The following is a 115,343-nucleotide window of genomic DNA, read 5'->3' as shown; positions in this document are numbered from 1 at the left end:
ATCTTTTATTGCAAAAGAAAATTTGTGAATAGCTGTATAAAATCCCATCCAGAAAAAAGCGGGAATAATAGTTTATGGTTGCTTTTGCGTTCATCCTAATTGTCAGCAAAATTAATATTAGCCCGGTAAAGGATGCTTATCACAAAATTACCTAAGCCTTACAGTTTCAATGGTAAGAATATTTATAGTGTACTTTTAAGGAGATATCCGGGTGAGATTTCATTTTTTTCCAGATCTTCAAGACTTTCATTGTTTTTGATGATATGCACTTTATCATCCATATCAATTAAAACGACTTTCGGGCGCAAAGCTATAAACTGCATGCTTTGTGTCACACAATATGCGCCTACATGATGCACTACGACATTATCTTTGGTTTTTAAAGGAGGCAGCATAATACTGCTCCTTACAACATCTATATTCATACAAAGCGGCCCATACAGCACGTTTTCCTCTGTGTGATGGCCAAACTCCTGCGCCGGAGTTATTTTATGATCGTACCAGAAAGAGGTAAACATAAGATTAACTCCAAAATCCATTATAGTAGCTTTTCGCCCGTCGCTAAGCCTTTTATTGGCTATAACGCTTCCGCACAAATATCCGGCGTCATCTATTAGGGCGCGTCCTGTTTCTAAATATAAATACGGCAGTTCGTTGGCCTGAAAACCAGATGTAAGCAGCGTAGAACATATTGCATCGGCATATTCACTTATTTCCGGAACGTAATCAGTAGCCTGAAGGTAGCTGCCTTTAAGGGTATTTTTTGAAGCAAAACCGCCTCCCATGTCTATGTATTCTATACTTTTATTAAACTTGTTCCTGATACCTAATGCAAGATCAGCCATTTTGCTTGCAGCAACAGCATAGGCAGCACTGCTCATAATGTATGTTCCTATGTGGGTATGTAACCCTACAAGATTGAGACTTCCTGTTACGAGTATTTTTGAAATGGCATCCCAGGCCTGGCCGGTTTCGTAGTTGAATCCGAAGCGATCCCAGAGCGGATATACACCACAATCCATATTAACACGGATGGCAACTCTTGGTTTTACATTTTTTTGCTGGGCAATTTCTGTAAGCATATACAGCTCATCGAAGTGATCAATGTGGATTAAGCTGTCATTATCTATTGCCAGGGTGAGATCTTCAGCCGTTTTATCGGGACCGTTAAAAATAATTTTATTGCCGGGAACACCGTTTTTAAGAGCTTTATCGTATTCAAAGCGGCTTACAACTTCGGCCCAGCTTCCTTCCTGATGGTAGATATTACAGATGGCATTGAGATAGCATGTTTTATAGCTCCATGCAAACTGTACCTTTGGGTATCTTGTAGTAAATGCCCTTTTAGCATTCTGAAAATTACTTCTTATTTTAGCTTCAGAATATACAAACACAGGTGAGCCATAGTTTTTAATGAGTTCTTTAACAGCAACCCCGTCTATGTGCGTCATGGCAAGATACTCGGTTCTTGTTCCGAACTTGTTCATTAATCCTGTATTCAAAGGTTTTATGATTGGTCTTTCGTATATTTTTTTTTCCATTTTGTTTTGTTTAATAAATTACAGTTCGCCTAATGTGCTTATTTTTTCAAAATCTTCTATGTTCACAATGTTATCATAAGAGTATCTGATGAACATTTTTCCGACTTTATATGCAGAAATTTTTTTATATTTCTTTTTCATTCTCATGTTGACAAGTATTTCTGCCTGGTTCTGGCCGCATCCTGTAGTGAGATAACACCAGGCCGGAAACCTGGGGTTAATTTCCAAAAGATGATAGGTTTCGTTATCATCCTCACCAAGGGATTTTATAAATTCCAGCTCGAAAGGGCCTCTCCATTTGGTATTTTTAACCATATTCCGGGTAATTTTAAGAAGCTTTTCTTCATCGAGAGAAACTCCTGCCCAGGCTTTTCCTTTATCGGTAATGTATAATTTCCTCATGGGTACTGCTCCCAAGAGATTCCCGTCTCCGTCTCCAATTCCGCAGACATTGAGTTCCGTACCGTGTACAAATTCCTGAATGATAATAGGGAGTCCCCATTGTGCAGAGATTTTCCCAAATGCTTCTTTCGCCTGATCAAGATTATAAGCTACTTTAGCATCATAAAACTTCCCTTTTACCACCATGGGATATCCTATTTTTTCTGAAATGGCAGGAATCTCTGTAGTGGAATAAATCATTGATGCTTTTGGAACATCCAATCCATATTTGATTCCGTATTCGTATAAATTTACTTTGTGCCTTGCTTCAAACTGTTCCAGGGAAGGAAGTACCATTTTTATCCCCAGTTCTTCATCAAGCTTCTGTTCCAATTTGATGAAATTAAAAAGCTCTGCATCAAAATTTGGAAATAAAAAATCCAGATCTTCAATGGAGTTGATGTATTCCAATCTGTCCATCAGCACTTCCTGTCCTGCGGTAGGCAAGGGAATCTGGTAAACTTTATCGACGTAGTCTCTTAAGTATATTACGGGTTCCAGGGATTCATAACTAAGGCCTATAATTCTGACATTAAAAGTTTCAGCTTCTTTAAGGCTCCTTATCACGGCAAAACCCGGCCCCGGGGAGTCAATTGCATTCAGCCCGGTGACAGCAATACGATACGTTGGTTTTTTATTTGCCATTTTCTGTAAGTTTATAATTCTTCAGAACGGAGAAAAAATCATAAAGGTCTTTCTCAACCGTGTTACTGTCAACCTCATATTCAGAAACAATAGCTTCTATAATTTCTTCAGGTTTTTTATGCTCTTTCATCAGACGTATAATTTCACTTCCAATGGTATTGAGTGAAAATGAATCTCCTGAAGTTGGGTTAAATAAAAACCCGCTTTCGCTAACGGCAATATTCTTTTTTATATTCATAGCTGAAATTTTATATTACAAATCTATTAGTAAGGAAGAAGTAAAATGTTATACTTTTTTGGGAAAGATGTACGAAAATTTGGGACAAAAAAACTGACCAGTAAGTTTCTAATCAGTATTATAGAATTTTAAAACAGAATTTAGCTATCTGTATGAATATCTTTAAAGAATTTCTTCTAAAGGAACCGGCTTTGGTTCTCTGTCTTTTTTATATTCGGATATTGTTTTACCGGTAGATTTTTTAAACTGATTGCTGAGATACTGCACAGTGCTATACCCCATCATATAAGAAATTTCACTTACAGTATATTCTTCATGCAAAAGCAGGTTTTTAATTTTTTCAATTTTCACCATAAGGATATACTGCTCTAAGGTTTTTCCCGTCATGGCTGAAAAAATCCGGGTAAGTTTATCGTAAGGAAGCTGCAGTTTCTGGCTTATATAATCTGAATTTCGGATAAGAGAATTCATATTATTTGCAAAAAAAATAAGTTCAATAACTGCAATTTTTATTTTTTCTACGATTTGCAATTCTGGATTATGAATAACTTCGAAGCCAAATTCTTCCTCAAAAATCATTTTGATTTCATTATAGGAATATTTCTTTTCATCATAATAGAGCGATACTTCTCCCAGCCTTGCACTATAAATATCAATTCCTTCAATTTCCTTAAAATAGAAGTTGATTAGTTTGAGTCCGCTTTTAGAAATCAGGTTTTTAAGTTTCAGTTCCAGAAATTTTCTTTCACCCATGTGTTTTATTATTATTCAAAAATAATAAAATAGATGATAAATATAATAATTGTAAAAAAAATATAATTTCCTTACATATTTTATGTTAAATAAAATATAAATCGATATTACAATAATAGAATATATTGTATACTGTGGGAAATGCAATAATGAACATTCTTTGTTCGTAAACTGTACTGAATAAAAAAAGTCACCAAAATTGGTGACTTTATATCTAATTGCGATCCGGACGGGACTCGAACCCGCGACCTCCGCCGTGACAGGGCGGCATTCTAACCAGCTGAACTACCGGATCAATTTTTTAAAGAAACTGATAAAACTTCTGCGATCCGGACTGACATAATCTTGAACTATTTATATCTATAAACCAGAATGTTATCAAAATTTAACAATCCCCACGGGACTCAAAACATTTGGGAATTACTTGTAATGGCATGTCATTTTGTAAAAGGAATTCCAATGAGAATTACTTTACCCAGATGTCTACTTATATCCTCGTCTAAAAAGAATGGAGCTTATGAGTATACTTGTCTATATCATAATATAAACACAAAAGAAATAATTGAAAAATTACAGACAATAACCATATCTTAATTGCCAAAGCACTAACTGCTATTCTAAACAAATTAGGCTCATAAAAAGTCCTTTATGAAGTTGAAAATGGAACCGAACTTATAGAAAAATTCAAACCAAAAAGCAATCTTCCGCACATTGTACTATTGGACGTAAACATGCCTGTCATGAACGGTTTTGAAACTGCCAAATGGTTAAAAGAAAACCATCCGGAAGTTTTTGTCATGTCATGGCACTCAGTATGAAAAATGACGACCTCAGTCTTATCATGATGATTAAAAATGGGGCTCATGGTTATTTGCTGAAAGATATTCAACCTAAAGAATTGGATAATGCACTGCAATCTATGATTAAAAATGGATTTTATTATCCGGACCGGGCGACTTCCAAAATTCCAAACTTGTTAGAATTTGACTATAAAATAATATTTACCAAAGGAACAATAGTATTTTAAAAGACTGAAATAATCCTATTGTGAAGATATTAACGGGTTTTTAAAATATTTGGGTTAATGGTTTAATTGCTTAATAGATAGATTTTTCTCCATTTGGCAATTGTATTTCTGCTAAGTTTGAATCGATTGGCCAACTGGGTATTATTAAGGCTATTTTTTTGCTGATAATCTAGAATTTCCAATATATCGGGTTTAGAATATGAACGATGCTTCTGATTAAAATTACACGTTTCTCTATTTCCTATTCCAAATAGGATATCATTAAGATTAATAATATCCCAAACAGACAGATTTTCTTTTTTTAATATAGTTTCACATTTGTTTCTTTTGTAGGGATATTTTTTAACAATAATATCCTGATATATCTTCTTATAGTCAGGCAGTATTTTTTCCATAATGTGTTTTTCAATTTTATCGTCAAGATTTTAAAAAACCAGGAGGCGCCTCTCTCCTCCTGGCTTTAAATTGTATCTGAGTTTATTACAATCTTATTGATAAACCACCGGATAGAAAGTTCCTACTCCCCAATAGGCTGCATTTACGGCTACCACTCTTATTTTTGTAGTTTTTATACCGCAGGTTGCTATTCTAGTTAATGAACTTTCACTTAATGTTGGTACATTAGCTGCTTTTACCCAAGCTGTACCACTCCAATATTGGATCTCATAAGCAGGTTGCCCATAATACGCCTGATAATAATTTGTATAATAGTTTGTATAGTCATCAACATAAGATTGATATGGAGACCAACAGCTTATCGTACCACTTGATATTACCACTTCCTTAAGTGTTTTTTCTGTGGAGAAATCAATCTGGATATATGTGCCTACAGAAGCATTTCCATATGCTGATGCCCAACCTGTTGAGAAGCTATTATCAGTCATGGAAGTTTGCGTAGCTGCACAAGCACTTCCATATCCATTATTAGATCCTGTATAAGTTCCTGACTTAAAGTCTGTAGTCCCTCCAATTTTCACGCTGCAAGTCTCACTTCCTACTACATTAATAGTGGCTGTAATTTCAGCACAGTCAACTCCTGTATAAGTACCGCTAATATTATAAGTCACTGTTCCTGAAGTATTAAATGTTCCCGCAGATCTAGTCAAGGTAAGTCCGCTTACATTAATAGTTTGCGCACCGTAAGGAACACCGCCTTGGGAAGAAGTATAAGGTATGGTGATCGTTCCTGTATAAGCTGTACCGTTTTTCAGATTTTTAAATGGTACCAAATTGTTCACAGCGGCATTTGCACAATCTAGTGTAACTGTTGAGCCTTTAACGGTTCCGATTTTCTCACAATATAATCCATTTCCAGAAAACCTTGCAATAAAATCACCTTCTAAAGTTGGTGTGCCGGAAATTGTATACACCAAGTCTGTACTTTGTCCGGGATTAAGACTAACAGACTGGTTTTGGTTTGCCGGAATAGACATTCCCGTAGATGCTCCATGAAGCGTAACATAGGTTGAGAAATTTTGAAGCACAATTGCTGCAAACGAATTATTTACAATTCTAAACGTAACTGTGTTGGCTGCAGTATTGGCAACATTTTTAATGTAAGTTCCATTTACAGTACTTGATGCACAATCAACGGTTACCGAAGCTGTATTAGGTTTTCCTAAACATTCCCACAAAGGAGTACTCGGTTTCCCATAATTATAAACCAAGCAACCTTGACCACCATTACAATCTGTACAATATACGACTAATCCTTCTGCAGGTAACACAATAGCATCACGTTCTGCCTGAGTCATTCTTGGAGGTAATAAACCTTTAGTTTTGGAATTGACATCCAACATAGCACTTGGATCTATCTTGGTATTATTCCCTATACCTACCTCACCTATTCTGTACACAGCATTGTTTTTATTAGAAGCTGCATCTGTAGTGGTTCCTGCTAAATACCATTCAGTAGCAGGATCCGGCTGATAAGAAATATAAGTTGCACTCACATCATCATATTTCCAATAAGATCCATCTATAGAAGATGCATATATGTTGTTGATACTGCTCTGCAGATCAGGAGAAAATACAGTTCCTGACTGATTGGGATCCGGAGCATTAAAAGACACTAAGGCTGAAGTGTCTTTATTAACTTTCACCCATTGTAAACCGTCATTATAATAGAAGCCTTCGTGAACAGTAGAGCCCACTGCACTTTTATTATATACGACCATACCTTTGACATGCGCTGTTAAAGGAGCAGGGTTTCTAAGAGCTACCAGAATCACTCTAGGAATTAATAGCCCTCTATTATCACTGGTAATATCCAAAGCTGCATTTGCATCTGGAGTAGTAGTATTAATGCCTACTTGAGAGTATGAAAGCAGACTTAACAAAATAAATAGGATTTGATATAACTTTTTCATCTGAATTTTTGTTTTTAAATTGTTTCTTGATTATTTCGATTTTTGTTTTTAATTAACTAATATGATCTGTAGTTATGGAGCTCTGACGGATTTAACCCTATTGATATAGAGCAGGTAATTTTGTTTTATGCATGAGGGAAGTGTCTTGTTTATATATTCTAGCTTAATCTTATTTATTAATTTTTTTGATGCTGATTGTATTTTGAGATCCATTTGTACAATGTGGTCTTTGGTATTTTATATTCATTAAGAATCTCATTGATTGTTTTTTCATTGGTATTTATTAACTCTATAATAAAATCTATGATCTCTTTGGTGTAAATACTTTTTTTGAAACTAGGCAAACTATCGGCTACTTTTTTATTCACGGAGACATTACGGGATAGCGGAGCATATAGAATTAAATGCTGTGTATATAATCTAAAAAAATCATAATTTAACAATTTACTCCACTGCAGCAGGACTCCAGAATCCATTGTCTTTGCTTTAAACATTCTGTAAATATCTTCTTCGGAACATTTAAAAGATTTACACAAACGTGGTATTTCCATATCACAGTTCAACGCTCTTTGTTTAATATAATTTCCGATGTGGATCTCTTTAAAATTTTTCATACTAAATTCTCTACTATATACAGCCAAAGCTTTTAATCAAACAAAATAATTCAATTAATTCTGAATAATTTTCAATAAAATTTAAATTATACATTTAAAATCGCATCAATAATTTGATTCTATATAATTATTTTTTGCAAATGAATGAAAATTATATATTTTTGCTTCGATAATTATTGCGACAAATTAAATGATACTTTATTGCAATAATTCCACAGAACATAAAAAGAGTAAATCATAAAAAACGAATAAAATAAAACATTAAAAATCAACATATTATATTTTATGTTTTATTATTTTGTTTTACTGTTTAGGCTTTAACTTTTAAGTTTTATTTACGAAAAAATGGATATTGAAAAAAAAATAGTAGAGTTTGAGCTTTTATTTGCAAAATATTCTACCTTGTTAGTCATTATAAGACATGTCTTTTTGGCTTTGTTTAATTTACTTTTCAAACAGTATGTATATTTTACTCTGGATATTGCCATTTTATGTTTAATAACTCCCAGTTATGTTTTTCTGTTTTACACTTCCAATTTTAATTTCCTTAAGCTAGGAAAACTGACCTCTTATTTATATTTGATATTATTAATACTGTACTGCTCTGTAAGTTATAGTGACAACCTGACTATCATATTTCTATATATCTTTTTATTTCCGATAGGCTTTTTACTTTTCTTTGATTTTAAAAGGGCTTTCATTTTATCTACTTCCATAATATTAGTTTTTCCTATCAGCTACTTAATAAAGTATTTTCTTCCCATTGAGACGCATTTTACTGATGTATATTTAGAATGTTTAAAAATTTTCACCATTACTTTTTCTCTGGTCTTATTTTTTTGTTATCTGTATTATTTTGTACAAATCAATAAATTGAGGACAATTCATATATTTAAAATCAGTAACGAAATAACGATTGACGAATTTTTTTTCATTAAACAAAAATCCTATAGAATAAATTCTAATAATATTTTGAATAAAACATCAGATTTTCTGGAAGATGAGTCTACTTATAAGCTATTGTTTGAGAAAATAGAGAGTCACATGAAGACTAATCAGCCATGGAGATCTTCAGAGTACAGTTTACAATTACTGGCAAAAGAAATCAATTCAAATCACCTCTATGTTTCATCAGCCATAAATAAATATTCAAAAAATAATTTTAAAACTTACCTCAATGAATACAGATTAAATGCTTTTACCGAATATGTAAAGGATAAAAATAATGAGCAGGTACTCCTGAAAGAGATATATCTTAACATCGGCTTCGATAATCAGGCGACTTTCAACAGAGTATTTAAAAGTAAGTTTCTAATGACACCACAGGAATATTTGGAACAGATAAAGAATAAATAAGATCCCGGTCAGAATTGACCGGGATCTTTTGTCTGAAAAATAATAGAATATCTTTTTTTAGACTATAATTTAGTTATAATGGATGTTATTATTATATGAAGGTAACAATATACTTAAATGCATCAATATAAGAAATACATAAATTTAACTTTCAACTATTCAATTTTACCAGATCACATTTCTGAAATTAATTATAAATGAACAGTTGTGGTACATTTAAGTATATCATTACCATATTTAAATATTTGCATTTTACACCAAAAACAAAGAAGCGGTTCGAGAAATAGCCTAAAAATCCTACAATTTTATTTTGGTCTTCTCGAACCCTTTTGTAATCGGATATAAATTTGTTTATCAAACAGTTACAAACGAAAAAAGTCGCCAAATTGGCGACTTCTCACTCGGGCGATCCGGACGGGACTCGAACCCGCGACCTCCGCCGTGACAGGGCGGCATTCTAACCAGCTGAACTACCGGATCAATTTTTTAAAGAAATTGATAAAACTTCTGCGATCCGGACGGGACTTGTTCTTATTTGAAAAACTCCCTATCCATAAGCTTTATGTCGTTCTCTTATTTTTAGGTCACCGAATAGGTCACTTTAATAAACAAAAATAGAGTGCGTCGTTTTTACTGGTGCAAAGATATGTTTTTTTTTATTTTTCACAAATAAATGTAGATCTTTTTTCTATCTCTTCCATAATCCACAGATTTTCAAATAACAAATATACCCTGCCCTAATCATTTTTCGCTTTTGATATAAATCCCCAAACCAAAAATCATTAATGAACTATCATCCTTTTTATCTTTGGTAAGTTTAGATGGTAAAATTGTATAATTTACAAAAAATAATTACCTACTACTATTAAGACGGTCAACCTTAGCACTTGGCAACCAACTGTTTCGTCTGGCTATTAAAATTTGTACACTAGGACTGTTCAATATCCACATTAATTTACTATGCGATAAAGGTTATTGTTTTTCAAGAAAAATATCCTAACAGCACATATCCTGAGATTAAATTCCGTTTCAAATTATCTAATCTTTATTTATAGTGTTTGCTATAAATGCACAGCAGTCATAAAAATAATTAGACATAGCGAAATAAAAAGTTAGATTAATCTAACTTTTTATTATATTTGAAAAAAAAACGTGAGCAAGAGATATATACCTATTATTATAATTTTCTATCTTCTTTTTCTGATCGTACAAGCTTGTGATAAACTTCAGCCTGAAGCGATAGATGAGAGTGAATTACTTGATGGCTCCATTGTGGGGTTATCATATGCTGAAAACCAACAATTTTTGCGAGGGGATATCGCCTTTAACGATGAAACCTTCACGGTCGGGAAAGGTCTTGGTCCAACCTTCGTGGCAACAAGTTGTGGAAGCTGTCATGCTGGTGATGGAAAAGGGACTCCCTTTACTACTCTTATACGTTTTGGACAGACTGACGAAACAGGAAATTTATTTTTGCTTTTAGGTGGTCCTCAATTGCAAAATAGGGCGATACCAGGTTATACTCCGGAAGCAATTCCTCCCGGAGCAACATTTTCTAAATTTACTCCGCCTGCCAATACCGGATTAGGTTTTATTGAATTGGTTTCTGATATGGATATTTTGGCAATGGCTGACCCTTTTGATACAAATAATGATGGCATCTCAGGAGTCCCCAATTATATTGATCTTCCGGCATATCAAGCACCATTCTTCTTTGCTGTAACAAAAGGAGGGAAGTATATCGGAAGATTTGGTAAAAAGGCATCCACATACAGTTTACTACAACAAACCGTTAATGCTTACAATCAAGATATGGGCATTACTTCAACTTTTAATCCTCACGATGTTTATTCAGGAATGAATGTTGATCCCGAAGTTTCTGATAAGACCATCGCAGATGTTGTATTTTATCTTCGTACATTGAAAACACCTATTCAGCGAGACGCAGAAAATAGTATCATTAAACAAGGTCAGACTATATTTTCTCAGATAAGTTGTAATAAATGTCATGTCCCGGAACTGAAAACTTCATCCTCCTCAATTTCACCATTATCCAATAAAAAGTTTTATCCGTACACAGACTTATTACTTCATGATATGGGTGCTTCTTTGGATGACAACTATACGGAAGGCACTGCGAAAACTTATGAATGGCGTACGCCTGCACTGTGGGGGTTAGGTTTATCTCCAAAATCACAAGGCGGTCAATACTTCTTAATGCATGATGGCAGGGCAAAAAGTATAGAAGAAGCAATACAGCTTCACGGGGGAGAGGCTGCAACCAGCAGAACCAATTACACTCAATTACCAGTCCAAGAAAAAGAAGCTATTATTAAATTTTTGAAATCCTTATAATTATGGACAGACTTGAATTTCTCAAAAAATGCAGTTTGGTCTGTTTAGGCTTTACTGCAATTCCTCCCATTCTTTCAGGGTGTATAAGCAATAAAATGATTTCAGGAGCGATTAAAGACGATTATATCATATTGCCTTTGGAGGATTTTATGGATACAAAATATCCTGACAAAAAATTATCCTATGTAATTATTCAAAATGAATCTCTCAAATATCCCATTTGTGTATTTCGTTTTTCGGAAACTGAGTATGAAGCATTATGGATGCAATGTACCCATCAGGGTAGCCAGTTACAAGTATTTGGAGATAAGCTACAGTGTCCTGCACATGGTAGTGAATTTTCCAACCAAGGTTTAGTACAAAACGGTCCTGCTGATCAGACCTTAAGAAAATTTCCAGTATACATAGAATCGGATTTTTTGAAAATTTCTTTAAAAAAACCGGTATGAAAAAAATTATCTATCTAATTATAATTTTAATTTTTCAGGAAGCCACAGCACAGATAGATTCTGAATTACTAAAAAGAATACCTGTAGACAGTTCTCGCTCTTTGAACATGGATGCCGTTTACAAGCGTCCCTTCTTAGGATTAGGGAAAGTGCCTGTCTCTATTGGTGGCTATGCGGAAGCCAATTGGCAGCATATCAGCACTGATGGTATATCTGATGGACATCAATTTCAATTACGTAGGATGACACTTTTTGTATCTTCTACAATTTCCTCAAAAATTAAATTTCTGAGTGAAATAGAATTAGAAGAAGGAGGTAAAGAGATTAATATTGAATTTGCTGCCATTGATGTAGAGTTTAATCCCTTGCTTAATTTGAGAGGAGGAATTATTATGAATCCAATTGGTGCTTTCAACCAAAATCATGACGGTCCGAAATGGGAGTTTACCGATCGTCCTATATCTGCTACAGAAATGTTGCCTGCTACATTCAGTAATGCTGGTTTCGGATTTTATGGAAAAATGTATAAAGCCGAGTGGATGTTCGGATACGAGGTATATCTATCAGGAAATTTTGATAATTCAATTATTGACAATAATCAAAACAAAACGTACTTACCTGCTGCCAAAAGTAATCCTGAACGTTTTGAAGAAATTAACAGCGGTGTTCCTCTTTTAACAGCAAAAATTGCCACAAGACATGAAAAAGCAGGAGAATTTGGAGTCTCTTATATGGGAGGAATCTATAATAAATTTCAGGATGAAGGTCTTCAGGTTGACGATAAAAGAAGGGTTCGGGTATTTGCATTGGATTATAATAATACACTTCCAAACCTTGGAACTTTAATTACTGCAGAATGGGCTTGGGTTAAAGTAGATGTCCCGGAAACTTATACACAACAATATGGAGACAGGCAGCATGGAGGATTTATAGACATTGTTCAGCCAATAATTAAAAGAAAAATTTTGGATTGGGAAAGAGCAACCGTTAATCTTGCATGCCGTTTAGAGTATGTAGATTGGAACGTAGGTCATTTCAGAGAAGACAACAGCAAAATTGGAGAAGATTTATGGAGTATTATGCCTGCAATCAGTTTTAGACCCAATGCACAAACTGTTTTTAGACTTAATTATAGATTTCAGAAACAGAAAGACATTTTTGCGAACCCTGCGGCAAAAACTGTAGGCTTCAGCTTTGGTATTTCAACGTATTTCTAATAATTTGCCTCCGCAGATCTTAGGATTGAGCAAAAAGTCATTCTTGAGTTAATACTCCGTGGATATTCTTTATGTTTTTGTTAAGGGACAAAAAGCAAGAAAGACTGTTTCGTAGGATTACTGGAATTAGCGAATTCAATCTAGATTTTATACATAACGACTCAATTAAATATTAATATTTGAAAATGCTCACTTATGAAGAAAGATTAAAATACGGTACATTATATTATTAAAAATATACTGAATTCCAGTATTGAAATTCAGTATTTATAAGAACTATGCTATTTACTTCTTATTCTCATCATGATGTTCTTTCTCATCGTGATGTTCTTTTTCTTGATGATGCTCGGCCTCATCGTGATGCTCCGGCTCATCTGCATGTTCAGGACCCTCGTGATGTTCCTTGTGCGGATGATGTTCTTTGTGTTCGTGATGTTCTGGATGGTCGTGTGTCTCTTTTTTTTGATCTTCGCTGTTCATAACATTTTAATTTAAAGGTGAATATTAATTTATATATGTTGTTATTTGTGAAAGGCAAATAAGATGCCAAAACAAAGCTATAATCTACTGATTTTAAATACTTTCCATTGTTTTAAACAATATTGCTTCAAACATCTAAATAATTTTAAATGTCCTTTAAAAACGTGATATGTTAAAACATTACTCTAAAAAAATATTATTTCTATCTGTCCATAGTTAACTATTGATCGTTTTAGGAAGTAGATTGATTAGTTTTTACTTTGATGATATTTAAAATGATGGTCTTTGACAGGATGAAAATATTTCTTAAATCCATATGTTATAAGAGATAGTATCAGGATACTAAAAACTATCAAATAGAATATATCTTCTGACGCAAGCCGATGCTTTCCCCTCCTGATTATTCGTCTCCTAAATCGTCTTTTAAATCCCATAATTTCTCATTTAAAAAAATAGCTGGTAATTCAAACCCAAACTTTTCTGCTGATAACTCTTCTGGAAATAAGGAGAAATCATAGATAATGTTTTTTCATTCTTACTTTTAAATAAAGTTTTGATCTTTGGATATAACCAATATGCTATCTCAGTAGAAAAAATTCCGATACCAGCACCAGACAGGACATCTGTAACCCAATGCTTATTATTGATGATTCTGTACACACTAGTAAAAATGGCAAACGGATATCCTGACAGACTGATCCAATAATTGCTGTCCCTATATTCTCTGAACATAAACTGTGCAGTTGAAAATGCGATCGCTGCATGACCTGAGGGAAATGACATATAATTTGATTGATCAGGCCGCTCCCTGCCGATCAATGATTTTGAAGGAATAACTATTGCCAATAAGATAGCTTGTGATGTTGCTAAAATGATCGTTCGATCTTTTAAGTTATGTTTCCCTCGAACACCCGCTATGTTTAAACCATAAACGAGCGCAGCTGGTACAAATAAGGTATAGTTGTCTAATTTTGAATTGTTTAATGTATGATCGTTTACCTCCCTTCTCACATCATAATCAAACTTTTTGATTTCAGGAATTGTAAAACCAATTGCACCTGCCGATATCAAGCTAACCGGAACAATAAGTTTTTTATAATCCAAAGTATCATCTCTTATTATTAAAGAATCTTGTTGAGCAGTTTTTTGCAATGACAAACTATCCTGAGCATAAATACTTAGAGAGAATTTCAGTAAAAGGATTAGTATTGAGTTTTTTTTTACATAAGTCCACATAAAAATTATATTTCTGATTTTTATTGTTCGGATCTAACATTAATAGTATTCAATTTTATATCGTAAAATTGGATGTAACTTCCCTGTTCCCATCTTTTATGGGAACTCAATCTTAATAATATGAGTGGAGGCAAATTTTCCTTAGAATTGTAATATCCTAAGGAAACAGGATACTAGAATTTGCTCTATTTTTATCTGTGATAATCTCTTTTAAAATTTCATTCTTTGAATCCTGACTGCATTGAGTATTGCAATCAAAGCAACTCCCACATCAGCAAATACAGCTTCCCACATCGTAGCCAGTCCACCAGCTCCAAGTACGAGCACGATGGCTTTTACAACAAAGGCAAGAATGATATTCTGCCAGACGATCCTTTTGGTCTTCTTTCCAATATTGATCGCCATAGGTATTTTTGATGGTTTATCATCCTGGATCACAACATCGGCAGTTTCGATGGTCGCATCGCTGCCAAGTCCACCCATTGCTATTCCAACATCACTTAATGCTACTACAGGCGCATCATTTACACCATCACCAACAAAAGCCACACTTTCATTTCTTGCTTTGATTTCTTTGACCTTGTTGACCTTATCTTCCGGAAGCAGGTCTCCAAAAGCATTGTCAATACCGATCTGCTCAGCCACATATTTTACTACAGTTGTCTTGTCACCACTTAGCATAGTCGCTTTTACATTCAAGCTATGAAGTTTTTCAACTGCTTGCTTTGCATCGTCCTTGATTCGGTCGGCAATCGTAATGAATCCTGCAAATTTTCCATCATATGCGATAGCTATCACCGTATATACGATTTTGGATGGGTCTACATCATAACCGATCTTAAATTTATCCAATAGTTTAAAATTACCCACCAGGATTTCCTTCCCATTAGCTCTCGCTTTAAGCCCATGCCCTGCAATTTCTTCAGTATCCTCTAAATTGATCGAATTGTTGATCTCTCCTACAAACTCGTGAACAGCAGTAGCCACAGGATGGGTACTTTTACTTTCAACAACATTGACCAATTGGAGAATCTCATCTTTGTCAAATCCTTCTTTAATGGTAACGTCCTGAACTTTGAAAACACCTTCTGTCATAGTTCCGGTCTTATCCATTACCACATTCTGAATCTCAGCGATCTTATCCAAAAAGTTGCTTCCTTTAAATAATATACCATTGCGGCTCGCTGCTCCGATACCTCCAAAATAGCCAAGCGGGATAGAGATCACCAATGCACACGGACAAGATATAACTAAGAAAATCAATGCTCTGTACAACCAATCTCTGAAAACATAATCATCAACAAAGAAATAAGGTACTAAGCAGATCAAAACAGCTAATGCAACCACAATTGGGGTGTAAATTCTTGCAAATTTTCTGATAAAAAGTTCAGTCGGAGCTTTTTGAGCTGTTGCATTTTGTACCAGTTCAAGGATCTTACTGAGTTTGCTATCCTCATAAGCTGTATTAACCTTAATCAAAGCTACGCTGTTCATATTGATCATTCCGGCTAAAACTGTTTCACCTTTATTTTTAGAATCAGGTTTGCTCTCTCCTGTTAACGCTGCGGTATTGAAAGACGCAGAATCGGAGATCAGTTCTCCGTCCAATGCCAGTTTTTCTCCTGATTTTAACTGAATCGTATCCCCGATTTTGGCTTCGGCAGCTTTGATTTTTTTAGGCTGATTATTTTCAATAATCGTTACCTCATCAGGACGTTGATCTAAAAGAGCCTTAATATTGGTTTTAGCTCTCGACACAGCCAGAGTCTGAAAAACCTCTCCTACTGCATAGAACAACATAACCGCTACTCCTTCAGGAAATTCTCCGATAATGAAAGCCCCTATCGTTGCAATGCTCATAAGGAAAAATTCTGAAAACACATCACCTTGTTTGATACTTTCAAATGCCTCTTTTAAAACCGGTAGGCCTACCGGTAGATAAGCAACACCGTACCAGACAATACGTACCCAGTCTTTAAACCATTCAGGCTTAATGTAATTGTCCAATGCAATGCCTGCTAATAACAATACCAAAGAAATAATCGCAGGCAAGAACATCTGAAACGCTGTTTTATCAGTTTCTGCATGATCATGTCCATCATCATCTGTATGTTGATGATCTTCCGTTTTCTTCTTTGGAGCGCAGCATCCGTCTTCTTCAACTAATTTTTTGGCTCCAGCATCTTTATAGATTTTGCCTTCCTGTGGAGTACAGCAGAGCTGCTTTCCATTTTCGTCGTAGATGTGTTTATGTTCCATAATAATATTATTTTTATGATTTTTAGGTTACTTTATATATATATCCTGGTCTGATTGTCTTCCGGTTTTTAGAATTTTTTTATACCAGCCAAATTTGTTAATACTTAAGATGAACAAGGTAAGAACAGTTGCTAAAAAAGATAACAAAAACATGTTCAGTGCAAGGGCAGATCCTATTGCCGATGCAGCCCATAAAGCAGTGGATGTTGTAAGCCCCTGCATGCTTTTGGAACTATCTTTAAATGCCAGTCCAGCTCCGATAAATCCTAAACCGGCAGGTATCGCCGCCAACATTCTCGCTATTGCAGATTTATCATCTGTAAGATGCGAGGCAACTGCCACAAATAAGCAAGAAGCCATACAGAGAACGCCAAAAGTGCGAACCCCTGCATCTTTATGGGCAGTTTCTCTTTCGAAACCTATTATCGCGCCAAAAAACAGTGCTAATAATAATTTTCCGGCAAGTAAAAGTTCAAATTTTAGATCCATTTTATATCACTTTATCTAGTTGTGGTTATATTCCCCTTTTTAATCCGCTTCTGTTTTAATCCTTCATTCTTGAAAAGATAGTAGGCCGACTGATAATTTGCTATCGCTTTTTTTACATACTGTTCAGACAGCATCTCTGGATTTTGTTTATTTTTCTCCTTGTCATACAAATACGTCTCTGTTTTTTGCTGTGGACCTAGAATAACCAATTTGTTGTTTTCCATATATCCAAGTTTCTGATAGGTACTTACAAATATTCTTGGAATATAGCTTTCGCCTAAAACATTTTTACCATAAAGATTACTCTGATATGTCCAACCTAAAAGTGCGAAAAGTGTTGGATACAAATCGATCTGAGAGCACATTTTTTCAATTCTGAATGGTTCGTTGTCGTTCAGGTTGACAATCATTGCAGGGATATGGTATTTTGCGACATCGATATCGTTCTTGCCCGCACTGCTGGCACAATGATCTGCAACAATTATAACAATGGTATTTTTGTACCAGGATTTATTCTTTATCTTTTTAAAAAACTGACCGATCGCATAATCTGTGTATTTCACGGCGCCTTCCCTTCCCGATCCCGAGGGAATATCAATCTTTCCTTCAGGATATGTATAAGGACGATGATTGGAAGTGTTCATTACAAAATCGTAAAAAGGTTTCCCCGCTGCAAATTTTTGATCTGCTTGCTTTATCACCTGATCATAAAGATTTTCATCACTAATACCCCAGGCATTTTCAAAAGTGACCTCATTGTCTTCTATTGGTATTCTTGGAGACTGATAATCTTCCCCTACAAAAGAATTTCTTTTCCTGTCAACAATTGTGTATCCATTATTACCGAAATAATTATTCATATTATCAAAATATCCATCACCACCATATAAGAATGAAGTATCATATCCCTTTTGACCGAAGATAGATCCTACAGTGGTCAGATTATCGTTGTCTTTCCTACGAACAATACTATTCCCCGGTGTAGGCGGAACGGCAAGTGAAAGTGCCTCCATTCCTCGCACGGTTCTTGTTCCGGTAGCATACATATTGGTAAATAAAATGCTTCGATTCGCCAATGAGTCCAACGTAGGTGTCAGATTCTGATTGTTGCCAAATGTTTTCATAAAGTCTGCACTGAAACTTTCCAATGTGATCATAATAACATTGGGCTTCTCAGAGGAGTCATCTCCCTTAATGTTACGTACAATTGAGAAATCTTTTGATACATAATGTGAGTCAGTTTCCTGCAGATCAGTTCTCACAATATTAAACGCCTCTCTATTATCGATGAGTGTGTAGAAGTGCTCATAATTGATCTCGTTATTTTTATAAGCTGAAAAAAAAGAATAGATTCCTGATTTTGACAACTCATTCCTATACCTGTTCTCACTGCTCTCTGCTAAACTGTTGTCAATAAAAAATGTGTAGAAGACTGAAATAAAAAGCAATCCTAAAAAAATAGTGAATCGCTGTATAAAAGGTGTACTGCCTTCAAAATTATCTGTGAAATAATGCCTCTTATAGAAAAGTAAAAATACCAAAGAGGTCATTAGTAACATGGCTGTAATGAGCAATGGCAAAGGATATGATTCATTAATATTATTGATTACTTCATAGGTATAAACCAAATAATCAACTGCAATAAAATTAAACCGACTTTCAAATTCCTGCCAGAATGTTACTTCAGCAAAAAATGAAAACAACAATATAAGCACAGCTACAGTAAAACAAAAAAAAGTCATAGCTCTATTGAAAAGCGAATTATTATATTTCTGGGGAAACAAAAGCAGATATAGGCTGTATGGTAGCACAAAAAATACCCCTACACCAATATCAAACAAAAATCCCATAGCAAATACTTTCAACAATGAAATAAAACTAAGATCAGCTTTTTGAATGCTGGCCACAGAAAGCCCTATCCTAAGAAAAAAGGACAAGATCATGTATAATAAGAAAAAATTAGTGAGCAGGCTATAAGTGCTTCTCTTAATTTTAATTAGTCTCATAAACAAGTTTTATAAGTGATTAAAACATTATTATCCTTTGAAATCAATTTTATGTGATAGAGAACTAACCATTAGATTTTATTTATTATCAATCTATTTTTACCGTTCATCTATAAGTGTATTACACTTTCATCATAGCCTTCATATTCGATTTGAAAAGTGGTGTGGGTTATTTTAAAATCTGTTGTCACTTTGTCTGTTAATATTTTCAGGATTTCGTTGCGATTTTTATTTTCATCTGCAATCACATGAGCACTCATGGCATTAACGCCTGACGTAAGAGACCAAACATGAAGATCGTGGAGTCCCTTGATTTCCGGGAGTTCTTCCAGTGATGCTCTAAGCTTGCTGATATCTACATCTTTCGGTGTACCTTCCAATAAGACATTAACCGCTTCCATAAGCAACTTTAAGGTTCTGGGAATGATTAATAGACCTATTGCCGCAGAAATGATCGGATCTGCGTAATACCATTGTGTTGTCAGCATTATCACACCTGCGATCATTACTCCTACGGATGTCAGCATATCCGACAAGACCTCAAAATAAGCACCTTTCATATTAAGACTTTCATTGGAGTCCTTTCTTATGATAAGGATACCGATGATATTGACCACAAAACCAATTCCTGCAACGATCATCATGGAGCCACTTTGCACTTCAGGAGGATTTTTAAATCTTTGAAATGCCTCATATAAAACAAATAATGAGATACCCAATAGCACAACAGCATTAATCACAGCAGCCAAAATCTCTGTGCGATAGTACCCAAATGTTTTTTCAGGACTAGCCTTTCTCTCACCAATTTTGATTGCAATAAATGCTAGGAGTAAACCGACAACATCTGTTAGCATGTGAGCAGCATCCGCAAGCAATGCAAGACTTTTTGTTGCAATTCCTCCAATGACTTCAGCAATAAGATAAGTACCACTTAGTGCTAGGACGATGAGTAAATTTTTCTTATGTCTGCTTGATGCAGATCCAGTCTGTTTATTTGTGTCGCTCATAATTTTATGTATTTACTAGATTGACTCTACATTTCGAAGTAAGTATTATTTTCTTTTTTAACAGGAATATCATTTTCTTTGATCATCTGTAAAATATTGATTTCTATAGTTTGTGCAATAGATGTCATTGGCGTATCCACAGGAGTATTCTCGAAAGGATCCTGCATGATGATTGCTGTTTTCTCAATGGCTATAAATAGCAGAGGAATAGTGATCGTTGTAATAATTTCCAAGGTGAGCTGGGAATCTTCCAATCCGAAAGGGAGTATAAAAGCAAAAACATATATAAGAGTATGCAGTAAAATACTATAGGCACGTGGAAATACCGTATTTTTCAATCTTTCACATTTTCCCATATTGTCACACAGCCTCATGAGAACTTCGTTAAGCTGAACCTCCTTGAAATCTGATACCAATCCTTTTTCGGCTATTTGTCTTAAGTGATAAGAATGTTCATCCAAAATTGCATTGGGTATATTAACAGCGTTAATCTGATGCATATTCAAATACTCCCCTACTTTACCGGAAAAAGGCTGTTTTCTTAATGCTTCGCCTAACGCATAGACCCATACGATTTGTCTTTCTGCAAATATTTTAACGTCCGCACTATCCTGAGGAATGAACTGAATAATTAATCGGATAAGAGACCTGGAATCATTAACAATAGCACCCCAAACGGTTCTTGCTTCCCACCATCTCTCGTATGACTGCGCCGTCCTAAATGCAAGTAGCAGTGATACAGCAGTTCCTAAAATTGCGGGAATGCTTAATGGAATTGATATTTTTTTGAAAATAGGATGCAGATCCAACAAACCTATACCTACAGCAAGTATAACAATCAGTAATATTTGGCTTTTAATTTGATCAATAAAATACCAGATTGAAATTTTCTTGTTTAGTAACATAACTTTTGTTTATAGATTTGATATAACATTATGATACGTAGTTCACGATTTAATTCGATTCGTAGCATAATGTTATTTTTTATTACAGCTGAAACTTTTATATAAAGGCTTTCGTAATAATAAATCTAATCTTCATGCCCTCCTGAATTAGATAATTTAGCATTGACGAAGAATGCACCTTTTACCACAATGTTTGTATCAGGTGCAATTTTGGTCACTGGAGTGATTGCAGTATAACCTAGATCTGAAGAACCTTTAACAATTTCTATTTTCTCAAAATTCAATGTTTTTCCTTGATTCTTGGTATGCGCTGCCTCTTTTGTACCTTCCTCTTTCTCACCCCCTTCTTCCTCTTCAGCATGTTCTTCAGGCTTTTTAGAAGTCTGTATGAAAACATAGAATTTACCGTCAGCTTCCACGATTGCTTCATCAGGAACGGCAGCGGTGCTTGAGTTTCCAAGGCTTACCATTCCGGTAACATTCATCCCATCGATCAACCCCACTTTATTTCCTGTAACACTCGCATGTACAGAGATCGTTTTACTCTCATTTTCGAATGACGACCCGATACTAAATACGGTAGCGTTATACAAAGTTTCCGGATTATTGGTCAGCTTAAACTGTACAGTTTGTCCAACTTTCATTTTAGGTAGATCCTTTTCAAAAACCTGAAGATCTAAATGGATAGAACTATTATCAATAATATCAAGAACTGGTGATGCCACATCAACATAACTTCCAATCTGCGCATTGATACTGCTTACGGTTCCACTGATCGGTGAAGTTATAACCAACCCAGATCGTAGATTACCATTGCTTACTTTACCCGGGCTGATCCCCATAAGCTGGAGCTGTCTCTGTAGTGATGATCTTTGGGTTCTTAAACTTTTTAATTCAGCATCAGAGCTTTGCAGATTCTTTTTTGCTCCGGCATCATTATCAAATAGTTCACGTTGCCTTCTATATTCCTGTTCAGCAAACGCGATCCTGCTGTTCACTGTAAGATATTGCTCCTGAAGCTGAATATACTCGGGATTATTGATTGATGCAATTACCTGCCCTTTCCTCACATGATCTCCTATCTGTACATTTAATGTCTTAATCACCCCACCATACAGAGAGGTAACGGTAGCTTTTCTATTGTTGGGAACACTCAATACACCATTGGCTTTAACAAGTGAGGTCAGATCTTTCATCTCAATTTTACCTAAGGAGATTCCGACTGCTTTCATTTGTTCTTCTGTTAATGCCGCGATCGTTTGCGGTGCCTCTTCATGAGCCTCCTCTACCTGTTCGGTTTTTGCTTTTACTTCCGTTTCCTCAGAGGCTTCTTTTTTTCCACAGCTTAAGACTAAAAAAGAAATTAACAGCGTAGATACTATATTATATTTAATTTTCATTTTATTTGTTTATGATAGAATTAATGGTAATAACAGATTGATTAACCTGTTGAATCGATTCGAGATACTTTAATTGAATATTGGTAGAAGTCTGAAGCGCAAAAAGATATTCAACGTAGGAAATTTCTCCTGTTTTATATCCCAATTGTCCGGCTTTAGCTATTTTCTCAGCATTGGGTATAGCCTGATTAATATAATAATTATATTGCTCTACATCCTGCTGATATTGATTCAAAGCGTTTTCCAGTTGCGCTTCCAGCTGTTTTTGCTGTAATTTTGCATTAGATTCCGCTACTTGCTTTTGGAACTCCCAAGATTGCATTCTCGCTTTTGTAGCACCGAAAGTCAGGGGAATCGTAACGCCAATAGTTGCTGCGTGAAATCTATTTCCCGCATTAAAATTCCGATCCATACCATTGATCGTCTGGGTACCGATTAAAGACTGATTGGTGTAACCTATACTGAAATCAGGTAGGCCCAGAGACCTTTCAACGTTTTTATTTTTTTCTGCTATGGTCATCTCCTGATAGTAAGACCTTACTGTTGGATGATTCGCTATTGACGCGCTGTCAAATACATAATTAGCTTTCAGGGGCTCATAATTTGTGTTATAAGGAACCGAGATGTCTCCCGAAGTATTCAATAAGGTTTTTAAGTTTTTGTATGCATTATTCAAATAAACTTCATTTTGCTTCAACAACAAATTGATCTCCCCTTTCTGAGTTTCTGCAGTATTGATCTCTATCTTTTTAATATCTCCTGATTTAAATCTGACCGTAGCAATTCTTATAAAATCCTGATATAAACTATCCAGATTTTTTAATTTTGACTGGTTAAATTGCAGATATTCGATCTGATAGTAATAGGTCCTAACCTGTCTTGCAAGTTCGTTGACCGAAATCTCCTTATTGATCTGCTTTCCTTTGATCTGTTCAGCGATAAGTTCTCTTCTTGCTTTAAACAATGTTGGAAACGGAATACTTTGAGATATAGAAAAAGATTGATCGAATTTTTTACTGTTGTATTGGCCTAACTGAGCATCTAAACTCATTTTTGGAAGTTCTTTAGCAGTAGGTTTCAGTGCCTCTGTTACTTTAATATCCAAATCTTTCGACCGCATTAAATTATTGTTGGTCAATGCGATGCTCGTAGCTTCCTCAACTGTAACAGGGGTACCTTGTTGTGCGTTAAAGGTCTGTCCAATGAATAAAAAACCTAAAACTAAAACCGCTGTCAGTGGCTTATTACCTGAAGGCTTTTTGATTTTTAGTTTAGTACTGAAGATAATGTATAACATCGGTAAAACAAAAAGAGTCAAGAAAGTTGCTGTAACCAGTCCCCCGATTACAACGGTCGCCAAAGGTTTCTGAACTTCTGCCCCGGCTCCGGTTGAAATTGCCATAGGTAAAAATCCTAATGATGCGACTGTGGCTGTCATTAAAACAGGTCTCAGACGAGTTTTAGTTCCTTCCATCACACGTTTTAAAATATTGGTTTCACCTTCCTTCTCTAACTCGTTAAATGTTCCGATCAACACAATACCATTAAGTACCGCTACACCAAATAATGCAATAAACCCAATTCCCGCGCTGATACTAAAAGGCATACCGCGAAGCATTAACGCGAATATACCGCCGATAGCACTCATTGGAATTGCCGTAAAGATCAAGGCAGCCTGCTTTAGCGAACCAAAAGTAAAATATAACAGCATAAAGATCAAAAATAATGATACAGGTACAGCAATGGTCAGTCGTTTACTGGCAGCTTTAAGATTCTCAAATTGTCCGCCATATGTATAATAATATCCTGATGGTAATTTTTCTTTATTAAGCTTCTGCTGGATTTCTTCTACTACACTTTCTACATCTCGGCCTTTTACGTTAAAACCAATGACGATTCTCCTTTTACCTGCCTCACGACTAATCTGTGCGGGGCCAAGTTTATAATTGATATTGGACACCTGTGAAAGCGGGATCTGTATTCCTGTCTTCGTAGACACCATCAGATTGTTGACATCATCAATACTGGTTCTATGTAAACTATCCAAACGAACCACCAGATCAAACCTTCTTTCATTCTCAAATACCTGACCTGCAGCCTGACCTGCAAAAGCAGTACTTACAGCAGTATTTACGTCTTCAATATTCAGCCCGTAATTAGCCATTCTTGTGCGGTCATATTCAACATTAATTTGCGGAAGACCACTAACACGTTCGATCTGTGGAGCACTCGCACCATTAACAGACTGAATAATTTTTGCTGTTTTATCCGCATATATCGCTAAAGAATCTAAATTTTCACCGAAAATTTTAACCGCTACATCTTGTCTGATTCCTGTCATCAACTCATTGAAACGCATCTGGATCGGTTGATTTTTTTCGAAAAATACCCCGGGAATAGCTTCAAGCTTTTCAGAGATCTCATCTGCTAATTCATCATATGATTTTTTTGTTTTCCATTCACTTTGCGGTTTTAAGATCACCATCATATCAGTAGCTTCAGGAGGCATTGGATCAGTAGGCACTTCAGCAGCACCGGTCTTCCCTACAACCATTTTAACTTCGTCAAACTGCTTGATCAGCCTGGAGGCCTGCATAGAGGTTTCAATACTCTGACTTAATGAACTTCCCTGTGGAAGAATACAGTGAAAAGCAAAATCACCTTCTTGGAGTTGAGGGATAAACTCGCCCCCCATTCTTCCAAATATAAATAATGAAACTGCAAATAATGCAACAGTAACACTTACTAACCAATATTTTACTTTTAAAGCTTTCTCTAGTAGAGGTTGATAGATTTTTTGGAGTCGGTTCATCATTTTATCTGAGAAATTTTCTTTATGCGAGATTTTCTTCGATAAAAAAAGTGCACTCATCATTGGAATATAGGTCAATGATAATATCAATGCACCAAAGATTGCAAAACCTACAGTTTTAGCCATCGGAGTAAACATCTTACCCTCAACACCTACTAACGTTAAAATAGGAATGTAGACAATCAAAATAATAATCTCCCCAAATGCTGCGCTGCTTCTGATTTTAGAAGCTGAAAGAAATACCTCTTCATCCATCTCAGACTGGGTAAGAAGACGTGTTGTTTTCCGCAATCCTAAGTGATGAAGAGTCGCTTCAACAATAATAACAGCTCCGTCGACAATTAATCCAAAATCAATCGCCCCTAAACTCATTAAGTTGGCACTTACTCCGAAAACGTTCATCATTCCCAAAGCAAAGAGTAAGGACAACGGAATGGCAGATGCCACAATAAGACCGGCTCGTAAATTACCGAGAAATACTACCAGCACAAAAATCACTATCAACGCTCCTTCGATAAGATTTTTCTCGACAGTATCAATAGCTCTGCCAACTAGATTAGTTCTGTCTAAATAAGGCTCAATAATCACATCAGTAGGTAAAGATTTTTGAATAGTTGGTATTTTTTCTTTGATTAATTGCACTACCTCATTACTATTAGCACCTTTAAGCATCATCACCACTCCACCTACAGCATCCACCTCACCATTAAATGTCATGGCACCATATCGAACCGCACTTCCCAAACGAACCTCAGCAACATCTTTAATGAATATAGGCACACTCCCTGTTTCATTTTTAACTACAACATTCCCAACATCTTCAAGAGAGGTCACAAGTCCAATTCCACGGATAAAATAAGCATTAGGCTTTTTGTCAATGTAGGCTCCGCCTGTGTTCTGATTATTTTTTTCAAGAGCTGCAAAAATATCAGAAATACTAACTCCCATCGCTCGTAGACGATCAGGGTTAACAGCGACCTCATATTGTTTTAGCTGTCCTCCGAAGCTGTTAATCTCTGCAACTCCGGGAGTACCATTAAGCTGTCTTCGAACGATCCAGTCCTGCATTGTACGAAGTTCTTTGGAATCGTATTTTTTCTCACTTCCTTTCTTTGGATGAAGGATGTATTGATATACTTCCCCAAGTCCTGTACTTACCGGAGCCAACTCTGGTGTGCCAATTCCTTTTGGAATTTCTTCAGCAGCCTGCTTCAGCTTTTCACTGATCAATTGGCGGGCAAAATAAACGTCAACCTCTTCTTTAAATACAACAGTGATTACAGACAAACCGAATCGTGAAATACTTCTGGTCTCCTCAATATCAGGAACATTAGCAATACTCTGTTCTATAGGGAATGTCACCAACTGTTCAACTTCCTGACCGGCCAAAGTAGGACATACCGTGATTATTTGAACCTGATTGTTGGTGATGTCGGGTGTGGCATCGATCGGAAGTTTGGTTGCGCTCCAAACTCCCCAAATAATCAACAACAAGGTCATTATACCAATGACAATCTTGTTCTTGATGCTAAATCTTATGATTTTATCTAACATGAGAATATAATTTTTATTGAATGTCACAACTACCTTTTGGAACAACTATTTGTTCTAAAAATCGAGCGACAAAAATGAGTAAGAATACAACGCAATGCTATTGCAATGTTTCCATAACTGTTTTGACGAAAGACAATTCTTCCGTCTGATTAACAAAAATTATATTTTAGGAGGTTGCCATATCTGATCGTACACCAAATATGCAAAGTCATTCTTTATGAAAAGAATTTTTTTAGAATAGTACTCTTTTATCTGTTTACGATATTCTAAAACAGGATTTATTTTGAGCGAAGTAACGCTGATTCTGCAGCAATTACAATAACAAAAAGGAGAACAAGAATCTGTTTTTGAATGAGCATCGTTTTGCTCAGATTTTATATAGGAATATGATACATTTTCATTTTTTGATTGCGCTTTTGCAACATCCATGCATGGCATTAATGATAATGCCATGAAGTAGACTGTAAAAAGCAATCTTAGAAAATTCATGCGACAAAGTTAATTATTTTACATTTATAAATATATATTAAATTTTATCTATTTTTTTAAAATTTATTACTAACAAGACTTTTAAAAAAAATTATTTATACTACAGTATCTTACAAAGCACAAATCTCTTTTAATAATCCGTACTAAACAATCAATATAAATATATCTTACTAAGCTATATACAAATAAATAACTACCTTCTTCGGACAACATTCTGAAAATTATCTAAGTAAATATTCTCTTTTTGGTTTAATACTTTATCTATAAAATCTACTGTTGTTAAATTGTTATATAAAACTGTATTTTCCCTCGCTCTTTCTCTCACATAATTTCTATTTTCATTCGCTTTAAGCTGTTCCTCTTTTTCTATTCTGTATTGAACTACTAAATTTTCTCTAACTGCTGGAAGCTCTTCCAGCTTTTTATCCAGTTCCGCAATTTTATCTTCAGTCATTTTGGTTTGATATTCAATTTGAGTAACATCTATTCCTTTCTGAGCTAAATTTTCAATTACTTCTTGTACTTGAACTTTATGAAGTTCAATTGTTTTTTGATATGATGGTAATTGGGTTGCCCAATATTCAGCATTTGCATCGCCATTTTTCGAATAGCCTTCAATTCTATTATATGAATGCTCGGCTTGGGTTACCAATTCTTTTACTTTCAAAACATCTTCATATTTTCTCAGAACAAATGCACTATCGGCCAAATGTTTATTTTTTTCACTTTCAATCTTCTTTTTAATGAGTTCGATTTCGATATTGGCTCTGGTTTCGGGATTGGTAATGATGGAGGTTTTTAATTCTTGAGTCCTGATGTCTGAAATATCCAAAACATCGGCTCCTTTTTTCATTGCTTCTAAATATCTTGCCTGTTTGGATTGCAGTTTTTGAAGCATAAACACATCAATACTGTCATTGGTCAGCATAAAATTAACCCGCACATTTTCGTTCTTGTTTCCTTGCCTCCAGGCTCGTCCTTCCACTTGTCGGAGTGACGTAAAATTATATGGCAACGTAAGCATATAAACATCGGTTGTGTTTTCCTGAAGGTTCATTCCTTCCTGAATGGCTTCACTTCCAATAACTACTTTTATTTTTCCTTCATTAAAATCATTTTGAATAGAAATTCTTTGGTTTTTATTGGTCGCCCCGGTAATGATTCCGATTTCTTCGGGTTTGTAACCAATTTCTGTTATGAGATATTCTTTTATTTTTGGAAACTGAGCAACTGCTAATTCAGAATACACAATTTGTCCTGAGTCAGGAAGATCTTTTTTGTTCTGCCTTATCAAATCCATCGTGTCTTTTAACTTCGGAGAATTTTCTATGAATTTTTTTATTGAAGGTTCTTCGCCATCATAAAATGGCGATAAATACGGTGAAATAGCAATCAATCTGGCATTGAGAATATGTGTTAAAATTGCTCCTTTTTCAGTCTCACTGAAATTTTCATTGAGCAGCTCATACTGTTCTCTTGTGAGATCATTCTGTTCAATTTTATATTCTTTGTTAATTTTGTTGGGACGAATTAATTCAGGATTGTCTTCTTCTCCTTTTATATCAATGAATTCCGAAAGTAATTGTTGAAACAGCGAATTATTTTTAAATCTCCGAACGTTGGCTTTAAATTTCACATCACCCTTTGCATCAATTTCCATATCATTATCCGCTTCCATAAAGGTCTCGAAGAAAGTATTGACGTTGAAATATCCCGATTCTTCTAATCTTTTATTTGCTATTAAAGAAAGAATGGAATAATATTCCAAAGGCTTGTTGGTAAAAGGCGTTGCGGAAAGCAAGGTCACATTTCTTCCGTCGTTTTTGTCTTGAATGTACTGAGCTGCCATCCAGGTATTGATTCCCAGTTTGGAAGTCTGTTGGTTTTGACTTCTAAAATCGGACGCAAATCTTCGGTCCTCAATTTTTACTTTTCCTACAATATGATTGGCATTGTGAACTTCGTCGTAAGTCAAATGGTCGAATCCAAAATCTTCCCAGTCATAGATTTTACCACGCTTCATTTTTCCCTCAATCTCCTTTTCTTTCTGAAACTCAATTTGGAGGTCTCTTTCGGTATTGGTAACGCCCTTCATTTCACTTGCAGAGATGTAACTGAATTTTGACGAAAGTTCTTCGGTTATTTCTGATGAAAATCCAATATTGTTAAAACCTTCATAAGTAACGATGGTTATTTCTCCGTCTTTATTATCAAATTTTGAAAGGTCATAATCTTTCCCCAAATTCCCTAAAACATTAACTTTCGCGTTGGGAATCGTTTCAAAAATCGTTTCCACCCATTGTTTCATAATGCTGTCATTCGGAACTACGATGATTGGTCTTTTCGCATTTCCTCTTTCCATTGCTTCGTGCATTGAAAGGATTCCGGACAATGTTTTTCCATAACCCACTTCGTGCGCTAAAAGTCCTACGCCTTTTGTGGTCTGTCTTCCGATTCCCGCCTTCTGAACCTCTGCTAATCTAAATTCCTTTCCTTTGAAATTCTTATGAATCTTTGAAAACAATGGGAATTTAGAATAATCCGGAACGTGGATGTTATTGTAATTGCGGTTAAAATCTTTTACAAAACGAGTTCTAATGTCATCTGATAATTCTTCACGTACAAATTTGTAAAACAAATCATTCGCAGCAGCTTTTCGTCTTTCTCTGACTAACGCATTTCGCTCTTTATCGCTTCCTGTAACCGTTTCATTATCTACAAAGCTTCGCACTTCCCAAGCTGAAGAACCCGCAAAGGCTTCACTTGACAAAGTGCCTACAAAGTCTTTGAATCTTTCCGCAAGATTGTAATCTACAATGACTGATTCGGTACGTTTTGTAATATGATTATATTGGTCTTTTTCTATTTGGCCTAACTCAAATTTGTGCACGAACTCGTGGTTCGGACTGATATAAATTTCATCTAAAGATTTCGCTTTTGGTAGAACATTTTCTAATAATGCTTTTTGTTTTTCGTACTGATTTTCCGTTCCACCAACAGCATTTTTATCTGCAAAATCTTTTTCGAGCTGCTCTAACTTCGCATAAATATTTCCTTCTGCATAATAAAAATCGTGAATCCAAACTCCATCAGAATAATTTGAAAATTTGGAATGTTTTTCGTGATTGTTGAGCGTTCCATCGTAAGATGTATCTCTGAATGCTTCAATTTGTTCTTTCGTAATGTTTGAACTATTTTGCAAGGAAGTATTTACAATTTCATCCTGTTTGGAGAATTGATATTTTAAAATTCCTTTCTTTATGGAAGGCTCCGTTTGGACTTTATATTCCTTCTCAGTTCTCGTATTGTGAATAGAAATTATTCTATCACTTTTTTCTATCAATTCTTTTAATTTTTCTTCTGAAAACGATGCTGGTTTTGTGATTAAATCTTCGCGCAGTTTTTCATACTTTCTTATTTCAGTCGTAATGGTGGGAGATTTAAACTTGATGTTATTGAGTTTAGAAAGTACCAATTCAATTTTTTCTTGAGTTTCTGTTAAATTCAACTCATCTATTTTCTCCGCAATAATTTCTTTTTTTACAGGAACTTTTGTAACAGAATTGGACTCAGTATTTTCTAAAAACAAATCTTCAAAAAGATTTCCGATTCTCTCGGTTTCTTTTTTATTTTTAAATTGTTCAATCTTAAAGAGAGCTTCATCCAAATTTCCGTGGATATAATTTTCCAAACGCCCAAAACGATTGGTTTTCTCACGGTTTTCCCCGAGAACTCTTGTGTGATTATTTTCAAAATATTTGGAAATATCCGCAGAAATCTGGTGATTGTTTTTTTTGAGAATGATAATATCCGTTCCGATTTGTGTTCCTGCAAAAGCGCCATTGGGTAAACGGAAACCTTCCAAAACACTAGCATTCTGTAAATTCTTTTGTCGGTTGAGCCAACCTGATGGAAGAACCATCGCCAAAACGCCGTTGGGTTTCAAAGAATCTAATGACCGTTTAACAAAATAATCTTCGTATTTTGAAATTTTAGGTTCTTCGCCTAATCCTTTGTAAAGCCCACGATGTTCGCCATAAGGCGGATTTCCGATGACCAAATCATATCTTTCTGAAAAATCTTTTGAGTCTTTTTTATTACCTCTGTCATCAATAAATTCAGTTTCAAACGAACGAAGGTTGATCTCGACTTCGGGATGTAGAATTTTTGCAATTTTCGCCGTGGTTTCGTTGATTTCAAAGCCTGTAATTTTAGAATTTACAGATAATTCGCGAGTGGCATAGATAAAATTTCCTGTACCAACGCTGGGTTCTAAAACAGAAATTTCTTTTTGAGTTTTGAAATGGTCTTTGATTAAATTGCGGACTGCATCGACAATTTTATCTTGTGTGTAATATTCATCTAAAATCCCTCTGCCTTCTTTTGCGGTTCCGCCACTTTGGAATTGATTGCAGATTTCTTTTAAATCATCCGTGACTTTCAGATTTTCTTTGAGAAGAATTCTGTTGTCATTAGAAACAAAACAAGCTGCAGAAACTACTTCCGCAACTTGTTCATTATTAAGTTTTCGCCCTTTATATTTTGAAATGAGAACATCTAGCTCTACCTTATTTGTTGAATTTTCACTTACCTCGGAAGGTCTTCTATCGGATCTTCTTCTATCGGATATAGCTCTCCCGGATACGATTCCGCCCAAGGAATATTCTCTTCCCTCATTTTTTTCATCATTTTGCGGTTGTGTTCCTCCATTGGATCCTCTTCCTCGGTTTCGGTTTCCCAAATCGCTCCGTTCTGTGCCTGCAAGTCCATTTCCAGCATTGTTGCTGCCCACTGCTTGTCCGCTTTCGTAACTTCCGTTTTGCTCGGATTGGATTTTTGAGCCAAGTTCTCCAGTGTTTTGTTCAGGTGTTCCGTTTCCCACTTGCTGAGGATCGGATGTTGTTCCGGATTCAATTGCATTGCTTTCATTTTCAGAAATTTTTGGTTCAACTAAATTAGTATTTTTATCTTGAAAATTGAGTTTATTCTCTAAATATTCGGTCAGGTCTTGATTCCCATTTTCAGAAATTTCATACAACGGACGAACGTCTTTGATATTTTTGCCATTAAATTCTGTAAGAATTTTTCTGGTTATTGCATTTCCTGTTCTGTCCCCGCTCAGACATAAAAACATTTTGCCATCATAATTCTGGTATCTATTGAGGAACTTTTTGCTATTGGAACCGGAATTTAAGGTAATAATTGTTCTATTATTGACTTGCTTGTTCAATTGAAGAAGCTCCAAGAATGAAAGCATATCCTTACTGTTTGTGAAAACAATAAGTTCCTTTTTATTTCCTTCAACTACAGAAATGTCATCATTTATCTCATTAAAAAAATCTTCATCTTTCACTTTTTTCTGTTTTTTATGAAGTGGTTAAATTCAAAAATTTCTTTGGCTTCACTGTCCCAGTTTTTTCTTGATATTAATTGAAGCGTCACGAATATGTCCGTCTTTTTATTGTAAGAATCAATCCTTTCGAGCCTTCCGTGGTAGTCCTTTTCCGCGTGTTTGTAAATAGAGTACGGTAAAATAGTATCCGTTGGATAAATGTAAAACCGGGTGTACATCCAAGGTGAGTTGATTTCAAATCGTTTGTATTTTTTCTTAAACAAAACCGTATCATTCAGATTTTTTCTGTTTCTGTAATTGGGGATTTTTTCCTGAGAAAACAATGTTCCTCCTTTTTTCTTTTCAACCGAAAGCGGCTTTTGTTTCTTTATGATGTCTGACAGAATAATTTTGCCGGGATTTTCATTTTCAATAGTATAGCACAATGAATCTTTAATGAAATAAATCTGTTGGGTTATTTCGGGAGCATCAACATCCGGAATCCTTTCTATTATGGAATCTCCTGAATAATTAAGGCTTGACAAATGAAAACTTTGGATATTGTTCAGATTTTTGGAAACATCAAAATATACATTGGAGACAACATCGATTCCTCCTTTTTCGGATTTGATTTCTTTGTGGCAGGAAGTGCTTACAAAAAGAAAAAACAAGCTGGGTAGTATTAAAAGTTTTTTCATAGATATAGGGTTTAAAAAAGCGGCAGCCTAATTAATTTGACTTACCGCTGGGAAATAAATGATTGGTTGTAAGTGTTATCTATCGTTTAATACTTTGTTCTTTCACGTTATTTTTTTCGTGCTTGTTGTCTTGTTCCAAACCTTCTAAAGGCTTGTTGGTATTGATTCTGTTCATATCAGAATCATACAGATTCAGATTTTTGTATTGCGGATTCAGCACCGCTTTGCCTTCTATTACTTTATCATCCAATTCAAATTTTACCTTCACGATATTTCCTTTTTCCAAAGATTTTATGGTACTTTCCTTCCATTCCGGCTTATCGAAGATCAGTTTGGATTTTTCTACGATCTGAGCCGTATCAACTCCATAATTTTTGTAAAAATTCTGGAAATTGTAATTTCCTTTTTCGGTTTTGGGTTCGTTAAAATTCAGTTTGGCAAATGCAGGTTCTATTTTTTCTGTTTTCGGATTGTGAAATTGTATTTTTACCGTACGCCCTTCCAAAAGGTTGACTGCTTCTTTAGCAGTAAATGTATTCACCCTGTTAACAGGAAAATTGTGGGAGATAACGTCGCCATTTGCTTTAGTGAGTTTAGCATTATAAAAATTCATAAAGACACTTCCATTTTCTATCTTATTGAATTTTAACGTGAATTCCATTTCATTTCCGGGCATCGTTTTGTCGGAAGTGGTTTTAATTTCGAACTCTTTTTCGGGAGCATTAATTCCGTTTTCTAAATCTTTGTGCAGTTGTTCTCCTTCTCCGAAACCAAGATATTTTAATTGAAATTTCGGATACTGAGATGGTTCATATTCGTTCTGTGTTTCCATAATGTTTGGGGTTTGATTGTTAAATTTTATATCATTCATTGTTAATATTCTGTTTCTTGAAAAAACATTTTCATCCAGATAATTTTTTAGAATTTCACCGCTATCCAATAATTCGTAGGATTCCCCATATAGCTGTTTTTCCAATAGGCCGAAAGCCAATTCGTATTTGTCATTTTTTGACAACGTATGACCATCAATAACATTTGGGATTGTGTCCATTTGTGCCTTTGTAAGAGAATAATCTCCATCTGTTGTTCCGAATTCCATTTTCTCTGAATAAGCTTTTCTTTGGCTCGCTGTGATCTGCAAGTTCTCCAGTATGAATTCGTTTTCTTTCATAAAGATCCTGTATTTGAGAATATCATTTTTTTCCTCTTCGGAAAGTTTCGGATAAAGATTATTTTGCACCGCTTTTGCTTTTAAGTCGTTTTCGACATAGCTTTTGAATTCGTTCAAACTTTTTGGAGCATCATAAAAATCTCTCATACCTGTCCATTCTCGCCGACCGTACGGTAATGTATATTCCTGAGTTTGCAGATCATAGCTGTAATACCTATGACCGCTTGGACTCTTCAGCGAGCCACTCCCATCATCGTAATCGTTCCAGGTCCAGCCGTCCGGAAGGTCAGATGCAGGGGTTAAATTTTCTTCAAAGCCTTCATCTGAAAAAAAGTCTGCATTTTCTTCCAGATCAGTCATTTCAATTTGATGAACCCCTTCTAATGATAACTTTACAGCTTCAACTTCATAATTTCGATAATGATGAGCTTGCTTTTCATCAATTTGCGTATAGGTCAATCCGGAACTTAAATCAGTTTTTTTCTCCAATTCCTGAGCCCAGAGATCAGAGAGAAATTTCTGTTTTATGGACTCATTACTTATAGCAATTTCAGTAGACTCCCTGTTATTTTGCAAAATCAAATGTTTATTGGCTAGTCGCTGCTTTTCAATAAATCTGACTAATTCAGCGGTAGTATTAAATTTATCCTCAATAGGGAAACCCTGATTTGAATTGAAAAATGTTTTCAATGTAAAATTTGAACCTTGAATAAATTCTTTTCCCTTAGATTGATGAATTGCCATAAACTTTTTCTCTCTATCGGTAAACAGCCTCTCTCCGTCCCGAAAAAACTGTTCAGGTGAAGTGTTTTCAATTTCCTTCACAAAATTTTTATAAGCCTTCGTTCTGGGAACTATATTCTTATCAAACCAGGTTAGATTGTCTTCCATTTTTTCCACCTATTAAGCTATCTTCTAAAACCTCTTGACTTTGGTATTTCCTCGTCCTGCTCTTGGCTTTCCTCATCTCTCATTCGATTGGCATCCTGATAGACATCAGGGTCGTTCACATTTAGTTGTAAATCTGATTTTTCCTGCTTTTGAGAGTGATTTTGCTTTTCAGAGATTCCAGCAACTGTATTAAATTCTTTGGATACAATATTCAAATCATTCGTAATTTCTTTTGCCATTTCTGGGAACTGAACAATTTTATCTTGCAGAAAAGATTTAAGTTTTAGAAGTTCTGCTATGTAACGGTTAAGTTCTTCTGTATTTTTTTTATCTGCAATAATTGCGGTCAATTCTCTTGCATTTTTAATGAAATCAAATTCAACTACTTTTTCGGTCTCTTTGTCAAAAATGAAAGCTTTTTTTTCGAAACTCAGTTCATTTTCAGATTTAGAAACATTCTTGACATCAGTATATTGAATATTATTTTTACTGTTTTCGAGGATGTCAGAAATACTTTTATCTCTTTCCAAAAAGATGACCTTCAGTTTAGTATTATTATCAGTCAGCTGAAAAGTCGCCCTGTTTTTGTCGTGGTCTGCAACGATGGTATATCCTTGCAGAAATTTCTGAACATCCTCTATATTTAGCTTTTTAGAGAAAGAATTATCCTCATTAATAATTCCGTATTTTTTCAGTTCATCGGTAGGTAAGGTTATGTTATTCATTGTATGTTGCTATTAAATTGTTTACTTTTATGAGGTCATTTAAAAAATGAGAAGGATTGATGTTTTGTCCGAATTCTTTCACCGAAAAATGCAGATGTGGTCCTGTGGAGTTTCCGGTATTCCCGCTTTTTCCGATGACAAATCCAGCTTTTACTATTTCTCCAGCTCGATAATACATTTCTGAAAGATGTAGATAGGAAGTTTCGAAACGGTTAAAATGTTTTACCTTTATGAAATTCCCTCCGCCTTTAGAATCCCAACCGGTTGCTGTAACAATTCCATCCATTACAGAATAGACATTCTCATAACTGGCTTTAAGGTCGATGCCGTTGTGCGTTTTTTTTGTTCCGAAAATAGGATGAGTTCTTGTCCCATAAGAAGATGTAATGGTAATCTTGTTTTTAAGAGGCATTACAATTTTTGAAAAAGATGCTGCAGGTTCGTCTACAAAATCATACGTTGTAAAAAAGTTTTGTTTTTTTGATGCTTTCTTTGTTTCTTCTACTCTATTTTGTGCTTGCAGCATCAAAGAATCTTTCAGTTTTTCAAACTCATTTTTTCGTATTTCTTTTACACTGCTATACTCTTTAATCAGTGTTTTCAGTGAATCTATTTGACTCGTTAACCACTTCGTCGAACCTTTGGTTTCATTTTTTAAATCTGATTTTGTGGTGATATTTAAAACTTGCTTCCAAGATTTCTTAGCCTTCTTTTGTTTTACCGGATCTTCAATATTAGATTTTTCGGATACCTTTGGATTTTCAGATTTTTTCGGTATTGTTGGTGTAATCGTATTGAATTGGGCAAAGCATAAGCAGCTGTAAAACAGCGCCATCAATGTAAATGTGTATTTTAGTTTTTTCATTTTACGCAGCTTTAATATTTTCATTCACAATGAGTTCCACTTCTTTGTTGATCTTTCTAAAGTTGGTCATCAGCACTTCTTCTTTGCGGTTAACCCCTTTTTTATCTACAAAAGAGTAATAAGATGGCATTTTAACATAGTTTTTTTCTTCTTCTTGAATCGCTTTCATATCCAGGTTAATTTTACCACTAATTGCAGACGTTTTATATTCCTCAGCATCATTTTCTTCTCCCTGTGCGATCATTCCAACCATTTCTCCGGTTTTCAGAGCCGCAATTTTTCCGGCAGGAATCATATTGTCCATCTTTTCATTAATACTGGTGGTCGTCCCTTGCTGTGAAATTGATTGTGAGTATGATTTCTGTTTAATTTTCCCAAATAGTTTTTCCAACCAATCCAATGTATTTTTGTCTCTGGCAGAACCGGAAATAATATTTCCAACAATCGCAGAAATAGTATCTGCAACTTCTTTTTTGTAGAACTGTCTGAGCTGCGGAATTTCTTGTAATCCAAGCATTACAGCAACTTTATTGCTTCTTGCAGTGGCCACGATGTTATCAATTTTATGAATATAAATCGTCGGAAATTCGTCTGCGATAATTCCTCCCGGTAAATTGTGCTTGGAATTGATCAATCTTAAAGTCCTGTTTAACACCGAGGAATAAAGGGCTGAGTTAATATCCTGTGTTCCCGGATCTGATGCTAATATGATAATGGATGGATTTTCACGATCAGTAATCTTCAATTCCACTTCATCTCCCGAAAACACCCAAAAGCTTTCTTTAGTTGCCAATCGGGAAAGGAATATTTTCAAAGTTCCAATTTGTCCTTCCAGCTGATCAAACGCTTTGTTGTCATACGCCGTTTTGAAAGGCGAAAGCAAAGAGAAAATTTCTTCGTTGGTAAAAAGTGTGTCAAAAATTTCTTTATAACTGCGGTTCATAAAGGAAAGAATATGAGGCAGATCAGAATATTTTCCATTTTCAAATGTTGCAAAAAAATAAATACAGGAAGACAGAAAATTGATGGCGGATTGGGTAAAGAAAGCTTCAGAACCACCTCCGGAACTCGAACCTCCCTTCTGTAGAGATGAAACCATTGATTCTGCCATTTCCTGGGCTTCTGCTAAAGTTTGGATGTACTTTTTGTGAAATGGATTGACTCGTTTTGATTTTTCAACCTCTTTCAGATTAATGACGTGGAAATTGTAATCGTAGTCTGCTTCCTTACTTTTTTTCAACAAATAATGGTAGTATGCAATCTGTGCTAGATCAGGAAATTTAAAATCGTAGATGCAGAGACAGAAACCTTTTGCAATCATTTGTCTTATGGCAGGATTGATCACACCAAAAGATTTACCAGAACCTGGTGTTCCAATGACCATCGTTCCTCTAAAAGGATTGATGTTCATCCAACCTTTATTGCTTTTGTTTTTGTAACGGAACAAGTATGGAATATTGATTGTGACATCCGATGTTACCAATTCCTGATTTTGGTCGAAAGATTCTTCTTCAACATTCCATCGGTCTTTTCCCATTTTCTGCTGCATCAGTTTTGAAATACTATCTGCACCCATTTGAAGAATAACTGCCCCTAAAAAAGAAAGAACAGCATAAATTATCTGATAGAGATTTAAGCTGGGAAATACTTTCGGAAGTTTAGCATTTCCTGCCTCATTTTGCCAAACCAATGAAGAGAAAATCATCAGCAATCCCAATATCATAGGAGCAATAATCTCTTTACTAATATTAAGGTCTTTCTTCTTCTTGGCTTTTGTTCCGATAGCCACTAATCCGATTAGAATTAATATTGCAAATTTGGCATTGATAGGTGGGTAAATAAAGCTCAGCTTTGAAAAATTTTTCAACAAGTTGGATATTACCGGAACATCAGCATTAAAGTAGAAAAGCGAAGCACAATCGAGTGCAACGACTGCATAAACTGCTTTTTGTAAAAAGCCATAGATCTTGATTTGATGTTGTTGTTCTTGCATTATGAATAATTTTCGAAATATTGATTAAGTAATTTGTGTTCTTCTAATAGGTTATTGTGCAGCTTTTGTTGCTGTTCCTGTAATTTTTTTTGCTGTTCCTGTATTTCAATAAGATTGGCATTCAACAGATTCAAATGATCAATTAATTCATTTCCTCTTTTTTCGACGTTCTCGATAATGTAGGAGCGACCTGCCTCTTCAGATATTTTCTCATACCAATCTTTAAGATTTAATAGCTTTTCATACTCATTTATGAGCTCTTTTCTTTTAGTAAGAAAGACAATTATCAAAACAGAATGACAGGTAATTATTAATAGCATGAGTGTGAAACACAGCATAATTGAAAAATTTTCCATTATATTAATTATTAAAAGGTATCGGCTTTCAGAATTTCAGAATAGTTCACCTTCATTTCTATGGTGCGTCCAGAGAGTTGCTCTTCAATGAGACGGATCATCATTACTTTGCTATTTGGATAAGTGAATTTTTTGAAAACATAGATATTTCTGAAATTTTTCCTGAAGTGTTTTTGAGGATTGAGTTGTAAAATTGGGGTAAGATCTACACTTTGATTGTTTGTTGCTTTATGTATTTTCTTGTCTTCTAAAGAGAATTTCAAGTCCTCAATATCGTAGCTCAGATTAGAATTGTTTTTGATGGTCATATCCAAAAAGATGTAATCACTGATTACATAGACATTATTGAGTTGAAAGCTGAGTTTTAGATTCTTCTCTTCCCTTATTGGATTTATCTCAGATTTTTTTTTAATAATATCCATTGCAAATTTTCTCAATTCAAGATTTGAAAAAACCATTTTTTCAAATTCTACAGGTTGCATCGCTTCGGGTTGAATATGGATATTGGTAATCGTATTGAGGTTGTCCTGGTTTCTGTAAACAACTTTGTACTGTGCGATGAAAGATTGCGCAACAACGGTTATCACTCCAATTTTATCTCCATTAAAAAAAACGGAAGGTGTTTTGATTTTTCCTTTCTCATCAGAATCAGGATGGTCTGTGATTTTTATTCTGGCAATATTGGAAGCTGGTAAATCTCCAGTCAGTTTTTCTGTTGACAGATCCACATACTGAATCGGTTCCGGCGAAATAATATGCAGGTTGATACCTTCAGTAATTTCAATTTCCGGTAAATCGGAAATAATTTGTTCTTTGCTTGCAGTTTGTGCAGTGAGTAAGTTTGCTGCGAAAATTAAAAGGGTGTATAATAACGTTTTCATTGTTTTATTTTTTTTGGTTTTGTGAATCTTTCAATTGTTTTTCGTCGATTAAAAAGACATAAGAATTGTACTTCAATTTTGCTTTGTTCTCTTTGATCAGGTTGGCAATAGATTTGGAGGTTGATGTAAACAGGCTGGATCCAATACTTGAGAAGAATCCTTTTCCGCCCATATCCATTTGAGTTCCTTGTACGGAGTTACTTCCCATTTCCCTCATCATATCTCTGAAAATACTTTGCGGAACGTACAGTCCTTTCATACCGTCAACATCGTAAATGGATAGATTGACAGGGTAGATTTCCCCTTTGGTAAAGACTGAAACAATATTGAGATTGACTCTTTGCATTGAAAATCCTGAGATTTGACCATATAATATCGAACCTTTGATTATTTTTATGTTTCCGACAAAAATGTCTTCCAACAAGCGGAACCTGATTCTGCTGCCCAGAAAGCCTTTGTTATTTTCGTCAATGACCGCTTTGATAAAACTGTTATCTTTCTCCTTATAGAAAGCATTAAAACCGCTGTTTATTCCGGATTTGCTTACATTGAAAGTTGAATTGAGAAAATCGTCCATCTTATCCTTATTTGATTTCAATCTCTGTTCTGCGGCAAGTTTACTTTGGTACTCAGGGTCACGGGATTTTTCTAAAGAATCCATCACGAGCATTTGTTCTTTCAGATATTTTACAGGGTCTGGTTGGACACTTTGTGTCTTTTCTTTTGGTGTATCAGCGTATTTATCTTCTTGGTCTCCGTAAGATTTGTCATTCAGCATTTTGATGATCTCCGAAGACCTGTTGTAATCTTTATCGTCACTTTGTGATTGATTTGGTTTGTAATAGGAGGATTGATTTCCTTTCGCCTCATATTGATTTTGTCTGCCATTGACTGCTTTTAATGAATCTATTTTCCTTTTTTGTGCTAAGGACAGTTGATCATCATAGTTCAGTAAACTATCCTCTTCTTTGTCCAAACCACCAAGCATCGTTCGGTTGTCCTCTTTTTTGAAAAACGCATCGTAAGCATCATTTTTGGTCATAATGGAATCCTGCGTATCCCCCAGTGAAAGAGATAATTCTTTTGGCTTGTCTTTTTCGGACGTGTCTTCTTTGACAAACTGCGCTCCTACATATCCGAAAAGAAAAAGAAACGGTAAAGCCAGAAGTGGCAGAACATATTTTTTTTCTTTAAAATTTATTTTTTTAATGTCCATTTTTTAGTTTTTGGTATTGGTTAAACAAGTAGTCAATTCGTAAGCTGTCTTCTTTTTTCAAAGCATTTTGGTCTCTTTTTACTTTTAAAGCTTTCAGTTCGTTTACAATCTTCTCCATCTCTTTATCATTATTTAAGGATTGATTTTGACTCATCTTACTCTTAGAATAGAGGACTGGAGGTCTTATTTTGAACGTAGTGTCGGAAGAGAAAAAGACACCTTGAATGAGAGACCCAATAAATGAAACCGACAGTAGAATCATTGAATACGTAAAGAATTTCTTTGGATTTTGAACTGCCCACTGAAGCCATTTCTGACCCTTTTGTTTTAATGTAGTTTCCATTTTTAATAAGAGTTTTTATTTTGATTGGATATTTCTTCGTTATTGATGATTCGCCAGTTTTTAAGAATCACACCGTGGGGATTATTGGGGCTTCTAATGATGTCTTCAAAGAAACCTTCGGTGATGAGCTTCCTCGTAATGACAGAAGATTTTCGTGTGATCATCTGTTTCCCGAAAAAAGAGAATTTCTTCTGTTCCATATTGAGTGCAATTGAATCAGTATGAATACTTACCATCGAACTGGAGGCAATGATCTGATTGTAAAAACCTTTTTCCTTTAGGTTTGTATATTCCTTTTTTCCGCTGTCATCGATGAGATACAATGACTTTTGAATATTATCCTTGATATAGGTATCATCTGGTGCGAGCGTGAAAAACAATCGGTGGAATAATTCAATTTGAGCTTTGTATTCAACAGGTCGGTTCAGCAGGACATCTGTCTGCTTGGCAAGAACCGGAACACCATTGTCTAAAATGTAAATTGATTTTCTGGAATCCTCGATCATTCTGTATGCAAAGAAAAATCCGGCTATGACAATAAAAACAGCAAAAGCAATGGTAGATAATGAAATGACCTTGTTGATCTTGATTCTTTGTTCTATATTTTTGATAAGCATCTTTATTTTAGTTGTTGGTTGATAGTGTTAGGTTGTTGGTCATGCGTAAAACATTTATTTTCCGTTTTTCATCGCTTCCTTAACCCTTCCCGAAGCGGAACCTGCTGCTGCACTTGCTGCTACTGAAGCACCTCCTGTTTTAGCTGCCAAGATTGCTGTTTTAGCACTACTTGCCATTTTTCCTGCGGCACTTTTCATTTTCGTCATCGCCCCGGCTCCTCCTGCTGAAACAATACTGTCGGCAATAGTTGGAGTCATTAAAACCCCGATACCTGTTACAACATAGGCAACACAGGTAAAGAGCTGGTTATAGATCATTCCCGAATTACTCACATAGACCATTAAAGCGTCTAAGTTGGTAATGGTTCCATTGGATAATAAGGTATCATACCTTTCGATCTCCATTGTATAACCGGAAGCGATCAATTGCTGACCGATGTTGATGATCGTGTAGGCAACAAAAGTGTAAAGATTAATGTTGATGAATTTTGAGACCCAACTGTATAATGAATTTTCAAATCCGGGAATAAGAGCCATTCCAACAGCTATCGGTCCCAAAATAATTAAAATGTAAGACCATATTTTCTGAATGAAGAAAATGAGATACACGCAAATGCGTAGAATCGACAGGCAAACAAACTCAATGAGTTCCGCGACTAATTTTTGCATTTGGAATTCCATTCTTATCGACCATTCCTTGATGGGCTGAATGAGTTTATCCAATCCTTCGCTGATGTCATACCAAGAATCATCCGCATCTTCAGTAGTATTCTCAATGACTTCCTGTTTGGCATCTTCTTCCGCCTTTAATTTGATGACAGCATCGAGTAATTGCTGCTGCTTCTTAAATCTCTCGACCCTTAAGTCGTTAACTTCTGATTCTATCTCGCTGAAAATTGATATTCCGGGCTCGGCAATGGCTTCAAATGGTGCCTGAATCATACTGACAAATCCGCTCCAATAAACAAGCGTAAATCCAATAAGAATTGGTTTCAGCATCGGTGTGATTTCCCATTCTCTGTCTCCGGCAGCCATTTGCCAGCCCATGTACCCGAGGTACATCAGAGCGCCTAAACCGCCTATTGCTTTTCCTACCAAAGCTGAACCGGCGGCGCTATCCTGCACACTGTTGTCCAGTTTTGTAAAAACTTCCATAAACCACTTTTCAAAGGCACCATCTCCCTTTAAAAATTGGAGTAGATTGCTGTAATCACCGTCTGTCTGGGCGAAACCCATAACAGGTAAAAGAATTGTTAATAAGCAAAAAGTTAATGTTATCGTTTTATTCATTTTTAAAATCGGTGTTTATAATGATTCATCAAATTTTGAACAATTTGCTGGTCTGAAGCGGGTGTCCAACCAGGTGGCAAAGCATAATTTGAATGGTTCTTTAAAATATTTTTGTAATCTGTAAGAAGTGTTGTCTTGTTATTGTAATCCCTTAACTCTCGCACAAATTTTCTCCATTTAATAAGGGTTTCGTGGTACATAATGAACCGTTTTCCTCTTGGCATATCCATACTTCTGGACATTGCGTATTTTTCTTTGATGAGATCCAGCTCTTCCTTAAGCCTTCTAATGGTTCCTGTCGTATTGAGCGTTTCAAACGTTTGTTGGTCTTTCAATCTCCATTCAATAAAATTTTGTGGATGGTCGGGGAATTCGGTAATTGGTTTTAACATTCGTTTGTAATACAAAAGCCAAAGAGGATCGGCATCAACAGTAGCGGACGTCCAATGGGCAAAATCCTGAACACTTCTTTTATGAATGGTATCTGAAGCTGCTTTTATTTTTTTTGCTTCTTCCTCCTGAAATTTTAACTGGGCGAATCTCTGATTTTGCACCCCTGTAGGTTTTAATGGTCGAATATCTTCACCGTCTTTATAATCCCTGTTGATCTTTGGAGCCCATATTCCCCAGACTGTTGCGTAGGCAAAATTGGTTTGGATTCCCAAAAAATATTTTGGATATGGTCTCCAATCTCCCCAATCTTGAAAGACAATTCTTTTATGTTGAGCAACAATGGAAGGGTCATTCAATCTCTTTACACTCAATTGTCCAAACACAGTGGCTGTAAAAAAGAGCAACTGAAATAGACTGATTTTTTTTAGTAGATTTCCCATAATTTTTTAATTAAAGAGGTAATGGTATTTAGTGATGATGTCGCCAACAATGGCTTTGTCTATATTGATGTAATTGCGGAGAACCTGAACCTGATACAGATAAGGGATTTTCTTGGCATTCTCTAACCGTAAATTGATGTACAGAATATTTCCGTTGATATTTCTGACACGGGTAAATATCTTTTCAATAAGCATTTCCCTATCCATTGCATCCATCAGAAAATCTTTGTCTTCATTGAGAATATCCTGGGTAACTTCCTGCTGAAGCTTCATCGTCTGCTTGCCTATTTCAACATAATATTTTGAAATGAGTACGGAATATTCAGGATGCTGCGCTGATAGATCCAGCATTTTATTGGAGTTCGTCACTATTTTACCTAAATATTGATAGAGATAAATAAGTTTCTTGCTCTGGGTCAAAGCTGAATTCACATTTTTCAGTTGTTGATAGATATACTCCTGAATGGCTATGATCTGCGTGATTTTATTGTTGATGTCATCATACAATTCTTTTTGCTTTTCATAGGAATCCAAAAAAGCTTGTTCGCTTCCCAATCGAACACCGTGATTTACGGTGATCTGCGAAAGGAGTTTATCATTAATGACTATTTGCTGGCTTTTTACCGATGCAACGGAGAAGAATAAAACTCCGGAAAGAAATATTTTTTTGCTCATATCATTATTACTTTTTTGCTATAGAATTTGCGAATCTTTGATTTCATTTTAGAAAGATTTGATGTTATCCATTATGCTTTCAACTACTTGCTTATCTCTATTGACATAATATTGAAAGGCTCTTTTATTACGTTTTACTTTGGCTTTGATATCTCTAATTTTCAAAAGCATATGAGTAGAATTTCTGCTTATTGCTTTTACTTCATCTAAAGCATAGTCTAATAATACTTTACGTTCTGATTTTTCCATTTGGTTAATAGCTCCGTAAGACAAAATGATCCCTGTTATTAGCCGTGTTACCATTTGCAGGTCATCAACAAACTGAACCTGAGAAGGCAATACCGCAATAATTGAATAAGGAGCATCGTTTATTTCATTGATAATGGCGGATTGATTGTTTGTTATTTTCGTTATTTCCCTGCTCATTGCTATTCCGGTCGGTACAGCCTGAATAGCAAATGAAACAATCCTAAGCCGATCTTGTATCTTTGTAATCTTTTCCTTGAATTGATTCCATTGGGCTCTGTTGGCTGTTTCTACGGTGGTATTGGCTATTTGTTTTTGCCGCATTTCTTTTTGTCTGTCGTGTTCTTTCATCGTCGCATTAATTACAATATCCATCATCGGAAAGGAAACGTTTTCCTGCTGCCAAGCCGGTGTAGAACCACCGCCGGAAGAAGTCAGCACGATATAAACCATTGGAATCAGTAGAATTTGAAAAACTTTCTTCATCGTATGATTTTTAAAAATTCCGTTTATATCTGTTCATTATGTTTTCAACAATACCTTTGTCTGTATTGATGTATCCTGCAAATGGATTAATGGAATTCCAAAATCCCAATCGATTGGCTTTTTCAAGTCTTAACTTAATCGCCAAAAGCCACAGTTTCAGATTTTTTACATTCTCGGAAATATTATGAAGAATTTTGTATCGATCTCCTGCGGTAGCAAGATTAAGTTCTCCAGATGCGAGAATATCTGATACATCGGTAACAATTTTTAGACTTTGCTCGTAGGTTTTCTGCGAAGCCTTCACACCGAATATCGCATACTCAGGTTGCTGTGATGCTAATTGTACCACTTGTGATGAATAATTGTAGCATTTATTGAGTTCAGAATAGATTTCCTGTGCCTGAATTCCGTTTTGTAATGTCCCTGAAACTTCTTTTAATCCCTTCAGTATTTTATTCTGAATATCATTGGCGACCACCATTTTAGTTCCCACCCAAGTTTGTGCGTCCTTTAATTTTGAAGTTTCTTCGATGACTTCATTCTGTTTGGCTTTTAGATTTTCTGAATAGAGAATCATTGCTGCCGTTACCGTTGGGTCGATGTAAGTGTTTTGAGCGAATCCCATTGTCCCCCAAAGTGGGAAAAGCAGCATTGCTATTTTGAGACTAAATTTTTTCATATAGCTCTTGTTTTTGGTTGATTAATTCTAAAAAGCTGAGATTTCGGTCTTCTAATTCCTGAGAGATGATTTTGAAAACATTCCTTCCTTTGTGTTCATTTTTCATCATTCTGTAAAAAGAATTGATTTTTTGATCCAAAGGATTTTGATATAAATTCACGAGTGATACAAAGTTTTCGAGGCTATCTCCAAAGGTTTTCAAATCACCGACTAACCTGCGTAATGCTTCATCATAGTTTCCGTATTTCTGAACATAATATTCAACAGCTGATTTTTCAGGCTTTTCTGTAGTGTAGGTTAAATACTGCTCCAAGGACACTTCATTTCCATAGACTTCGCCTTTTGAACCTCTTTTCAGATAAAATTCTTTGAATCGGCTTCTCCCGAATTTGTTGTTCAGATTATTGATGGTGAAAATCTTGTTTTGCTCTACTTTATTGAGCGAAAGCAATGATGCGATTTTGTCGAAATTATCTTTGAACTTCGTCTGATCCAACAAAATAAAAGTGTCGGAATTATTGATGATGGAATCTTTTACCACAGCATTTCCAATAATATCGTCCAGTTCCTGAGTTACAACCACAGCTTCACCCCAGAACTTTCTTACTGTTTTGTATAAATAGAGAATGTATCCACCCATTAATTTACTTGCAATTGCCTTCCACGCTTCCTCAATTATTAAGGCTTTTCTACGCTCTTGTCTAAGCCTCATTTTCTGAATGAAAGTATCCATAATAATGAGCGTCACGATCGGAAAGAGTTTGGGATTATCTTTTACGTTGTCAATTTCAAAAACGATGAATGTTTCATCAAAAAGCGTATTGTCTGCACTTTCATTTAAAGTCGTTCCGTACCTTCCGCCTTTGTAAAAATCTTTCAGTACAAATAAAAAGGTGCGCAGATTAAACTCTTTCTCTATAATATTATGTTTCTTATTATTCAGGTAGATAGGAAGAAATTGATCGCAATAATCATAAAACCCATTGAACGAAAGTTCAGTTACGACCAGCTTTTCTTCCAGTTCTTTGATTTTCCTGATGATCGCTTTTCTAAAGGATTCGTTCCATTCTTCAGCTGATCCAGGCTGCTTGATGATATCGTTCGACTTGATTAAAATCAACTGCGTCTCATTATATATTTTCCTTCTTTCTTCATCGTTCAGAGTGTCATACGCTTCATAAACTTTATAGAAATTTTCGCTTTCATATTCCGGGTTATTGATATTCTTGTCGGGATGATAAAATTTCAATAATTTTCTTCCCGCTTCCTTTATTTCATCGGAACTGGCATCGAAAGTAATTCCCAAAATGTCATAGTAAGTATGCTGTCCTTTGGCTTCGTTTTCATATTCATAAAAAAGATCATCTTCGTGTATGTTATATTTACTCAGATAGAGAATGAGTTCTTCAGAAGTTTTATTTTCATACCACTGTGTTCCTGAGTTGAAATACTGATGGTAATACGACATCAACACATTGTCTAAAATGGATTTTTGTGCGGATGACATTGAAGAATCCGGACCTTGCCAGATAAGGAAGATCAGGTTGGTTAAAAATTCAATTTTCTCAATGTTAAATTCTTTCTTATCCATCAGAAAAGGATTCATAGTAATCGGTTTTTCTTCGGTGTATTGGATGTATCTTCCTCCCTTATATTTGCAGGTTCCCGAATAAGAATCTCCTGTATCAACAATCACTACATCATAATTGCAGGTCAAATACTGCTCGATAATATTGTTCATCAAAAAACTTTTGCCTGACCCACTAGGTCCGAGAACGAACTTATTTCTGTTATTAATTCTTCCGGTTTTCATCGGTAAATCCGAAGGATCTACTTTTAGCGGAACGCCTTGTCTATCGGTAAATCTTAAATAGAAATTGGATTCTTCATTGACCGGGTAACTTTCTTTAAAAAAAAAACACAAGGCCGCTTCGCTTGTCGTCATAAATAAATCGTATTCCCTCAGTTCTGTTCCATTGCCCGGAATGGCTGCTCGCCAGAGTTCCAATTGGTTGTAGGCATTTTTAGAAACGATGATTCCTTTCGTAAAAAGCTTATTTTCAATCATCGACTGAATGTTCTCCATTTTTTCCAATGTCTGTGCTGAAAAAAGGATGGAAAAATGGGCATTCACAACGAGCTGTCCATCAATCGCTATATTATGAAGCAGGGTCTGAATTTCATCTGCTATGATCGCATTGGAAGGAGAATTATTGGCTGCTCCTTCGTGCTTTTTCTTTTTTTTATCAAGCTCCCTTTGCTGTTGTGCCTGAAGCGGAATGGTAATGATCTGATTGTAGACAATCGTTTCGTAGTCTTCCAGTTCATTGATAAAACTAAAATTATCTACTGCTGTTTCTGCTGCGGCACCATTGCCGCCGAGAATAGAATAAGGTTCAATTTCCGATGGTAAATCGATGTTTTCGACATCCACGTAAGAGATGTTTTTTACAAACCTTTTTCCTATTTGTAAAAATTCGTTGGTACTCTTTATATTATCAAATGTTGGAGATTCGGAAAACTGCATCGATAGAACCCCGGAAATGTAGTACTCAAAATCTTTCTCAAATAAAAACTCAGGTTCACAATTGTTCTGTTTTAATAGCATCAAAACTTTCTGGCATTTATCCCGTAGTTCCTTATAGCTTTTATCAGAAAAATGATAATGCTTCATTTTCTTTTTCAGCTTATCATCTACAATATCAGTAAAGAGAAGTACGGTCTCAATAGTTTTGAAAAGTCTGCCCTCAAAATGCTCCGAATATTTTTGTTGTAGAAATTGGTTGGATTGCTCGGCAGCATATTTCTTCTTGGAAAAGATATCGAGCTTCTGAACAATTCTTCCTTCTCCAATGATTGATACCACCTGATTTAAAACCGTGTGGAAATTGAGATAGCTATCCGGGTCTGCCGAATATTGCTCAACAATATTTTTTATTTTGATCCCGATAATAGGATTCCCGTACTGTCCGAAAAGAACATCAAAATCCCAATTGAAATCTTTTCCCTGATCATATCCAATAAATGGGATGCTAAAGGCTTGTTTTTTTATTGTTGCCATTCTTTAAAAGTTTATTATTATGTAACCTTTTTGGAAAAATTAAGATCTGATCGAAGTTTTTGGTTTTGTCATACAAACCATATTTGTCCTGTCTTCTGAAGATGAGATAAACTCCGCCTGCGGTGACTGCAAGACCCAATAAAGAGCCTAAGAGACCGAACTTTGAGAGTACCAATGCTGATATGACCCCGCCTCCGATGACGCCGACTGCATAAAAGATGTATTTTCCTTTGAGTCCGAAGAATACAAGGGGCTTTTTGAGCCCCTTATAAAGGTAGAATCCCATATTAGGCAAAGAATGCTGTTACGAATTCAGGAACGACAATCAAGAAAATCATTGCTCCTCCATAACCAAGGATCTCTTTGTTGACATCCTGATCACCATTGGTCCATTTGTTATACACTCGGAGACCTCCGATAAAACCGACCAATCCTCCTACTGCTTTCAAGATCAGCTTGACCGGATCCCAATAATCAGTGATATCACTTGCTGCATTCGAGATTGCCGTTGCTCCACCTTGGGCAAATGCGGGAGTTATCGCCATAAGTGCCAAGGCTAGGGTTAAAACTTTTTTTGTTGTCACGTTTTTTGTGAAATAATTTTTCATCATAATTCAAAAATTTTATAAAGGGTTAATAATCATTTGAGTGTTAAATTTTGGGCATGGAAGTCCCGGACAACGAATGTAAATCCGCTGTTAAGTCTAATATTCAGTACGTTAGATTTTGTTTAAGTTGGCTAACTACATCGTGGATTGATAAACTTTGTATCCGTCGTAGTTCACAACCATTTGAACCAGGGTTTCAGAAAGATTAAGCATCGCCTTCCATTCTTTTATTCTGGAAGTTTCCTGGTCTGCACTAACTGTGATTGGGTTTTCGCGAATCACTTCGTTAGGTTTCTGATTTTCCTTTTCGGCTGATATTTTTTCCGTCTGGTCAAAATCTACTTCGATTGTTTCAGCTTTTTCAGGATGTGATTGGTTTTCGATTTCCGTGGAATCTTTTTTTAGTGCAATGCCCGGTTCATCCAGATCTTGTTCAGATTCAAATATTTCCCTCAAATACTCCAGATCTTGTCGTTCTTCGTTTCCTTCAGTGATATCAGAATGGATTGCATTTTTATTAAAGGACTTGGGAGTGTTGAGATTTTCTACATCTTCAATCCCTATAGTTGCAGTAAGATCTTCGTACTGTTCAGAAATTTCGGACAATGAAAATTCCTCCGTCTCTTCTTTATAGATTTCTTTTTCTTTTTTCAGAAACAGATCGTATAAAATATTTCCGGCGTAATACGTCAGATAAACAGCCAAGATGCAAAGCGAGATTTTTATCATTTTTACTGAGGTTATAGAGATTAATACTTAGGTATATTTTTTATTTCAAAGGGTGATCTTCAATGTTTGATTAATATATTCTATCAATTCATCGAAAGATTTTCTTACCCCATATTTTTGTTCGTAGGTCAGCTTTCTGGTATCAATCTTTTGTAGACAGTTTTTTTTGAATACAGGATTTTCCAGTAGCAATCCGAATTTTTTCAGCTCAATGTCCATTCCTTCCTGATTCAGATACTTGTAGCCTTTATCATACTTGGAACGGATAAATACTCTTTCAGCCTCACTTTCCAATAGTCCCAGCATATTGATAAAGACCAATGTGGACTTGACAGAAACATCTGAATACTCAAACGGGATCACGATAAAATCACTGTAAATGAGCAGATCGCTATATTTTGCATCGAGTGTTCCTGCCAAGTCAAAAAGGTTGATGTCATCGCTATCTTTTAAATTAATGAGGGTCTCAAAGTCTGAAAATGGCTGTTGGTCATCATCGCCAATAATTTCCACTTCATACAATTTCGGACTTTCCGATAATTCATCATCTTTCCATTTGTAGTAAAATGATTTCTGATAATCAAAATCAAAAACATTGATTTTCCTTTCCGAAATTGCCGAAATGTAATTGGCAAAAGCGATGGCTAAAGTTGTTTTTCCGGTTCCTCCTTTTTGTGTAGCAAATGTTATGATCATTGGATTTAGTTTATGTTTCTAACTGATTGTTGTTGGACCGAAGATGATTTTTATATCAGCCGACAACCATCATTTTATCGTCTTTTTTTTCGTCTTTTTTTGAGCTCATTTTCGACAGGGTCTTTTGCAGTTCCTGAACTTTTCATCAACTCAAACAGCAGTTCATCAACTGCTTTGTTTAATTTTGTTTTCTCATTATTTTCAGTCCGGTTTTCTGCCTGCACTTCATTTACGCCTGTCGGATTCAGAAATTTTTGATACTCCTTTTCCCCAATTAATGATTGGAGCTCTCCGATATAATGGAACCGAGTATGAACCGCATACAGCTTTCCGTCTTCAGCCCTGGTTATGGAAATATCCTTTTTTTCATCATTTGTGTTTTTTTGATTTTTAATGAAACTTTTGACTTCAAACTGAACTTTTCGATAGGTTTCCAAATCTTTCTTTCCTCGGTTTTCAAAAAGCATAAAGCCCTTGATCTCTATTTCCGGATATTTTTTATTTAAAAATTCAAGCAATATTTTTTTTGATTCCTGGTTCGGAATATTATAATCTTTCAGGATTTCAAAAGTCTTCTTATCTAGCTTGTCAGAAGTAAATTCAAACACTTCATTCATTTTCAGTAGATCACTTCCTTTATAGACTTTTCCTGTTTTATGGTCGATCACGGTGTAGCCAAAAGGATTTTTATCTTCTTTATGATGGAAAACCACATCGATCCCGAAAACATCTTTCAGCTTCTTTTGGAGTTCACTTTCAAAACTGATTTTTATTTTTAAATTATTTTCTCGTAATTTTTCTTTTGGGAGCATTGACTCCTTTTTTCTGTCATCTTCCACCTTGAAAACCTTGGTGGAATACAATTGTTTGTATTTGCTTAATATGGCTTTGATCTGCTTTGCCCTTTTATCATTTTTACTGTTATCAAAAACAATCTGATTTCCTGAAAGTGTTTGCTGTATTACTCCGTTTTTTAAAATGTTAAAAGAATTTATATCATCTGTGTTTTTGCCTATCTTATAACCATTTCTGCTGAGTAAAGTTTCCAACTGATTGAGCGAACTTATTTTATAGTTCAACAGTTTGCCAAGTTCTTCTTCCGGTTTCTGACCATACAATTTTTCAATTGTAACGCTTAAAGCTTTTTGGGCTTTAAGCCTTTCATAACTATCATTGATCTTTTTCCCTGTCTGTTTATCGACTCTTGTAGTAACTATATGAGCGTGATTATTATCGGTGTCACTATGAAAAACTACAATGAAAGGCTGTCCTCCATATTTCATTTCATCCATAAAATTCTCAGCGATCTTAGTTAGCTCTTCTTTCGAATGTCCTTGAAATTTCGTAGAGATCATCGCATGAAATTGAGGCTTTAATACTTTTTTGTTTCCAATCGAAATAGCTCTCAAATAGTTTCTTACTTCCTCCTTGCTGCTTGATTCGTTAATGAAGGAAGGAAAATTTTTCATCAGCATTAATTCTCCGGTTCCTTTGTCAATTTTCTTATCGTTATAATGAACTCCTGGAAAACTGGGACCTGCCGGATCCATAATCTTAACAATCATCTTGATAGCATTGCGTAGATTTTTGTAAACATTTCGTTCTGTTCTTTCTTCAGAATTATGATCTCTGATAACTTATTCGAAAATTTTCTGATTTCATTTTCGCTGATAAACTTTTGACTATTTGCTATTTTTGCTACCTGATTGATATTGTTTTCAATCTTTCCGAATATGTTATCCTGCTTTTCTATGAACGCTAATACTTTTCTTCTCTCGTTGTCCATAAGCCTATTTTCAACAGAATTAACAATTAGACTTGTTAAAGAGATTTTTTTTTCTGAACAGGCTTTTTTCCACTTTTCTTTTTGGATGATGGAAATCCTTATTTTAATGTAATGTTTCTTCTTAATATCCGTCTTATTTATCATTCAATTACATTCAGATAATTAATCGGAAAAGTGGTCATGCCCTTTATGGTACCGGTAAATTTTTCGATTTGATTTTTCCAAAGAAGTAGATTGAAATCAACGTTCGTTAATGAAATAATGCCCTGCTCTACTCCTGAACTAATTCCATTTGAGTTCCCACTTACTAAAATATTGCTCAGTGAACCCACACTGCCATCCGACATAAAACCTAAATCCCGTAATGGTTTTGAAAGATTCAGTATTACGTAGCTTGAAGTGATAGGTGTTGAACAAATTATACTGACATCTAAATAGCCAATTGTTCCTATTCGCCGCGCATCGATTTGCCCAGTTATTCCTAGACCTGATGTTCCTAATCTATATATTTTTGTAGATAATGTATGCTGACGAGGATTTGTAGGAAAAGGAAGGTATGTGTTCCACGAGGATTGTTCAGAAATAGTATTTGCAGAAAGTGTTTCGTCCAATACAATAAGAGCATCGTAATAAGTAGGCTCCTTAAACATCTGATTCCAAAACATACCATTGAAATAGTAGTACCCTTCTTCAACAATATGAATGACTTGACCCAAAAGATTTGATGCAGGTTGAGTCACGTAAACAATGGCACCTTTTTGCAATACTGAATAAGTTTTATTTGCAAGTTGATCACCTGTAATTCTTGGGGGAATTATGCCATCAAAGTGATTGGGCAGATCTGGTTTGCCGACAATATCCAAAGTTGCTGCGGGTGTCTGCGTATTAACTCCAACCTGAGCTTTAACGATAATTGCAAAAACAAATATTAAAAGGTTAAATGATTTTTTCATTTTTGATAAAATTTCTACGGCAAAGTTGTATCATAAAAACCTCTAAAACAATAGTTTTGATGGGAGTTGGGCTAATTAAGAATACTCTGGATGAGTCTAAAATCTATAAAGATTAAAAAAGAATAAATTGGATTAGTTTGGAATCTTAACTTAAATTTCACCTAACATAAAAAAACAAGTTCCGCCGTTTTTTCTCCTTTTTGCAGAAAAGGCAAGATCGTCTTTGTACTCGAAAATTTGCAAAAATTTGTGGGTACAAAGACACATCTTGCTCAAAAAAAGCCGCTTATTTTTCGGAGTTCTGAAAAACGATTAATAGTATTGATAATCAGCAGTTTTGATTCTTTTATTGTTTTTATTGGAAATGTGTGGAAGTGAAGTCTGAGCATACGAAAGTAAATAATAAATCCTTTCAAAGTGATAATTTATCTATCGTATTGTAGATCAAATCGTAAGGATTTTGACCTGTACTTATCTTAAGCAGGTGACCTGTATATGATTTACGCAGGTATGAACTCCAGCTGTATGTGTATTACGCAGGTTTGATGATCGGCATGATTCTATTTTATGATGATGATCTGTATCTTATTTACACAGGTATGAATTTAAAGCTGTATTTATTTTATGCAGGTTGATGACTAGTATAATCCTTTTTATACAGTTTGCAGGGAAAGCTACAGCAGAGTTCACAATACATTCCGTCAAATTAAAAAAGGGAAGAGAACCTGACATCCCCTCAAAGCTTTTTTGTTCGGAAAAACGTAGGACTTTAGACTTTGGAATTGCGTTTTGCAAAAAAGCGAAGTGGCTTTGAAAGGACATCCAACAAAACCAACCCTAAAAGCAACCGCCATCATTGCCCGGAAATCAACAACAGGATATCTTTACTGAATTACCGCCAGATAAAAATAAACATTGTAAATATTATTGAAAATGAAAAAGAGCGGATAAAAAAAATGATCCGAATTTGCAACATTTGGTGCAACAGGGGTAAACTTCACTAAATATTTTTTTAAACAATTTTGGTAGTTAAAATATTAATCGTAATATTGCGATGTATAATTTTTGATAAAAATGGGAGTTACAAAAACTGAAATATACACGGAACAGCAGAACCGTTTAGCAACTTCGCTAAAGGCATTGGCTCATCCTGCACGCATAGCTATCCTGCAATATATCATTAAACAAAATGCCTGTATTTGTAATGACTTGGTAGAGGAATTGGGATTGGCACAAGCTACCATTTCGCAGCATTTGAAAGAACTAAAAAACATTGGTATTATCAAAGGAAATATAGAGGGAACCAGTGTATGCTACTGCATTGATGAAAATGTCTGGCAGCAGATTAAGAAGGAACTCAATACTTTCTTTGTTGACGATATAGGTATTGATAAATGTTGCTAAGCATTTATTTTAACCAAATCAATCGTAATAATGCAATATAACAATTAAATAATGAAATTATGAAACTATCAAAAATCAAAGAAATCTTACCAACATTAGAGCATGTTGAATTTCAATTAGAGAACGGAACGTTTGTTCCCGAACATTTCCACGTTACCGAAGTTGGGCAAATCAATAAAATTTTTATTGATTGTGGTGGTGTAATCCGCAATGAAAAAGTTGTCAATTTCCAATTATGGAATGCTGACGATTACGAACATAGATTGAAGCCAACCAAACTATTAAATATCATCAAACTATCCGAAGAAAAATTAGGTATGGAAGATGCCGAAATTGAAGTAGAATATCAAATTGATACTATCGGGAAATATGATTTGGATTTCAACGGAAAAACATTCGTACTGAAAAGTAAAACAACAGCTTGTCTTGCTCAGGATGCTTGCGGTATTCCTGTCGAAAAGCAAAAAATAAAATTATCAGCGTTGAATAATGCTTCCTGCACACCTAATTCAGGATGTTGTTAAACCCTTTAAATCAATCAAAATGTATAAGAATTTAGTTGAAACAATAAACAATGTTACTACTTTTCAAAACATCAGTGAAGAACGCAAAAATATATTACGACCACTGATAGATTTTGTACAGCAAAAAGTAAACAATAGTCAGGAAATAAGTATCAACTTCATTTGTACCCACAATTCCCGAAGAAGCCATTTATCGCAGGTTTGGGCACAGGTAGCAGCAGCACACTATGTTATCCCAAAGGTACATTGTTATTCGGGTGGTACAGAAGAAACGGCATTATTCCCGAAAGTGGCAGAAGCATTGACACATCAGGGATTAAGTATTTTCAAAATAGCAGATACCGACAATCCTGTATATGCCATAAAGTATAGTGATAATTCTTTGCCGATTGTTGGTTTCTCCAAAAAATATGATAGCCCTTTCAATCCTGTATCAGCGTTTGCAGCTATTATGACCTGTTCACAGGCAGACGGCGGATGCCCTTTTATTGCAGGAGCAGAAAAGAGAATACCTATCACATTTGAAGACCCTAAAATTTCAGACAATACACCGGAACAATCAAAGGTCTATGCTGATAGAAGTTTACAGATAGCAACGGAAATGTTCTATGTTTTTTCAATGATTAAAATGTAGCCGATGCAACCAAAACTAAAATTCTTAGACAGATACCTTACCTTATGGATATTCCTTGCAATGGCAGTAGGTATAGGATTGGGATATATTTTTCCCGGTATTTCAAAAATTACAAATGCGCTATCCGTAGGCACTACAAATATTCCGTTGGCAATAGGTTTAATATTGATGATGTATCCGCCATTAGCAAAGGTTGATTATTCATTATTGCCTATGGCGTTTAAGGATAAAAAAGTAATTGGTATATCCTTATTGCTGAATTGGGTTATCGGTACAGTGCTAATGTTCGGGTTAGCCGTTTTATTTTTAAGGAATGAACCCGATTATATGACAGGTTTGATACTGATAGGTTTGGCAAGATGTATCGCAATGGTAATCGTTTGGAGTGATTTAGCTAAAGCAAACAGAGAATATACAGCTATGTTAGTTGCATTAAACAGTATCTTCCAGATATTTACTTACAGTTTTTTAGTATGGTTATTCATCAACGTATTACCTGCAAAATTAGTATTAGCCAATTTCAATGTAAGCGTATCAATGAAAGATGTTACCGAAAGCGTATTGATATATTTAGGTATTCCTTTCTTGGCAGGTTTTTTAAGCCGATACATCCTTGTAAAATCAAAAGGTATAGAATGGTATAACCGGAAATTTGTACCCAAAATATCGCCCATTACATTGTATGCTTTACTGTTTACTATAGTATTGATGTTCAGTCTGAAAGGCGATAAAATAGTAGAGTTGCCAATGGATGTAGTAAAAGTAGCAATACCGTTAATCATCTATTTTATACTTATGTTTTTCGTGAGCTTCTTTATCAATAAATCTCTTAAAGTTCCTTACGATAAAAACGCATCCATCGCATTTACAGCCACAGGAAACAATTTTGAATTGGCAATAGCCGTAGCAATATCGGTTTTCGGTATTCATTCGCCACAGGCATTTGTGGGCGTTATCGGCCCATTGGTGGAAGTTCCTGTACTGATATTATTGGTACGTGCAAGTTTGTGGCTAAAGAAGAAATATTATGACCAAAATGCTCATTGATGCTTTGAATAAAGAAATGATATAAAGAAAGTCAGCAAACTACTTGACCAGTTTTCCATTTGGCAGATATAAATTTAAGCAATATTAAAAATGAAGAATTGGACAACGCAGTGGATAAATACATCAATTGACAACTGTTCTACAATTACAAGAAAATATTAATTGTAATTTTATAGAGCTTATTTTAAGCTAATTTCAAATAAAGCACAAAATATATGACAACACTCTTTATAAAAAATATGGTTTGCAACCGTTGTATTATGGTAGTGCAGAATGAATTGGAGAAGCTTGGATTGACTGTGAAAAATATAAAGCTGGGAGAAGTTACCTTGGATAAAGAATTAGCTGAAAACGTTAAAACCAATTTAGTGCAAGCACTGACTGTATTAGGTTTTGAATTAATAGATGATAAAAAAAGCCGAATTATAGAAAAAATAAAAAATATTATTATTGACCTCGTTCATCATCAGGATGGCGAAACAAAATACAATTTGTCGGATGTTTTAAATAGCAAGATACACCACGACTATAATTATCTCTCTAATTTATTTTCAGAAATTGAAGGCACTACTATCGAAAAATATTTTATTGCCCAAAAAATAGAGAAGGTAAAAGAATTATTGGTATATGATGAACTATCTTTGAGTGAAATTGCTTTCCGTTTAAATTACTCAAGTGTAGCCTATTTAAGCAACCAATTCAAAAAGGTAACAGGACTTACCCCAAGTTATTTCAAGCGAATACGAGAGGATAAAAGAAAACCTTTGGATAAGGTCTAAGTAAATCTTACAAATCATTCCCAAAATTCCACAACGAAAAAATGGAAACAATACGGAACTTTGTATCATAAAACTCATACAAAATGGTACACAAATATCAAGTAACAGGTATGACCTGTGGAGGTTGCGAAGCAAAGGTGAAATCAGCTTTATTAAAGGTTGAAAATGTGACAAATGTTGAAGTTTCAAAAGATGAAAACTCAGCTACCCTGACAATGGATAAACACATTCCAACTACACAATTGCAAAAAGCATTAACCGCTGTTGGAAAATATACCATAGAAATGAGCAATAACAAAAGCCCACAACATACCACGACAAATGAACCAGTGGCAAAATCCTGCTGCTCTGCTCATTCTCACGATGATAAAAAAACAATCGAAGTGACTAGCAATATAAAAGGCAAATACTATTGTCCAATGCATTGTGAAGGCGATAAAACTTATGATAAAGCTGGCGATTGCCCTGTTTGTGGAATGCATTTGGTAAAAGAAGCAGAATTGAATGTAAAGAAAACGATGTACACCTGCCCAATGCATCCCGAAGTTATTCAAGATAGTCCGGGTTCATGTCCTATATGCGGAATGGATTTAGTACCCATGGAACCAAGCGATTCCGAAGAAAAAAAAACCTATCTGGATTTGCTTAAAAAAATGAAAATTGCAACCCTCTTTACGGTGCCAATTTTTATTATTGCCATGATGGAAATGGTACATAACAATCCGTTATTTCAAATAATGGACAGCAACATGTGGAACTGGGTGCAATTTCTGTTTTCAATTCCTGTTGTTTTCTATGCTGGTTGGATGTTTTTTGTACGAGCTTGGAAATCCATAATCACTTGGAATCTAAATATGTTTACCCTTATCGGAATAGGAACTGGAGTTGCATTTTTGTTTAGTATTGTAGGAATGCTGATTCCGAATATCTTTCCGGAAGAATTTAAAACCGAACACGGAACCATTCATCTTTATTTTGAAGCAGCAACAGTAATCATTACACTGGTCTTGTTGGGACAATTGTTAGAAGCAAGAGCACATAGCCAAACCAGTGGAGCTATAAAAGCGTTATTACAATTAGCACCAACCGAAGCTACTTTGATTGGTGAAGGGGGCGATAAAGTGATTTCCATTCATGATATTAAGAAAGGTGATTTATTACGCGTAAAACCAGGAGATAAAATTCCAGTTGACGGAAAAATAACCGATGGTGAAAGCAGTATTGATGAAGCAATGATTACAGGAGAACCAATTCCCGTTGACAAAAAGAAAGACGATAATGTAATTTCGGGAACAATCAACGGGAACAAATCATTTGTAATGATGGCCGAAAAAGTAGGTTCTGAAACATTACTTTCTCAAATTGTACAAATGGTTAACGATGCTTCTCGTTCAAGAGCACCCATTCAAAAATTAGCCGATAGTATTTCTAAATATTTTGTACCCATTGTAGTAATCATTTCAGTAATTACCTTTTTTGTTTGGGCACTATTTGGTCCAGAACCAGCGAAGGTTTATGGATTTATAAATGCCATTGCAGTTTTAATCATAGCTTGTCCTTGTGCTTTAGGTTTAGCCACGCCGATGTCTGTGATGGTGGGTGTGGGCAAAGGAGCACAATCTGGAGTATTAATTAAAAATGCCGAAGCCTTAGAAAATATGAATAAGGTGGATGTTTTAATAACAGATAAAACAGGAACGCTAACTGAGGGAAAACCTTCTGTAGAAAAAATTTACGCATCAACTAATAACGAGGATGATTTATTGCAAAATATAGCTTCCTTAAACCAATACAGTGAACATCCATTGGCACAAGCAGTAGTCAATTATGCCAAAACAAAATCTATTTCATTAATTGGAGTCAAAGATTTTGAAAATGTTACAGGAAAAGGAGTTACAGGAACGGTTACCAATAGAAAAGTAGCATTAGGCAATAAAAAACTAATGGAACAGGTTAAGGCAACTATTTCTAACGATTTAGAAACCAAAATTATTGCAGAACAAAAACTTGGTAAAACGGTTTCTTACATTGCTGTTGATGATGTTACAGTTGGTTTTGTTTCAATTACCGATGCGATAAAAACTTCGAGTGCAGCAGCGATAAAAGAACTAATGCTCCAAGGTGTAGAAGTAATTATGCTTACTGGCGACAATGTTAATACAGCCAAAGCAGTAGCGGATGAATTAGGTTTATCTTCCTATAAAGCAGGATGCTTACCCGAAGATAAACTCAACGAAATTAAACGTTTACAAGCAGAAGGGAAAATTGTAGCTATGGCTGGTGATGGTATAAATGATGCTCCGGCATTAGCACAAGCCAATATCGGAATAGCTATGGGAACTGGAACTGATGTAGCCATAGAAAGTGCCAAAATAACTTTAGTAAAAGGCGATTTATTAGGTATCGTTAAAGCAAAAAATTTGAGCCATGCTGTTATGAAAAACATCAAGCAAAATTTATTCTTTGCCTTTTTCTACAATGTGCTTGGTGTTCCAATTGCAGCAGGTATTTTATATCCGTTTTTCGGAATTTTATTATCTCCAATGATTGCAGCTTTAGCAATGTCTTTAAGTTCTGTATCGGTAATCGTAAATGCATTGCGATTACGCAGTTTTAAACTTTAAATGAATTATTCAATAAACAAAATGGAAAAGAATAATCAAGACTTACGATTCAAAACAAATATTAACTGTGGTGGATGTGTAGCATCTGTAAAACCTCATTTGGATAATACCATGGTATAATATGCCATTGGGAAGTAGATACAACTAAAGACAAGGTGCTTACCGTAAAATCAGAAGGAATTACACAAGAACAGGTAATTGAAACTGTACAGAAAGCAGGTTTTAAGATAGAACCATTAAACAAAGATAATTTCCTTATCCTAATAACCTGTTTAGTTATTTAACTTATAACAAACACTTTAGGTAATTAACTGTATATTTATTTTAATAAGCATAAAAAGGACTATGCAGACTAGTGATTTAGATATTTTATCTATAATTCTGTGTTTGCAGTTCACGAAAGTGCAAAATATAGCAATTAAAAGAAATAATTTCATAATTTTGTAGTGTTGAAAAATTTGAGTAAACATATCAGCTTTGTCATCTTACTATGTTTGGGCTTTTTCCTAATGCCAAGCATAAGCTATGCTTGTGCAAAAAAAACAACTAAGACAGAGCAAAAGTCCTGCTCAAAAGATCAATCTGCAAAAGCAGAACATAAAAGCAGTTGCAAGGACAAGTCCTGTAAAAAATGCAAAAATGGTCACGACTGCGACGGCAATTGTAAGCACAGTTCATGTGGATGTAGCACTTCTTCATCTTCTGTAAGCTTACCAATACCAATAGATTTAAAAACAGCTAACCCTTTTGCTGAAATTAAAAAGCAAAAATTCGGTTTCAAAGAAGCCTACTATTCTTCAGGCTACTCTTCCATTTGGCAACCACCTAAAATAAGCTAAAACGATGGCTTGTTAGCCATACGTGTGCCTTGTCGAAAGCTGAATCCAGTTTTCGCAAACTCTTCGTATATCTTATTAAATTAAAAAAAATAAAAATGAAATCAATATCAAAAATATTGATGGTAATCATCGTATTACTATCAGCCGTAAACAGTTTTGCACAAATCAAAAATGCAAAAACAGAAACTGTAAAAATATATGGCAACTGCGAAATGTGTAAAACAACCATCGAAAAAGCAGGAAATTTAAAAAATGTAGCCACGGTAGATTGGAATAAAGATACCAAGATTGCTACACTCAACTATGATGGTAAAAAAACAAATCAGGACGAAATATTGAAACGCATTGCCTTAGCAGGTTATGACAGTGAGAAATTTTTGGCTCCAGATGATGTATATGCAAAATTATCCGACTGTTGCCAGTATAAAAGGGAACTAAAACCAGTTGCAAAAACCAGAGATGCAGGTATGGATATGAAAAATGAACACGCCAACCATAACCAAAGCGATATGGCTCAAAAAAATACCACTGAAACACAAAATGTACCGCAATTAAAAGCCGTTTTCAATAACTATTTTTCAGTGAAAGATGCGTTGGTAAAAACTGATGCAGGTACTTCTTCCGCAAAAGCTACCGAATTGGTAAAAGCCATTAAAGCAGTAGAAATGACAAAACTTTCCAACGAAGAACATACCGTTTGGATGAAAGTAATGAAAGATTTAACTGCTAATGCAGAAAAAATTGCTATAGCAAAAGATGTTACCAAACAAAGAGAAATTTTCGCTTTACTGGCTAATAATATGTACGAATTAGCCAAAGTTTCAAAACAGGAAACACCTGTTTATTATCAACATTGCCCAATGTACAATAATGGTAAAGGAGCAAATTGGCTAAGCAAAGAAGAAGCAATTAAAAACCCGTATTACGGCTCCAAAATGCTTACTTGCGGTAGCGTACAGGAAACTATTAATAACAAATAAAACGCTATTGTTATGGAAAGTATGGAAAACCAACACGAAATGCAACATAACCATAAGAATGAAAAGCATAATACTAATCACTCTTTAGCAATGTACAAACGCTTTGCTGTAATGGCTGTTGCTATGTTCATAGCTATGTACTTCATTATGTATGCTATGATTGACGGCTTACAGAACCTTATCCTGAACATCAATAATTTGTATATGACTTTGCTGATGGTTTCTGCAATGTTGATTATAGAACTATTGATAATGAAAGGAATGTATGAAAGCAAAAAAATCAACTGGGCAATCATAACGGTTTCCCTTGCGATTGGTATCTTTTCTTGGTTTGGTATTCGGGAGCAATTATTTGTGGGAAATAAAGAGTTTGTAAAAGGTATGATACCGCATCACGCAGCAGCAGTATTGATGTCTGAAAAAGCTAAGCTTACCGACCCCGAATTGATACAGTTACAAAAAAACATACTGGAAACACAGGCACAAGAAATCGAATTTATGAAGCGTAAGCTAAATGAATTTGAAAACAAATAAATAAGACAAATTTCTTCAATAATATCAAAAATAAATAAAATGAAAAATATAATTTTCTCAATCATTACATTAGTAACAGTTGCAGCGGTAACAATTTCCTGCAATCAATCTTCAAATAAAAATAGCGACCAGCAAGCTAATGATAGCACAACAATTGCTGCAACTCCGGAGTTACAATCACCTACACACAATGATACGGTAGCAACTGTTACTTCAACGGATACATCTTCTCAAGAGGCAGAAAAGTCCGATGTGAAGCAAGCTCAAAAGTTTACTGTCGCACCTATAATTAAGGATTATTTGGCTTTAAAAAATGCACTTGTTGCAGATAATGACAAAGCAGCGGCTAATGCAGGAAAGCAATTGTTTACTACCTTAAAAAATGTGGATATGAACGCTATCCCAGCGAATAAACATAAAGAATATATGGAAATAGCGGAAAATGCCAAAGAAAATGCAGAGCATATTAGTGACAATGCTGGTAAAATAGACCACCAGAGAGAGCATTTAGCATCGCTAAGTAAAGACGTTTCTGACCTTATCACATTATTTGGAACTACCCAAAAATTATATCAGGACTACTGCCCAATGTACAATGATGGTAAAGGTGCGGTTTGGATTAACGAAGCTAAGACTATCAAAAATCCTTATTATGGCAGCAAGATGCTTACCTGTGGCTCTGTAAAAAAAGAGTTCTAAAAATGAAGAGAGTATTAAAGATAATGTTGACAATAGTGCTGTTTATTTTTATTGCTATTCAATTTTATCAGCCTGCCCTTAATGTAGATAAAGGGCAGGTTTACACAACCGATTTTACCCAAGCGTATAAAATGCCTGTTGAAGTAAAAGCGATGCTTCAAACCTCTTGCTACGATTGTCATAGTAACAATACTAATTATGTTTGGTACGACTATGTGCAACCTATGAGAGCATTAGTAGAAAACCACATAAAAAACGCAAAAGAGGATTTGAATTTCAACGAATGGGGTACATACTCAAATAGGAAGCAGGACAGATTATTAAACTCAATTAAAGAACAAATCGAAACTAAACAAATGCCCTTAGCATCATATACAATGATGCATAAAAACACAAAACTGAATGATGAGCAAATCAAAGTTTTAACCAATTGGCTAAAAGAGCAGGATTAAGTTTCAAGAAAAAAAATATCAAAATGAATATACCTAAAAATGTTACGATCAGGTTGCTGCAAGCAGTTTTTATACTGTTATGTTCGCAATCTCTCTTTGCACAAAAAGTAGTTCGTTACGAGTTGTATGTAAAAGATACGCTTGTAAACTACGCAGGCAAAGAAAAAAGAGCCATTTCCGTAAATGGTCAAATACCAATGCCAACGCTCACTTTTACCGAAGGCGATACAGCCGAAATCGTTGTACATAACCAATTAAAAGAAAGTACCTCATTGCATTGGCACGGAGTGTTCCTGCCCAACAAAGAAGATGGTGTGCCCTGGCTTACACAAAAACCTATTAAGGCAGGCACAACCTATACCTATCGCTTCCCAATTATCCAACACGGAACGCATTGGTATCACTCACATTCTGGTTTGCAGGAGCAAATTGGGATGTATGGCAGTTTTATAATGAAGAAAAAGGATGATGATAAAACCTTTAGAAAAGGAATTGACGATTTGCCGACTGTACCCATCATTTTAAGCGAGTGGACAAATCTTAATCCCGACAACATCAACAGGATGCTGCATAATGCCAACGATTGGGCAGCTATTAAAAAAAATGCAACACAGTCTTATGCAGAAGCTATTAGAGAAGGACATTTCAAAACAAAACTAACCAACGAATGGAAACGGATGTTGGCAATGGATGTAAGCGATGTGTATTATGACAAAATTTTAATCAATGGAAACCATACGACCGATTTAAAAAAGGTGGACGGCAAAACGCTAAAAGCGGGCGATAAAGTACGATTGCGAGTTTCAAACGGTGGTGCTTCGTCCTATTTTTGGTTGCGGTATGCAGGCGGTAAAATTACCGTAGTTGCAAATGACGGTAATGATGTAGAACCTGTGGAAGTAGATAGATTAATCATTGCGGTTTCTGAAACTTACGATATTGTAGTAACAATTCCTGAAGATGGTGTTGCTTATCAGTTTCTAGCTACTACTGAAGACAGAACACAATCCGCAAGTTATTTTGTGGGCAATGGCATCAAACAATTAATATCACCACTTCCTAAATTAAAATATTTTGAAGGGATGAAGATGATGAACGATATGATGAAGATGAATGGAGATTTGGACGATATGGGAATGAAAATGAGCCTGAACCAAATGGATATGAACGTGGTAATGTATCCTGAAATTACTGGAGAGGCAAAACCAAAAGAAGACCATAGTCAACACAATATGAATATGGAAAATGATCCCAACCGTTACAATGCAAATGCTTTGGGAGAAATCAAAACGCTGAATTATGCAATGCTACAATCTCCTTCCAATACGGAACTTCCTAAAGATGCGCCAGTAAAAGAATTGAAATTTACCCTTACCGGAAATATGAACCGTTATGTGTGGAGTATGGATAATAAAATACTTTCAGAAGTTGATAAAATACCTGTGAAAAAAGGAGAAATTCTACGAATTACCATTCATAATAACTCAATGATGCGCCATCCAATGCACTTGCACGGTTTTGATTTCAGGGTAATCAATGGCAAAGGCGAAAAATCACCACTAAAAAATGTTATAGATATAATGCCAATGGAAACTGATACCATTGAGTTTTTAGCAAACGAAGAAGGAGATTGGTTTTTCCACTGTCATATCCTTTATCATATGATGTCAGGAATGAACAGGGTATTTGCAGTTGACGATTATCAAAATCCGAATTTAACTAACAAAAAACAAGCATATAATATGTTGCAAAGAGAAAGCAATATGCCACACTTAATGGCTCAGAATGATTTTGCTAGCAATGGAAATGATGGTGATGCGATGCTTCAGAATTCAAGATGGAGTTTAGGGACAGAATGGCGATTAGGCTATAACGATATGCACGGTTATGAAGTAGAAACACATTTAGGAAGGTACATTGGAAAAATGCAATGGTTTATGCCGTTTATAGGTTTTGATTGGAGGTATCGTAAAATGGGTATGGATGAACACGAAACCAATTTATTCGGACAGAAAAATGAAAAAGATACACGTAGAGCTATTAGCTTGGGCTTTATGTACACATTACCAATGTTAGTAAACTTTCAGGCAGAGGTATATCACGATGGAATTGTACGTCTTTCTTTAATGCGTGAAGATATTCCCATCACAAAGAGATTGAGGGCTGGTTTTATGGTCAACACCGATATGGAATATATGACAGAGCTAAAATATATTATCAATAAAAATGTGGGTATTCGTACACATTATGATAGCGATATGGGCTGGGGTATTGGGTTATCTTTAAATTATTAAAACAAAGGATAAACAGCTAAGCCAGGAAACCGAAAACGTTTTTTCAATCCGTTTGAGCTGTCTCAACTATTTACCACAATATTACAATTTAAAATTGCACATGACAATGATAGAACTGATAAAGGCAACACCCGCATTTCCTGTCAGGGAAATTGACAAAGCAGTTCAATTTTACAAAGACAAATTTGGTTTTGATTGTCGGCACAAGGAAGACACTTTTGCAATTTTGGTTCGGGGCAACATAGAACTGCATTTGTGGGCTTCCTGCAATTATAGTTGGAAATGGAAAAGCATTTTTCTATTTCTAAAACCGATTAGTAGTGGGGCAGAAAGCTTTTTAGCAGGAACACACAGTTGCAGAATTGAAGTAAAAGGAGTTGAAGAGCTGTATAAAGAGCTAAAAGAAAAAGAGGTGCTTCACAATGAAAAAACAGAGATAGAAAGTACCTATTATGGCACAAGAGAATTTGCAGCATTAGACTTATACGGAAATCTTTTATCCTTTTATGAAAATGTATAAAAAGATGTTTTTGTATTTTAGTATTTGCTTAAATAAACAATTTGCTTATCTTTGTACTTATGGATAATCTTTCTTGTATAAGGCAGCAGGCGGACGTTAAGCAGATAATGCGTTGCAAAGACCGGATTAGTGAAATCAAAGGGACAGTTGATTATTTATCCAGCGGACTTGAGTTAGCGGGTAACAATGTAAGACTGAAAATACTTTTTCTTCTTTATGAAGAAAAGAAACTTTGTGTTTGCGACCTAAGCGATATTCTCAGTATGACCATTTCGGCAGTTTCTCAGCACTTGCGAAAACTCAAAGACAGAAAACTCATTGAAACGGAAAGACAAGCGCAAACTATTTTCTATTCGTTGGCAAAAGAGTATGAAAAAATGCTCAAACCTTTTTTCAAAATCCTTAACGAAAACAAAATTTTGGAAGCAATATGAAAACAGAAAAAAAATTAATCGGTGCAGGACTTTTGACAGCAATTGCTTCGTCCTTGTGCTGTATTACGCCAATTTTGGCTATAGTTGCGGGTTCAAGCGGAATTGCTTCTACCTTTTCGTGGCTCGAACCTTTTCGACCTTATTTTATTGGTATGACTGTTTTAGTTCTTGGCTTTGCTTGGTATCAAAAACTGAAACCTCAACAACAAATTGACTGTAATTGTGAAACAAATCAAAAACAAAATTTTATGCAAACGAAATCATTGTTAGGAAGTATTACCGTAATATCAGTTTTACTTCTATCATTTCCGAGTTATGCTCACATCTTTGTTCCGAAGACAAAAATCACGGCAATTGTTACTTCGACTTCTAAAATTCAGAAAGTTGAATTTACTATTAAAGGAATGACTTGTTCAGGATGTGAACATCATGTAAAGACAGAAATTAGCAAACTAAAAGGCATTGTTGAAGTTATTGTTTCTTACGAAAAAGGCAACGCAATTGTAAAGTTCGACAACAAACAAACCAGCATCGAGCAAATCGAAAAAGCTATCAACTCTACTGGTTACAAATCACTAAAAAGCAAAATTATTTCATAATGGACATCATTTTAATATCCGAAATAACTTGTCCAACCTGCGGACATAAGAAATCCGAAGAAATGCCAACTGATGCTTGTCAATTTTTCTATCAGTGTGAGAGTTGCAAAACAACTCTAAAACCTATAAAGGGAGATTGTTGCGTGTTTTGTAGTTACGGTACAGTAAAGTGCCCACCTATTCAAGAGGGAAATGCTTGTTGTAAATAACTAAACCACTATGGACTTTCAGTCCATAGATTTGAACAACGAATGAAATTCGTTTAAAAAACTCCACAGATGCACAGATAATAAAATATTAAAAAATTCATTTTATTATCTGTGCATCTGTGTCGAATAAAAAATTTATAGAAACTGAAATTCTTGCACTGAAAGTGCATAGTTTCAACTAACTATTTTAATGCTTAATTGAAACTATGCACAACGAGTTTTCTATAGTCAGTTAATACTTACAACCTTTTTTCTAAAACAAACCAAAGCCAAAGTCCGGAATTGTTTTAGAAATGGGGTTGTTCCGCTTTCCGCAAAAATACGTTTCCGACCGCAGGGAGGAATTGCATTTTTGCCGCCCAACTTTTGGTCAGGCGGTTTTTTATATTTTTATCAGTTGAGAATGGAAATTTTTTAGATTAAGGAAAAAACCTCTGTTTTCAGTCAGTCCGTTGCGAAACAAGTTCCACAATAGAGAACATCCCATTTGTGCTAATGTAGAATTAATAAACAAATCCTGCTTTTCTAATGCTTCTGCTAAACTGCAACTTGGTGTATCATCTTGCGTTTCAGACTGCAAAAGCAGTTCTCCAAATTCTTCCGTCACATAAGGAAGATTCGACGTTGTTTGATATTTTTCGGAATCAGGTTGTTTTATATTCTCAACTGTAGAAAGCAAAACCTGTCCAGAATATCGGTTGTTGCCAAAATCCATCCAATATTTAGCCTGGTTTCTGTATAATCTCCTACCCTCTTTCAATTCATTCAGAATATCAGCAATTTCAAATCGTGATTTGACATTATCAACACACGACATATAAATTGCGGACTGCATATTCTCTTGGATTCTTCCTAAAGAATCTCTTTCAAACTTTCTGACTTCGGCTTTCCAATTCGTTCCAGACCATCGGTTTGCCCGATTTATCAGTGCAACTGCCTTTGGTAATCCTACTTCACATTCTGCAAAACGCTGTCTGCCTTGATTCGCTTCTGTGACAATATCATCATCCCACAACCGCACCTGTAATCCTGCGTGTCCCAATTCAATCAATGAATGGTTCATTTCGATCAAGGCGGTCAATACTTTAGAACCTGTACCACCTGCACCTATGAGGTTTACCATTACAGGATTGGTAGGATTTAAAAGGCTATCATCGGTAAAATGGACTTTTGTTTTTTCAGATTGTATCATTAGAGTAGATTTTTTAAAGTTAGATTTGAATTGATTAGAATATCTGTCGGAAACGGCTCTTTTGAATCAATAAGGCTTTTCCAAAGGATTACCAAGTTTCCTTTAATCGGATTATGGCTGTTGACCAAATGGCTGAAATAAGAATTGAAAAAATAGTTTTCCCATTTCTTAGTAAACTCTTCGAGTGATGCGGAACTTTTAATGTTTACGTCGACCGTTCCCATACAAACACTTCCGCTTTCGTAAACATTAAAGAACGGAGCGTGAAATAGTGGTGTATCTGTATTGGGGCGTTGGTCTGTCTCCAATGCGAATATTTTCATTCCCTGCTTATTGGCACACCATAGCAAAGGTGGCACATTCGCTAAACCATTTGGAATGGAAAGCTTTTCGGTAAATAGTAACTGTCGTTCCTGTGCTTTTGTGTACCAGACCACTTTTCCATTTTCCGATGTATCTATAAATAGTACAGTTTCAGAAATAATACCACTTGGTCTTAGAAAATCTTTTTCTTTCTTATTTTGAATATTTAAAGATTTGGAGAGTCGTTGTGCCTCCCTTACAGTCAAAGGGTGGGCATTGACAGGGTTTCCATTAGGGTCAATATCAAAATGTTCAACATAACCATCGCGATTATAATCTTCTGTCTCATAAAAGACCAGTGCTGATTTAGGATAGTAAAGTGTTCCAAAATTATTGGTTATGTCGGTTTCTTCGTTCTTAATTGTATTGGCTGTATTTCTCATAGCTTGTTTTTATAATTGAATTATTTGCGCCGTGTATGCACAGATTAGTTGAGCAATCGGCACAATTCGTTTAAGACCTTAAACAACTGATTTTCAAAATCAAGGTTTTTATCCAATATATCACTTCCGTCAAAGGTTTTAAAAATCATTGGTTGCTGTGTTTCAGCATATTCGTTGAACTCATTATTGACCATACTCGTTAGATTATCATAAATCAATCCGTCACTCTCGGCAAAAAAGGAAATATATTTATCCATTGCGATAACAGTTTCCTCATTATAATTGTCATCTCCCTCCATTTCTGAGGGCTTGTTTGCATTATTATAGTGGGCATTTCTGAAAATGCTTTCATTAGGGTAATCACAATAAAGTTTAAAGGTTTTTTCTGCCAATTGAAGGCATTCTTTATCAAACCTGTTTTTCGGTATAAAACGTTTCAAGCGTTGCTCAAAAAAAAGAAGATTCTTAGCATTGGAAATTTTTTGTCCCATCATATCTCCGTTGATTTCCGCCCGTTGAAGTTCTTTTTTGCAGATGTGGTTATCTTCTATTTCTTCGTCCTGCTCTATCCAATCAGTAAGCATTTCGTAATTCCAATAGAGATAAGAATCTTCCTGTCTGTAATATGGAATATCTACATTTCTATACAGATAAGTGCATACGGACAATAGTAAGCAAGCTGCTTTTCTGTGTACCTTATTGCGGAGCAATTGATAAAGCGGTACGACGGGAACATAAAACAAGGTTGCCCCTGTGTTGCATCTTTCTTCTATTGCAAAGCAAGTCTTACTCCCTTTTTCTATCAGCCTAACACTCTGCCAATTTTCAGTCTTGGTTTTCAACTGCGTTTCAATATCTCTCAAAGCAAGGCTGATATTGTATGGATAATTAAAATGCTGTGTCGGCATTGGGGTTATATCATAATGCTTTGCTAATTGAGAAAGGGACTTATAAAAATCCCTTTCTGTTTTAGCAGACTTACGTTTGCCCTGTGTTATTGTTATTTCATTCTCCTTTAATTTCGGCATAAAGCAGGTTCTCAGAAAAGCATTGGAAGTTGGGAGATTGGAACGGATTTCCGTTGGTCTTTCTGAACTTCCGAACTGTCTTTTATCTGATGCATCCATTGTGCGTATTCCCTCAATTGTAAGTGAAGTTGCCTTTGTTTTTTTTCTTCGGGAGGTTGAATTGTCCCCGATATGGTTTTTCGTTGCATTCATTTTATTTTTGTTTGTCAGTTTATGGTTGATGGTTGTTAGCTTTTAGATTGTAATTCTATCAACTGTCAACCAAAAACCATCAACTATTTATTATCCTTTTGTTCCCATCACACTTTCAAATTGATATTCAACAGCATCATCCTTGATTTTCGGTGCTGAAATTTTTGAAGTGGTCAGTATCGGGTACGTGTTGGCGTAAAAGTTCATTACTGATTCTACGCTCCATTTTGGTTCAGGGTCAGGTAAACGTATTTCCTGTCCGTTATCTTTGAGTATAAAAACTCGGTCTAATAGGGTTGCAAGTAACATTTATAATATTTTTAAGATTCAACATTTTCATTGGTCGTTTCAGAGAATAGGCTTGGTGCAAAATGTTTCTCATATTCATCCTGCTTTTTGCGGATGATTTCAGCATAATCGGGAAATTCCGATACTTTTGGAAGAGCTGACCACGCTTCTTTGTATTTGCCGTCTTTTTCGAGTTCTTCGGCTTTTTGCAAGGCTTCTTTGTACTTTTTATCTTTGCCTTCCTTTTCTTTTTTCTCCTTGTCGGATTTCTCCTTTTCCATTGCCGATTTCTTCTTGGCTTCTTCGACCTGTTTCATAAAACTTTCCATATCTACCATTAAGCCCGATGCGGTCTGCAATGGTGTCGAAATACTTTCAAAAAATCCGTTGTCCAATTCTTCCGCTGTCCCCCTTAAATTGAGTGGCGGAATCGTTTTCCTTGCCTCGTCTCCGCATTGCTCATTGTTGAGCAATACGGAAAGAACGAAACTGTTTTCTGCCCCTTGTCGGAGTGTGATTTGCAAATCTCCTGTAAGATTGAGTTTGCCTATCTGTCTGAAAAAATTGGTTTGCATAATTTTGTTTTTAAAATTGATTTTTTACTATTTCTGTTATAATTAATTTTATATTCATTATTTTGAATAATGCTCTGTAATAGGTTTCTTGCGTTTGTGGCATTCCAATCATCTTCTTTGGTCATATCCAAATAGTGTAATTTTTCATATTGTTTTACCATTTTGGCAATAATGTTCAATGCTTTATACTCCGTTTTGTCTGCGAGATTGCTCATATTGTTTTGATTTTAGTAGTTTTCCGTACATATCTTTCCAAAACCTTCTCAGTCTTTTATCTAATTCTGAAAATTCTTTGTTTGTATGTTCATATTCCTTACTCTGCTGTAATTTGGATAGCTTCATCAAGATTGGTTACTTTAATCTTGCAACCGTTTAAGTCTGTTACTCTCATTGTTGTTGAGTTAATTGATATAATGAAAATTCTTCTGTCCAAAATTCTTCGCCTGTCTGTTTTCCAAAAGCGTTGTAAATGGCATTTCCGTTTTTATAGACTTGCATTTGGTAGCAATTCAGATTATTTTCGGGTTGCAAAAATTTTTTCAAATCCTCTTTTTCCAATTCGATAAAAATCCTGCTTCTCTCCGAAAGCCATTCTTCAACTTAGGGATAATTTTCTTCCGAAAATTTGAAAAACTCTACATTGGTATCGGCATAATTCAGCCATTTTAAATCATAGTCATTTTCCAAAGGCTTTACGGCTTCGAGCCTTTTCTTTTGGATTTCTTTCCATTCTCCCGTAATGTGGATAATGGCAAAATCGCCATTATCCCATTCACTGTTGGTCATTGATTTTATCAGTAAATATTCTGTTTGTTGAAGTGATGTTTTCATTTATGCAATTTTTTGTTTGTTATTATTTATTTTCCTGTCTAATAGGATTCTCATAATCTCCTCTTTGTAATCGTAATTTTCACCTTCGAATTCGTAACAATCTGTATCTACATTGTAGATGAAGTCTTGAAAGTCACATTGATTGAGAAAATAATCCTGTAAGATTTGGGTTTCGCATATGGTCTTGCCAAAAACCATACAGCCAGATTCTTCGTAATCCAATACAAATCCGACATCGTAATGATTTGCAACAATCCATAATGCTTCGATATTTGGGCTCCATCTTGTCTCATAATGGAAAGAACATTCATCTGTTTCACTTCGATAAATTTCACAGAAGTAACCGTTTTTGCTCTTGACAAAATCGGGCAGTTGCCCAATATTTCCCTTAGTTTCCTTTTCTATCATTTCTTGAAATACATTCGAGACTTTGTCCAAAACCTCTCGATTTCCTGTGAATGTTACTTTATTGTTGCACCAATTTGCCATAATATTTGTTGTATAATTGTTGTTTTCGTAAATGTATGTTCCGCTTGTTTTGAAAGGTTCTTTTCCCTCTGTAAGGCGGATTTCTGATTTGAATTTTCTTGAAAGACTTTTTGCATACCGTATTGCTGTCGTTCTCTCGCAATAGAATTGGGAAAAGATTTCCACCTTTTCCCAATCATTCTTATCACTTTTCGGCTTCATTTGAAAGTTATATTGTGCTTCCATATTTTGAATGCTTTTAGAATGGTAAATCATCGTCCGTATCTTCCGCAAAAGCATTGGATTTCTGTGGCTGTGAAGCTGGTTGTTCTTCTGTGTCAGACTTTTTTCCGCCTCCGTGTACTTTGATGTTAGAAGTATGGAAATTCAACCCCGATTTTATTTCTCCATCTTTTCCAATCCACGCACTCGCACTTGCTCTGCCTGTAAGCTCTACTAATGTTCCCTTCGTTAAAATCTTAGCTACGTTGGCACTTAGCCAATAGGAGCAGTTATAATAAGTGGTCTGTTCTCTTAGTTCGCCTTGTTTGGTTTTAAATCTGTCATTAATGGCTAGTGAAAAATTCACGACCTGTTTGTCATTTTTTAAAGTGTTGATTTCTGCGTTTTTTGTAATTCTGCCTACGATGTTCATAATGTTAATTTTTGATTGTTAATAATTGATTTTCGAGTTTGTTAAAATTTTCGATTTGATTGATTTGGTTTCGAGGACACTCGTTTTTTTTTCTGCTTATATCCAATTGGAAAAGCAGAATTATTTGTTGTTTTATTTTGTTGTTTTTTCCGTTGATGTCAAAGACCGTCTGCGATTTAATTGATTCGTATAACTGAGGTTCCGTCTTTTTCTTTGCCGATGATCATAGGAAAGTATCAGGCATATAAAACCACAATCCTCCAAAGCTTTGGAGGATTGTGGCTCGAAATATTTTTGTCCGAAGGATTCAGGAGTGTCTGAAAAAATTATTGGAACTCGTGGAAAGAATTTTTATAGAAACCCAAAAATATTTTTTTAGGTGAATGATGCTGTCCTACATTTGCAATAGTAAAAAGCCAAAAATCAGTTAGAAGTGATTAAATAGAGGGTTTTGATAGTAGGAAAAATGTAAAATTAAACATTAGGTAATCTGTTTTTTTTAAGGTTTAACCAGTTTATGATTTTTAAAATTAAATTTCTCTTTAAAATCATTTTCAGAATTTTTACATTTTACTTTGTTGCACAAAACCACTCGTTTAAATCCTTAAAATCTTTGTACAACAAAGAACAATCTTCAACATTTTTATAGTTTTTCCGGATAACCTGTTTGATTGTAATTCCATTATCATCATTATCTAGGAAAAGTGAGGTTTTATAATATGCTCTAAGTTCTTTATCGACTTTGAAAAGCATTGCCGTAGAATTGAGAATCAAACAATCTGAAATTGAACTTTCTGCACTTTCCAAATTTTTAAAAGTCAGATAATCAAAAAAACCTTCAAAAACTACAATTTCATTGGAAGTCTTCAAATCATTTTTTATCAAAGTCACATCTTTTTTGCCCAAACATATCTTTGAATATTTATTTCGGATTTCAACGCCTCCGGAATTATTAAAAAAGCCAATTCCGAAATATTTCTTACCATTCAACATATACTCAATTTCTTTTACCAAATCTTTTTGTTCACAAACTTTTCGGGATTTTAAATATTGGATTAAAGCTGGGTGCTGAATTTCATTTACTTTTATGATTTGATAATTTTTGATTTGGACAGATTCTTCAATCTGAGTATTATTTTGAACTGAGAAGTCAAATTTATCAAGGTACTTCAAAGCATCAGAAACTGAACATTGATTCATTTGCTGAACAATTGAAATAACATCATAACTTTTCCCGGTTCCGAAATCAAAAGCTTTATTTTTCACAAAATCAACAGACAAACTCGGGATTTTTTCCTCTCTGTCGAGCGCAAAATAAAATGCCGTTTTTCGGTTTTCTTTCACGGGAAAGAGATTGAACGATTCCAAAACTGTTCTAATATTTACTTTTTCTTTTGCTTCTTCGCAATTCATTTTTTTCTTTTTTAAAGCAAATTTTTTATCCACATTTTCCTTTTAAATAAAAAAAGACTTTTTAATTACTTTTATAATACTTTTAATGATGCACCGAATCGCCTTATGGTAAAGCATTTGAACCCCATTTTCGGTGAGTGCAATTCCGAATTTCAGTGAGTGCAATTCCGAAAGTGGAGTGAGTGCAATTCCGAAAAAACAACTCATTTGTGGTGAGTGTAAATCCGAATTGTATTTTCTACTTTCATTGATTTTTCGTTTTTTTTCACATTTTCTTACAGTTATCCCTATTTTTAACGGGTTTTGAATTTTGGAGTGAGTGCAATTCCGAATTCTCAATCAAAAATTTCAATATTTTAACATTTTCTTAACTTCAGTGAGTGCAATTCCGAATTTTGGGTGAGTGGAATTCCGAACTCAAATAATTATTGGGTAGCCATTTGGCAGCAACTCTCCCATTTTTGTATTCCTGTAAATCTGTATGATGTGTTCCTGAATTTTATTTAAAAATTCGGTTCCTTGAAATTCTGTCGATTTAATTCCTTGCAATCGTGCTGTTCTAATAAATTCTTCAAAAGCTTTCTCTATCAATACTCTGGTTTGCGGAATATATCTGTATTGATGCGAAAACTGAATCATTTCACTTGTCAGCAGACCATATCTTTTTCTAAAGTAGATCAATCTTCGGCTGATTTCTTGCTTTTCATTAGGATATGCTTTTCTTAATTTCCGTTCTTCGTTACTGTTTTCAGATATATGATCATCTTCCTTCTTTTTTGTCAAACGCGGTATTACAAAAATTGAATCTCTTTTGTACTTATAATCGAAAGAGACCGTATTGAATGTATTAAGACTGCTTCTTGCAGGTTTTAGAAACTTGAAACAAAAATCCTTGGCAGTTTGATAATTCAATCCAAATTTTTTGTTCAGTGTTGACAGTTTTAATACCGTTCCATTTTCAGGGATTTTCGAAAGCCAGATAGCAAATATTATATGTTTGTTGTTTCTTACATTATAGACCAGATTGTACAGCACATAATTATATTCCGGAATGACCATCAATTTTTTCAGCCAATAACTGCTGATTAGAAAAGTGGTGTACCCTCTTTTATCGTAACTCGGTGTTGAAATGAGTCCACCGAAAGTTTTGATTTCTCTTCCTTTAGAATTAAACGATTTATACCAGCTCATTTTGAATTTTGCGAGAAATTCATAAGCATCTATCACTTGTTTTGTGGAACCGCTAGGAGAAATTTTGCTATTTCTGATTTTTATAGAAGCGAAAATATTGTTTTCGGTTTCAAATTCTTCATCAAAAAGTGAAAGCTGTTTTGGTCTGTCTTCCGGACGGAATTGTTCATTGCTGATGATGGAAATAATATTGAAAATCACCCGAAGTGCATTGATAGGAATATCGGCAGCTTCATGATCTTCAAAAATGAAATCGTCCACGAAATGGTTCCCTATTCTGATTTTTTCGGGAACTCTTTCGCTTTTATTGTCAAATTCCTTTCGGATAAGTCTTACATGCGGATCCCCCATGCTGTACATCTTTTTTATGTGTTGAATTTTTTATTTTAGTATTACTTTCGGTCTGGATTTTTAGGACGCTTTATATTTGGAATGCTTGATACGGAAAGCTGAAGGTTTGTATCCTCATTTTTTATGAACGGCAATATACTTTTTAGGGAAGATTTCCAGTTGGTAATACGTCGGTTTGAACTATTTTGCCAATCATTACGTACCCAGACTTCGTACTTTTTTTCTATGACGGAATCTAATTCAGATTCATAAGTTTCTAATGTTTGGGCATATTCAATAAATTCATCAAAACTTGGAATGTTCTTTTGATTGATTACAGGTGGTGATGGCTGTTGTTGTGATGGAATTTCTACACTTCCTGCTGTAAGAAAATCTGAACTTTTTACAATTTTAGCTTTCTTTATTTTTTCGGGTTTAGCAATTTTCAAGGGATAATCTAAAAGCAATCTGTAGTAACATGGAAGTCCGTTCTTGGTTTGAAATTCAATTAATCCAAAGTTCTGGAGTTTCTCTTTTACAGATTTTACGGTCTTTCGGGTTAATCCCAACTCTTTACTCACTGCAACATCAGAAATCTGGAACTCATACCCGTTATTGTCATATCCAATTTTAAGCAAATACAGATACATCGAAATTCCCGTAGAACCTATTTGATTTATTTTATTAAAATCCCAAAATCGGTGTATCAATTCAAGATAAGTCATCTTTATTTTTTTCCGAAAAGCGATAATGCTTTTTCTTTGTCTATGATGATAATGTTTCCGTTTTGGATGATGGCTTCATCCAATAACCCCGATGATTTTACTTCTGAAGCTTTTGAAACAGAACATCCCAATATTTTCGCTAAACCTTTCAGACCATATTCATATTTCTTTTCAGAGTTGACACCGCTCGAAATTTCTAAGAATTCTCCAACAGTCAGTTGCCAGATCGGAGTTTTAGGATCAATTTCTTTCATTAGTTTTGGTTTTGGTTTTGGTTTTGATTTGAATTTTTCAGCTTTGAAATCCAATTTCTTGCTGCAGATTTCCAACACTTCATGGGTTGATCATTGCACAACTTCCAATCCTTAGATTCGTATAATGAATAAAATTGATTCGCTTCTTCAGATTGAAAATCACACTCGTTAAAATATAGTTCAACCTCATACAGCATCGGTACAGAAAAGGAAATCTTTTTGTCGGGTACTATTTTTTGGTCATGTACTATTTTACTTTTTTCAAAATCTTCACTTTCAAAATCAATAATTTCGATTAAGCTTCCTTCATAAGGGTGATAACTAGGGGAATAAATGATAAACCCTGCGCTATGCAGTTCTTTTATACATTTGTGGTAAGTCGCAAAAGATTTTATTTTACCGAGCTTCATCACCTCTTTCCGACTCACACGAAATGGATTTTGGTATTGATGCCTACTCCACAACTGGAAAAGCGAAACATATAAACTGATGTGCGAGGGAACCATCCGATGATCCCTAATGACATTTCCAAAAAAATCAATAATTTTATTAGACTGCTTCATAACTACCGATTTAATGTTTGAAGTCTGTCAGTAGTTTCTCAATGTCTTTGTAATTGTAGTACAGAGTCCCTCCTACCTTACTGTATGATAACGTTCCGTTGATTCTCAGATTTTGTAATGTTCCTGAAGAGATGTTCAACAGCTTTTTGACCTCGGAGGTCCGAAGCCATAATTTTTGTTCTGTTGTATTATCGTGTAGTAATTCTTTAATCCCTTCCAGCAATTCAACTTTAAACTGCTGAAGATCTTCTTTGGTGATAATGGATATTGCCATGATTTCAAATTTGTTTTGTCTGACAAATTTTCGAAATCACGCAAAATATCTTTCGGTAGTTTGTCGGTACTACCGAAAGATTCCCTTGTGAAACCTATGAATAAAAGGTTTTAAATTAAAGATTACAATTTGTTTTATCTATCTTCATCCAAATCACACATCTAAATTATCCAGATATTGATCTAAATTCTTTTGAAGCAATGACAAAAATTTAGTTCTTTCCGTTTTACGTAAGCGTATTTCACCTAAAGTTTTATGATAATTGCCTAAATTAATATGAAGTGAGTTTTCTGCCCACCTGAAAATTTCAGCCAGATCTGAGTGACCACCGTTGAAACATTTTGTTTGGTGAAGCGCATACAACAACTCAATCAATGCAACTTTAGGAGCTGTCCATTCCAGATTTCTGATATGTGCGATTGAATTTTCTCTGACTTCTTTCGAATTTATTTTATTAGATAAATAGTGATCCAAAAGATCATTCGCTAAAATCTGAGATACCATATGATCATGGGATGTCGAAAATTCTTCATCATAGCTGTACAGTTCGGGGCTTAACTTCAACTTAAAGTCGAATTTGAACCTGACGAAATATTTCTTATCCAGATAGGTAGATTTTCGGCGGTAGTAACTAATAAATTCTCTCTGCTCATTATAAAAATACAAAAGATTGCTTCTCTCATTTTCGTAGTAGGATTGTAAGGCTTGAGGATCTGCATAAGGTTTTGAGGCTTCTATAGCTAAAACTTTGGAGTAGTAAATATAAACTGCTATGAATTGCGGTTTGGTATTTTTAAAAAAGTAGATTTCATCACTCCAATCTGAAAATTGATATTGCCGAAGGTGATCCTTCAATTGTCTAATGGCAATGTCTGTTTCCATCAGAATCTCTTCAGAACGAATGACAATGTCATTTTCGCTCCTGTTGATCTGATCTACAGTTGTTGTAAGATTTTTCCAAAGCTGGTCATTTTTTTTTCGGAAATTTTGTCCGTTCATACGTATCATTTTTTTGGTCACGTAAAAATCGGGCTAAAAAATAAAAAAATCAATTCTTCTGAATTTCATCCAGTCTTTTCCGGATAAAATCGGTAGGTCTAATTCCGTTGATTTCCAAGAAATGTGCTGAAAAGATTTGCCGGTTTGCCATTCCGCATTTTTCCGCAAGGCTGTCAATTTTAAATTTAAGATATTTACTGTCTTCTAATAGTAAATTGGTGATATACCTGATTCTTAAAATTTTTAAATACGTGGTAAATGTTACATCAAGATGAACATTGAGTACGTATGATAGATGGGTACGGTTGCTTCCAATCATTTTAGCCACAATCGGAAGCGTTAAATTTTGCTTCAAAAAGTTTTTTCTCTCTTCAAAAATCTTGAGATTTGCTTTTACTTCTTCAATAATTTCTGCGCTGTATATATTTTTTTCTTCGGAAGAAACAGGTTTCGATTCTAAAAAATGATCTGTAGGTTGAGAAGTATTAAATTTTTCTAACAATTCCTGATACTTGATCGTCAGTGCTTTTTCTCTCTTGCGGAACTTCCAGATTGAAAAGCATAATATCATCAATCCAAAACCCATAGAATAATATAAAATAATAAACCCATTTTTATGAACCCTTTGCAATTTATTCTTCTCTTCTAATAAAGTATTGGTATCGTATTCCCTGTGAATTTTTGAAGAAAGCATGGCAAAATCAGCATTGATAATTGAATCAGCCTTTAACAGCTGATTGGTATAATATAATTGCCTTTCATAATTTTTGTTTTGTTTGGCATCTTTAATGAGATATTCATAACCGGATCTGATCTCCGGAGTGACAAACCAAAATTTATTGACCAAAGAATCAACTTTATTAAGATACTGTAAAGATTCTGCTCTTTTTCTATCTGACCAATACGCTTTTCCCATATAAAAATAAACCGTCATTAATGAAGCATCATCCTGATGGTGACTCAAAATATCCTTTGACTGTTTAAAATATTGTAATGCATCATCGGTATTTCCCAATCTTAACAACTGTACCCCTTTTCCTTTTTGAAAATATCCATACTCCGTGGACAGCTGAGCGGTATTGTGAAGTCTTCTTAATCCTATATTAATCAATGAATCTTCCTTCTGATACAACCGTAAGTTCCTGTAACAGGTACTTAACCGGTAAATACTGTTAAAGTATCCTGATTCGTTATTCAGCCTGATGTTAGGATGAACATTCTCTTTGGATTTTTTTTCAAAATAATCTGCTGCTTCTTCAAAATGTACTGCCGCCTCCTTATAATAACCCAAATAGCTTTTAACCATCCCCAAATGATACGTGATCTTATTCTTGAGGTAATCATCTTTCGAATTCTTGGAAAACTTGAAGGCTATTAAATACTGCTCTAAAGCAGGTTTATATTGTCTTCTGTTATAATAGTATATGATCCCCTTTCCAAGATAAGCCCTGGAAATATCATCATCATTTTTGTTTTGTATGGCTGTGATTATCGTACTGTCTGCATATAATAATTTGCGGTTCACATCTCTGCTGTAGTAGATCGCTTCCTCGTATCCTCTTATGAGCTTTTTATAATTATGATCTTTTTTTGCTTTGCTGATGTACAGATTTACAAACACCAAGGCTCTTTCATCATTCTCGGAATACGAATTAAATAAGCCTGAAATATTCTTGTAAGACTGTTCATTTAGATTCTGACCTTGGATTAATGACAAAAAGAAAGTAAATATTAACAATAATAATTCGATTATGATAATACATATAGATAGCGTATTCACAAATTTAATTAAAAAATCATAATTCAAACAGTTGTTTGATCTATTCAAAAGTTTTTATGACCTATGAGCTGATTTACAGCGTTATAAGATTCTATTTTGTGGGAATAATGTATCAATTATTCCCTTCTAATGAATCCATAGACCCGCATAAAGCTTTTCTGAATACCCCAACACTCCTAATTTCGACATCAGAATTCTAATCATATTTCAAACCGGCCGGGATAACTTTTAAAGCCATTTAAAAAATGAAAAAGTGTATCTCAATTTTAAGTTTAATAACTGTATTGCTTATGCAGTCTTGCGAAAGATCTGATAATGATTTTAACATAACAGAACAAAAAAATCTGAAAATCGAAGTTCAAAACTATAATGAATCTGAAAAAATTGGAAATAAAGAATCCGGAGAAAGTGATTCTGAAAATCTGGATACAGGAGATGATGATGACGATCCACCAAGAGATAAGCAGCATTGGAGGATTGAGCAGGATACCACCAGAAATAAAAACCTCTTTAACCGACAAAGTTTCTAAGTGTGGAAAACCAAAAGGTACTGATAAGCACAGGAAAAAAATGCACTGTGAGCGGTGAATGGGAAATTGAAGGGCGGATCAGTACTTCAGTTTTTGTATCAAAAGGTGAACTTATGCCGGCATATTGCGGAAAGAACGTACAATGGATTTTAGTTAGAAAAGGATAAATATTACGATTATGAAAACCGTCAGAACAAGATTTATAGAAATTGTCAGCTATTTTTTCATCCTGCTGTTTTGCTATGCGAGCATCAGTAAGATGATGGATTTTGAAAATTTTCAGATTCAGATTGCACAGTCTCCCCTATTGAGTGCATTTTCAAATGTTATCTCTTACGGAGTTCTAATCATTGAACTTGCAATATGTATTTTATTGATCTTTGAGAGAACCAGAAAAATCGGATTATACTTTTCTTTTGTTCTGATGGTTTTATTCACTGTCTATATTTACATGATCTTGAACTACAGCGAGTTTATTCCTTGCTCTTGCGGTGGAATTTTAGAAAAAATGGATTGGAAAACCCATCTGATATTTAATATTGCCACAGTTATCATAGCTGCTTTTGCAATTGTTTTATATTCAGGTTCTAAACGACAAGAGATTTTTAAATCTGTAAGTCTGCTGATTGTTTTATCGATTGTAAGTTGTTCAGCAATCATTCTGATGTACAGACAATCAGAATTTATGATCAAAAAGGAAAATAATTTTACACGAAGGTTTTTGCAGCATCCTATAACAGAAAAGAATCGTTTCAATCTTCAGATCAACTCCTATTACCTTGCGGGCATTTCAAAAGATTCAGTATATCTGGGCAACTATACTGCTCCATTTCTACTGACATCAACTGATTTGAATTTTAAAGCAATGAAAGATCACAGGATAATACCGGACAGGTACGACTTTGATTTTAAAAGAGCGCAACTGAAGGTGAATGCACCGGATTTCTATCTGTATGATGGAAGCGTACCTGTTATCTATCAGGGAATGCTGGGAAATCATCAGGCAAAGACCTTGAGCTTAGGACAGGCATATTTCAGCCAATTGGTGAATATCAGTAAAGATTCCTTTGCAATCAGCACTTATTTCAAAGATTCAGAAAAGCAGACCTTAGGATTGTTAAATCCTTTGCAGAAAAATCCTCTGAATCTGAAATCAGGAATTCTTGGAAAAACCAATGACGGAATCTTTGATACTGATGGACAACTGCATTTTGACCCAATCACTCAAACTGCTGTTTATGTACACTATTACAAAAATCAGCTCTTGATCATGGATAACCATCTTACCATCAAAGCGAAGTATAAAACCATTGATACGATAAGCATTCCGCAGATTGAAGTTTCTGAACTTTCGGACGGAAAAAAGAAGATGAGCAAACCTCCATTAAAAGTCAATAAAAAAGCATTTGCGTATGCGGGTCTGTTGTTTATCGAATCAAATCTCATCGGAAAATTTGAAGACAGGGATCGGTGGAAAAATTCTTTTATCATTGATGTTTATTCTACCGTAAAACAAGGATACATAGGAAGTTTTTATCTACCAAATCCCAAAAAGGAAAAAAAGATGCAGTTTCATATTGCAGATCAGCATCTTTATGTATTAACAGGAAATGAAATCATTAAATATCGTTTTGCGCAGAACATCACTCAGCATTTCATTGCAGGGGGAAGCCGAAAACCTGAACTAAGAGTAGGCACCAAATTTAATTTTACATCATGAAAAAAATGAGAAAAATCGCATTGCCCTTAGCAGTATTGCTTTTAGGCGCAGGAAGTGCGTACGCTACAAGCGTTGTGAAAAAAAACAGTTTAGTGGAAAACGGCTATCGTTTTGATCCTCTAGCACCTGTTGAAAAATGTATTATGACAGAAAAATCATGTCAGCCAGACGTTATTACGGAAGTATGTACCTGGTCTGATGGGGTCAACACTCATAATCTATTCCAAAATGCAGGTGGAACCTCTTGCGGGAATCCACTGTATGAAATTCCTAACTAATTAAAAAGGTGAAGGGTGCTACAACGCACCCTTCATTTGTTTATCAATCCATTCAACATCTCTTTTATCTTTTAAAAAATAATCCAGCCACTCCAGCATTCTTACAGATAAATCTTTTTGTTCTGCTCTACCGGAAAGAGAATGTCCTTCATCCTGATAAAACAATGCTATCACAGGCTTGCGGTATTTTCTCAGAGCCACAAATAATGAGCGGGTTTCCTCGCGATCTACATTACTGTCTTTTTCACCTGTCCAAAGTAATATGGGAGCTTTAACCTCTGAAGCAAAATACAACGGATTGTTATCCATATATTTTTGTTTATTTTCTACAAAGCTGCCACCCATACGCATTTGACCATATTCATACCGCCAATAGTCAGGACTTCCAAAATCGTAATTGAAAGAAAACGGAGTATGGATAACGTCAGATACCGATGCTCCCGAAATAAATGTAGCAAAGCGATCTGAGTGCGTTGCGACAAAGTTGGTCTGATATCCTCCGAAAGACTGTCCTGTCAAAGCAATTCGCCTCGCATCTACTTGTTCTATTTTTACCAATTCATCTAATACATTATGGATTGACTCCAGTGCAGACAAACCAGATCCTTTATCTCCGTATGTAATATCCGGAATGAGCACCATATAGCCTGATTCCAATAGCAACCGTACATTAAAGCCTCTTCCGTTTTTAAAGGTCGGAAGCAAAAAGGCTGACATGCCTTTCTGTTGTTTTTCGTAAATATTAAGTACGACAGGATATTTTTTACCCGAATTATAATCATGTGGCAAAAATAAAGTTGCAGTTAAAGTTTCTTGAGTTGCTCCTTTGTAATGCAGCTGAATCTTTCTTATTTTTTCCGCAGTTTTATCATGAACATTGGACGTGAATACGACATGATGTTTCTTTCCTTTTTGTTTAAATACAATGGATGGCGCTTCATTGTAATTTTCTTTAGTCCACACAAAATTTGAATGATTATCTGTAAAGATCAAATTTCGTATTTTATCTGTAGTTTCAGCTATAATTTTTTTTATTGTACGATGATCCCACTCTACGTATGATTTCAGCAAATCACCTTTTGAGAGACGAAATAAATAATTATTTTCAGGTACTGAAATAATTTCTCTAGGCAGCCCTTCCGTTATCTTTTGGTGTTGACTGTTGATAATTTCAACATGGTCACCATCTAAATTCACTTTCCTCACCAGTTTGCCGTTCAAAATATTTTGTTCCCATACCTTATTCCCTTTTACCCAGGTAATCAACTCAGTTCCTTTAAAATAGGGTGAAGCTTCACGATCTGATAATTGCTTTTTAGTTTTAAGGGTAATTGTGTTTAAAAGATTCCATCCATCGTTATCAGCCGTAAGAATCCATTTTCTATCCGGTGAAACATACAGTCTTTCATCAATCACACAAAAAAAACGATGTTCATTTGATCTTGAATTCCATACAAACAAGGAATCTCTTTTGGGCATGAAAAAATCATCTTTCTTATCTACAAATGAATGATCTTTTTTTATCTTCAAAAAATCTCCGGAATTGCCAATCGCTATTTCTGTATGAAAAATCGAATCCATCGGGATTACTTTACCTGTTTTGGGATACCACAAAAATTTTTCTTCAACCTGCATATCTTTAATATGATGAGTGAGATCTTTTTCAACGCCATACCAAAACTCTATCATTTTTTTTTCTTTCGGAATCTTTCTGATCAGCTTGATAAATAATGCATCAGGATCTGATGAATAGTCAAGATTTACATAATGATAATTTTTACTCCGCATCAAATCAAGGTTTCGCGGAATCGGCAAACCATCAACATAGTGCTTTAATGTATATTCATGCTTGTCTTTACCAAAGACTGTATATCCTCCTTCCGTAGCAGTGCCTTTCCAAACTTTCAAGACTTCTTCTGAAGTACTTGCAATCAGTTTTTTATTGCTCCCTTCAATCTTCCAAACTTTAATTTCTTGTGCTTTAGAATCGTTTTTCGTCCATAGAATCAATTCATTGTCAACCTTAAGAAATCGTACGACTTGATCAATCGACTGCAGCTGTTTTCCGTTCTTACCATAGATTTCCAGTCTGTTATTCTGATGCTCATCATAATGAATCAAAAATAAAGATTGCGGTTTCATCTGATCAATCGTCTTTATATGATTTTTTGTTTCAATAGTTTGAGTTGCCAAACTAATCAGTTCTAATCGGTCACCACTCAAAAAGGCAAATTTTTCACTGCCCATAAAAAATGAAGTCCTGATTGATTTTCTTTCAAACTTTTGAGTCTTATCATGTACATTTTGTAAAATGTACATCGGCGATTTACTTTCATATTTCATCAACCAGCTTACCCATTCTCCATCTTCTGACATTTTCAGAAAATCCGGGACTTCGGCTTTTTCTGCCAATGCTTCCAATTTTTTCAGGTCATCATGTTGTCCGTTGAATTGTAACGGCAACAACAGAAAAGTAAACACAATGAGGAGCCCTATTTTTCGAATCGTTTTCATCGTCTTATTATTTTCAGGTATGTCTTCCCTATTCTTCCAATTCTTCGAACTTCTGTTCATTATCAATATCCTGTATTTTGTGGATTAAGATTTGGATTGAGAAGCAGTTCTTTCTGCGGAAGCGGCCATTGGGCATGGTAGTTTTTCCAATTAGGTTTTACCGGAATCAACTGGTCAAGCAGTCCCCATCTTTTCAGATCAAAAAAACGGATGCCGTGTTCCACAAAAAATTCCCTGCGCTTTTCCTCTCTCAATTCTGTGGTTGCCGACGAAACGGATAATGAGGTGCTAAGAGCCGGTAATCCTGCCCGTTGGCGGGAACGGTTGATATACAAAACGGCTTCTCCTGCTTTATTTTGCTCGATCAGGCTCTCTGCCATCATGAAATTGACTTCATCCAAACGATAGATTATTGAATATTCATTAGGATTATTGACCGCAAGGTTTTTATATTTTGAAGAGCGGTAATTGATCTGCTGGTTAAAAGGAACTGCCGTTATATAATACTGTCTCCGCAAATCTCCCACAGAAAAGGTATTGATGAGATTCAAATTGAGGACAAACGATAAAGGTGCTCCCGTAAAGTTGTACAGTGATGCCTCTTTCGTAGCATCATTCGTATTTTTGGGCTTCAACTGCCAAATGATATGCGTGCCGCTTTTCTGAAATACTTTGGAAGGATCTGTTTGAAATGTATATTGTGATGATTGCAATATCGTACTGCAAAGCACTTCTGCTTCCGCCCATTTCTTCAACAGAATCTTCATTTTTGCCAATGCCATATATCCCGCAAATTTGTTGGGATAGATTCTTTCTGCATTTCTGTAAGCGGATGGTAAAAGATTGACCGCCTCAGACAAATCGGTTTCCAGTTTTATGAGGAACTGATCTTTATTCATTCTCCCCAAGTGGCTATTTATAAAATAGTTCGTAGTTTCTGTGTAAGCTATTTCTCCAAAAATCTGATAGAGATTAAAGTAAATAATGGATCGAACCAATAATGCTTCACCTTTGATTCGGTCTTTGGATGCCTGACTTAACGATTTTGAATTCGTAACGCCTTCTATGATGCTGTTGGCAGCATAAATCTGCCCGTAAGCATTCGTCCAAGCCGTCGTTACTACGGTATTAGTAGCAACCTGCTGATTGTTAGCAATATCCAAAATACCGTTTGATCCTGATGTGTACACACAGGTCAGGTCGTCTGTATACGTTCCCATCAATGCACCCATTCCATCAATACCTCCCGAAATAAGCGAGTTCGTCCAAAGTCCTGCATACAGTCCTGCCAATGCCGCTTCAGCGGTTTGCTCGTCTTCAAAAACGACTTCTGTCGGAAGCTGGTTATTGGGAAAATCAGTTTCTACGAATTTTTCACAGGAAATAACGGTAGTCAGTACGGCGGATATTATAGCTGCCACAATAGTATGTTCTATTCTTATTTTCATTTTTTCAATTTTTTAAAGATTTAATTTTTATTCAATGCTTAGAATGTGAAAATTTCACATCATCTGATTTTCAATTTTCGCAATGGAAAACATCCATTCATAAAGTCTCAAATTCTTTAAGGATAAGTCTTACATTAGCTAAAGATTTATTCTTAATTCTTATAAAAACTTTTTTTATAATATGGATTCAATTTTGAAATACTAAAAGCTTAACCCTTTTTAAAAAGTCAACTGAAAGCCCATTGAATAGGTCTTCAGTGGCGGTAAATATCCGGTCAGTACAAATTCAGGATCGACACCGAAATATTTTGTAAAGGTCAAGAGGTTTTGTCCCTGCACATAAATCATTGCTTCTCTGATTCCGAATTTCTGAACGGGAATGCTGTAATTAAGCTGTACATTTTTCAGTCTGATGAATGATGCATCACCAATCGCAGCAGTAGAATTCTGGAATAAAACGTGTGAAGCATTCTTTTGAGCATTGGCTCCCGAACTGTACGGCATATACATTCCAGAAGGATTTGAAGGAGACCAAACATCCAAGACTTCCACAGGCTGATTGTTCATTGATCCCGGCACCAGCATCTGACGGTTGTAATTCCAGTTTCTCTGCTTTACAAATTGCCAAAGAAATGATGCCGACCATTGTCCGTAACGGAAATTACTTGACCAGCCTCCGAAAAATCTCACGCCTATTCTTTCAATCACTTTATTGTCATTGGGAGAATTAATCTTTCCGTCTCCGTCAAAGTCGGTAAATTGGTATAAACCGGTGGAAGGATTTACCCCTTCAAACTGATAGACTTTGACGAGTGACATCGGATATCCTAAAACATATTGATTGGCATACGTTGATCCTTCCAGATTCGGAAACTCCAATAATTTACTCTGTGGTACAGAAAGATTGAATGACGTGTCGTATTTAAACTTGCTTTGTCTCAAAACCTGCATTGATGCCTCAAACTCCCAACCTGTATTCTGAACCTTTGCAGGAAGATTGGACTGTATCGTAGCAAATCCTGTCGTAGCAGGCAGTGGAATACCCACCAATTGATTGGATGATGTATTGTTGTAATATGCTGCTGAAAAATTAATTCTGCTTTTCAGAAATGATAATTCCAGTGCTATTTCTTTCTTTAATGTTTTCTCCCAGCTGAAATTGGGATTATAAAGTCTTGAAGGATTCAGAGCTGTGATGTTGTTGTAGATGTTGGATGAGATTGTATAGGTATTGAGATACTGATAATCTCCGATCCTGTCATTTCCGGAAGTTCCGACACTTCCTCTGATTTTCGCAAAGCTCAGCCATCGAACATTTTTCATCCAGCTTTCTTCTGAAATAAGCCATGCTGCACCTACCGCTCCAAAGTTTCCGAAACGATTGTCGGGACCAAAACGGCTTGAACCGTCCCGTCTTCCGGTAAGGTTGACAATGTATCTTTTCATGAATTGATAATTGATTCTTGCAAACGCAGCATTGTAGTAATACTGATTTCTGACCTGGTCGCTGATGACTTTTGTTTTAGCTGCTCCCAAATTCTGAATCAAGGCATTGCTCTCAAAGCCATAGCCCTGTATAGAACCCTGATTGGTTTCAGACTGCTGTAAGGTTGTTCCCAACAACATTTCGAGGCTGTGGTTTCCCCAGCTTTGATTGGCAACCAATTGCGGTTCCAGAATATAAGAGAATGTGGAAGAATTGTTTTTAAAAGATGTGGAATTGGCACTCGTCAATCCTGATGAGGGATTGTACATCGTGTGGGGCTTCAATGAAAACTCTTCAAAATTCTGATACGTTAAACCTCCGTTGAATTTTAGTGTAATGAACGGAAATAAGCGGTACGAAATCTGCGCTCCACTGTTTAAAAAATTGCTAGAATTGAGATATTCGCTTTTGAAAACACCCAGAGGATTCGTAAACGTATTGTTCTCCCAATTCAATGAACCATCCTGATTGTAGAGTGCTGGAGCATTCGGACTAAGAGTTAAACTTCTCTTTGTTAAATCATCATTCAGGACATTGTTACTTTGAAACGAAAAGGTATTGCTGAGATTGACTTCCAGTTTTTTATCAGGTGTTCTGTAACTGAAATTCCCTGTTAGATTATTAGTTTTGTATCTGAAATCTGCAGGAAATACCGTTGTCTGTTCGTTATGTCCGTAGCTGATTAAGTAGGAGGTGTTTTCAGAACCTCCGCTTAAAGAAAGCTGGACTACAGACGCATCTGCCGTATTACCAATGAGTTCTTTTTGCCAGTCGGTGTTTCGGGTCTGATCCCACACACCGTTGAAATCATACGCTGCCGCAGGAATTGTGGAGATGCCGTCATTCTGAAATGCTTCTTTTCTGATCTTAATATACTCATCAGTGTTCAGCAGCTTCAATCGGTTGGCTACCGTACTGAGAGAATAAGAGGTATTAATCTTGAAATCGGTTCTTCCTTTTCTTCCTTTTTTGGTCGTCACAATGATGACTCCGTTGGCACCTCGTGATCCGTAGATTGCCGTGGCATCGGCATCTTTCAATACCTCGAAGCTTTCTATATCATTGGGATTGATGGAATTTAGAGGATTTATGGTAGCGTATGGTAAAATTGCAGCACTGTACAACGAGGGAGTTTCTGAAAGAATTGGAACACCATCAATAATATACAATGGTTCATTTCCTTCTCTTCGGATGCTGTTCTTCCCTCTGATCTGAATATCAAATCCTCCGCCCGGAACTCCTGAATTTTGGGTAATGCTCACGCCCGACATTCTACCCTGTGCAGCGGAAAGCACATTGATAACAGGTTGGTTTTCGATGTCTTTTGAAGAGACTTTGGCAATGCTTCCTGTTCTTTCTTTGTCTTTGACTTTATAATACCCTGCGTTGAGAACGACTTCCTCTATCTCTTTTTCTTTACCTAATGAGATATTGACGTTTATCCTACTGCCTAAAGTGATTTTTCGTTCGGGATAGTCCGGATGGCGGTAAATAATTACGGGGTTCTCTCCCGATACCTGAACACGGTAAACGCCTGCTGCATTGGTCACAGCCACTTCTTCACTACCCTCCTGGAATACGGAAACTCCTTTGACTGGCTGGTTATTTTCCGAGACAGTGCCTGTAATGGTGCGCATCTGCCCTATTGCTACGCCGGAGACGAGCAAGGTGAAGCCAAAAGCCAATTGAAGATGACTTAGGCTGCAAAAGTTTTTTTTCATACTTTTGAATAGGTTTAATTCGTTAGACTTTGCTCTTTCCTACGCTAGCGGTCAACTTTTGTGGAAAGGGCTTTTCTTTTTCTATGGTTACATTCTACTTTCTGTTTCTTGAATATGTTTTCAGCGTATCTACTTGATGATGCTTGGGAGGAAGCTTCAGTAAGGACATATCAAAACCTCCTTCCCAAGCACATCTTGAAATAATATGAATGAAATTGTGTCCCGTGTAAGCTGTAAAGCCGCAATGAGTTTACTCATTGTAAAGTGTCATTTCTAATAAGAAAACATTCTATTGAAATCTAAAAACAGCCGTAACCATCTGCATTATTCAGACCGTTGAATTTTTTTGTCTTCAGTATTAAATTCCCTTCGTTCTGAAAATAATTTGGAATATCAAAAGAAAGCGAGTACTTTTAATGTGCGAGATTAAATTGTAGTCTGGCTTTCCTTTTACTTTTAAAGGAATTTCGGAGTTTGTCGATAATAGCCAGGTAATACCAATCCAGCATTTTGCAAGCAAAACTGGCATAAAGCCGTATTTTTTTTCTGTTATGCTGGCGGACTACTCCGGTGGGCAAATTAGAAGAATGGTTGAAAATGTCGTCCTCATAAATATTATTTTTATATATGGAACGATGCTTTTAGATATGAGAATTATACGCAAAAATAGCATGCGGCGGTCTCACACTCTAGAATCAGGGCGACCAACCCACTTTAAACCGAAGATTAAAGTTTCCACCTAAAGTATACGTGAGAACCGCTCGCATGCCGTATACAAAAGTAAGAAACTTTTAGACATGGAGCGATTTCACGAGGTTCTCGATGGAAAATTGGTCTTTTTGATTCGAGATACATCGTTCATTTTACCTTGTTGAAGGTTAATGATTTATTCGCTAAAGCAAAAATAATAAATATTTATTTAACACCCAACATATTGGGTTATTTTTTTTAAAAATATATGGAACAAATTACTTATTTAGAAACAACACAATTCGATTTGGATTTTATTAATCACGTAAGAAACATTCGCAAAGCAAAAAAACTAAGCAAAGATCAGCTTAGCCTAAAAATGGGTTTGGCCAAAAGTTTTGTTAGTAATGTGGAGTCATTAACACAGCGACATAAATATTCTACTCGTCATATAACATTACTTTGTAAAGCCTTTGATTTTAAAAATATTTCAGATTTAATGAATTTTCCTACTCCTAAGAATGATAAAATTAAAGTTACAATTAGACAGAAGATGAATGATACAAATACAAAAGTGGTTAGTAGTGAGGTAGTAAAAATCGAAGTTATTTAAAGTTAATGAAAAATAATACGGATAACTAATGAACATATATACATACTCTGGAAATATTGAGCATCTAAAAGCTTTTGATAAGGATTATCAATTAAAAAGTATGTATACTCCTCCAATAAATAATCAAAGGCGTCCTCTAAAAAAAATATCAGAAAGAATCTGTCGCTTCTGTGGTAAAAAGTCCGATGCAACAACCTTTAAAAGCAAGCCTCACATTATTTCAAGATTATTTGGAAATAATTCTGGGGTGTCAGATTACGAATGTGATAAGTGTAACAATCATTTCTCAGGTTTCGAAAGTGATATGGCAAATTTTTTAGGTTTGAATAGAAGTGTTAATGCCTTAGGAGCACAAACTCCTCCAACATTTAAATCATACGATGGTAATATTGTAGCTAAAAAAAATAGTTTTAATGGTTTTCATGGCATTGATATAGAATCAAATAAACAAGGGGTAATTAAAAAAAATTAGATGGAGGTATTATAGAATTTAACGTTATACATAATCCTTATATACCGATTAACATTTTTAAATGTTTACTGAAAATTGCCTTGACTGTAATTCCTGATGTTGAAGTAGACAACTATAAATTCTGTTTTGATTTTCTGATGAGAAATAACAATGAGGCTTATTTTGTACAGCATGCCAAACAGATTCATAGGGGGGCATCTGGTTTTAATGTAAAATTTCCCTATGTATTAATTTTCAAAAAAAGAAATTTAGAAAGTAAATTGCCTTCTCACTGGATTAAACTTTATTACCAAGATTCGTACATTCAGTTTTACATACCTTGCCATAAAGAAGATGAAGTTTTACTTCAGGGTGAAGAATTAATTTATTCACTTTGCCCACCATTAATTTTCGCTGAAACACAGCCACAAGGAATTGCAAAGTATTATGAAAAGTTAGATCTATCTTCAAATGTTATGACTAAGGGAAAGACTTCAAAACTCAATTTAACTTTTGATGAAAATCTTTCAAGGGAAGGGAGTAACAACAATCAGGAAACACACAATTCTGATAATTTTAATTCAGATGAAATTATAAAAGTTTTTCTTACCAAAAATTCAGGTTTATTAGAAGAATAAGACCGGCTCATATTATTACTGTGTGTTACCTTGCATATTAGTAAAACACAATTCTTTTATTTTGCCAAATTTAAATATTCTGGTTGCGTTATTGTCGCGACAAACTTTTTTCATATTGAGAGGAAACCGTAATTTTCTAACAATATCTTTTGTATATTGAGGTCTAAAGTGATGGAGAATATCAATATCGAAAAACACAAGTTGATTGTTTAAAGGTTATCCTTTTAGGTAATCAGAATAGCTTGCAAAATTCTAATTTTCTACATTTTATCAACGAATATTTTAAAAACATCCAAAATCGACTTAGATATATGAAAACATTAGCAATTATAATTGGCAATAACAACTACTTTAAAGGAAATGAATTAACTAACGGAGAAAATGATGCAAATCAAATTGCTGGAATCTTTAAAGATTACAATTATGAGGTAAAATTATATCTAAATATCGATCAAAAAAACATAGTTGAAATTTTACAAGAATATAGCGACTTACTAAAAGATTTTGATGCATCTATTTTTTATTTTGCAGGTCACGGATTCGAAGTAGATGGAGAGAATTTTTTGGCGAGTATCGATTCGCAAATTCCTCCTGAAAATAAATATGTGGCAAAACAAAATTGTATTACTTTAAATGATTTATTTGACATATACAGGCAAAATCCTACTAAATTAAACATAGTGATATTAGATGCTTGCAGAAGATCATTTGGTCGCGGGACTGCACTTGGATTTAGTCCAATTATAGCTCCTAAAGGATCACTAATAGCATTTTCAACATCTCCAAATGAAGGTGCTTTAGATGTCGGATATGAGAATAATAGTATTTATACGGGCTCACTAATAAAGCACCTCTCGTCCGAAAGGATAGCTGTCGAAGATCTATTTAAATCTGTAAGAAAGACAGTTTTTGCATTGTCAGGAGGAAGACAAACAACTTGGGAACACACCTCATTAATTGGTGATTTTTACTTTTACAAACATCAAAAGCTAAATATTTTAAGCCTACCTTATAATCCGAATGTTTTGAAAGATGAAAATTATTATGAAGATTCAGAATTTTACAAAAAAATTAAAGAACTAAAGACCTACAATTGGTACAAACAAAATCCTGCAATTGATTATTTAATAACAATACCAGTAAGTCAATTAGATAAGGACCAAATGTTCATTTTAGGAAGAAATTTATTACAATGCGCTATTGGTGGGGCAAATTCCGCTATGACATTTTTTGAAAATCTTAATAGGTCACTACTAGATTTTCAAATAAACTCCGAGAATCATATTCTAAATGGAATTCTATTTGAAATGTATTACGACAGCAAAGGTGAATTCAGATTTAATAATTTTAAAGGAAATTATAGAGAAGAAATTTTTAAATTAAGAGATAATCCAGCATTCAATCAATCATTCGATTTCATAAATGGTATTTTAATTCAACAGGATTACTCTGTATTATTTTTACCAAATTCGCAGACAATAAATATTGAAATTAAATGCAGCCAAAAAACAACAAACGATGGTTTTGGAGATAGAATAGTCCAGGTGATCGAATCAATAATCTTTAACGGAAATGATATTAAAAAAGAAATATCGAAGTATTATATTGATGGGTATAATGAAAATGGATTAAAGACAGTCCTAGCCAAATATCTTAATGCGCCAGTTGAATCGATAAGAATTAATTCGAATTTTGAACTTAGATACATTAGATTTATTATATAAAAAACACATTAAAATAGTTTAAAATTATTTTATCTAAATCATTGAAGATGCTTAAAGCCGGAAAATGAAAACCCAACTACCTGCATAAAAATAGAATATGAATATTGAAAAATACAAAGAAAATGCCCTGAAAATATTATTTCCAATAAAGCAAGTCGATGATAATACAAAAGCAAACGAAAAACTATTATTTTTTGCTGAAAGAAGTGATGCAGGAAGGGAGATACAGGATTACTACTTAGTTTATTTTCTATTTGTAAATTTATTAGGTTTCAAAGACACAGGAAGATCTGAAAAGCTGGCTTGGTCTATTCCAATTGATTTTAATGGTAAAGCATTTCTGATTGAACACAGGAAAATGGGAGTTGGGGTTTTTATTCAAAATAAGGAAGATGAAGAAGATGCGAAAATAATTACTAAGAAAATTAACGGTGCGATAAAATCTTCAAGACCATATTTTAACCACTTGGCAGCAGAGGCTATCAAGAGTTCCGAAATAAATATTGTAAATAATAATGGATATTTATTTGAACGATTTAACTATTTTCTAAATCTATATAAATCAGAAAATAAGAAACTAGAAAAATTATCTAAAGAAAGGATTTCTATTGATGGCACTTTTGTTCTAGGTTCCAAAAATTACTACAAGATACGGCAAAGCACAAAATGGTTAGCAATTTCAACTATTGAATCATTTTTTAGCTGGACAGAACATCTATTTATTCATCTTGCTATCCTTACACAAAAAATAAAAACAGGGGAAGAAGTCACAAAATTAATCGATGCCGAATGGAAAACTAAATTCAATACTGTCATATCTGACGATATGTTAAAGGAATATTATATTGAATTACTGATGATAAGGAATCAGGTAAGGAACTTTGTTGCTCACGGTGCATTTGGAAAAGACGGCAATGCATTCCACTTTCATTCCGGAGCCGGTGCTGTACCAGTAATGATGAACTTTAATAAGACTAAAAATAGGTTTTCTTTTCAAGGCACACTGGAATTTAAAGATAATGAAGTTATATGTTTGATAGAATCTTTTATCTCTGATATGAATAGCAGCAATTTAAAACCTGCACTCACATATACCCAAGGGCAAGGTTTGATCACAATATTACCTTATGCAAGCAATGGGATGTATGAATCTGCAATGCACGATAATGATATTATGGAAAAATTTTGTGATCATTTGCAGGGAATATTTGATAACTCAGCAAATATGGATTGGTAATCTAAATCTATAAATAAACTTACAAGCCAATGACAAAAATTGAAAGGGTAGAGCAATACTTACACGAATTTTTTACATATAATATTTTTGAGTTCAATGATTTTTATAGGAAGTTTATTACTAGAGACTCGTTGTAGTTTATCTCTTAAAAAAATATTGTGGAAAATTTCAATTTGAACGATTAATATCTCACAGATTTCCTACGATATAAAACCTACTTTATTTTTACAAATATTTTTAGATTATATTAATAATAAAACAGACTGAACTTGAATGATGCCGCAGACGGATCAGTCATCACTCTAACAGGATTTACTAATCTGGAAAACTTTATCAACAGCCTGATCTTATAGCAACATTCAATCATCGTAATTGCCCAGCACATAAAATAAAAGGCAGAGGATCTTCGGATCTTCTGCCTTTATTTCAGACCAAAAGAAAAGAATCTTCAGATCTTTCAATGTGAAAATTATTCTCAAGATAATATGTCATTGCTGTTATGGCATTAGATCCTGTCTCTGTGCGGTTTTTCCCATATTTCTTTGGAACATCCTGCTCGGTGAGGAAAGCAACTTTGTAAACCTTGTCTTTTTGTAAATGTCTTCCCTGAAAATAGATTTCCTGAATTCTGTAACCCGGCGGATTTTCAATGCGCATCAAAATTCTCAATCCGTTGCAACGCTTAACATAACCTCCCATTTGTTTCATCGGCTCTGCGGAAAAGGTCCGCTCCAGATTTTCTTCTAACATTTCAAAGATCTCTTTTCCAGTAAGCTCTGTGGTGGAAATAGGCGGATTCATCGGCACGATTTTGTATAAGTCCCAGAGGGTAATATTTCCGACATTTATAGGTGCACCATAGCGCCATCCGTTGGAAAAGGAGATCTCAACGTCCGTCGCAAAATTGACGGCAGACAGAAGAAAGTCATCCATAGTAGAAGACAGCGTGGAATAGCGGTGCAAAATATGTTCTGTCGTCCCCAATACTGTACTTTTCATTTCAGCAAAAGACTGTAGACTTTTTTCCACCAGATCTTTAACTTCTACATCTTCATCAATACTGTCGTCAGTTTCAATGATCTTGTAATCAAAATGTGTAATCATTCCATTTTCGACATCAAGCTTTAGATTTCCTACAAATGATCCGTGGCAGCCACATTGGATGATAATGCAGTTTCCTGCTTTTTCTGCTTCGTACATCCTGTTATGGGTGTGTGCACTGAGACAAATATCGATTCCTTCCACTTTTTTGAGCAGTTCGATATCTTGCGGATAACCATTGTGCGACAAAAGAATAATAATGTCCACAGCATCCTCTCTTAATTCTCTGACGCATTGATTCGTCTCTTCAATTCCATCGGTCACCGTTATGCCTTCACTGAACTTCTCCGGCATTGTCTTATCGATAATATTGGAACAGATCCCGATTATACCAATTTTGAGTCCTCCAATTTCAGATATTTTGTAAGGTAGTAGAAATCGTTTTCCCTGCTCATCAAAAACATTGCAGCCCAAGACGGGATAATTGAGCTGGCTTTCCAGTTTTAACAGATGTCTTGGTGTATAGGCAAAGTCCCAGTGTCCTACCATTGCATCAAATCCAAGTTGGTTAAGTATGGGAATCAAGACCTCTCCTTTCGACTGTACCACCGGAACTGTTCCGTGAAACGTATCCCCTCCGTCAAAGAGCAATGCGTTCGGATTTTCTGCCCTGATCTTTTTGAAGATGGTCTGAATTCTGGCATAACCTCCTGCACTTTTAACATATTCTTTCTGATAGTCATAAAACAGCTCTGGATGGGGTTCCATATAGCCGTGCACATCGTTGATGAATCCTATTGATAATTTCATAATTTCCAATTTTAGGGTTTAACTATTGCCCATCCTTCATCCTGTCTCAAAATCATTTCCCCGTTTCCGCTGGGGGTGTAATTTACAAACTCAAATAATTCGGACTTTTCGATCTTTTTTTCACGAAGGGTATTTTCGCACTGTACCATCACTACCCCCTTATCTTGCAGACCTGTAAGAAGTTCCCCGTAGGGGTTTTTCTTTCTGAACATTTCCACTCCGCCCCCAAAGGCCAGCAGTTCGACCTTCAGTTTGCCTTTCAGCCTGGGATCTTCCATCGCGTTATTGATATTTCTGATAATGACTCTGATTTTCTGGTCATCACCTTCATTGATCACATACAAAGCCTTGTACTCCTTATTAATAGATTTTGCAGGTTCGTAAACTGTTGCCTTTTGCGCAAAACCCATAAACCCTGTCAGGAAAACTGAGAAGGTCAATATCTTAATTAAGTTTTTCATTATTTTTCATTTAAAAGTTGATTGATTTCTTGATAGAATGATTCTTTGCTGTAGTCTGCCATTCCCGCATGATGCATCCTAATTTTTCCTGATCTGTCCAAAACGACGGTCGTAGGAAGTGAACCATTAAAAAAAGCAGTTGGAATCGAACCTTCTGCAACTAAAAACGGAACAGTGAATTGTTCTTTTTCAAGATACATCTTACCCAAGGCGGTCTGCTCATCCAGATTGACTGTAAGAAAAACAAGATCTTTATTGGATTTAAATCGGTCGTAGAATGTCTGAATCGAAGGGAATTCCGCACGGCAAGGCGGGCACCAGGACGCCCAGAAGTTAATAAATACCACTTTTCCCTTGAGGTCAGAAGTATTGATGATCTCACCTTTATCATTTCTGACACTGAAGTTTTCAGTACTGGACAAAGGAGTCGACTCAACGGCCGGCTCTGTTTCCTTTTCTTCAATCTTTGAGTTCATAAGACCGGTAGAGATGATCTGGCGCATCAGCCAGGCTTTTGCATCGGGACTCACAAGCAACACGATGAATATTGACACCAAAAGTGCCGTACTCCAGTTCTTCCGAAGCCATATTTTAAATTTTTCCATTGTTCTTATTTTAATAAATTATTGTCCGGTTAACTTTTTCAGCGCTTCATAAATCTCAGGTCGGTCAAAATCTTGCCCTCCCTGCATCTGTGCTTCGAGTTCTCCTTTTTTATTAAAGATCAAAGTCGTCGGAATTGCTCCCTGAAAGTACTGCGAAGGAATAGTGTCTGCTGCTACATACACCGGAAGATCGTAGTTTTTATCCTTCATAAATTTCTTAGACTTTGTCAGGTTGGCTTCCACATTGAGAAGGACAAAAACGATATTGTCATTTCCCTTGAATTTGTCTTTCAGGTCTCTGATGCTCGGCATTTCTTCGACACAAGGCCTGCACCATGTGGCCCAGAAATTTACAAAGACCACCTTCCCTTTCAGTTCACTCAAAGCAATTTTCTTTCCGTTCTCATCGATTAAGATGATATCCTCATTATCATTTACATTATTTTGTGGGATGGGCCCATCCTGATTCTCAACTCTTGATTGCATCGCACTCAAAGAAAAAGAAAACAGGGTCATCATAAGAATGAAAATAGGTGTTTTAAATTTTAAGGTCGTTATCATTATTTATTTTTTTTTGGGGTTGATATCTTTCCTTCCTCAATTTCTTCGGAAGGTTTTACTAGAACTTTGTCATGGCCGAATAGTGCACCAAAGACCTCGGTCATTTTTTCGTAGGTGATTCCTTCTTTCACAGCAACTCTGCTTACCGTATTATCATTGAAGGTCATCACAAAGGTTCCGGATTGAGTCTGCAGAATACTTTTCGTGGGTACAAAAAATGTAGGTGCACTTCTTTTCAGATTGAGCTGGACCTGTGCATATTCCCCCCCTTTTAAGACAGTGCCCGGATTTGGAACGTCAAACTCAAGGGTCATCGAACGGTTTTCCTGACTGATAACACCGGAATTCCTTGAAAGATGCGCTTCAAAATTTTTTCCCGGGATAGAGTTGACCGTAAATTGCGCCACTATCCCCTCATTGACACTTGATGCATGTTTTTCAGGAAGAGATACCGTCAGTCTCAGCTTATTTTTCTGAGCAATACTGAAAAGAGCCATTCCTGAATTGGGACCAACCAAGGCTCCTACCGACAGATTCCTATCCATTATCACACCACTGAAAGGTGCCGTGATCCTAAGGTACTGATTCATCTGTGAAGACCTACCGGTGCCCGCTTTTGATGCCTCGTATGTTGCTTTGGAACTCTGCATAATGCTTTTAGCCCTATCCAGTTCTATGTCGGCAACAGCTCCTTTTGTACTGGCCGCGTCCTGCAATCGCTCAAAAGCCTGTTTAGCATAAAGATAGTCGGTGTATGTTTTCTGCTGTGAAGATTTATCGGATAGGTAATCCTGATTCATTTCTGGTGCTTCCAGAACTGCAAGAAGCTGACCTTTGGTCACAACTGAACCTCTGTCAACATAAATTTTCTTGATAAATCCGGCAACCTTCGCAAAGATCTGCACCGATTCATAAGGTTTCAGTTCGCCTGGAACGGAAATCTGATAAGTGGGATTTATCAGCTTGATTTCTGTGGTCACGAAAGACCGAGCAGGCTGAACTGTTTTTTTTGTTTCATTTTTACTTTCCTTTTCGCCCGAGCAGGAAGCCATTCCCAAAAGAACGACCGGAATGAAGATGTATTTTATTTTATTGATGATTTTCATTATTTTTTAATTATTTAAGATTGTACGAAAAATTTACTTTCCTCATCTTCCGGATCCAAGGAAGGATTTGAATGTCCTGCATTGGACATTACTGCTGCAAAAAAATGCGGAACCAAAAGCAGAATGGTAAGAGTGGATGCGATGATACCACCGATAACAGCTCTACCAAGTGGAGCAACCTGCTCAGAACCTTCCCCGATACCGATTGCCATAGGAATCATCCCGGCAAGCATCGCCAAAGCGGTCATCAGTACAGGGCGGAGTCTGGACGCCGCTGCCATTCTCGCAGAATGAAGCGCACTGATATGGTAATGTTTACGGTAGTACTCTGCCTGATTGATAAGTAATACGGCATTTGAAACCGAAACACCGATGGACATAATCATCCCCATATATGACTGGAGGTTGAGCGTACTGCCGGTAATGAAAATCAAAACAAGACTTCCCACGATCACGGAAGGAATCACGGAAAGAACAACAAAAGGTACTTTAAATGACTGATAATAAGCAGAAAGCATTAGGAATATCGCTAGTACTGCCGCCAAAAGTCCCATTGCAAGACTGTCGAGTGTATCATCCAGTAGCTGCAGTGTGCCTTCTGTCCAGACAGAAACACTTTTTGGAGGTTTTCCGGTCTCACTGATGGCATTTTTTACCGCTTTGGAAGCAGAGCCCAGGTCTTTTCCGTACACATTTCCGATAATTGTTACATATCTCATAGGTCCCTTTCGGTTGACCTGTGCAGGTGCGGTCGTTTTTTTAACTGTAGCGATATCTTCAAGAACGGGTCTCGGGCTGTCTTTTTTCAGTGGAAGTGATTTCAGGATCTCTTCAGAGTTCATTATACTTTCTGGAATCTGGACCTGTGTCTGAAAGACAAGTCCTGATTTTGGGTCGACCCAGAGGTTCTTGTCGGTGTAGCGGGTTGAAGAGGTAGCGGTCACAAGACTGCGTGTCACATCCTGCATCGTCAGTCCGAACTGCGCAGCGAGATTTCGGTCTACGTTGATCTGTAACGTCGGATATTGAAGTGGCTCTGCAATGCGGACGTCTCGCAGGAAATCGTTGCTTTTCAGCTTTTCCTCTATTTTTTTTGCGTGAGATGCCGCCAGTTTCAGATTCGGAGATCCTACCTTGATTTCTATCGGGGTCATCGATCCCTGTCCAATAATTTTTTCGGTAAGTTCCATCGGTTCAAAATTGATTTGTGCTTCAGGATGCTTTTCAGCAATCTTCTTGCGGATCTTTTCTTTCAGATCTTCCATAGACCCTGAAAAGATCTCCTTATTTACAGAAACCTGCAAAACAGACTGGTGTGTTCCGTTGGTGAAAAGAAATATGGGATTGATCGGCGTTGCTGCCGGATGTAAACCGACATAGGCCGAACTGATGCTGACCGCATTTTCCGGCAAAATACCTTCAATATCTTTGAGAATATCCTTCACCAGCTTTTCAGTTTTCTCCAGACGGCTTCCCTGTGGCGCATCAATTCTCATCTGAAAATCACCGCTGTTGGAAAGAGGCATAATATCGGTTCCCAATGAGCGCATCATTAAAAATATTAAAAGGCCCGAGAAAATGATATAGGCCGAAAACAATACCAAAGTCCTTCCCGACCATTTTCTCATTTTGTGACTGTAGCCCGTTCTGAATCGATAGAAAAAACTCCTGTTTTTAACATAATGCTTCTCAATATGCTTATTCTTCATCATCCAGTTAGCCAGGATCGGAACGAAGGTCTGGGATGCCAGAAAGGAAGCTATCATTGCGAATGCAACTGCAAAAGAAAGCGGAAGAAACATATCTTTTGGAATGCCCGTCATAATGAAGGCAGGCGTAAGAACGGCCAGAATACATAATAATATCAGCACCTTCGGAATGGAAATTTCAAGTACTGCATCAAGAATGGCTTTGGGTTTGGTTTTCCTCATTTCCATATGCTGGTGGATATTCTCGATCGTGACCGTAGCTTCATCTACCAAAATTCCGATGGATAGGGCTAACCCACTCAAGGTCATTATATTAATAGTATATCCTGCAAAATAGAGCACACAGACGGCTGTTAATATTGCTATGGGAATTGTAAAGACCACGATCAGTGCACCTCGAAGGTCACCAAGGAAAAGAATAATGACCAGTCCTGTAAAAAGTGCACCCAAAAGTCCTTCATGAATTAGATTTGAAAGGGAACGTTCAATATATTTTGACTGGTCAAATTCATAACTCACCTTCACATCATCCGGAAGCTGATCTCTCAGTTTTGGCATTGCTTTTTTTAGATTTTCAACTGCTGTCAGTGTTGAAGCATCTGATTTTTTGATCACCGGGAGATACACAGAGCGTTTCCCATTGACCAATGCATATCCAGATGTCTGGTCAGCTCCATCCTGAACATTGGCTACATCACCCACGTAAAGAGTTCTACCGTCTTGGGTCTTTATCGGGATTTTAAGAAACTCCGCAGGATCTTTGGCTATGGAATTGATCGGTGCCATATAATTCGTTTCGCCCATTCTGATATTTCCTGCTGGCGAAGGATGGCTGCTTTTTGTGATCGCCAAAGTAATTTCTTCCGGACTTAGTCCGTTACTCTGCATTGCAGCCGGGTCAATATTTACAACGATCGAACGGATGTTACCCCCAAAAGGTGCCGGAGCCGTAATACCGGGAATCTCAACAAACATCGGCCGGATTTTGGTTAGGACCATTGTCTGAAGCTCTGTTACAGAGTGATTGTCACTTTCAAAGACAAGTTGACCGACCGGGAGTGAATTACCGTCAAACCGCACAACCATAGGCGGTACTGCACCGGGTGGTAAAAATCCCATTGCCCGTGAAACCTGCGTGGAAACCTCACCTGCAGCCTGCGCCATATCGGTGCCTGGATAAAAGGTCAGTTTCATTAAGGTCAGTCCCTGAACACTTTTGAAATCAATATTCTTGACACCATTCACAAAGAGTAAAACTTTTTGAAATTCATTGGACATAAAACCATCCATATATTGAGGTGAAAGCCCTCCGTAAGGCATCGCAATATACATTGACGGCAACTCTACCTCCGGGAAAATATCTACTTTTATTTTTTTTATAGCTGTAAGCGAAAGCACAATGACCGACAGGAAAACGACCATGACGGCAATGGGCTTTCTGAGCGCAAAACGTATTAAATTCATTCTAAAATTTTAAAGTTGGGTAAATAAATAATCAAAATCGCCGGTGAGTTCAGCCTTTGCTATGACCTGCTCCCAGAATTCTTTTGCGGCATCGATCTGACTTTTTTCTGCATTTTCAAGAATCTGACGGATCTGTAACAGTTCAGTGAGGGTAATAAGACCACTCTTGTATCTTGCTACATACATTTCGTAGGCATCTGATGCGCCTTTCACAGAAGCACTTTCTTTCTTAAGTTGTTTTTGCTGTTCTACAATCCTGCTTTCAAGGGCTTTAATCTCAGTCTGCATTGATAGCTGATACTGGTTTTCGAGATAACCCAGACGTTCCGCTTCTTTTGACAGCATATTGGCTTTTTGCCTGTTCGTATGAAGACTGCTGATATTCCACGTCAATCCAAGTCCAACAAGAGCATTGTTGGCAGAATTGGAGAAACCATCGGTAAATTTCCCTGAGACATTGCCATATGGATCGGATCCTGAACCTCTGTAAGCATAACCTCCCAAGATCTTAAGCGACGGAAGTGATGATCTTCTCTCTGTTTCCGCTTTGGTCTGATAGTATTCGGACTCCTGATGGATGGACTTTAAAAAAGGATGTGATGGATTAACCTTCTCACTGTTAAAAGAATTTATTTCAGGGTCAAGAAAATGACTGACCTGGTAATCCTCTACTTTAAAATTATCAATGTAAAATTCCTTAAGTTTTTCTGTGGCTGCCTGCTGCTTTCCAAACCAATTATCTTGCATTGCCAATGCCTGAACGTACGATGAATAGGTAAGTACAGAATCTGCTTCCGGTTTGAGACCGGCACGCGAAAGGGCTTTGCTTGAACTGTGGATTTCTTCGAGCCTCGTCGAGTTTCTCTCTGCCCATCTGAGCTTGGCGCCATTAAAGACATAGTCAAGATAACGTTGTGATAGCAATTTTTTGAGCCTCAGCAAATAGGATTCTTTATCTGTCCTGAGCTTTTGTGTGAACTCATTTGCTGATCTTTCCTCGGATCTCTGACGCCCGAAGTTGTAGATCTCGTACTCCGCAATGGCTGAGCCGAAATTGTTTGAGGATAAAGAGGAGCCCGAATTCCTGTTTCCGGAAACATTAAAAAAACCGGACTGTGGGAAAAAACCACCACTGCTTCCCTCTAATGTTCCGTAGGTATTTTGATATTGAAGCTTTACCTGTGGTAATGCCTTGGATTTTACTGTCTCTTCGTTATATTCTGAAGATTCTATTGCAGACTCGGCTGCACGGATCCCTGAATAGTTTTTTTGTGTTTCTGTCCATATTTTACCCAAAAGTGATTCTTGCTGGGCATAAAGGACAGACTGCTGAGTAATCAGCCCAAAAATAAGGACTGAAAGACTTTTTCTTATCATTGTATGAAAGATTAACAGTTACCGAAATGATTCCGATAAGGATTAATAAAAATTTAAAATCAATCGTTTGAGTCTCTACAAGAAGAGACCAATTAAATTTTAAATCAAATGATAAGTTTGCGGTATTGTATGAAGATGGGAACCGTAATTCCAATTTTGGAAGTACTGTAAAATGGATGTTCTCTAAGATTTATAAACAGAAATGCCCCTGCAAATAGAATGAATGTAAATGCAGCAAGCTCCTGAAATTCCGCCACTGAAAAATGGGTATCATTTTTAGCGGTAATTTCTCTTTCCTTGCAAAAGTTGCAGACAGAGGCCGTGGTTGTGTTGGTGGTAAATTTCTCCTTTGGTGCGGAGGTATGACTTTTAGCGGAAGGCTGCAGACTGAGTAGGTTTTTGATACCGTATTTTACAGCGCAGGAAGAAATTAAAATACATATAATGAAAAACATTGCAATAACGCTTTTCATTATATGATTGGTATTTAATTTCTGATAAGTCATTCCTGCAAATATAAATTTTTAATTACTAAGGTCAAAAACATTAACAGAATTTATATGAAATACATTATTGTGCAATCTTGTTTTTCACTTCCTGCTCTGTTGCAAAACCTAAATTATCCCAGACTAATTTATCGTTTTTATACAGCTTCAGGACCGGTAGTGCAGAAACATTCAGTTCTTTGCAGAGTTCTGTATTTGCATCTGCATCTATTCTTAAAATTTTCACCTTATCCGGCATTTCAGCAGCCATCTTTTTAAGGTAAGGCTCCATCTTTTTGCAGGGAGCGCACCATTCTGCATAAAAATCCACCAGAACGGGAGTATTGCTTTTCAACATTTCCTTATACTGGGCAAGACTAATTCCTGTAGCAGTTGATGCTTTGATCTCCGGAAGCTCAGCGTTCCTCCACTTCATCATTCCTCCCTGCATTTCATATACATTTTTAAAACCGATTTCCTGAAGTTTTGCAGCGGCGGCCGTACTTCTGGGTCCGCTCATACAATACACAAATACAGGTTTATCCTTATCGAGCGCTTTTGCTTTCTCTGTGAAGTCATCTGCATTCCAGTCGATGTTCATTGCACTTTTAAGATGACCGTTACGAAATTCTCCAGGTGTTCTTACATCAACCAATTGTGCATCTTTGGTCTGGTCCAATTTTTTAGAAAATTCTTTGGCAGGAAGACTGCTCTCGCTTTTGTTACTCTGAGCTTTTCCGCATCCTGTAATTGCGATGAGAAAAAATACAACGATTAGGTTTTTATACATTTTAAAGGTTTTGCTTGATTAATCTTTCCAGTTCATCCGCCTGAAAAACACCGGATTGTTTCCATTTTACTTCTCCATTTTTCAAGATCATCAAAGTAGGAACACTTCGGATTCCGAATTGCGAGGCAACCGCCTGGTTTTTGTCGATGTCAATTTTAACAATGCTTGCTACATCACCAATATTCTTTTTGAGATCCTGAAGAATAGGCGCCTGCATTTTGCATGGACCGCACCATTCTGCAAAGAAATCTACCAATACGGGTTTCTCCTGACTGATTAGTTCCTGAAATTTATTCATTTTTCAGATTTTATTTGATTTCTTCATATTCAACCTTATCCCCATTTTTTTTTGAATTTCTTGTTGGGACAGAACAGTTTCCCGCAGCACAACAGCCGATATTGAATAGTGGCATTACAACAAAAACCATTCCGACAGCCACCAAAATCCACATTCCAGATTGTGTGGCTTCTACAACAAGGAAAATTCCCATTGCCAGACGAAGCAACCTTACAAAGTTCCAGTTTTTAAATAAATTATCCATACTTTTCTTTATCTTTTTGTACCAAAAAAGCGTACAACCGAAGCTTTTCCTTTGTGATAAGCGCCTTCACTCAGTATGGTTTCGGAAATATATGCTTCCTGAAAATCGAAATCGGAAAAATCAGTTTTCAGTTCTTCTAAATCATAAAGCATTTCCCAATGTTTTGGTCCGCCTGCATTTGGATTTTCGTCTTGAAATTTAGAATGCTCTTTACTGAAACCTTCCAGAATAATTCCCCCACCTTTCTTCACAAGCGATGAAAACCATCTGTGCAAATCCCGCCTCAATATTTCAGGAAAATGGGCAAAAACCATTACTAAAAGGTCAAAACTTTCTTTTTTATAACCTATTGTATCTGCCGAAACCGTTGTGTAATTTATTTTCACCGAGTTTATTTCAGCAAGCTGCATCGCTTTCTTTTTGCCTTCTTCACTTTGGTCAAAAGCCTCAACTTCAAAACCCTGAATTGCCGCATAAACAGCATTCCTACCCTCTCCTTCAGCAGGAAAAAGAGCTTTTCCGGGAGTGAGTTCAGCCAATTTTTCGGCAAAATAGATATTTGGTTGATCTCCGTACACAAAATCTGACTGGCGGTATCTTTCGTCCCAAAAATCTTTCATTATTGTTCCGTTAGTTTTATCATATTCTGTACACTGCCACCGTTGAGAACATTCGTGATTCCGTTTCGTTCCAATGTTCCTTTTGCCATTGCGCTACGGTTTCCACTTCTACAGAAAACAATGATGTTTTTCTTATTCCTGAACTTGGAAATCTGGTCTTTGACGACATCCAAAGGTATATTAACAGCCCCTTCAGCACTTCCCGAAGCAAATTCTACGGGCGTTCTTACATCTACCAAAAAAGCACCTTCTCCCAACGCAGTTTCCAGCGCAGCATTGTCTTTTTTTCCGAATAACATTGATAATAAATCCATCTTAATTTTTTACAGGGTTTGCTTTTTCTGTCCATTCTTTCATTCCGCCAGAGAAATTTTTGACGTTCTCAAAACCGTTTTTCTTCAGTAGAGAATAGGCAATTGCTGCTCTGTCGCCACTTTGACAATGAATTACAATTGGTTTTTCATGGGAAATTTTATCCAGATTATCCTCCAAAGTTCCCACAAAGACATTCTCAGCATTCTCAATACGTCCTGCGTCATATTCGGTTTTATTTCTTACATCAACCACCTGAATATTATCTCTGTTCAGATAAGATTTGAATTCCTCAATATCAATAATATCGGCAGTCTGTAATTCTAAGTCTAAATTTTTCACGTCATCAATATAGCCCATCATTTGATCCATCCCGATTCTCATCAGTTTTCTGGTAAGATCTTCCATTTGTTCTTCCTGAGCAACCAAAATAAACGGCTCGGAATAATTGACAATCCATCCCATCCACGTGGAAAATGAATTATTACCCTGAATATTGATGCTGTTTGGTATAAAACCTTGGGCAAAATCTACTTTATTTCTCGTGTCTATAATTTTAACTCCATTTTGATAAGCTTTCAAAAATTCTTCTTTGGAAAGTTTCGGATGTTTTGGAACTTCTTTTAATAAAGGTCTTTCCACTTTGTTGAGTTTTTTCATCATTGCAAAATATTTTGGAGGTTCCGGCTGTCCTTCCAGCAGATATTCTACAAAACCTTCCTCATCTTCTTCATATTGAAAAGCCCAGTTTCTGATTTTTTCATAACCTACCGTTGAACTCGGAACTGCACCCAAAGCTTTTCCGCAAGCCGAACCTGCACCGTGTCCCGGCCAAACTTGGATAAACTCCCGCAATCTGCTAAAATCCTGAACAGAATGAAACATTTCTTTCGCTCCTTTTTCCTGAGTTCCTGTAATTCCGGCCGCCTTCTCCAATAAATCTGGTCTTCCTATATCTCCCACAAAAACAAAATCTCCTGTAAAAATCATCACCGGTTCGTCCGTTGCAGGATGATCGGTCAATAAAAAGCTGATGCTTTCCGGCGTATGTCCCGGCGTGTGAATGACTTTTAAAGTTAAATTTCCAACTTTAATGATATCTCCATTCGTTAATCCGGTATGTGGAAACTGATATTGCCAATCTTCACCACCTTCATCCGAAAGATACATTTTTGCACCCGTCACTTCCGCAAGTTCTCTAGAACCCGACAAAAAATCGGCGTGAATATGAGTTTCTGTAATATGTGTAATCGTGAGATTATTTTCTTTGGCAATCTGAAGATAGGTATCGATATCTCTTTTGGCATCGATAACAATGGCTTCACCTTTTGCCTGACATCCTATTAAATAGCTAGCCTGCGCAAGGCTCTTATCATAAATATGCTGAAAAAACATAATGTAATTTTTTAGGGTTATACTTTTTTAATATTATAGTACAAATTTCGGGGTTTACAAAGTGTTATACCGCTACTTTTGTTACATAAGTTAAATTTTTCAAAACCAATAATTCGTAATTAAATTTAACTGATTATAATTGGTCTTTTGATAGACTGCAATTGGGTTTGAGCTTTGCAGATTTCTTTTAAAAATGTAAAGCAAATCAACTTCCAGTTTATGACTGACTTTGTAAGCGACAAAGCTATTCCATTGCAAAAAATCATCTGTATTGTACTTATTATTTTTAAAATCATTTTCGGAAACTCCGTTGCTGATGCTAAAATCTGAGTGAGCCGACCATTTTCCATGATGAAATAAGACCGAAACTTTTATAATATCAACATTTCCAAAACCTTCCAATCTGCTTCTCGGAAGCGATGTGAAAAACTGATCTCTTCCCAATTCTTTCGGAAATAAAAATCTGCCGGTATCAAATGCTTTAGAATAAGCAAACTCCAAAGCGAAATTTTTGATCTTATATCGAAACAAAAAACTTGCAACCTGACCGTTTTCATCTGGCTGGACATATCTTTCGTAATATTTTAATCGACTTTGGTAAGAATCCGGAATCTGATAACTGTAAATCAACCCAAAATCCCATTTAGGAAAATTTAAACCCAGCTGAAACCAAGATGTATTGAGTGTTTTATCTAAATGTATGTTGTAAAAATTAATATCTGCAATTCGAAATTTTCTTCCGTAGTGAAAGATGGCAACACCTGTGCTGTTATTTTCACTGAGATAATCTGCTTTTGAGCTGTCTGGTTGAAATCCGTTATCCAATACTCCGATTGCGTCTTTCATTTTTGACCATTCTGAATTTGAACGCATTGAAACAGAATTCAGCAATGCTACATCAACCTGTGATTTACCGGAAGTAAAATTCCAGCTCAATCCGCCATATTCTATAGGTAACATTCTGCCGTCACTTGGATTGATAAGCGGAGAATATTTAATCGGAATTTTTCCTATCGTAAATTTTGATTTCCCTTTCTCGTATTGTAAATACAACTGATTAAGCCTTGAAACGGCATAAAGATTCTGAGGAGAAGATAAGTCAAAAAGTTCCCGTTCCCACTTGGAAGATTTTCCGGATTTCAAATCCTTTTCTTCCAAATCTGATGATGCAACTTTAGAAAGATACGAAGCAGAAACTCCAATGGAAATACGTTTTACGGGTTTGTATTCAACCTTTAAATTTCCTGCTAAAGCATCTGCCCAATAATCGGTACCTGTAAGATTGTCTGTTGACATCAAAAAGTTTCGTAGATTTCCTGAGATGATGACTTTATCACGATTATCTAAATTAACAGATTGCGTTTTAACCATTGAAAAAGCAAACACCAAAATTATTGACGTAACTTTTTTGGTATACATTTCAAACTTCTTTTCCTTTCAGCATTTTGTTCCAATAGAGATACGGGAGAATATATTTCTTGAGAATCCAAAGTCTCCAATGCTCTTTTGAACTGTCTGAAATGAGCATCTTTTTGAGATTCGGGTCTGGTGTGAACTCATTTTTATAGTTAAATTCTGCCAAAACCATTTTTCCGTAACCTGTTACAAGCGGGCACGAAGAATATCCATTATAAGATTTGTTATCTGGTTTTGCACCTAAAATCATATTGATGAGATTAGAAACCACTACAGGAACTTGTTTTCGAATTGCAGCACCAGTTTTTGCAGTTGGAAGTCCGGCTACATCTCCTACTCCGAAAATATTTTGAAATTTATTGTGCTGAAGACTGTTAATATCAACATCAAGCCAGCCTGCCTCATTAGCTAAAACTGAATTTTTAATAAAACGTGGAGCTTCCTGTGGCGGCGCAAGATGAAGAAAATTAAACGGAATCTCAACAATACGATCTTCGTTTTTGAAATAGGCAATTTTATTCACCGGGTCAATCTTAAAAAGTCCGTGCAGTGTTTTTAAATCGATATGGTAACGGTAAATGACTTTCATCAACGTTTCAGCGACTTCTTTTACGCCAAAAATAACACCACCGGGAAGCGCAAAAGTAATTTTTACCTTATCTGAAATACCTTTTCTCCTAAAATAATCTGCGGCAAGATACATTATCTTTTGCGGCGCGCCTCCACATTTGATGGGCGTTGTAGGCAAAGTGAACAGCGCATTTCCTCCTTTAAAGCTCTGAAGAGATTTCCACGTAAACTCGGGATCTATATAGTTACTGCAAACAATACCCGTTTTCACCGCCTCTTCTAAACCTTCTACCAGAGAAAGATTATTCACCAGCCCAGGTGCAACCACGAGATATTCGTAAGAATAACTCGTGCCATTATCTGCAGAAATCTTGTTTTGTTCGGGATGAATTTCTGTAACCTTGTTTTTAAGCCAGGTTACACCATTGGGAATTAAATCTTTTGTCTGTCTTGCTGTGTCTTTAAAATCGTAAGTTCCAGCTCCTACGAGAGTCCACGCTGGTTGGTAATAATGTTTCTCGGAAGGGTCTATGATGAGAACATTGAGGGATTCATTGGTATTTATGAGAGAAGCAGCAGTCATAATTCCTCCTGTTCCTGCTCCGATAATGATGATTTGAAAATGATTTTCCATAGCCAGACTTTTTGATGATTTGTAAAGCTAAATAATCTGATAAAAACAGTAAGTAACATTTGTTACATAAGCTAAAAACTAAGCATAAAATATAAAATAATTTAAAAATAAACTCAAAATACCTCAATATTAACAACAGTCATCAAATAATATTGTAAAAAAGAGACTGATTCAAAATTGAATCAGTCTCTTACGATTAGATTTTTACTGAAAAAGATTAATTTAGTCAAAACTGACTAATAAAGAGTAGTTTACAAGAACCGAAAGAGTTATCGGTAACGATTTAGTAATGGTGCTTACTACACTTGCTTTCATTCAATTACCTTGTAAATCATTACTGCAAATGTATAAAAAATAAAGGTAAAGCAGTGAAACTTTACCTTTATTTTTCGTCTTGCTCGTCCATCCTTTTGATAAGTGCATCCCGAAGACTATCGAGGAACTTTGTTCGGTTTATCTTCCTGCCTTTCAGTTCCAAATAGGAATGGTAGAAATCCCCTAAGTCAATATTAAATATATTTTCAAAAGTCTTGGCGATGATTTTTATATCTGCATTACCATTGTCAATTGAACCCTGCGAATGCAGCGAATAAATCAACTCAATGAGTGAAGTTTTACTACCTGTCCAGTTTAGGGGAGGCGTTTCAAGTAGCTTTCTCTGATTGTTATTGCTCAACTGGTCTTCGAGGTAAACCTGTATCAAGTCGTTGGCAATAATCTTAGCTACCTTGTAATCGTGCGAGGTTGCAAAATTATGGTCTGCTTCAAAATAATAGGTGTCTAAACTCAACTTTATATCGTGCTTGCCACGTAAAAAGAATTTATAGTCCAGATGAGTGCTGTTGGTTCTGTAATACTTGTAAAATTCCAAATTAGCATCGAAATACCTCTTGATTTTGGAAAGCTCAACATTCAGATATTTCTTGATGATTTTATCGCCGCCTCGTGGTCTTTTTGTTTCAATCTTGTAAATGGCATTGAAGTAGATGAGCTTCGATACTAATTGAGGCTTTAGCTGTTTGAAAAAAAGTATTTCGGCTTCATCATCTTTAAATCCATTCTTCTTAATGTATTTTTTTATCTCCTCAAGTTTCTGCAAGACTAATATAATTGCATTTTCATACGATATCAATGAATTACTTGGCTCATAGGTCAATTCGTTAATTCTATCGTCTAATTCGTTTATTATAGTTTGGTAATAATTTGTCATCGAAAGCGAAATTTAAAGTATGAAACCAATTAAAAAGCACAAAATGAGGCAGCAATTGCAGATAGCCCACAATAAATTGCCTCATTTTAGTATGTATTGATTGAGTATAAGAGAGCCCTATCCTTAATTAAAACTGGATAGGGCTAAGAGATTAAACCACTAATGGTTCTGCTTTAAAGCCTTTTTTCTTAACGATGGCAACTATTTCATCTTGTGTTATACCCTCTGATTTTACGGTTAAAATTTTGTCATTGTTGGCTGTATCTACATTCCATTCGCAGATACCGTCGGTACTGTCCAAATCCGCTTTTACCTTTGATACACAACCGCCACAATT

At 35.7% G+C, this 115,343-nt stretch carries 110 protein-coding genes and 2 tRNA genes (2 of these 112 cut by a window edge); 30 read left to right on the top strand and 82 right to left on the bottom strand.

Translation table 11 applies throughout. The features are described 5' to 3' along the window. The 6 genes from SOP96_RS04665 to SOP96_RS04640 all read right to left on the bottom strand — a co-directional run. Positions 1 to 94, bottom strand: partial view of an urea transporter gene (locus SOP96_RS04665; RefSeq protein ID WP_326319882.1) — the start only. 2,105 nt of this gene lie to the left of the window's left edge; only the first 94 of its 2,199 coding nucleotides appear in the window; its start codon is at positions 92 to 94; its stop codon lies off the left edge, out of view. An 88-nt stretch (positions 95 to 182) separates the two neighbouring features. Continuing rightward, on the bottom strand, positions 183 to 1,541 hold the full coding sequence (locus SOP96_RS04660) for an alanine racemase (protein WP_326319881.1): 1,359 nt from the start codon (positions 1,539 to 1,541) through the stop codon (positions 183 to 185). A gap of 18 nt (positions 1,542 to 1,559) precedes the next feature. Next, positions 1,560 to 2,627: an ATP-grasp domain-containing protein gene (locus tag SOP96_RS04655; RefSeq protein WP_326319880.1), complete on the bottom strand. Its 1,068-nt coding sequence runs from the start codon at positions 2,625 to 2,627 to the stop codon at positions 1,560 to 1,562. After that, positions 2,617 to 2,865: a PqqD family protein gene (locus SOP96_RS04650; protein ID WP_288243228.1), complete on the bottom strand. Its 249-nt coding sequence runs from the start codon at positions 2,863 to 2,865 to the stop codon at positions 2,617 to 2,619. Before SOP96_RS04650 ends, SOP96_RS04655 begins: the two co-directional genes overlap by 11 nt. Before the next feature lie 162 nt (positions 2,866 to 3,027). Then, positions 3,028 to 3,618, bottom strand: a complete 591-nt coding sequence (locus SOP96_RS04645) for a helix-turn-helix domain-containing protein (RefSeq protein ID WP_326319879.1) — start codon at positions 3,616 to 3,618, stop codon at positions 3,028 to 3,030. Positions 3,619 to 3,839: 221 nt separating this feature from the next. After that, positions 3,840 to 3,913: transfer RNA gene (locus SOP96_RS04640), tRNA-Asp, on the bottom strand. A gap of 379 nt (positions 3,914 to 4,292) precedes the next feature. Here SOP96_RS04640 and SOP96_RS19980 point away from each other — a divergent pair. Together SOP96_RS19980 and SOP96_RS04635 are read left to right on the top strand one after the other, a co-directional pair. Further along, on the top strand, positions 4,293 to 4,436 hold the full coding sequence (locus SOP96_RS19980) for a response regulator transcription factor (RefSeq protein ID WP_411911976.1): 144 nt from the start codon (positions 4,293 to 4,295) through the stop codon (positions 4,434 to 4,436). Then, positions 4,382 to 4,645, top strand: coding sequence for a hypothetical protein (locus SOP96_RS04635; RefSeq protein WP_326319878.1), 264 nt, complete (start codon positions 4,382 to 4,384; stop codon positions 4,643 to 4,645). Before SOP96_RS19980 ends, SOP96_RS04635 begins: the two co-directional genes overlap by 55 nt. 62 nt (positions 4,646 to 4,707) lie before the next feature. Here the strand turns inward: SOP96_RS04635 and SOP96_RS04630 are convergent, their stop codons facing one another. The 3 genes from SOP96_RS04630 to SOP96_RS04620 form a co-directional block, all read right to left on the bottom strand. Then, positions 4,708 to 5,040 carry a helix-turn-helix domain-containing protein gene (locus SOP96_RS04630; RefSeq protein ID WP_326319877.1) on the bottom strand — a complete coding sequence of 111 codons (333 nt, stop codon included), beginning with the start codon at positions 5,038 to 5,040 and terminating at the stop codon, positions 4,708 to 4,710. A gap of 93 nt (positions 5,041 to 5,133) precedes the next feature. Then, complete coding sequence (locus SOP96_RS04625) at positions 5,134 to 6,918, bottom strand: hypothetical protein (protein ID WP_326319876.1); 1,785 nt, start codon at positions 6,916 to 6,918, stop codon at positions 5,134 to 5,136. 272 nt (positions 6,919 to 7,190) lie between these two features. Then, positions 7,191 to 7,628 (bottom strand): transposase, encoded by a 438-nt coding sequence (locus SOP96_RS04620; RefSeq protein ID WP_326319875.1) that lies wholly within the window; start codon positions 7,626 to 7,628, stop codon positions 7,191 to 7,193. 972 nt (positions 7,629 to 8,600) lie between these two features. Between SOP96_RS04620 and SOP96_RS04615 the strand changes: the two genes are divergently transcribed. Continuing rightward, positions 8,601 to 8,984, top strand: coding sequence for a helix-turn-helix domain-containing protein (locus tag SOP96_RS04615; protein ID WP_326319874.1), 384 nt, complete (start codon positions 8,601 to 8,603; stop codon positions 8,982 to 8,984). Between the two features lie 406 nt (positions 8,985 to 9,390). On the opposite strand, the gene SOP96_RS04610 is transcribed toward SOP96_RS04615, so the two are convergent. Next, positions 9,391 to 9,464 (bottom strand) — tRNA-Asp (locus tag SOP96_RS04610). A 672-nt stretch (positions 9,465 to 10,136) separates the two neighbouring features. Between SOP96_RS04610 and SOP96_RS04605 the strand changes: the two genes are divergently transcribed. The 3 genes from SOP96_RS04605 to SOP96_RS04595 are packed head-to-tail and all read left to right on the top strand — an operon-like array spanning position 10,137 to position 13,005. Continuing rightward, entirely contained in the window at positions 10,137 to 11,339 is a 1,203-nt protein-coding gene (locus tag SOP96_RS04605; RefSeq protein ID WP_072410600.1) for a di-heme oxidoredictase family protein, read from the top strand. A gap of 2 nt (positions 11,340 to 11,341) precedes the next feature. After that, a complete protein-coding gene (locus tag SOP96_RS04600; RefSeq protein ID WP_051879933.1) occupies positions 11,342 to 11,788 on the top strand; it encodes a QcrA and Rieske domain-containing protein in 447 nt (148 codons plus the stop codon). After that, positions 11,785 to 13,005 carry a hypothetical protein gene (locus SOP96_RS04595; protein ID WP_034975904.1) on the top strand — a complete coding sequence of 407 codons (1,221 nt, stop codon included), beginning with the start codon at positions 11,785 to 11,787 and terminating at the stop codon, positions 13,003 to 13,005. Before SOP96_RS04600 ends, SOP96_RS04595 begins: the two co-directional genes overlap by 4 nt. Positions 13,006 to 13,290: 285 nt before the next feature. Here SOP96_RS04595 and SOP96_RS04590 read toward each other — a convergent pair whose 3' ends face one another. From SOP96_RS04590 to SOP96_RS04425, 34 genes are all read right to left on the bottom strand, one after another. Next, positions 13,291 to 13,485 carry a hypothetical protein gene (locus SOP96_RS04590; RefSeq protein ID WP_034975906.1) on the bottom strand — a complete coding sequence of 65 codons (195 nt, stop codon included), beginning with the start codon at positions 13,483 to 13,485 and terminating at the stop codon, positions 13,291 to 13,293. A 444-nt stretch (positions 13,486 to 13,929) separates the two neighbouring features. Then, positions 13,930 to 14,721, bottom strand: a complete 792-nt coding sequence (locus SOP96_RS04585) for a phosphatase PAP2 family protein (RefSeq protein WP_034975909.1) — start codon at positions 14,719 to 14,721, stop codon at positions 13,930 to 13,932. A 210-nt stretch (positions 14,722 to 14,931) separates the two neighbouring features. Continuing rightward, the gene (locus SOP96_RS04580; protein ID WP_040995614.1) at positions 14,932 to 16,980 is read right to left on the bottom strand and encodes a heavy metal translocating P-type ATPase; all 2,049 of its coding nucleotides are present in this window, start codon (positions 16,978 to 16,980) and stop codon (positions 14,932 to 14,934) included. Between the two features lie 27 nt (positions 16,981 to 17,007). Beyond that, complete coding sequence (locus SOP96_RS04575; protein ID WP_034975913.1) at positions 17,008 to 17,469, bottom strand: MgtC/SapB family protein; 462 nt, start codon at positions 17,467 to 17,469, stop codon at positions 17,008 to 17,010. An 11-nt stretch (positions 17,470 to 17,480) separates the two neighbouring features. Continuing rightward, positions 17,481 to 19,211 (bottom strand): LTA synthase family protein, encoded by a 1,731-nt coding sequence (locus SOP96_RS04570; RefSeq protein ID WP_228400877.1) that lies wholly within the window; start codon positions 19,209 to 19,211, stop codon positions 17,481 to 17,483. 374 nt (positions 19,212 to 19,585) lie between these two features. Further along, the gene (locus tag SOP96_RS04565) at positions 19,586 to 20,482 is read right to left on the bottom strand and encodes a cation diffusion facilitator family transporter (protein ID WP_072410598.1); all 897 of its coding nucleotides are present in this window, start codon (positions 20,480 to 20,482) and stop codon (positions 19,586 to 19,588) included. Between the two features lie 26 nt (positions 20,483 to 20,508). After that, complete coding sequence (locus SOP96_RS04560) at positions 20,509 to 21,387, bottom strand: bestrophin family protein (protein ID WP_028123473.1); 879 nt, start codon at positions 21,385 to 21,387, stop codon at positions 20,509 to 20,511. A gap of 125 nt (positions 21,388 to 21,512) precedes the next feature. Beyond that, positions 21,513 to 22,787, bottom strand: coding sequence for an efflux RND transporter periplasmic adaptor subunit (locus tag SOP96_RS04555; protein ID WP_028123472.1), 1,275 nt, complete (start codon positions 22,785 to 22,787; stop codon positions 21,513 to 21,515). 1 nt (position 22,788) lies between these two features. After that, entirely contained in the window at positions 22,789 to 27,153 is a 4,365-nt protein-coding gene (locus tag SOP96_RS04550; protein WP_072410604.1) for a CusA/CzcA family heavy metal efflux RND transporter, read from the bottom strand. Positions 27,154 to 27,312: 159 nt separating this feature from the next. Then, entirely contained in the window at positions 27,313 to 27,642 is a 330-nt protein-coding gene (locus SOP96_RS04545; RefSeq protein WP_072410597.1) for a DUF6660 family protein, read from the bottom strand. Between the two features lie 193 nt (positions 27,643 to 27,835). Further along, on the bottom strand, positions 27,836 to 32,995 hold the full coding sequence (locus SOP96_RS04540) for a helicase-related protein (protein WP_042279187.1): 5,160 nt from the start codon (positions 32,993 to 32,995) through the stop codon (positions 27,836 to 27,838). After that, on the bottom strand, positions 32,992 to 33,672 hold the full coding sequence (locus SOP96_RS04535; protein WP_034975921.1) for a hypothetical protein: 681 nt from the start codon (positions 33,670 to 33,672) through the stop codon (positions 32,992 to 32,994). Before SOP96_RS04535 ends, SOP96_RS04540 begins: the two co-directional genes overlap by 4 nt. Before the next feature lie 79 nt (positions 33,673 to 33,751). Next, positions 33,752 to 35,734, bottom strand: a complete 1,983-nt coding sequence (locus tag SOP96_RS04530) for a hypothetical protein (RefSeq protein WP_074231904.1) — start codon at positions 35,732 to 35,734, stop codon at positions 33,752 to 33,754. Between the two features lie 17 nt (positions 35,735 to 35,751). Next, positions 35,752 to 36,459: a hypothetical protein gene (locus tag SOP96_RS04525; protein ID WP_034975922.1), complete on the bottom strand. Its 708-nt coding sequence runs from the start codon at positions 36,457 to 36,459 to the stop codon at positions 35,752 to 35,754. Beyond that, a complete protein-coding gene (locus SOP96_RS04520) occupies positions 36,452 to 37,324 on the bottom strand; it encodes a M23 family metallopeptidase (RefSeq protein WP_051879935.1) in 873 nt (290 codons plus the stop codon). Before SOP96_RS04520 ends, SOP96_RS04525 begins: the two co-directional genes overlap by 8 nt. A gap of 1 nt (position 37,325) precedes the next feature. Then, entirely contained in the window at positions 37,326 to 39,317 is a 1,992-nt protein-coding gene (locus tag SOP96_RS04515) for a type IV secretory system conjugative DNA transfer family protein (protein ID WP_074231903.1), read from the bottom strand. Next, a complete protein-coding gene (locus SOP96_RS04510) occupies positions 39,317 to 39,673 on the bottom strand; it encodes a hypothetical protein (RefSeq protein ID WP_123891964.1) in 357 nt (118 codons plus the stop codon). The genes SOP96_RS04515 and SOP96_RS04510 overlap by 1 nt, the downstream gene beginning before the upstream one ends. Before the next feature lie 11 nt (positions 39,674 to 39,684). Continuing rightward, positions 39,685 to 40,554, bottom strand: a complete 870-nt coding sequence (traN, locus tag SOP96_RS04505; RefSeq protein ID WP_074231901.1) for a conjugative transposon protein TraN — start codon at positions 40,552 to 40,554, stop codon at positions 39,685 to 39,687. A 4-nt stretch (positions 40,555 to 40,558) separates the two neighbouring features. Next, on the bottom strand, positions 40,559 to 41,764 hold the full coding sequence (gene traM / locus SOP96_RS04500; protein WP_074231926.1) for a conjugative transposon protein TraM: 1,206 nt from the start codon (positions 41,762 to 41,764) through the stop codon (positions 40,559 to 40,561). Then, positions 41,760 to 42,113, bottom strand: coding sequence for a hypothetical protein (locus tag SOP96_RS04495; protein WP_074231900.1), 354 nt, complete (start codon positions 42,111 to 42,113; stop codon positions 41,760 to 41,762). Before SOP96_RS04495 ends, traM begins: the two co-directional genes overlap by 5 nt. Positions 42,114 to 42,115: 2 nt before the next feature. Next, positions 42,116 to 42,730, bottom strand: a complete 615-nt coding sequence (gene traK / locus SOP96_RS04490; protein WP_074231899.1) for a conjugative transposon protein TraK — start codon at positions 42,728 to 42,730, stop codon at positions 42,116 to 42,118. A 54-nt stretch (positions 42,731 to 42,784) separates the two neighbouring features. After that, positions 42,785 to 44,020, bottom strand: a complete 1,236-nt coding sequence (locus SOP96_RS04485; protein ID WP_074231898.1) for a hypothetical protein — start codon at positions 44,018 to 44,020, stop codon at positions 42,785 to 42,787. A gap of 2 nt (positions 44,021 to 44,022) precedes the next feature. Beyond that, on the bottom strand, positions 44,023 to 44,853 hold the full coding sequence (locus tag SOP96_RS04480; protein WP_034975929.1) for a hypothetical protein: 831 nt from the start codon (positions 44,851 to 44,853) through the stop codon (positions 44,023 to 44,025). 6 nt (positions 44,854 to 44,859) lie between these two features. Next, the gene (locus SOP96_RS04475) at positions 44,860 to 45,528 is read right to left on the bottom strand and encodes a hypothetical protein (protein ID WP_074231897.1); all 669 of its coding nucleotides are present in this window, start codon (positions 45,526 to 45,528) and stop codon (positions 44,860 to 44,862) included. Positions 45,529 to 45,576: 48 nt separating this feature from the next. Continuing rightward, positions 45,577 to 46,260: a hypothetical protein gene (locus SOP96_RS04470; protein ID WP_074231896.1), complete on the bottom strand. Its 684-nt coding sequence runs from the start codon at positions 46,258 to 46,260 to the stop codon at positions 45,577 to 45,579. A gap of 10 nt (positions 46,261 to 46,270) precedes the next feature. Further along, on the bottom strand, positions 46,271 to 46,939 hold the full coding sequence (locus SOP96_RS04465; protein WP_074231895.1) for a hypothetical protein: 669 nt from the start codon (positions 46,937 to 46,939) through the stop codon (positions 46,271 to 46,273). After that, positions 46,926 to 50,000 (bottom strand): TraG family conjugative transposon ATPase, encoded by a 3,075-nt coding sequence (locus SOP96_RS04460; protein WP_185144411.1) that lies wholly within the window; start codon positions 49,998 to 50,000, stop codon positions 46,926 to 46,928. The genes SOP96_RS04465 and SOP96_RS04460 overlap by 14 nt, the downstream gene beginning before the upstream one ends. Further along, a complete protein-coding gene (locus tag SOP96_RS04455) occupies positions 49,972 to 50,286 on the bottom strand; it encodes a DUF4133 domain-containing protein (protein ID WP_074231894.1) in 315 nt (104 codons plus the stop codon). Before SOP96_RS04455 ends, SOP96_RS04460 begins: the two co-directional genes overlap by 29 nt. A gap of 1 nt (position 50,287) precedes the next feature. Further along, the gene (locus SOP96_RS04450) at positions 50,288 to 50,608 is read right to left on the bottom strand and encodes a DUF4134 domain-containing protein (protein WP_378086794.1); all 321 of its coding nucleotides are present in this window, start codon (positions 50,606 to 50,608) and stop codon (positions 50,288 to 50,290) included. Positions 50,609 to 50,743: 135 nt separating this feature from the next. After that, on the bottom strand, positions 50,744 to 51,337 hold the full coding sequence (locus tag SOP96_RS04445; protein ID WP_123891965.1) for a hypothetical protein: 594 nt from the start codon (positions 51,335 to 51,337) through the stop codon (positions 50,744 to 50,746). Between the two features lie 45 nt (positions 51,338 to 51,382). Further along, positions 51,383 to 52,033 carry a ParA family protein gene (locus tag SOP96_RS04440; protein WP_034741346.1) on the bottom strand — a complete coding sequence of 217 codons (651 nt, stop codon included), beginning with the start codon at positions 52,031 to 52,033 and terminating at the stop codon, positions 51,383 to 51,385. A 74-nt stretch (positions 52,034 to 52,107) separates the two neighbouring features. Then, the gene (locus SOP96_RS04435) at positions 52,108 to 53,598 is read right to left on the bottom strand and encodes a relaxase/mobilization nuclease domain-containing protein (protein WP_074231891.1); all 1,491 of its coding nucleotides are present in this window, start codon (positions 53,596 to 53,598) and stop codon (positions 52,108 to 52,110) included. Continuing rightward, the gene (locus tag SOP96_RS04430; protein WP_084196481.1) at positions 53,595 to 53,963 is read right to left on the bottom strand and encodes a hypothetical protein; all 369 of its coding nucleotides are present in this window, start codon (positions 53,961 to 53,963) and stop codon (positions 53,595 to 53,597) included. Before SOP96_RS04430 ends, SOP96_RS04435 begins: the two co-directional genes overlap by 4 nt. Next, positions 53,960 to 54,772 carry a hypothetical protein gene (locus SOP96_RS04425; protein WP_034741349.1) on the bottom strand — a complete coding sequence of 271 codons (813 nt, stop codon included), beginning with the start codon at positions 54,770 to 54,772 and terminating at the stop codon, positions 53,960 to 53,962. Before SOP96_RS04425 ends, SOP96_RS04430 begins: the two co-directional genes overlap by 4 nt. A gap of 1,074 nt (positions 54,773 to 55,846) precedes the next feature. Here SOP96_RS04425 and SOP96_RS04420 point away from each other — a divergent pair. From SOP96_RS04420 to SOP96_RS04340, 16 genes are all read left to right on the top strand, one after another. Continuing rightward, complete coding sequence (locus SOP96_RS04420; RefSeq protein ID WP_028122609.1) at positions 55,847 to 56,176, top strand: ArsR/SmtB family transcription factor; 330 nt, start codon at positions 55,847 to 55,849, stop codon at positions 56,174 to 56,176. 59 nt (positions 56,177 to 56,235) lie between these two features. Continuing rightward, positions 56,236 to 56,700 (top strand): DUF6428 family protein, encoded by a 465-nt coding sequence (locus SOP96_RS04415; protein ID WP_028122608.1) that lies wholly within the window; start codon positions 56,236 to 56,238, stop codon positions 56,698 to 56,700. Between the two features lie 19 nt (positions 56,701 to 56,719). After that, complete coding sequence (locus SOP96_RS04410) at positions 56,720 to 57,334, top strand: arsenate-mycothiol transferase ArsC (RefSeq protein WP_034741354.1); 615 nt, start codon at positions 56,720 to 56,722, stop codon at positions 57,332 to 57,334. 3 nt (positions 57,335 to 57,337) lie between these two features. Next, positions 57,338 to 58,381, top strand: a complete 1,044-nt coding sequence (arsB, locus tag SOP96_RS04405) for an ACR3 family arsenite efflux transporter (protein ID WP_034741357.1) — start codon at positions 57,338 to 57,340, stop codon at positions 58,379 to 58,381. Between the two features lie 215 nt (positions 58,382 to 58,596). Next, entirely contained in the window at positions 58,597 to 59,160 is a 564-nt protein-coding gene (locus SOP96_RS04400) for a helix-turn-helix domain-containing protein (protein ID WP_028122606.1), read from the top strand. 83 nt (positions 59,161 to 59,243) lie between these two features. After that, positions 59,244 to 61,784: a heavy metal translocating P-type ATPase gene (locus SOP96_RS04395; RefSeq protein WP_034741361.1), complete on the top strand. Its 2,541-nt coding sequence runs from the start codon at positions 59,244 to 59,246 to the stop codon at positions 61,782 to 61,784. A 458-nt stretch (positions 61,785 to 62,242) separates the two neighbouring features. Further along, entirely contained in the window at positions 62,243 to 62,623 is a 381-nt protein-coding gene (locus tag SOP96_RS04385; RefSeq protein WP_159437615.1) for a hypothetical protein, read from the top strand. 95 nt (positions 62,624 to 62,718) lie between these two features. Then, complete coding sequence (locus tag SOP96_RS04380) at positions 62,719 to 63,603, top strand: DUF3347 domain-containing protein (protein ID WP_034741366.1); 885 nt, start codon at positions 62,719 to 62,721, stop codon at positions 63,601 to 63,603. A gap of 12 nt (positions 63,604 to 63,615) precedes the next feature. Then, positions 63,616 to 64,137 (top strand): DUF305 domain-containing protein, encoded by a 522-nt coding sequence (locus SOP96_RS04375; protein WP_034741369.1) that lies wholly within the window; start codon positions 63,616 to 63,618, stop codon positions 64,135 to 64,137. Between the two features lie 39 nt (positions 64,138 to 64,176). Further along, on the top strand, positions 64,177 to 64,836 hold the full coding sequence (locus tag SOP96_RS04370; RefSeq protein ID WP_034741371.1) for a DUF3347 domain-containing protein: 660 nt from the start codon (positions 64,177 to 64,179) through the stop codon (positions 64,834 to 64,836). Between the two features lie 2 nt (positions 64,837 to 64,838). Further along, positions 64,839 to 65,288, top strand: a complete 450-nt coding sequence (locus tag SOP96_RS04365) for a heme-binding domain-containing protein (RefSeq protein ID WP_034741374.1) — start codon at positions 64,839 to 64,841, stop codon at positions 65,286 to 65,288. A 23-nt stretch (positions 65,289 to 65,311) separates the two neighbouring features. Next, positions 65,312 to 67,582 carry a multicopper oxidase family protein gene (locus tag SOP96_RS04360; protein ID WP_326319873.1) on the top strand — a complete coding sequence of 757 codons (2,271 nt, stop codon included), beginning with the start codon at positions 65,312 to 65,314 and terminating at the stop codon, positions 67,580 to 67,582. A gap of 106 nt (positions 67,583 to 67,688) precedes the next feature. Beyond that, positions 67,689 to 68,102, top strand: a complete 414-nt coding sequence (locus SOP96_RS04355; RefSeq protein ID WP_198417452.1) for a bleomycin resistance protein — start codon at positions 67,689 to 67,691, stop codon at positions 68,100 to 68,102. A 59-nt stretch (positions 68,103 to 68,161) separates the two neighbouring features. Next, positions 68,162 to 68,536, top strand: coding sequence for an ArsR/SmtB family transcription factor (locus SOP96_RS04350; protein ID WP_027381139.1), 375 nt, complete (start codon positions 68,162 to 68,164; stop codon positions 68,534 to 68,536). Continuing rightward, positions 68,533 to 69,135 carry a mercuric transport protein MerTP gene (gene merTP, locus SOP96_RS04345; RefSeq protein WP_028122596.1) on the top strand — a complete coding sequence of 201 codons (603 nt, stop codon included), beginning with the start codon at positions 68,533 to 68,535 and terminating at the stop codon, positions 69,133 to 69,135. Before SOP96_RS04350 ends, merTP begins: the two co-directional genes overlap by 4 nt. Next, positions 69,135 to 69,344 (top strand): GDCCVxC domain-containing (seleno)protein, encoded by a 210-nt coding sequence (locus tag SOP96_RS04340; RefSeq protein ID WP_072410579.1) that lies wholly within the window; start codon positions 69,135 to 69,137, stop codon positions 69,342 to 69,344. The genes merTP and SOP96_RS04340 overlap by 1 nt, the downstream gene beginning before the upstream one ends. A 382-nt stretch (positions 69,345 to 69,726) precedes the next feature. Here SOP96_RS04340 and SOP96_RS04335 read toward each other — a convergent pair whose 3' ends face one another. From SOP96_RS04335 to SOP96_RS04255, 17 genes are all read right to left on the bottom strand, one after another. Beyond that, the gene (locus SOP96_RS04335) at positions 69,727 to 70,533 is read right to left on the bottom strand and encodes a PRTRC system ThiF family protein (protein ID WP_028122595.1); all 807 of its coding nucleotides are present in this window, start codon (positions 70,531 to 70,533) and stop codon (positions 69,727 to 69,729) included. A 2-nt stretch (positions 70,534 to 70,535) separates the two neighbouring features. Continuing rightward, positions 70,536 to 71,282, bottom strand: a complete 747-nt coding sequence (locus tag SOP96_RS04330; protein WP_051259640.1) for a PRTRC system protein B — start codon at positions 71,280 to 71,282, stop codon at positions 70,536 to 70,538. Between the two features lie 44 nt (positions 71,283 to 71,326). Continuing rightward, the gene (locus SOP96_RS04325) at positions 71,327 to 72,502 is read right to left on the bottom strand and encodes a hypothetical protein (RefSeq protein WP_034741379.1); all 1,176 of its coding nucleotides are present in this window, start codon (positions 72,500 to 72,502) and stop codon (positions 71,327 to 71,329) included. Positions 72,503 to 72,592: 90 nt separating this feature from the next. After that, positions 72,593 to 72,811, bottom strand: coding sequence for a PRTRC system protein C (locus SOP96_RS04320; RefSeq protein ID WP_027379053.1), 219 nt, complete (start codon positions 72,809 to 72,811; stop codon positions 72,593 to 72,595). Between the two features lie 11 nt (positions 72,812 to 72,822). After that, on the bottom strand, positions 72,823 to 73,365 hold the full coding sequence (locus SOP96_RS04315) for a PRTRC system protein E (RefSeq protein ID WP_028122592.1): 543 nt from the start codon (positions 73,363 to 73,365) through the stop codon (positions 72,823 to 72,825). Continuing rightward, positions 73,338 to 73,580, bottom strand: coding sequence for a hypothetical protein (locus tag SOP96_RS04310; RefSeq protein WP_028122591.1), 243 nt, complete (start codon positions 73,578 to 73,580; stop codon positions 73,338 to 73,340). The genes SOP96_RS04315 and SOP96_RS04310 overlap by 28 nt, the downstream gene beginning before the upstream one ends. 385 nt (positions 73,581 to 73,965) lie before the next feature. Then, positions 73,966 to 74,196: a hypothetical protein gene (locus SOP96_RS04305; protein WP_051889993.1), complete on the bottom strand. Its 231-nt coding sequence runs from the start codon at positions 74,194 to 74,196 to the stop codon at positions 73,966 to 73,968. Then, the gene (locus SOP96_RS04300; RefSeq protein WP_326319872.1) at positions 74,197 to 74,910 is read right to left on the bottom strand and encodes a DUF1281 family ferredoxin-like fold protein; all 714 of its coding nucleotides are present in this window, start codon (positions 74,908 to 74,910) and stop codon (positions 74,197 to 74,199) included. Between the two features lie 13 nt (positions 74,911 to 74,923). Then, complete coding sequence (locus SOP96_RS04295) at positions 74,924 to 75,319, bottom strand: single-stranded DNA-binding protein (protein ID WP_028122590.1); 396 nt, start codon at positions 75,317 to 75,319, stop codon at positions 74,924 to 74,926. A gap of 570 nt (positions 75,320 to 75,889) precedes the next feature. Next, positions 75,890 to 76,732 carry a toprim domain-containing protein gene (locus SOP96_RS04290; RefSeq protein WP_074231924.1) on the bottom strand — a complete coding sequence of 281 codons (843 nt, stop codon included), beginning with the start codon at positions 76,730 to 76,732 and terminating at the stop codon, positions 75,890 to 75,892. A 417-nt stretch (positions 76,733 to 77,149) separates the two neighbouring features. Further along, the gene (locus tag SOP96_RS04285) at positions 77,150 to 78,274 is read right to left on the bottom strand and encodes a hypothetical protein (protein ID WP_117590634.1); all 1,125 of its coding nucleotides are present in this window, start codon (positions 78,272 to 78,274) and stop codon (positions 77,150 to 77,152) included. A gap of 41 nt (positions 78,275 to 78,315) precedes the next feature. Continuing rightward, a complete protein-coding gene (locus SOP96_RS04280) occupies positions 78,316 to 78,978 on the bottom strand; it encodes a hypothetical protein (RefSeq protein WP_034741385.1) in 663 nt (220 codons plus the stop codon). Positions 78,979 to 78,980: 2 nt separating this feature from the next. Continuing rightward, positions 78,981 to 79,232: a DUF3853 family protein gene (locus SOP96_RS04275; protein ID WP_034741388.1), complete on the bottom strand. Its 252-nt coding sequence runs from the start codon at positions 79,230 to 79,232 to the stop codon at positions 78,981 to 78,983. Then, complete coding sequence (locus SOP96_RS04270; RefSeq protein ID WP_074231889.1) at positions 79,232 to 79,795, bottom strand: hypothetical protein; 564 nt, start codon at positions 79,793 to 79,795, stop codon at positions 79,232 to 79,234. Before SOP96_RS04270 ends, SOP96_RS04275 begins: the two co-directional genes overlap by 1 nt. Positions 79,796 to 79,805: 10 nt before the next feature. Then, positions 79,806 to 80,069, bottom strand: coding sequence for a helix-turn-helix domain-containing protein (locus SOP96_RS04265; protein ID WP_034741391.1), 264 nt, complete (start codon positions 80,067 to 80,069; stop codon positions 79,806 to 79,808). Positions 80,070 to 80,222: 153 nt separating this feature from the next. Beyond that, positions 80,223 to 81,068, bottom strand: a complete 846-nt coding sequence (locus SOP96_RS04260) for an RteC domain-containing protein (RefSeq protein ID WP_034741394.1) — start codon at positions 81,066 to 81,068, stop codon at positions 80,223 to 80,225. A 49-nt stretch (positions 81,069 to 81,117) separates the two neighbouring features. After that, entirely contained in the window at positions 81,118 to 82,785 is a 1,668-nt protein-coding gene (locus SOP96_RS04255; RefSeq protein ID WP_051889997.1) for a helix-turn-helix domain-containing protein, read from the bottom strand. 308 nt (positions 82,786 to 83,093) lie between these two features. Between SOP96_RS04255 and SOP96_RS04250 the strand changes: the two genes are divergently transcribed. The 3 genes from SOP96_RS04250 (at position 83,094) to SOP96_RS04240 (ending at position 85,376) form a co-directional block, all read left to right on the top strand. Beyond that, entirely contained in the window at positions 83,094 to 83,378 is a 285-nt protein-coding gene (locus SOP96_RS04250; RefSeq protein WP_123855294.1) for a hypothetical protein, read from the top strand. Positions 83,379 to 83,556: 178 nt separating this feature from the next. Continuing rightward, positions 83,557 to 85,098: a MauE/DoxX family redox-associated membrane protein gene (locus SOP96_RS04245; RefSeq protein WP_034741403.1), complete on the top strand. Its 1,542-nt coding sequence runs from the start codon at positions 83,557 to 83,559 to the stop codon at positions 85,096 to 85,098. Positions 85,099 to 85,118: 20 nt separating this feature from the next. Further along, the gene (locus tag SOP96_RS04240; RefSeq protein WP_123855292.1) at positions 85,119 to 85,376 is read left to right on the top strand and encodes a hypothetical protein; all 258 of its coding nucleotides are present in this window, start codon (positions 85,119 to 85,121) and stop codon (positions 85,374 to 85,376) included. Positions 85,377 to 85,394: 18 nt separating this feature from the next. Here SOP96_RS04240 and SOP96_RS04235 read toward each other — a convergent pair whose 3' ends face one another. The 3 genes from SOP96_RS04235 to SOP96_RS04225 form a co-directional block, all read right to left on the bottom strand. Continuing rightward, complete coding sequence (locus tag SOP96_RS04235; protein ID WP_164462451.1) at positions 85,395 to 87,890, bottom strand: alpha/beta hydrolase family protein; 2,496 nt, start codon at positions 87,888 to 87,890, stop codon at positions 85,395 to 85,397. A 62-nt stretch (positions 87,891 to 87,952) separates the two neighbouring features. Then, on the bottom strand, positions 87,953 to 89,338 hold the full coding sequence (locus SOP96_RS04230) for a RagB/SusD family nutrient uptake outer membrane protein (RefSeq protein WP_034741412.1): 1,386 nt from the start codon (positions 89,336 to 89,338) through the stop codon (positions 87,953 to 87,955). A 219-nt stretch (positions 89,339 to 89,557) separates the two neighbouring features. Continuing rightward, positions 89,558 to 92,545 carry a SusC/RagA family TonB-linked outer membrane protein gene (locus tag SOP96_RS04225; protein ID WP_034741415.1) on the bottom strand — a complete coding sequence of 996 codons (2,988 nt, stop codon included), beginning with the start codon at positions 92,543 to 92,545 and terminating at the stop codon, positions 89,558 to 89,560. A gap of 958 nt (positions 92,546 to 93,503) precedes the next feature. On the opposite strand from SOP96_RS04225, the gene SOP96_RS04220 reads away from it, so the two are divergent. From SOP96_RS04220 to SOP96_RS04200, 5 genes are all read left to right on the top strand, one after another. After that, entirely contained in the window at positions 93,504 to 93,848 is a 345-nt protein-coding gene (locus SOP96_RS04220) for a helix-turn-helix domain-containing protein (protein ID WP_034741419.1), read from the top strand. Positions 93,849 to 93,876: 28 nt separating this feature from the next. Next, positions 93,877 to 94,320, top strand: a complete 444-nt coding sequence (locus SOP96_RS04215) for an HNH endonuclease (protein WP_034741422.1) — start codon at positions 93,877 to 93,879, stop codon at positions 94,318 to 94,320. An 80-nt stretch (positions 94,321 to 94,400) separates the two neighbouring features. After that, positions 94,401 to 94,937, top strand: a complete 537-nt coding sequence (locus tag SOP96_RS04210) for a hypothetical protein (RefSeq protein WP_034741425.1) — start codon at positions 94,401 to 94,403, stop codon at positions 94,935 to 94,937. A 311-nt stretch (positions 94,938 to 95,248) separates the two neighbouring features. Then, positions 95,249 to 96,661 carry a caspase family protein gene (locus SOP96_RS04205; protein ID WP_034741428.1) on the top strand — a complete coding sequence of 471 codons (1,413 nt, stop codon included), beginning with the start codon at positions 95,249 to 95,251 and terminating at the stop codon, positions 96,659 to 96,661. Positions 96,662 to 96,758: 97 nt separating this feature from the next. Further along, positions 96,759 to 97,898 (top strand): hypothetical protein, encoded by a 1,140-nt coding sequence (locus SOP96_RS04200; protein WP_034976031.1) that lies wholly within the window; start codon positions 96,759 to 96,761, stop codon positions 97,896 to 97,898. A gap of 426 nt (positions 97,899 to 98,324) precedes the next feature. On the opposite strand, the gene SOP96_RS04195 is transcribed toward SOP96_RS04200, so the two are convergent. From SOP96_RS04195 to SOP96_RS04110, 18 genes are all read right to left on the bottom strand, one after another. After that, complete coding sequence (locus SOP96_RS04195) at positions 98,325 to 99,749, bottom strand: bifunctional metallophosphatase/5'-nucleotidase (RefSeq protein ID WP_034741432.1); 1,425 nt, start codon at positions 99,747 to 99,749, stop codon at positions 98,325 to 98,327. An 11-nt stretch (positions 99,750 to 99,760) separates the two neighbouring features. Beyond that, on the bottom strand, positions 99,761 to 100,210 hold the full coding sequence (locus SOP96_RS04190) for a DsrE family protein (protein ID WP_034741435.1): 450 nt from the start codon (positions 100,208 to 100,210) through the stop codon (positions 99,761 to 99,763). After that, a complete protein-coding gene (locus SOP96_RS04185) occupies positions 100,210 to 100,815 on the bottom strand; it encodes a TlpA family protein disulfide reductase (protein WP_034741437.1) in 606 nt (201 codons plus the stop codon). Before SOP96_RS04185 ends, SOP96_RS04190 begins: the two co-directional genes overlap by 1 nt. An 18-nt stretch (positions 100,816 to 100,833) precedes the next feature. Beyond that, complete coding sequence (locus tag SOP96_RS04180) at positions 100,834 to 101,376, bottom strand: TlpA family protein disulfide reductase (RefSeq protein ID WP_034741440.1); 543 nt, start codon at positions 101,374 to 101,376, stop codon at positions 100,834 to 100,836. After that, entirely contained in the window at positions 101,376 to 102,482 is a 1,107-nt protein-coding gene (locus SOP96_RS04175) for an efflux RND transporter periplasmic adaptor subunit (protein ID WP_042279168.1), read from the bottom strand. Before SOP96_RS04175 ends, SOP96_RS04180 begins: the two co-directional genes overlap by 1 nt. 14 nt (positions 102,483 to 102,496) lie before the next feature. Continuing rightward, positions 102,497 to 105,655 carry an efflux RND transporter permease subunit gene (locus SOP96_RS04170; protein ID WP_034741443.1) on the bottom strand — a complete coding sequence of 1,053 codons (3,159 nt, stop codon included), beginning with the start codon at positions 105,653 to 105,655 and terminating at the stop codon, positions 102,497 to 102,499. A 9-nt stretch (positions 105,656 to 105,664) separates the two neighbouring features. Further along, positions 105,665 to 107,032 (bottom strand): TolC family protein, encoded by a 1,368-nt coding sequence (locus SOP96_RS04165; RefSeq protein WP_034741446.1) that lies wholly within the window; start codon positions 107,030 to 107,032, stop codon positions 105,665 to 105,667. A gap of 104 nt (positions 107,033 to 107,136) precedes the next feature. Then, entirely contained in the window at positions 107,137 to 107,505 is a 369-nt protein-coding gene (locus SOP96_RS04160) for a hypothetical protein (RefSeq protein WP_123851096.1), read from the bottom strand. Between the two features lie 97 nt (positions 107,506 to 107,602). Next, positions 107,603 to 108,307 (bottom strand): thioredoxin domain-containing protein, encoded by a 705-nt coding sequence (locus SOP96_RS04155; RefSeq protein ID WP_034741451.1) that lies wholly within the window; start codon positions 108,305 to 108,307, stop codon positions 107,603 to 107,605. A gap of 1 nt (position 108,308) precedes the next feature. Continuing rightward, on the bottom strand, positions 108,309 to 108,605 hold the full coding sequence (gene trxA, locus SOP96_RS04150; RefSeq protein ID WP_034976039.1) for a thioredoxin: 297 nt from the start codon (positions 108,603 to 108,605) through the stop codon (positions 108,309 to 108,311). Positions 108,606 to 108,615: 10 nt separating this feature from the next. Continuing rightward, the gene (locus SOP96_RS04145) at positions 108,616 to 108,849 is read right to left on the bottom strand and encodes a hypothetical protein (protein ID WP_034741459.1); all 234 of its coding nucleotides are present in this window, start codon (positions 108,847 to 108,849) and stop codon (positions 108,616 to 108,618) included. An 8-nt stretch (positions 108,850 to 108,857) separates the two neighbouring features. Beyond that, a complete protein-coding gene (locus SOP96_RS04140) occupies positions 108,858 to 109,469 on the bottom strand; it encodes a class I SAM-dependent methyltransferase (protein ID WP_034741462.1) in 612 nt (203 codons plus the stop codon). Beyond that, entirely contained in the window at positions 109,469 to 109,783 is a 315-nt protein-coding gene (locus tag SOP96_RS04135; protein ID WP_034741465.1) for a rhodanese-like domain-containing protein, read from the bottom strand. Before SOP96_RS04135 ends, SOP96_RS04140 begins: the two co-directional genes overlap by 1 nt. A 1-nt stretch (position 109,784) precedes the next feature. Then, positions 109,785 to 111,176 carry an MBL fold metallo-hydrolase gene (locus tag SOP96_RS04130; RefSeq protein ID WP_034976041.1) on the bottom strand — a complete coding sequence of 464 codons (1,392 nt, stop codon included), beginning with the start codon at positions 111,174 to 111,176 and terminating at the stop codon, positions 109,785 to 109,787. Between the two features lie 99 nt (positions 111,177 to 111,275). Beyond that, the gene (locus SOP96_RS04125; RefSeq protein ID WP_040995549.1) at positions 111,276 to 112,472 is read right to left on the bottom strand and encodes a hypothetical protein; all 1,197 of its coding nucleotides are present in this window, start codon (positions 112,470 to 112,472) and stop codon (positions 111,276 to 111,278) included. A gap of 124 nt (positions 112,473 to 112,596) precedes the next feature. After that, positions 112,597 to 113,796 (bottom strand): NAD(P)/FAD-dependent oxidoreductase, encoded by a 1,200-nt coding sequence (locus SOP96_RS04120; protein WP_034741473.1) that lies wholly within the window; start codon positions 113,794 to 113,796, stop codon positions 112,597 to 112,599. Positions 113,797 to 114,178: 382 nt separating this feature from the next. Next, complete coding sequence (locus SOP96_RS04115; protein WP_066434328.1) at positions 114,179 to 115,006, bottom strand: RteC domain-containing protein; 828 nt, start codon at positions 115,004 to 115,006, stop codon at positions 114,179 to 114,181. A 151-nt stretch (positions 115,007 to 115,157) separates the two neighbouring features. After that, a protein-coding gene (locus SOP96_RS04110; RefSeq protein WP_066434334.1) for a heavy-metal-associated domain-containing protein crosses the window boundary here: on the bottom strand, positions 115,158 to 115,343 show its 3' portion. The gene runs 36 nt beyond the window's last position; only the last 186 of its 222 coding nucleotides appear in the window; its start codon lies beyond the right edge, outside the window — the gene reads right to left on this strand; its stop codon occupies positions 115,158 to 115,160.

It is taken from the genome of Chryseobacterium salviniae, from assembly GCF_035819015.1.
Taxonomy (GTDB): Bacteria; Bacteroidota; Bacteroidia; order Flavobacteriales; family Weeksellaceae; genus Chryseobacterium; species Chryseobacterium salviniae.
Note: the sequence above shows the minus strand (reverse complement) of the source record. Positions and strands in the feature narration are given on the sequence as shown.

Coding starts and splice junctions, on each gene's coding strand:
- SOP96_RS04400 (WP_028122606.1), top strand. CDS start 58,597: ATGACAACACTCTTTATAAAAAATATGGTTTGCAACCGTTGTATTATG.
- SOP96_RS04415 (WP_028122608.1), top strand. CDS start 56,236: ATGAAACTATCAAAAATCAAAGAAATCTTACCAACATTAGAGCATGTT.
- SOP96_RS04525 (WP_034975922.1), bottom strand. CDS start 36,459: ATGAATAACATAACCTTACCTACCGATGAACTGAAAAAATACGGAATT.
- SOP96_RS04445 (WP_123891965.1), bottom strand. CDS start 51,337: ATGATAAAAATCTCGCTTTGCATCTTGGCTGTTTATCTGACGTATTAC.
- SOP96_RS04435 (WP_074231891.1), bottom strand. CDS start 53,598: ATGATTGTTAAGATTATGGATCCGGCAGGTCCCAGTTTTCCAGGAGTT.
- SOP96_RS04280 (WP_034741385.1), bottom strand. CDS start 78,978: ATGACTTATCTTGAATTGATACACCGATTTTGGGATTTTAATAAAATA.
- SOP96_RS04145 (WP_034741459.1), bottom strand. CDS start 108,849: ATGGATAATTTATTTAAAAACTGGAACTTTGTAAGGTTGCTTCGTCTG.
- SOP96_RS04230 (WP_034741412.1), bottom strand. CDS start 89,338: ATGAAAATAAGAATAGAACATACTATTGTGGCAGCTATAATATCCGCC.
- SOP96_RS04235 (WP_164462451.1), bottom strand. CDS start 87,890: ATGAAAACGATTCGAAAAATAGGGCTCCTCATTGTGTTTACTTTTCTG.
- SOP96_RS04575 (WP_034975913.1), bottom strand. CDS start 17,469: ATGGATCTAAAATTTGAACTTTTACTTGCCGGAAAATTATTATTAGCA.
- SOP96_RS04285 (WP_117590634.1), bottom strand. CDS start 78,274: ATGGGGGATCCGCATGTAAGACTTATCCGAAAGGAATTTGACAATAAA.
- SOP96_RS04495 (WP_074231900.1), bottom strand. CDS start 42,113: ATGGAAACTACATTAAAACAAAAGGGTCAGAAATGGCTTCAGTGGGCA.
- SOP96_RS04360 (WP_326319873.1), top strand. CDS start 65,312: ATGAATATACCTAAAAATGTTACGATCAGGTTGCTGCAAGCAGTTTTT.
- SOP96_RS04125 (WP_040995549.1), bottom strand. CDS start 112,472: ATGTCAACAGACAATCTTACAGGTACCGATTATTGGGCAGATGCTTTA.
- trxA (WP_034976039.1), bottom strand. CDS start 108,605: ATGAATAAATTTCAGGAACTAATCAGTCAGGAGAAACCCGTATTGGTA.
- SOP96_RS04480 (WP_034975929.1), bottom strand. CDS start 44,853: ATGGGAAATCTACTAAAAAAAATCAGTCTATTTCAGTTGCTCTTTTTT.
- merTP (WP_028122596.1), top strand. CDS start 68,533: ATGAAAACAGAAAAAAAATTAATCGGTGCAGGACTTTTGACAGCAATT.
- SOP96_RS04250 (WP_123855294.1), top strand. CDS start 83,094: ATGAAAAAGTGTATCTCAATTTTAAGTTTAATAACTGTATTGCTTATG.
- SOP96_RS04260 (WP_034741394.1), bottom strand. CDS start 81,068: ATGAACGGACAAAATTTCCGAAAAAAAAATGACCAGCTTTGGAAAAAT.
- SOP96_RS04475 (WP_074231897.1), bottom strand. CDS start 45,528: ATGAGCAAAAAAATATTTCTTTCCGGAGTTTTATTCTTCTCCGTTGCA.
- SOP96_RS04580 (WP_040995614.1), bottom strand. CDS start 16,980: ATGGAACATAAACACATCTACGACGAAAATGGAAAGCAGCTCTGCTGT.
- SOP96_RS04355 (WP_198417452.1), top strand. CDS start 67,689: ATGATAGAACTGATAAAGGCAACACCCGCATTTCCTGTCAGGGAAATT.
- SOP96_RS04330 (WP_051259640.1), bottom strand. CDS start 71,282: ATGAGAAATACAGCCAATACAATTAAGAACGAAGAAACCGACATAACC.
- SOP96_RS04545 (WP_072410597.1), bottom strand. CDS start 27,642: ATGAATTTTCTAAGATTGCTTTTTACAGTCTACTTCATGGCATTATCA.
- SOP96_RS04585 (WP_034975909.1), bottom strand. CDS start 14,721: ATGTGGACTTATGTAAAAAAAAACTCAATACTAATCCTTTTACTGAAA.
- SOP96_RS04440 (WP_034741346.1), bottom strand. CDS start 52,033: ATGATCATAACATTTGCTACACAAAAAGGAGGAACCGGAAAAACAACT.
- SOP96_RS04160 (WP_123851096.1), bottom strand. CDS start 107,505: ATGAAAAGCGTTATTGCAATGTTTTTCATTATATGTATTTTAATTTCT.
- SOP96_RS04340 (WP_072410579.1), top strand. CDS start 69,135: ATGGACATCATTTTAATATCCGAAATAACTTGTCCAACCTGCGGACAT.
- SOP96_RS04555 (WP_028123472.1), bottom strand. CDS start 22,787: ATGAAAATTAAATATAATATAGTATCTACGCTGTTAATTTCTTTTTTA.
- SOP96_RS04630 (WP_326319877.1), bottom strand. CDS start 5,040: ATGGAAAAAATACTGCCTGACTATAAGAAGATATATCAGGATATTATT.
- SOP96_RS04460 (WP_185144411.1), bottom strand. CDS start 50,000: ATGGCAACAATAAAAAAACAAGCCTTTAGCATCCCATTTATTGGATAT.
- SOP96_RS04560 (WP_028123473.1), bottom strand. CDS start 21,387: ATGTTACTAAACAAGAAAATTTCAATCTGGTATTTTATTGATCAAATT.
- SOP96_RS04520 (WP_051879935.1), bottom strand. CDS start 37,324: ATGAAAAAACTAAAATACACATTTACATTGATGGCGCTGTTTTACAGC.
- SOP96_RS04190 (WP_034741435.1), bottom strand. CDS start 100,210: ATGAAAAACTTAATTAAGATATTGACCTTCTCAGTTTTCCTGACAGGG.
- SOP96_RS04185 (WP_034741437.1), bottom strand. CDS start 100,815: ATGGAAAAATTTAAAATATGGCTTCGGAAGAACTGGAGTACGGCACTT.
- SOP96_RS04645 (WP_326319879.1), bottom strand. CDS start 3,618: ATGGGTGAAAGAAAATTTCTGGAACTGAAACTTAAAAACCTGATTTCT.
- SOP96_RS04565 (WP_072410598.1), bottom strand. CDS start 20,482: ATGAGCGACACAAATAAACAGACTGGATCTGCATCAAGCAGACATAAG.
- SOP96_RS04225 (WP_034741415.1), bottom strand. CDS start 92,545: ATGAAAAAAAACTTTTGCAGCCTAAGTCATCTTCAATTGGCTTTTGGC.
- SOP96_RS04485 (WP_074231898.1), bottom strand. CDS start 44,020: ATGAATAAAACGATAACATTAACTTTTTGCTTATTAACAATTCTTTTA.
- traK (WP_074231899.1), bottom strand. CDS start 42,730: ATGCTTATCAAAAATATAGAACAAAGAATCAAGATCAACAAGGTCATT.
- SOP96_RS04195 (WP_034741432.1), bottom strand. CDS start 99,749: ATGAAATTATCAATAGGATTCATCAACGATGTGCACGGCTATATGGAA.
- SOP96_RS04660 (WP_326319881.1), bottom strand. CDS start 1,541: ATGGAAAAAAAAATATACGAAAGACCAATCATAAAACCTTTGAATACA.
- SOP96_RS04140 (WP_034741462.1), bottom strand. CDS start 109,469: ATGAAAGATTTTTGGGACGAAAGATACCGCCAGTCAGATTTTGTGTAC.
- SOP96_RS04315 (WP_028122592.1), bottom strand. CDS start 73,365: ATGCAAACCAATTTTTTCAGACAGATAGGCAAACTCAATCTTACAGGA.
- SOP96_RS04550 (WP_072410604.1), bottom strand. CDS start 27,153: ATGTTAGATAAAATCATAAGATTTAGCATCAAGAACAAGATTGTCATT.
- SOP96_RS04220 (WP_034741419.1), top strand. CDS start 93,504: ATGGAACAAATTACTTATTTAGAAACAACACAATTCGATTTGGATTTT.
- SOP96_RS04175 (WP_042279168.1), bottom strand. CDS start 102,482: ATGAAAATCATCAATAAAATAAAATACATCTTCATTCCGGTCGTTCTT.
- SOP96_RS04465 (WP_074231895.1), bottom strand. CDS start 46,939: ATGAAAAAATTTAGTCTCAAAATAGCAATGCTGCTTTTCCCACTTTGG.
- SOP96_RS04370 (WP_034741371.1), top strand. CDS start 64,177: ATGAAAAATATAATTTTCTCAATCATTACATTAGTAACAGTTGCAGCG.
- SOP96_RS04310 (WP_028122591.1), bottom strand. CDS start 73,580: ATGAGCAATCTCGCAGACAAAACGGAGTATAAAGCATTGAACATTATT.
- SOP96_RS04200 (WP_034976031.1), top strand. CDS start 96,759: ATGAATATTGAAAAATACAAAGAAAATGCCCTGAAAATATTATTTCCA.
- SOP96_RS04115 (WP_066434328.1), bottom strand. CDS start 115,006: ATGACAAATTATTACCAAACTATAATAAACGAATTAGACGATAGAATT.
- SOP96_RS04425 (WP_034741349.1), bottom strand. CDS start 54,772: ATGAAAAAATCATTTAACCTTTTAATATTTGTTTTTGCAATTATCGTT.
- SOP96_RS04470 (WP_074231896.1), bottom strand. CDS start 46,260: ATGAAGAAAGTTTTTCAAATTCTACTGATTCCAATGGTTTATATCGTG.
- SOP96_RS04120 (WP_034741473.1), bottom strand. CDS start 113,796: ATGGAAAATCATTTTCAAATCATCATTATCGGAGCAGGAACAGGAGGA.
- SOP96_RS04655 (WP_326319880.1), bottom strand. CDS start 2,627: ATGGCAAATAAAAAACCAACGTATCGTATTGCTGTCACCGGGCTGAAT.
- SOP96_RS04205 (WP_034741428.1), top strand. CDS start 95,249: ATGAAAACATTAGCAATTATAATTGGCAATAACAACTACTTTAAAGGA.
- SOP96_RS04265 (WP_034741391.1), bottom strand. CDS start 80,069: ATGGCAATATCCATTATCACCAAAGAAGATCTTCAGCAGTTTAAAGTT.
- SOP96_RS04570 (WP_228400877.1), bottom strand. CDS start 19,211: ATGACTTTTTTTTGTTTTACTGTAGCTGTGCTTATATTGTTGTTTTCA.
- SOP96_RS04170 (WP_034741443.1), bottom strand. CDS start 105,655: ATGAATTTAATACGTTTTGCGCTCAGAAAGCCCATTGCCGTCATGGTC.
- SOP96_RS04595 (WP_034975904.1), top strand. CDS start 11,785: ATGAAAAAAATTATCTATCTAATTATAATTTTAATTTTTCAGGAAGCC.
- SOP96_RS04620 (WP_326319875.1), bottom strand. CDS start 7,628: ATGAAAAATTTTAAAGAGATCCACATCGGAAATTATATTAAACAAAGA.
- SOP96_RS04180 (WP_034741440.1), bottom strand. CDS start 101,376: ATGATAACGACCTTAAAATTTAAAACACCTATTTTCATTCTTATGATG.
- SOP96_RS04270 (WP_074231889.1), bottom strand. CDS start 79,795: ATGAAGCAGTCTAATAAAATTATTGATTTTTTTGGAAATGTCATTAGG.
- SOP96_RS04165 (WP_034741446.1), bottom strand. CDS start 107,032: ATGATAAGAAAAAGTCTTTCAGTCCTTATTTTTGGGCTGATTACTCAG.
- SOP96_RS04275 (WP_034741388.1), bottom strand. CDS start 79,232: ATGAAAGAAATTGATCCTAAAACTCCGATCTGGCAACTGACTGTTGGA.
- SOP96_RS04215 (WP_034741422.1), top strand. CDS start 93,877: ATGAACATATATACATACTCTGGAAATATTGAGCATCTAAAAGCTTTT.
- SOP96_RS04410 (WP_034741354.1), top strand. CDS start 56,720: ATGTATAAGAATTTAGTTGAAACAATAAACAATGTTACTACTTTTCAA.
- SOP96_RS04515 (WP_074231903.1), bottom strand. CDS start 39,317: ATGCAAGAACAACAACATCAAATCAAGATCTATGGCTTTTTACAAAAA.
- SOP96_RS04300 (WP_326319872.1), bottom strand. CDS start 74,910: ATGGAAGCACAATATAACTTTCAAATGAAGCCGAAAAGTGATAAGAAT.
- SOP96_RS04295 (WP_028122590.1), bottom strand. CDS start 75,319: ATGAACATCGTAGGCAGAATTACAAAAAACGCAGAAATCAACACTTTA.
- SOP96_RS04395 (WP_034741361.1), top strand. CDS start 59,244: ATGGTACACAAATATCAAGTAACAGGTATGACCTGTGGAGGTTGCGAA.
- SOP96_RS04320 (WP_027379053.1), bottom strand. CDS start 72,811: ATGTTACTTGCAACCCTATTAGACCGAGTTTTTATACTCAAAGATAAC.
- SOP96_RS04380 (WP_034741366.1), top strand. CDS start 62,719: ATGAAATCAATATCAAAAATATTGATGGTAATCATCGTATTACTATCA.
- SOP96_RS04650 (WP_288243228.1), bottom strand. CDS start 2,865: ATGAATATAAAAAAGAATATTGCCGTTAGCGAAAGCGGGTTTTTATTT.
- SOP96_RS04450 (WP_378086794.1), bottom strand. CDS start 50,608: ATGAAAAATTATTTCACAAAAAACGTGACAACAAAAAAAGTTTTAACC.
- SOP96_RS04530 (WP_074231904.1), bottom strand. CDS start 35,734: ATGGAAGACAATCTAACCTGGTTTGATAAGAATATAGTTCCCAGAACG.
- traN (WP_074231901.1), bottom strand. CDS start 40,554: ATGAAAACGTTATTATACACCCTTTTAATTTTCGCAGCAAACTTACTC.
- arsB (WP_034741357.1), top strand. CDS start 57,338: ATGCAACCAAAACTAAAATTCTTAGACAGATACCTTACCTTATGGATA.
- SOP96_RS04325 (WP_034741379.1), bottom strand. CDS start 72,502: ATGAATGCAACGAAAAACCATATCGGGGACAATTCAACCTCCCGAAGA.
- SOP96_RS04350 (WP_027381139.1), top strand. CDS start 68,162: ATGGATAATCTTTCTTGTATAAGGCAGCAGGCGGACGTTAAGCAGATA.
- SOP96_RS04135 (WP_034741465.1), bottom strand. CDS start 109,783: ATGGATTTATTATCAATGTTATTCGGAAAAAAAGACAATGCTGCGCTG.
- SOP96_RS04635 (WP_326319878.1), top strand. CDS start 4,382: ATGGTTAAAAGAAAACCATCCGGAAGTTTTTGTCATGTCATGGCACTC.
- SOP96_RS04590 (WP_034975906.1), bottom strand. CDS start 13,485: ATGAACAGCGAAGATCAAAAAAAAGAGACACACGACCATCCAGAACAT.
- SOP96_RS04535 (WP_034975921.1), bottom strand. CDS start 33,672: ATGAAAAAACTTTTAATACTACCCAGCTTGTTTTTTCTTTTTGTAAGC.
- SOP96_RS04155 (WP_034741451.1), bottom strand. CDS start 108,307: ATGTATAAAAACCTAATCGTTGTATTTTTTCTCATCGCAATTACAGGA.
- SOP96_RS04365 (WP_034741374.1), top strand. CDS start 64,839: ATGAAGAGAGTATTAAAGATAATGTTGACAATAGTGCTGTTTATTTTT.
- SOP96_RS04600 (WP_051879933.1), top strand. CDS start 11,342: ATGGACAGACTTGAATTTCTCAAAAAATGCAGTTTGGTCTGTTTAGGC.
- SOP96_RS04420 (WP_028122609.1), top strand. CDS start 55,847: ATGGGAGTTACAAAAACTGAAATATACACGGAACAGCAGAACCGTTTA.
- SOP96_RS04375 (WP_034741369.1), top strand. CDS start 63,616: ATGGAAAGTATGGAAAACCAACACGAAATGCAACATAACCATAAGAAT.
- SOP96_RS04130 (WP_034976041.1), bottom strand. CDS start 111,176: ATGTTTTTTCAGCATATTTATGATAAGAGCCTTGCGCAGGCTAGCTAT.
- SOP96_RS04245 (WP_034741403.1), top strand. CDS start 83,557: ATGAAAACCGTCAGAACAAGATTTATAGAAATTGTCAGCTATTTTTTC.
- SOP96_RS04430 (WP_084196481.1), bottom strand. CDS start 53,963: ATGATAAATAAGACGGATATTAAGAAGAAACATTACATTAAAATAAGG.
- SOP96_RS04305 (WP_051889993.1), bottom strand. CDS start 74,196: ATGAAAACATCACTTCAACAAACAGAATATTTACTGATAAAATCAATG.
- SOP96_RS04455 (WP_074231894.1), bottom strand. CDS start 50,286: ATGGGATTCTACCTTTATAAGGGGCTCAAAAAGCCCCTTGTATTCTTC.
- SOP96_RS04510 (WP_123891964.1), bottom strand. CDS start 39,673: ATGGAAAATTTTTCAATTATGCTGTGTTTCACACTCATGCTATTAATA.
- SOP96_RS04290 (WP_074231924.1), bottom strand. CDS start 76,732: ATGAATTGCGAAGAAGCAAAAGAAAAAGTAAATATTAGAACAGTTTTG.